We start from the raw sequence: 94879 nt of genomic DNA on the forward strand, positions 1-94879 counted from the left end.
CGAAAAATGATATCGAACGTAATTTTGTCCGTCCCAGCGTTTTTGCTTCGGATCGTTTTGGCCAGATCCACCAGTTTCGCCCTGCTGCCCCCGCCCTCCCTCGGCTCTAAAGTTTTAGACCGGGGGAGGGGCCGGGAGCGGTTGTCCGGGGCCCTGCGCGAACTGACTCCGATACAGTTCGGCATAAAATCCCCCCCGGTCCAGCAGTTCCCAGTGGGTTCCCTGTTCCACCACTTGGCCTTCCTTCATCACGAGAATGATATCGGCCTCTCGAATGGTGAACAGGCGGTGGGCGATCACAAAGCTCGTTCGGCCTTTCATCAAAGCGGCCATAGCCTGCTGGATCTGGGTCTCCGTTTGGGTATCGACGCTGCTGGTGGCTTCATCCAAGATCAGGATCACCGGATCGGCCAGGAACGCCCGGGCCGTGGACACAATCTCCTCCTCGGTGGCCTTCTCCCGGCCGTAAGCGATGTTCTCCCGGATCGTGCCCTGGAACAACCAAGTTTCCTGAAGCACTATGCCGAACATCCGCCGAAGCTCGGCCCGGGGCAGGTCCCGAATATCCACGCCGTCAACGGCAATCCTTCCTGCATTAACATCGTAAAATCGCATCAACAGATTGATCACCGTGGTTTTGCCCGCTCCGGTGGGTCCGACGATCGCCACGGTCCTCCCGGGTTCCACCCGCAAGTTGAAATCGCGGATCACCAGGGACCCCGGGACATAGCCAAACTCGACCCCGGAGAACTCCACCTGCCCCCGGGGTTCACGAATGTGGACAGGCGTCGTCGCCTCAGGCGGTTCTTCCTCTTCATCTAGCAGTTCAAACACCCGCTCCGCCGAAGCCATCGTCGACTGGATGACATTCGCGATACCGGCGAGCTGAGTAATGGGCTGGGAGAACAACCGAGCGTACTGGATAAAAGCTTGGACATCGCCGATTTGAATCGCACGCCGGGTGACCAAGATCCCTCCCACCCGCTGACAAACACAAAACCGAGGTTTCCGATAAAATTCATGAAGGGCATGATGATGCCGGACATAAACTGGGCTTTCCACCCGGCCTCGTAGAGGCGCTCATTGATCCGCTCAAAGGTCTGAATCGCCTTCTCTTAGTGTCCGAAGGCCTTGACTACCGAATGTCCGGTGTACATCTCTTCCACATGCCCGTTCAGTTCCCCAAGAGCCGTTTGTTGCCCGAGAAAATACCCTTGAGACCGCCGGGCGATCATTTGGGTCACGATCAGGCTCAGGGGCAAGGTTAAGGCGACCACCACCGTCAACAGCGGACTGATACTCAACATCATGGTCACCACCCCCACGAAGGTCACCAAGGAGGTGATGCGGGTCAAACTTTGCTGAAGGGTATTGCTGATGTTGTCGAAGTCGTTGATAAACCGGCTCAGAATGTCACCATGGAGCTGGGAATCGAAAAACCGGAGGGGCAGCCGGGCGAGCTTCTCGTTTACTTCTTTTCTCAGCTCATAAACAGTCTTTGGGGCGGCCTGGGCCATCAGGACCTGCTGGACATAGGTCAAGCCCGCACTGAACACGTACAGAACGGCCAAGATCGCCAGGGTCCGTACGAGCCCCAAAAAATCCACCCCTCCACCGGGGACGCCCCGAATTTTTTGCATCACCTCTTCAAATATCGCTGTGGTGGCATCTCCGAGGATTTTGGGAGTGGCGATGTTGAACACGGTACTGAACACCGCCGCAACAACCACCACCGCCAACTGCCCGCGATAAGGGCGAAAACGGGCCAACAGCCGCAAAAAGGTCTTGCGAACTGTTTTGGCTTCTCCGTCGGCATCCCCAGGCCGCCGTGGCCGTGAAACCCTCCGACGCGGCCCATCGAGCGGCGCGCTCCCTCCCTGTGTTCGCTCACGCCAACTCCTCCTCCGATAGCTGGGATGCCGCGATCTCCCGGTACACCGGGCATGACCGTATCAGTTCCCGATGGGTCCCACGACCCACCAACCGCCCCTCGTCCAAAACGACAATTTGGTCGGCGTCCATCACCGTACTGATCCGCTGGGCGACAAGAATGACTGCCGCGTCCCGGGTCTCTTCCCGGAGGGCGGCCCGAAGCCGGGCATCGGTTCGAAAATCGAGGGCGGAAAAGCTGTCGTCGAACAGATAGATATGCGGCCGTCGCACCAAAGCCCGGGCGATGGCCAGGCGCTGCTTTTGCCCCCCGGACAGGTTAGCGCCCCCTTGGGCGATCGTCCCCCGAAAGCCACCGGGCATCTCCTCAATGAACTCGGCCGCCTGGGCCACCTCCGCCGCCCGTCGGACGTCCTCTTCCTGCGCGTCTTCCCGGCCGAAGCGGATGTTCTCCTCCACCGTCCCCGAGAACAATACAGGCTTTTGTGACACATAGCCGATTCGACTTCGCAGTGTCCGTTGGGGAATCCGGCGCACGTCCTCCCCGTCCACCCGAACCGAACCTTCCTCGACATCGTAAAAACGGAGGATCAAGTTGAGGAGGGTCGACTTCCCCGAACCGGTCCCCCCAATCACCGCCGTGACCTGGCCGGGACGGACACAGAAAGAGATATCCACCAGGGCCGGTTTTTCCGCCCCCGGATACCGGAATGTCACATGTTCGAACTCCACCGCGCACTCCCCTTGGCCGTGGGGAAGGGCCGTGGCAGTGGGCTCGGGATCTCGAATCTGGGGGACCGTATCCAGAACTTCCCGAATCCGGCCGGCAGAAGCGGAGGCCCGGGGAATGAGGAAGAAGATCATCGAGACCATCATGACGGCAAAGAGGATCTGCATGACATATTGGAGGAACGCCATCAGACTGCCCACTTGCAAATCCAGGTGGTCAATGCGCAAACTGCCGAACCACATGATTGCTAAAGTAGAAAAATTTATGATTAACATGATCAGTGGCATGAGAGCGGCCATCAACTGGTTCACCCGGATCGTGGTGTCGGTCAGATCGCGGTTAGCGGCGTCAAACCGGCGCCGTTCGTACTCCGTGCGGTTAAAAGCCCGAATCACCCGGACACCGGTGAGACTTTCCCGGAGCACCCGGTTTAACACGTCCATTTTACCTTGGATCGCCCGAAAAAGGCCCATGCCACGGCCGAGCACCACCCACAAGGCGACCCCCATCACCGGGACAACTACGACGATGACCAAGGAAAGCCGGGCATCGGTGAGGATGGCCATCACGATGCCGCCGATGGCCGAGAGCGGCGCGAGAACTATGAGGCGAAGCGCCATGTTGACGAGCATCTGAACCTGGGTAATATCGTTAGTGGTCCGGGTAATAAGAGAGGCGGTGCCAATCCGTTTGAACTCTTGTAGAGAAAATCTTTCCACCTGGGTAAACACTTGGGTGCGAAGCACCCGGCCAAAATTGGACGACACTTGGGAGGACAACCATCCCGCAGCGATAGCACAGGCCACGCCCCCTACAGCCACCGCAAGCATCCAGAGGCCAATTCGAAGGATATGTGGGACATCTCCTCGAATAATCCCCGTATCCACAATGTCCGACATGAGATTAGGCAGGTAAAGCGTGGATAGGGACTGGATAAAATTAAGCGGAAGAATTAAACCCACCGTCCCTCGGTGGGGCTTCAACAGACCAAGCAGCCGCCACATGTGCTCGCCCCCTGTGGTCACGATGTACCCAGTTGTCTGACGATAAAGATACCATACCGCAAGAAAATTGGAGATGCCGCCGACATCGATTACGGTAAATTTAACCTTTTCTTTTCCTCGAATTTCCTTCGCGTTGCTGCGAATACCCTGCCCTACTGGCTGCCCTTCGTTCTCTAATTGGCCCACATCATTGGCAGGCTGGGGAATACTTCCCGTATTTCCCCGCCGTTTTCGTCTTATCGCAAACATTTGTTTGCAATTCTTTTCCCTACCCGTTATAATAAAGAGCACCACATCAAGAGAGGGGGCTGCGGGAACCCCGTACGGGAGACCCGCACAAAAGGTGAAGAAACGCTGGGTGATCCATGCTGTGTTTGTGGGGTTAATTGCGGCTGAAGCAAAAGAAGATCGTCGGCCGGTGCTGGTTGTGCAAGATGGTCAGATCCTTGATTACAACACATCGGCGAAGGAGCTAGGAATCACTCCTTCCAAGACTTTAATAGAAGCTCTTCGGCTGGCACCGGACGCCCTCGTAGTGGATTTCCACCCGCGCCACCACCGGAAGTGGATTGATGCGATGCAGGACATCCTCCGCGGATGGACTCCGTGGTTAAAGATCGTTTCAGATCAGGAATGGTATGCCGCTTTTTATTCAGAGCATCCCCGGGAACAATGGCGGGAGTTATTTGCCCGCCTGAAGGGCCGACTCCCCGATCGAGGGTGGAGGGGATATAGCGGCCTCGCCGGCCGTCCGTCGACAGCCGAAGCCATTTCCCTGCGCATCGTCGAAGAAGGCCTGAGGGCGTTCTCCCCGCCCTCTCGCATGGCGGTGCCGCCGGTGTCCGGCGCTTGGGTCGAAGATGACGCCGAGTTTGTCCGCCACCTTCCCCTTCGGTTCTTTCGGCACATTCCACCTCAGATGAAGGAGGAGATGGAACGACTCGGCGTGCACACCGGAGAGCAGTTGACGAAGATCCCCCCCGTTTTGCTACAAAGGAGGTTTGGCCCTGAAGCTCTTACTTGGCAGCACTTTGCTGCCGGAGAGCTCGGGGATTCTTTTGTTCCCCGAGACCCCGGTAAAACCTTGTCACAAACCTGGGTAGCCCCAGCTGGGGAGGCGGTCCCGACTGAGTCGACCGAGCTTTTATTAGATCTGCTGTGTGATGCATTAGTAAAGCGACTTGAACGAGAACAAGTCGGAATCCAAGGAATCGCCATCCAGTGGACCGACGATGAAGGAAACCGGGTCTGGGAACAGCATTTGTTCCCCGAAGTTCTCGCTCATCCCGAAGGAATTCGGAGATCCGCTCGGGTATTAAACATTCGCCTTCGAAGCCGGCACCCCGAGATAACCCGAATTTCCGGGGTTCAACTCACCGCCACACACCTTCATCCCCTTCGCGGGGAACAGGTAAGCTGGCTTTTACGAGGGAACGAGTTCTACCCTCCTCTCGAATTCCGGCAACAAACATGGCGATTTTTGATCGACGAATTAGGGCAAAAGTACCCCCGCGCTCCGATTCGTTTCGGACTTTCCGTTCCCTGGCGAAATCAACGACAAGCTTGGTGGGATCCTTGGCAAAACAGCTCACAAGCGTGTGGGAGTCCGCCAAATCCAATGAAAGGCTCCCAGTTGTCCTCTTGAGCCGGCTGATCGACCGCCCCGTTGCAGTCCGGGTGAAAAAAGGCCTGCCCGATTCTTTCTCGTTCCGCGGACAAAGCCACCAGATCCTCGAAATTATCGATCAGTGGGAAGAAAGCGGAGCTTGGTGGAAAGGAGAGCCTTCCTATCGAATCTACCGCGTTCAGACGGCGGATCTTGGGGTCTTCGACCTCAAACGATACAAAGAGGAGTGGCGGTTGTACCGAATCTGGGACTGAAAGAAGGAATCACCCATGGTCCATCTTCATGCCCATTCTTACTTCTCTTTTCTCAACGGCGCCTCTGCTCCGGAGGAATTGGTAGATATCGCCTCCCAGCTGGGCATTTCGGCGATGGCCCTCACCGATCGCGATACTGTAGCGGGACTTGTTCCCTTTCACCGGGCAGCTGAACGAGTAGGCATTCGACCGATTTCCGGGGCAGAGGTCACGATGGAGGACGGTACCGTTCTAACGGTCCTCGCTGAGAACGCGAAAGGATACGCCGAACTTTGTACCCTTTTGACGAAAGCCCACCTTTCCCACCCCCGCGGAGAACCGCGGACCTTGTACCAAGATCTGGTGGAACACCGGGAAGGGCTGATCGTCCTTTCCGGTGACCGAAGGGGGCGAATCCCCTCTCTGCTCCTGCAGAAACAAAACCAGAAAGCGAGGGAGATGGCCGAATGGCTTCGAGACAGGCTCGGAAAAGATCGTTTTTTTCTTGAAATCCAAGACTCCTTCACCCCCGGTAGCCAATATTTTACAGATCAGCTATGTGAACTGGCCGATACTCTCGACATCGGCGTCACCGCCACTCACGATATTCATTACGCAAGCCCGGATCAATTTCCGATTTATGATGTGCTCACCTGTATCCGAAACCAAACGGACTTGGAGTCTCCCCACCCCGAGCGCCCGTTGAACGGGAAGGCGTATCTGTTATCGCCCGAGGAGATGAACCTGCGATTTCAGCGACGTCCCGACGCTCTTCACCGGGCGATGGAGATTGCAGAACGATGCCAGGTATCCCTGGACCTTTCCTTCCCCCGCCACCCGGCCTTTCCCCACGGTCCCGGAGATACCCCCATGGCGATCCTGAGGCGCCTCACCGAAGAAGGTGCGATTCGTCGTTACGGGTCCCTCACACCGGAGATCCGCAGGCGGTTAGAACATGAGCTTGCCATTATCGAAACCTTAGGGTATGCCGATTATTTTTTGGTGGTTTGGGATGTGGTCCAGTTCGCCCGCAAGAAAGGGATTCGTTATGCCGGAAGAGGGTCTGCCGCCGATTCGGCGGTGGCCTATTGCCTCGGCATCACCGATGTGGACGCCGCGGGGAGAGGATTATTGTTCGAGCGATTTATCAGTTTAGAGCGCGGGGAAAAACCGGATATCGATGTCGATTTCGACGCCCGGCGCCGGGATGAAGTGGCTGCTTATGTGTATAACCGGTACGGCGAAGATCACGTGGCCGCCGTGTGTACCTACCAGACGTTCCAAATCCGTTCCGCCATTCGGGAAGTGGGCCGGGTGATGGGATTTCCCCCGCCCCTGCTCGATCGCCTAGCCAAGCGAATTCCGCACATGGTGCGGGCTGGGGAATTGGGAACGGCGCTGGAACGGTTCCCAGAATTGCGAGACGCGGGAATCGAACACAAACAAGTTTGGCAGCTATTCCACCTGGTGTCCGCCCTCGTCGATATCCCCAGACATATCGGCACCCATTTAGGTGGACTGGTCATCTCCCGGGACCCCTTGACCACCGTCACCTCTTTGCAACGGTCGGCCAAAGGGGTCATCATCACTCCCTTCGACAAGCGAGCGGTGGAAGACGTGGGTTTGATGAAACTGGACCTTCTTTCTCTGCGAACTCTATCCGCAGTGGAGGATACCGTCCAGCTTCTCCACCGCGACGGAAAACCGATCGATCCGGAAGATATCCCTCTGGACGATCCGGACACGTTCGCCGCCATTGGAGAAGGGCGGACCATCGGCGTATTTCAATTGGAGAGCCCCGCCCAGCGCGCCCTGCAGGTTCGTCTCAAACCCGATCACCTCGAAGATTTGGTCGCCAGTGTAGCGCTTATCCGCCCGGGTCCGATCAAAGGCAATATGGTAGAACCATTTTTGGAACGGCGAAGGGGGAATGCGGAATTCCATTATATTCATCCCGCCTTAAAACCCATTCTGGACAAGACGTACGGGGTCATCCTTTTTCAGGAACAAGTGATCGAAATCGTCACAGCGGTGGCTGGATTTACTCCTGGTGAAGCAGACCGCCTCCGCCGGGTGATGAGCCACCACCGCTCCCTCCGGGAAATGGAGGAAATTGGGAAAATTTTTCTAGAAAAGTCCATGGCCAGGGGGGTCTCCCGAGAGACGGCGGAGCAAATCTACAACTACATCAAGGGATACGCGTCATACGGTTTTTGCGAAGCTCACGCCGCCGCCTTCGCGGCCACCGCCTACCGTACGGCCTATCTGGCTCGGCATTATCCGGCGGCCTATTATGCCGGGCTGTTGAATCAGTTTCCGATGGGATATTACCCCATCCACGTCATATGTTCGGAAGCCCGTCGAAGGGGGGTGGAGATCCTCCCCCCCGATGTCAATAACAGTGAAACGGGGTGCCGTTTAGAGAAGGGAAACATCAGACTGGGACTGAACCTCATCAAAAGCCTTCCGAGGGAGGAGGTGGCGCGAATCGTCGAGGATCGGGAACGCCAGGGTCCCTTCGCCTCTCCGGAGGAGTTTTGCCTTCGAATCCATCCATCCCGAACTTTGCTTGAAAATCTGATTCTGACCGGAGCCTTTGACCGCCTTTATCCGAATCGCCGTCAACTCCTTTGGTACCTAGAAGATCTTTTGCAACATCCAGGAGTTGATATCCATTGGACACAAATCCTTCCGCCCCCCGGAGACAGCGGAGATTTCACATTGAAAGAACGTCTTTTTCACGAATACCGATTGATCCAGGTGGGATTGTCCGGCCACCTCATGGAACTATTCCGGCCGACCCTGCGAATGCGGCGATTTTTGCCCGTGGTCGATTTGGAATCCTTTGAAGGGAAAGAGGTGTGGACGGCGGGCATCTTGGTCCGCCCCCACCGTCCGCCAACCCCATCGGGAAAAACAGTGGTATTCTTTAGCTTGGAGGATGAAACCGGCATGGTGGACGCTGTGATGTTTGAGAAAGAATATCGGCGTTCAGGAGGAGACTTATTTCGCCCTGACACCATCGCCCTTGGGGTTCACGGGACGGTGGAACGCCGCCGGGGTCATCTGCAACTCGTGGTCGACCGGGTGCGAGCTTTAATTTGAACCTCTTTTCTTGACCCTCCGACACGAAGACAAAAAGGCGGGGAGAATCCCCGCCCACGATATTCCGATCCGGTTTTTGTTTCACTCTATCCATCTGTCTTCAGTAAGCCGCCGCGCTGGCTGCGGCACCCGCCGCCGGACCGTAGCCGCCCCACGGGACGAGGAGGAAGAACAGCACAAAGATCACCAGAAACACCACAGCCCACCGAGTATAGTATCCAAACACTCCGAACATCTTGGCTCACCCCCCTCCGCACTGTCAGGAAATGCAGAATGGTGCTCCGGTGTTTGGACACCTGCCGTCACCGAAACAATTCAGGCACTCACCTGCAACCAAGCCTCACCGCACCTGGCCCTCGGCCCGGAACCTTTCATTCGTCCCCGTTCATACAGCAGCGGATCGTGTCGATCTTGTTGGTATAGCGGGCGCCACAGATTCGACAGGTCAATTCGTCCTCCAGTTCCCGTTCATCCCGAAAAATGATCACCGTACCGGGTTCAGCATCTACCGCAATCTCCCCGTTATCCGTTTTTCTCAACCGGTAAAGGGTATCCCCGTACACGAATTGAACCTTCATCATCTCTTCATCCGTTTTTCCAAGTCCCCGGTTTCGCTCGATCCATTTGTGCACCAGCTGAAATCCTGTGGTCATGTACCCCTGCCCCTTTCCCGTGGCCTTTTTGCAATTGTACTATAACAGGTCGAGAGTAGACAATACTGTTTCACGCACAATCTCGACCAAACATCGAAGGGCAGGGCGTGCCCGATCGGAACCGCCTTCCCTTCTCTCTTTGAACACGGTACAATAAATTCATCCGCCCGAGCCTCTCATCTTCGATTGATAACAAAGGCAGGTGTGAAACGTGGCCAACATGCCAGAGGGTTCCCTGCTGTGGGAAGGGTCCGAAGTCTTCAAACACAATACGAATTTATATCGTTATATGCAATGGTTGAAAGAAACACGAGGTTTGACTTTTAGTTCTTATGAGGAACTTTGGAGGTGGTCAGTGTCCGACTTGGACGCTTTCTGGACTTCGATTTGGGACTTTTTTGATATCAAGGCCTCTAAGCCCTATACCCGGGTTTTGGCATCCCGTTCCATGCCCGGCGCCCAGTGGTTCCCTGGCGCCGAACTCAACTACGCTGAACATGCTTTGCGCCACGACTCGAACGAACAACCGGCCATCCTCTTTCAATCCGAAGTCCGGCCTTTTGAGTCGGTCTCCTGGAAACAGTTGAAGGAACACGTGGCTTCGGTGGCTGCCGCCTTGCGGAATATGGGCGTACAACACGGGGATCGGGTGGTCGCCTATCTACCCAATATGCCCGAGGCCGTGATTGCCATGCTCGCCTCGGCCAGTATCGGGGCGGTTTGGTCGAGTTGTTCGCCAGATTTCGGAAGTGTCAGCGTGATCGATCGATTCCGGCAGATTGAACCGAAGGTGCTGTTTGCCATCGATGGATACCGCTACAGCGGCAAGGCTTTCGACCGCCGACCCGTGATCCAGGAGTTGCAGCAGGCACTGCCCACTTTGTCGCACACCGTCCTGGTTCCCTATCTAAACCCGGAAAGCGGCGTCGAGGGACTTTCCAACGCCCTTCTCTGGCAAGACATTCTGGGACAAAACAGCACGCTCCAGTTTGAGCAAGTCCCCTTTGATCATCCGCTATGGGTCTTGTACTCCTCCGGCACCACCGGCCTGCCGAAAGCGATCGTCCAAGGGCATGGCGGCATTCTGCTCGAACATCTGAAATCGATCGGTTTACACCTCAACCTCACTCCGGACGATCGGTTTTTCTGGTTCACCACCACCGGCTGGATGATGTGGAATGTCGTGGTGAGCGGCCTCCTGGCGGGATCCACCATCCTGCTGTACGACGGCAGTCCCGGATATCCAGACCTCAACGTCCTATGGGAGTTCGCCGAGAAGACTGGAATGACCGTTTTTGGAACCAGCGCTGGATACCTGACTTCCTGCATGAAAGCGGGAATCGAGCCAGGCCGGGACTACGATTTGTCACGCCTCGTAAGCATGGGTTCCACGGGTTCGCCGCTTCCGCCCGAAGGTTTTGAGTGGGTCTATGAGCATGTCAAAAAAGATCTGTGGCTCGCCTCGACCAGTGGAGGTACGGACGTCTGTTCTTCCTTTGTCACAGGTTGTCCGATTCTTCCGGTCTACTCCGGGGAGATTCAATGCCGCAGCCTGGGCGTAAAGGTTGAAGCCTTCGACCCCGACGGCCGGCCGGTGATCGATGAGGTCGGCGAATTGGTCATCACGGAACCAATGCCTTCTATGCCCCTCTATTTCTGGAATGATCCGGACAACGCCCGGTACCGGGACAGCTATTTCGATATGTACCCCGGTGTATGGCGCCACGGAGACTGGATTAAGATCACTCCCCGGGGCACCGCGATCATCTACGGCCGATCCGACTCCACCATCAACCGCCTGGGTGTTCGGATGGGCACGAGTGAAATCTATCGGACAGTCGAAAGCTTACCCGAGGTCATGGACAGTTTGGTCATCGATCTCGAAGGAATGGAAGGATCTTCCTTTATGCCGTTGTTTGTCGTCCTTCAAGAAGGGATCGAGTTGGACGACGGGCTTAAGAAGAAGATTCGAGACCAAATCCGAAAGAATCTCTCACCCCGCCACGTTCCGGATGAGATTTATCAAATTCGGGAAGTGCCCAGGACTTTAAACGGAAAGAAACTGGAGGTCCCGATCAAGAAAATCCTGCTGGGCACGCCGGTTCACAAGGCGGTCAACCTGGATTCTACCGCCAATCCCGATGCGGTAAACTTTTTCGTTCAACTGGCCGATCAACTCAAGGCCAAACAGAACTCTTGAGCGCCCTTAACCTGTATACCCAGCATTCGGGCGGGGCGCTGAAATGTCCCCGCCCGCATTCCGGGAGACGGAAACCCTGGTCATCCTCCACCGGCAAAACGAAGGTCAGGCGTGCTTTTTCCGAAACTCCACCATATAATCCCGCAATGCGGCGCAGTGTTCTACGGGTACCGCATTGTACAAAGAAGCTCGGCATCCACCCACCGACCGGTGACCATTTAACCCGACAAAACCCTCCGCCTTTGCACCGTCCAGGAATTCCTTCTCGAGTTCCGGTGTGGGCAATCGGAAGGTGACATTCATCAGCGACCGGCTCGTCGGTTCGGCATGGCCCAGGTAGAAATCGGGATTGTCATCGATCACTTTGTAGATCAGCCCCGCCTTTTCGCGGTTTCGGCGCTCCACTGCCTCCACCCCGCCTTGTCCTTTGACCCACTTCAACACCAGGCCCATCATGTAAATCCCGAAGGTCGGCGGAGTATTGTACAGCGAATTGTTTTTTGCGTGGGTCCGGTACTGGAGCATCGTCGGCAGATCTTCCGGCGCTCTCTCCACCATGTCTTTCCGCACAATCACCAGGGTCACCCCGGAGGGGCCCAGGTTTTTCTGGGCTCCGGCGTAAATCAGCGCAAACTGGCGGACATCGATCTTTCTGGATAAGATATCGCTGGACATATCGGCCACGAGAGGCACCGGATCGGTGTCCGGAAAACTGGCCCACTCGGTCCCGTAGATCGTGTTGTTAGACGTCACATGCAGATAGGCGCTGTCCTTGCCGAAGGAAATCTCCTCCGCCCCCGGGATGCGCCGATAATGACCGTCTTTGGTGCTGGCCGCCACAAAAGTCTCTCCGAGTCGCTGAGCCTCTTTCAATGCCTTTTCGGACCAGCTGCCGGTCAAGACGTAACCCGCCGCTTTGCCCTTCGGGAGAAAGTTCATAGGAACCATGGCAAACTGCAAACTGGCTCCGCCCTGGAGGAACAATACGTCGTACCCCTCCGGCACCCCAAGCAGCTCCCGAACGAGGGCGGCCGTTTCGTTGTGGATCGCCTCGTAGGTTTTGCTGCGGTGGCTCATCTCCATGACGGACATCCCCGTGCCCCCGAAGTCGACGAACTCCTCCCGGGCCTGCTCCAAAACCTCCAACGGAAGGGCGGCCGGCCCGGCATTAAAGTTTAACGCGCGTTTCCCCTGAGACATGATCGTCTGCTCCTTTCCACTGGCCCGCTTGTCTTTCACTATACCACTTCCCCGCACTTCCAGAACGCTTTTTCGGCCGATTTCCCGTGTCAAAATGTTTACGCTCCCCTCGCCTTCATGGTATGATGAATATAAATAGAACAGTGTTCCGTATTACAGAACACCGCGTAGTAAAAACTGTATCACGGAACAGTTCTGACACATTATTTTACTGATTGGGGAGTCCCCGGGATCCACAAAAGGGGATTCGAAGGGAGGAGAAAAGATGGCTGAGTGGCCGCAAGGGGTCGAAGTGATCGGTGAAGTGACACCGGAATACGGGGAGATTTTAACCCCAGAAGCCTTGGCGTTCGTGGCAGATCTGCACCGCCGATTTGATGACAGGCGCCGGGCATTGCTCGCCGACCGGGCCGAGCGCCAGAAGCGCCTCGACGCCGGGTGGCGCCCGGATTTTCCTGCAGAGACGGCGGAGATCCGGGCCGGGGATTGGACGGTGGGGTCGATTCCCGCCGATCTTCAGGACCGGCGGGTGGAGATCACCGGCCCGGCCGGGGACCGGAAGATGGTCATCAACGCCCTCAACTCCGGCGCCAAGGTGTTCATGGCGGATTTTGAGGACGCTAACTCTCCCACCTGGGCCAATACCGTGGGCGGACAGGTCAACCTTCGGGACGCCGTCAACCGCACCATCACGTATACCAGCCCCGAAGGGAAACACTATGCCCTTAAAGACCAGGTCGCCGTTCTCATGGTCCGGCCTCGGGGATGGCATTTGGAAGAGAAACACGTCCGGGTGGACGGCCGCCCGGTCTCCGGCGCCTTGTTTGACTTTGCCCTCTACCTGTTCCACAACGCGAAAAACCTGATCGCCCGGGGCACGGGGCCGTATTACTATCTGCCGAAGATGGAAAGTCGGCACGAAGCCCGGCTGTGGAACGATGTATTCACCTTTGCTGAAGACAGGATGCACTTTCCCGTCGGGACGATCAAAGCGACAGTGCTCTTGGAGACGATCATGGCGACCTTTGAAATGGACGAGATGCTATACGAGCTCCGGGATCACATCGTCGGCATGAATTGCGGGCGTTGGGATTACATTTTCAGTTACATCAAGCGCTTCCGGAATCAACCCGACGTGATTTTTCCCGATCGCAATCTCGTGACGATGACAGTGCCTTTTATGCGTGCCTATACTCTCTACACGATCAAAACCTGCCATCGGCGCGGAGCTTTTGCCATCGGCGGCATGGCGGCCCAGATCCCGGTGAAAAATGACCCGGCCGCGAATGAAGAGGCTTTTGCGAAAGTCCGGGCGGACAAGGAACGGGAAGCCCAGGATGGCCACGACGGCACTTGGGTGGCTCACCCCGGTCTCGTTCCCGTTGCAATGGAAGTGTTTGACCGTCTGATGCCGGGCCCGAATCAACTGAGCCGGAAACGGGAAGATGTTCACGTGACGGCGGACGACCTGCTGGCGATCCCCGAAGGGCCGATCACCGAACAGGGGCTTCGCAACAACGTAAGCGTAGGAGTCCAGTACATCGAAGCGTGGCTTCGGGGTAACGGCGCCGTTCCGATTTTCCACCTCATGGAGGATGCGGCCACGGCGGAAATCGCCCGGGCCCAGGTATGGCAGTGGATTCACCATCCGAAGGGGATTCTGTCGGATGGCCGCAAGGTGGACGCCGCGTTGTTCCGGCAGATTCTGACCGAGGAATTGCAGAAAATCAAAGAGAACCTGGGAGAGGAGCGATTCGCCCGCGGCAAGTTCGACCAGGCCGCGGCACTGTTCACAGATATGTCCCTTCGGGACGACTTTGAGGAATTCCTCACCCTTCCCGGTTACGCGTACCTGGATTGATCGGCCACTCGCCCAGTGAACTTCGTGCCCGCGGGGATTTCACCTGCGGGCATGTTTTTGTGCGCCGTTTTTTTGCGTTCACCTCTTGGCAGATCGGTCACCTGTGTTATAATAGATGCGTAAATTGATCCTGTGTTATACTTCAGATGCCGCCGGGCGCCCCGTATTAGGGCCCTGGCTGGGGAGAACCATCGGGGGTGAGGCCCGGCCGCAGGAGGAGGACTGTGCCCCTCCTGTACTATAACAGTTATTTCCTTCGATGTGTGTATCAATATACGAAAAGGAGGGACACCATGCCAGAAACCGTCGCGTACCCTGATGGCGTCCAGGTCACCGCACCTGTTGACGAATCCTTTCGGGAAATCTTGACTCCTGCGGCACTGGAGTTCGTCGCCGATCTCCACCGTCAATTCAACGGTCGGCGCCAGGCACTCCTGGCCGAAAGACAGAAGCGCCAAGCGGCCATCGACGGCGGTCAGATGCCGGATTTTCCGGCTGAGACTGCCGACATTCGCCAGGCGGATTGGACGGTGGCACCGATCCCGGCCGACCTTCTGGACCGCCGGGTGGAGATCACCGGCCCGGCTGGAGACCGGAAGATGGTCATCAACGCCCTGAACTCCGGCGCCAAAACCTTTATGGCGGATTTTGAAGACGCCAACTCCCCCACGTGGGAAAACACCGTCGGGGGTCAGATCAATCTCCGGGATGCCGTGCGCCGGACGATCCGGTACGTCAGCCCGGAAGGCAAGCGGTACGAGCTGAAGGATCGAACGGCAGTCCTGATCGTGCGGCCCCGGGGTTGGCACCTGCCGGAGAAGCACGTTTTGGTCGATGGCGAACCGATCTCCGGCGCCCTGTTTGATTTCGGCCTGTACTTTTTTCACAATGTCCGGGAGTTGCTGGAGCGGGGGACAGGGCCGTACTTTTACCTTCCCAAAATGGAAAATCGCTTCGAGGCCCGCCTGTGGAACGATGTGTTCAATGTGGCCCAAGATCGCCTGGGGATTCCCCGGGGCACCATCAAAGCCACGGTGTTGATCGAGACAATCCTCGCGGCCTTCGAGATGGACGAGATCCTGTATGAACTCCGGGATCACGCCGCTGGACTCAATTGCGGCCGGTGGGACTACATCTTTAGCTTCATCAAACGCTTTCGGAACCGCCCCGAGGTGATTCTGCCGGACCGCGGCTTGGTGACCATGACCGCGCCTTTCATGCGGGCTTACACGCAGTTGACGATTAAGACCTGTCACCGTCGCGGGGCGATGGCCATCGGGGGGATGGCCGCGCAGATCCCGGTCAAAAACGATCCGGCCGCCAACGAAGAGGCCTTCGCCAAGGTGCGGGCGGACAAGGAGCGGGAAGCGACAGATGGCCACGATGGGACCTGGGTGGCCCATCCCGGGCTGGTGCCTGTGGCAATGGAAGTCTTTGACCGGTTGATGCCCACGCCGAACCAACTGGATCGCAAGCGGGAAGACGTACACGTTTCGGCGGCCGACCTCATCCAGGTACCCGAGGGGCCGATCACCGAGCAGGGCTTGCGCACCAACATCAGTGTGGGGATTCAATATATCGAAGCCTGGCTGCGGGGATCCGGAGCCGTGCCGATTTTTAACTTGATGGAAGACGCGGCCACGGCGGAGATCTCTCGGGCCCAGGTCTGGCAGTGGATCCGCCACCCCCGCGGGGTGCTGGAGGACGGGAGAAAGGTCACGGTGGAGTTGTTCCGTCAAGTCTTGGACGAGGAGTTGAACAAGATCAAGGCGGAGCTGGGAGAAGACCGATTCGCCGGTGGACGGTACTCGGAAGCCGCCGAACTGTTCAGCCGCTTGACCACCAGCGATTCCTTCGCCGAATTTTTAACCTTGCCCGGGTACGATTTGATCGATTGACTAACCGGATCAGGAATATTTTCACAAGGGAAAGGATGTTCGCCGATGATCGACAAGCAAGAAGCGGAAGCGTTGCAACGCAGTTGGGAAACAGATCCCCGGTGGAAAGGGATCGTTCGGACCTATTCGGCGGAAGATGTGCTACGGCTTAGGGGCTCGATTCGAATCGAGCACACCCTGGCCCGGATGGGAGCCGAGCGCCTGTGGCATCTGCTCCATACGGAGCCTTACGTTCCCGCCCTGGGGGCTTTGACCGGGAATCAAGCGGTGCAACAGGTCAAAGCCGGACTCAAAGCAATCTACCTGAGCGGCTGGCAGGTGGCGGCGGACGCCAATCTCGCCGGGCAGATGTATCCGGATCAGAGCTTGTACCCCGCCAACAGCGTTCCCCACGTGGTTAAACGGATCAACCAGGCTCTGCAACGGGCGGATCAGATCCACCACATGGAGGGCAAAGATGATATCTACTGGTTTGCGCCCATCGTGGCAGACGCCGAGGCTGGATTCGGGGGGCCGCTGAACGTTTATGAGCTGATGAAAGCGATGATCGAGGCGGGAGCGGCGGGCGTCCACTTTGAAGATCAGTTGGCCGCCGAGAAAAAGTGTGGCCATATGGGAGGCAAGGTCCTGATCCCTGCTTCCCAGGCTATCCGGAATTTGACCGCGGCCCGGTTGGCGGCGGACGTGATGGGGGTGCCGACGATTTTGGTGGCCCGGACCGACGCGTTGGCGGCCACGATGATCACCAGCGACATCGACCCGCGGGATCAAGGATTTATCACTGGCGAACGCACCTCCGAAGGATTCTACCGGGTGCGCAACGGGCTGGAGGCGGCCATCGCCCGGGGACTCGCCTATGCTCCGTACGCGGACATGATCTGGTGCGAAACCTCGGAGCCGAACCTCGAAGAGGCGCGCCTGTTCGCCGAGGCGATTCATGCAAAATTCCCGGGCAAGCTGTTGGCTTACAATTGTTCGCCGTCCTTTAACTGGAAGCGGAAACTGGACGACGCCGCCATCGCCGACTTCCAGAAAAAGTTGGGACAGATGGGATACAAGTTCCAATTCGTCACCCTGGCTGGTTTCCACGCCCTCAATTTCAGCATGTTCGATCTGGCGCGGCAGTACAAAGAGCGCGGCATGGCCGCCTACGCCGAGCTGCAACAGCGGGAATTCGCCGCCGAAGTGCACGGGTACACGGCGACCAAACACCAGCGGGAGGTCGGAGCCGGGTATTTTGACGAGGTGAGCATGGTCATCTCCGGGGGGACTTCCTCCACCACGGCGCTCACCGGTTCCACCGAAGAGGAGCAGTTCGTCTAAAATCTCCCTGGCCACAAAACTTTCACCCGCCCTGGCCATCATTCGGCCCAGGGCGGGCCTCCTTTTCGATGCCGGCGCGTTTCATGATGGGCGTGCATCCGCCCTCCTGAATCTCATTCTCCCATCGGCTGGTGCCAAATCGACGAATGGTCTCCGATTCCTCCCGCAAAACGGCAATAAAATGATCCACGGCCCGGATGTGATAACGGGTGCGATGGAGCACGGCAGAGAACGTGCGAAGAATCGGAAACTCGTGAAGTCGCAGGGTTTTCAAGGTCCCCAAGCGGATTTCTTTGACGACGGTCCACGTCGAAAGCAAGGAAACCCCGAGGCCGGCCTCCACCGATTCTTTGATGATTTGCGTGCTCCCGAGTTCCACGAGGGCCGCAGGAACAAGTCCCGTTGCCGAGAACATTTTATCGGCCGCCTCCCGGGTTCCGGAGCCATGCTCGCGCAGAATCCACCTTTCCCCAGCCAACTCCTCCGGCGTCGCTTCAGCGCGGCCAGCCAGCCGGTGGCTGGCGGGAACGACGACGCGAAGCTCGTCTTCAAAAAGGGGCAACACCTCCAGATCTGAATGATGCAGCCCCCCTTCCACAATCCCCACATCCTGTTCTCGCCGCAGGATGGCCTCGGCCACTTGAGAGGTATTCTCGATAGTGATCGCCACAGATACCTTGGGGTAACGCTTACAGAATTGTGCCAGAATCCGGGGAAGGACATACTCTCCAAAGGTATAGCTCGCCCCGATGGCGAGATGGCCCCCTTCCCCTTGCACCAGGTCGTCCATAATCAGGCCGAGTTCTCGATAGGACTCGAGGATCTCTTCGGCCCGGTCCAGGAGAATTTCCCCAGCCCGGGTCAATCGCACGGTCCGGTTGGTGCGTTCCAAAAGCTTGACGCCAAACTTCTGTTCAAGAGCTTGGATCTGCAGGCTGACAGCTGGTTGAGTCATGTGAAGGGCTTCGGCGGCCCGGGAAAAATTACGAGTCTTGGCCACGGTCGCGAAGATCAGCAGAGAATGATCCATGGGAGACGCCTCCAACCCGTGATAAGTTCCTCCAATACTTTCACCTTAGCGGGATTGATTCGGCTTATCCATACACCGGGGGGTAGGAGTGGCAAGGAGTTCCTGACGATTTACCGAAATTCTGGAGGAAAAGCGGTATCCTTTAGGTACAATTCCGCGGCAAACTTGACTACAATTCAAATCAGTGTATGAGAACGGTAATCCGATTTCGATCGACGGGAGGGATCAGTCGATGATTCGATGGCCGCGATGGATCGGATGGGTCATCCTGCTAGCATTCGTCCTCCGAATCACCGCCTTAATGACGTACGGTTTGAGCCTCACGCTCCACAGCGATGATCAAGGGTATGTTCACAGTGCGATCCGACTCCTGCAAACTGGCACCTTGACCTACCGGGGCCCCTCCGAGCCCGCGCGATTCGAACTCGACCCGACGGTGAAAATCATGCCGGGACAGCCATTTTTGTTAGCCGCGATCTTCTGGTTGTTCGGAACGGGAACCATCGGTGTGTATGCTGCTAAAATCGCCACGATCCTCATCGGCCTGGCCGGGATCTATGGGATTTATTTGCTGGGGCGGTATTGTTTCGGCGAGGCGGCGGGTTTGATAGCGGCGCTTTTGTTAGCCGTCTCGGTTGAGCAGATTTTAACCGATAATTTGTTGTTAACGGAAACCCCATTTATGACGAGTCTGATCTATTTGGTGTACTTTTCGGTGAAACTGGCGTCAAAACGCAAACCGGTGTATTTTTATGCCTTGTTGTTCTTTTACCTTGTTGCGCTTTTCTTCAAAGCCACGGTCGCCCTGTATCCGCTGGTGTTGTTCGTGTATCTGCTGTTCAAAAGGTACCCTTTTCCTCTAATGATTCGCCAGGCGGCCATAGCCCTTGTCGCGATTCTTGTCGTTCTCGGGCCGTGGTGGGTGCGCAATTATGTCCATTATCATCAGTTTATCCCCCTGACCGCCGGCGATGGGAATCCCCTGTTAATGGGGACGTACCAAGGTGTGGGGTACCCGAACCACGAGCCTTTGTCCGCCCTCCTTCAGCGTCTCCAGACCGAATACCCGAACGCCGATTCTTTCACGTGGATGCAAGTCCAAAAAGAAGTGGCCGTGGAACGACTGCGGGAGTGGTGGCAAAGCAGCCCCGGGTCTCTCCTGTACAGCTATCTGCTTCGCAAACCGATCATCTTGTGGGGCGGAACGTTTTACTGGATCGAGATTTTCAGAATTAGCCCGGAGACGGTGGTGGTCCTCCACCATTTGGCAGTGGTCGGCGGGGTGGCAGGCGGACTTCTCTATCTGGCGCTCAACCGGCACAATCGTGGGGAAATGCTTTTCATCGCCATGGTGCTCGGGTATTTTACAGTTGTGTACAGCGTCTACTTTGTATTTGGACGCTACAATGTCGCCGAGATGCCGTTAGTGTTTCTGGGAATCGGGGCCGGGGCTGTTGCCGTCCGGAGGTGCGTGCGAATATGGGGTCATCCCTCCCAATAGGTTGCTGCGAGAGTGGAGCGGGGGCGTGGTGACATTGGCGGGACGGAAGCTTCGGGTGATGTCGAGATAGACACCTATTATTTTCATTTTATAATAATATAAATACATCAATCGGATAAAAACAATTTATTTTACTTATTGAATCTCCTCGCGTATTCTGGAGAGCGATCGAATCATCCACAAGAACAGGGGGGACGAAAGTGAACGAAGCAAAATCGATCGCCGCGGACCACGCGACCGGAGCGGATTCCCACAGACCATTTTACCGGCGCATACCGAGGTCTTTGCAGCCAACGGGTCGATTGGTAGCAGGCGTGCTTTTTACCTTTGCCGTGGCGGCGGCGGGCACGGCGCTCGCGGAACTACCCGGATTAAGCCGTCTCGGACCGATGGTCCTGGCGATCCTCCTGGCGGTCATTTACCGACAGGTGGCAGGATACCCCGTGTTCTTGGTCAGCGGGATCCAATTCTCTTCTAAAGTTCTGCTGCGATTGGCCATTATTCTGTACGGGTTTCGGGTGAACATCGCCATGATCGCCCATCAGGGATGGCACATGATCCTACAAGATTTGGCAAGCGTGGTTCTCGCCATTGCCCTGACCGCTCTTTTTGCCCGCTGGTTTCGGGCGGATGGCCGTCTGTCTTTTCTCCTCGGGGTGGGCACGGGGGTTTGCGGGGCGGCGGCCATCGCCGCTGTCGCGCCACTGTTGAAATCCCGAGACGAAGATACGGCAGCCGGAGTGGGGCTTGTGGCCTTGATTGGAACGGTTTTTACCATCGCGTATACGGTGATTCGGCCTTGGCTGCCCATCAGCGATCTCCAGTTTGGCCTCTGGGCCGGTTCCAGTTTACACGAGATCGCCCATGTGGCCGCGGCTGCGGCTCCCGCCGGGCAGGGCGCCCTGGCGGAGGCGATCCTGGCCAAACTCGGGCGGGTGGCGCTCCTGGTGCCCTTGTCCCTGGTACTGCTCGGGTGGCTGAGCCGCCGGGGCAGATCGACAGACCGGGCGGCATTTACTTTTCCATGGTTTCTCCTCGGTTTTGTCGCCACGAGCGTGATCACCACCTACGCGCCCTTGACGCCTGCGTTTTTGAACGCCGTGTCGGCTGTGGCGTCCTGGCTCCTCACCGCGGCCATGGTGGGACTGGGGCTGAATGTGGAGTTGCGGCAGTTGCTCGGTCGGGCGGCCCGGCCCCTGGGGGCGATGCTCATGGCCTCGGTGGTGCTGTCCTTGGTCGCCTACTGGTTGACCGTGTTATAATCGAAAGGGTGGGACCGCGCTGCATCAATAGGGAAAGCGAGTTTCCCATTCTCGAAAACGCGACAACCAAGATTCCAGGATGATCGGAGGACGCAGGGGATACCCCCATTCTTCGCGGCAATGGGGGTATCGCCCATCGATGATGGCGGAGCGCGTCCTGTCAGAATTTAGGGAAAGGGGCGGGGTCGTGCGATGTGGATTCGGTCACTGGGAGATCGCCTGATCCGGTTGCACCAAGGGGACATTACGAAGCTAGCCGTTGATGCCATTGTCAATGCGGCGAATTCTTCGCTGCTCGGCGGAGGTGGTGTGGACGGGGCCATCCACCGGGCTGCGGGGCCGGAGTTGCTTGAGGAGTGCCGAACACTCAAGGGATGCCCCACCGGCCAGGCGAAGATCACGAAGGGGTATCGCCTCCCGGCCGCCCATGTCATCCACACCGTGGGGCCGATTTGGCGAGGGGGTTCCGCTGGAGAGGCTGAACTTTTACGATCGTGTTATGTAAACTCTTTGTCCCTCGCCGATGCCCACGGTCTGAAGAGTATCGCCTTTCCCGCCATCAGCACGGGGGTCTATGGGTATCCAAAAGAAGAAGCGGCCACCATCGCCATCAGCACGGTGGCCGAGCACTTACCCGGCAAGTCGAGTGTGAGGGAAGTTGTCTTTGTTTTGTATTCCGAGGCGGACTACAGGCTATATGAACGGAAAGCCGCCCAGCTATTGGGCCGGGAGAGGCAGTAAGCCTCTTTCCGTCACCTCAGCTGTGTTTCCCCCACAGCACTTTGCGGAAGAACTCCAGCGTCCGCACCCAGGCATCCATGGCCGCCTCGACGTGGTACGCGCCCCGCGTGTCGTTGAAAAAGGCGTGCTTCGCACCCGGGTACACGTGCGCCTCCCACGCTTTCCCGTTTCGCTGCATGACCTCGGTAAAGTCCGGAACCTGACCGGTGATCCCCGGATCCAACTCGGCAAAAAACCCGATCATCGGGCACTGGATTCCCTTGGCCGTCTCGGCGTCCGGCAACCGCCCGTAGTTCACCACCGCTCCCGCCAGGTCCCGCCGCCGGGCCGCCAACCGGGCGGACAGCGCCCCGCCCATACAATACCCCACCGAAGCCACGGGTTTTCCCCGAGACGCTTCAAACCCGGCAAGATGCGAAACCAAGCCGTCGAGGATTTCGGCATAAGTCTCCATATTCGAAGCCATCCCGCCAAACAGCGCCTGGAGGGTCTCGGCGATCTCGGTGCGCGACGGCTCGGGCAGCCGCCCCAGCGCCTCGTCTCGTTTCTCCGGGCTGCCCCAGGCCTCAGGTGGAAGCGTGTCCAAAAACTCTTTCACCGCTTCAATCCGCTCCTCCGCCATCGCCGGGGGACGCGCACCATCGGCGGCATAGAGGTCCGGGGCCACCGCGAGATACCCGGCCTTGGCGAACCGCTCGGTCATATCCCGGATGTGACCATCCACACCCCAGATCTCCTGAATAACCACCACCACAGGCAGAGGCAAGGTCGCCCGTTCCAGCCATACGGCATACCCCCGCCGCCGGGCACCGGCTGCCGACCATTCGATCCATTCCTTATGTAAACTCACCGCACGCCCTCCTCATCCCGCAAAAATGGATTGTACCGGCGCTCGTCACCGATCGTGGAGTCCTCCTCGTGGCCCGGATAGATCACCGTGTCATCCTCGTAGGGCAAGAGCGACTTTCGGATCGAAGCCAGCAGGACCTCGTAGCTGCCCCCGGGAAAATCCGTCCGGCCGATGGACCCGGCAAACAACGTATCCCCGGTAAAAACGACCTTCGGGCGAATCGAGGCCCCCTGGGGCGCGATGTCCAGGCAGACTCCCCCAGGCGTGTGACCCGGGGTGTGAAGAACCTTGACCATCAGCCCCCCGATCTCAAGAACATCTCCGTCTTTTAAACGGTGCTCCGCAGGTCGACAGACCACCGGCCGACCCATGAAAGCCGAGAGGTTTTTGGCGGGGTCTGTGAGCATCTCGGCATCCGCTTCGTGGACGTACACCGGTGCTCCGGTGCGCTCCCGGAGCGCTTCCAAGCCCATGAGATGATCCGCGTGGCCGTGGGTGAGAAGAATAGCCCGAACGACCAATCCTCGTTTTTGAAGGTACTCCTCGATGGGTTCGATCGAGCCTCCGGGGTCGATCACCACCGCGCCGCCGTCTCCCCCGGAGACAATATAGCAGTTTGTGCCCATCTCATTGATCACCAGCCGCTCGACCCGCACTCCCCTTCCTCCTTTCCTGGCAGCCGAAACATTCAGACCCTGCTGTCCAACCATAACGTCACAGGCCCGTCATTTACCAGCTCCACGTCCATGTGGGCTCCGAAAACGCCCGTCTCCACCCTCACCCCCTTCTCCCGGAGGTGGGCGTTCACCCGCTCATACAGAGGCAGGGCTGTCTCCGCCGGCGCGGCCCCTGTAAAATCTGGCCGCCGCCCTTTCCGGCAATCCCCGAGGAGCGTAAACTGGGACACCGACAAGACCGCGCCCCCCACATCCAGAACCGATCGCCCCATTTTCCCCGCATCGTCCGGAAAAACCCGGAGCCCAGCCAACTTCTCCGCCAGCCAAACCGCGTCCGCCTCCCCATCCTGCCTGGAGACGCCGATGAGCACCAGGAGCCCCTTGCCAATGTGGGCCACCCTTTCGCCTTCCACCCGCACCTCGGCCCGGGAGACCCGTTGTACCACCGCCCGCACTACTGAACCACCCGCCGCACTGTGTAAATATCTCGAATCCGCTTAATCCTCTCGATCACCGTGTGCAGATGATCGACGTTCCGGATATTGAGGCTCAGGTGAATGATCGCCATCTTGTGCTGGTCCGCCCTTCCGTTTACCGCCGTGATATCGGTCTTGGTCTCCGCCACGGCGTTCATCACGTCATTAATGAGACCGCACCGGTCAAGCCCCGTCACCTCAATCTCCACATTGTAGGAAATCTCCGGAGAACTTTCCCAGGACACATCAATCATGCGGCCCTCGGACTGGGACAGCTGTTTCAAATTCGGACAGTTCGCCCGGTGGACCGACACGCCCCTTCCCCGGGTCACGTAACCCACAATTTCATCCCCAGGGACCGGGTTACAACACCGGGCAAAGCGCACCAGCAGGTTATCCACCCCTTTTACCCGGATTCCCGAGCTCGATTTATCCCCTTTGCGCTCCCGGCCGTCCCCGGGTATGAGAGCTGGGGTGCTGCGCTCATCCTTGCGCAGCCGCTCCAGCACCCGACCGACCGCCTGCTGGGCCCCCACGGCGCCGTATCCCACGGCCGCCCACAGATCTTCAGCCTTGCTGTAATGGAGTTTCTCCCCAGTTTCTTGCCAAACCGCTTCGGGAACGTCGGCCCATTCGATCCCGTGTTTCTTCAACTCCCGCTCCAGGAGTTCCTTCCCTTTTCCGACGTTCTCCTCCCGATGCTCTTTTTTAAACCACTGGCGGATCCGGCTCTTGGCCTGGGACGATTTTACAATCTTAAGCCAATCTCGACTGGGGCCGTAACTGTGCTTGGAGGTCAATATTTCCACAATGTCCCCGGTTTTCAACCGATAATCCAAGGGCACAATGCGGCCGTTCACCCGGGCGCCCACACACCGGTTTCCGATATCCGTGTGGATCCGGTAGGCAAAATCGATGGGCACCGAGCCCGTGGGCAGGGCCACCACATCCCCTTTGGGGGTGAAGACAAACACTTCATCGGAGAACAGATCGACTTTCAACGTCTCCATAAAATCCTGGGCATCGCGAAAATCTTGTTGCCATTCGAGAATCTCCCGAAACCAAGCGAGTTTCTGCTGAAAGGAAGGATCGGAGGTCCGTCCGCCTTGCTTGTAGAGCCAGTGGGCGGCGATCCCGTACTCCGCCGTGCGGTGCATCTCCCAGGTGCGGATCTGGATCTCCAGGGGCTCTCCTTGGGGGCCGACAACGGTGGTGTGGAGGCTTTGGTACATGTTGGGTTTTGGCATCGCAATGTAATCCTTGAACCGGCCCGGCAAAGGGCGCCACAACGTGTGCACAACGCCAAGAATCGCGTAACAGTCTTTAATGTTGTCGACAATCACCCGAACTGCCAGTAAGTCATAAATTTCGCCAAACTGCTTATTCTGGTTGACCATCTTTCGATATACACTGTAGATGTGTTTCGGCCGACCGGAAATGTCCGCTTTAATGTTCAGCTCAACGAACTTTTCTTTTAACGTGTCGATGACCTTTTGGATGTACGCTTCCCGTTCCCGGCGCTTCTTGGTCATCAGATTGGCGATGCGATAGTATTGCTGAGGATTCAGGTAGCGCAACGCAAGGTCTTCCAGCTCCCACTGAATCCGGGAGATACCAAGCCTGTGGGCAAGGGGTGCAAAAATCTCCAAAGTCTCCTTCGCGATCCGCATCTGCTTCTGTTCGGGAACGTGGCGAAGGGTCCGCATGTTGTGAAGCCGGTCCGCCAGTTTAATCAGAATCACCCGGATATCTTTGGCCATCGCCAAAAGCATCTTCCGCAGGTTCTCCGCCTGCTGCTCCTCCCGGGTGGCGTACTGAATGCGGCGCAACTTCGTCACGCCGTCCACCAAGGCCACCACTTCCGGCCCGAACCGCTTCCCGATCTCCTCCAACGTCACTGGCGTATCTTCGACCACATCATGCAACAGCGCAGCCGTCAACGTCGTTCCATCGAGATGGAGGTCGGCCAGGATCTCCGTTACGGCGATGGGGTGAAGGATGTAATCTTCCCCAGAGCTGCGTTTCTGACCCGCATGCGCCGCTTTGGCCAAGGCGAAGGCCTCGCGCAAACGCGCAATCTCCCCTTCTTCGGCATAGCCGCGCACTTTCTCGCAAAGAAGATCGAAGGCCCGCTCCGCCGGATCCGGTTTTCTCGGGGCCGTTTCGGCCGACTCAATACTGGACAAGTGATAGGACATTGTAGCCGGCGAGTTTCGCCCGTCCCTCCAACTCGGTCAATTCAATAAGAAAAACACAGCCGACCACCGCCGCCCCCAGCTGCTCCACCAACCGAATCGTCGAGCGAATGGTGCCGCCGGTAGCCAGAAGATCATCCGCCACCAACACCCGCTGCCCCGGCCGCAACGCGTCTTTGTGAATATCCAGGCGATCACTTCCATATTCCAAATCATACACCACGGAAACTGTCTCCGCAGGCAACTTGCCCGCTTTGCGCACCGGAACAAAACCCAATCCCATGGCGTATGCCACGGGGGCACCGATGACGAATCCCCGGGCCTCGGGACCCACGACGATCTCAGGCGCCAAGGGCCGGGCCAGGGAAACCAGGGAGTCGATGGCGGCCCGGTATGCCCGTCCATCCTTTAACAGAGGCGTGATGTCTTTAAACGACACCCCCGGTTGTGGGAAATCAGGGATGACCCGAATGTGCAACTGAAAATCCATCGTCGGAAAACGCCTCCATATATGAATATGTTCATTATAGTACGGCGGTCGTCCCCGTCGCAAGCGTCAGTCCCCCGTCATCCCGGGGAGGCACCGACCTCCCCGGTCGGTTCATTTAGCCGCCGTGCGCCGAAGTTCCCGGCCCCGCCAGGCAACCCAGAGGGGACTCGCAATAAAAATCGAAGAGTAGGCGCCGCTGATGAGACCGATCAGCAGAGCCAACGAGAAATTGTGAATGGACGCGCTTCCGAACAAAAACAGGCTCAAGGCGGCGATCACCACCGTGAGCACGGTATAGATCGACCGGCGCATCGTCTGCCACAAACTTTGATCCACCAGGTGTTCCAGGTCTTCGACGGTCTTGATTTTGGCGTTTTTCAAGTTATCCCGGATTCGGTCGAAGATCACGATGGTGTCGTTGATCGAGTACCCCACGATGGTCAGGACCGCCGCGATAAAAGGCAAATCGATCTCCCGACGCAAAAGGGCGAAGAGCGAAATCACAATAAAAGCGTCGTGAAGAAGGGCCACTACCCCCGCCACGCCAAAGCGAAACTCAAACCGAATCGCCACATAAACCAAGATGCCAAGAGATGCCAACCCGATCCCGTACATCGCATTGCGGCTCAACTCCCGGGCAACCAGGGGTTCCACACTGTCGATGCCGATCTTGGCCTGGGGATACTGCTTTTGAATCGCCGCCGTGAGTTGAGGCTCTTTGGCCGGGTCCAGTCGGTCCTTGAGCCGCACCACAGCCGTCTCCCCCCGAGCTCCGGCCGACGTCACATCACCCGGAGAAACGGATAAACCTTGACTCTGCAAAAGATGAATGATATCCTGGGTTTTCCAACCCGGGCCCAGATCCATCTGAACTCGACTTCCCGCGCGAAAATCTGTGCCGAGATTGAGCCCGAACAGGAGGATCGCCACGATCCCCAGCACCGTAATTAAAAGCGAAAATGCAAAGTACCATTTTCGGTGGCGAGTGATGGGAAACAGAACCTTCACCGCGCCTCGCCCCCTTCCTTCAGCCCGTACAATCCCGGCCGATTCAGCCAGTTAGCCGTAACCACCAGATGCAAGAGCCACCGGCTTAAAAACACGGCTGTCAGCATGCTGATGATGATACTCACCACTAAGGCAACGGCGAAGCCGCGAACCGACCCCGTTCCGAAGAAATAGAGAACCACCCCCGCAACCACCGTGGTGATGTTGGAGTCGAGAATCGTCCCCAGGGATTTGCGCGTTCCGGTAACAAAAGCCGATATGAGAGACTTCCCATTATTGAACTCGTCCCGGATCCGCTCATAAGTGATGATGTTTGCATCCACCGCCATGCCCACCCCGAGCACCAGGGCCGCCAAGCCGGGCAGCGTCAATGTGACCTTGAGCCCCGCAAAAACCACGATGATCAGGTACATGTAAGCGATCAAAGAAATCACCGCGATCACGCCAGGGATTCGATACCAAATGATCATGAACAGGAAAATCGCCGCCACCGCGACCGCCGCTGCGACCATCGTTTGATGAAGGGCGGCCTGTCCCAACGTCGCCCCTACAGCCGTGGAGCTGAGCTCCTTCAATGGGTAAGGCAGCGCGCCCGCATTCAGCAAATTCGCCAAGCGAATCGCGTCATCCGGGGTCTTTTCTCCTTCAATCACCGCATGGCCATCTGGGATGACCGCTTTTACTTGGGGAGCGCTGATCACCTGGCCGTCGAGCACAATGGCGATGGGCTGGCCCAGGTATTTTTGCGTAATATCCCGGAATTTGGCCGGATCTTGGAATTCCACCGCCACCAGCGGCGCGTTGGTCTGGGGATCGGCTTCGTATTTGGCATTGCTTTTAAGATCTTTTCCCGTCAAAAGAACCGTGCCGTCCGAAGCCTTGAACTCCAACACCGCCGGTTTGCCCAGCATTTGCCTGGCCTTTTCCTGGTCGGATACACCGGCAAGCTGTACCCGAATGCGGTCGGTCCCTTCCACCTGGATCGACGGTTCCGCCACCCCCAGCGCATTGATACGCCGGTCCAACGCCGCCACCGTCGCCTTGACGGCATTCTGGTCAACCTTTTGGCCGGGGGGTGGGACAATTTGATACAAAACATCAAAACCGCCCTGCAGGTCGAGACCCAGAACGATCCGGTGAATCACCTTCGGGGTCGTCCATCCCGCCAGGGCGCCAAAAAGAATGATGAACAAAAAAAATAACGCAATCCGTTTCCATACAGGTTTTGATGAACGGCTCATGACGTTCCTCCTCGACTGCTCGGCCATATTCTCATAGTAGCAACAACTTCCTTTCCCTGTCAAACCGCAGGTTCCACCGCGCCGCGCCCAGTCGGCGGTCTATCTATTCCCCTTTCATCGCCTTCACCATGGCCCAATCCATATATTGAGTGGGTTTAAGAGAAAGAATATCGTTGACGATCCGATGAAGAGCCGGAAAACCGTTTTTGTACCGGGAAGAGACACACTGCCAGATTTCCTGGCCCGTGACATTATCGTAACCGAGCACCGCAAATTCCCGTGCCTTGCTGTGGCACAACTCCTCAATGCTCCGGGTCAACTCCTCGGGTGACATCATCGGCCATTCCTCCGGCGCAAACATCGGCATCGCCTCCCCCACCACCAGTAATTCGCGGCCGAGATCTGAATTCCTTCCGACCGGACCCTTTCCTCGAACTGGAGCCCGGGACTATTCCCGGACAAACCCGCATAGGGTGAAAAAGGGACTGGCCTGAGGAGGGAGGATGGGGATGGGAACTGGGCAATTTTTTCGAGGGGCCTTGATCTTGACCGTGGCCGCTCTGATCACCCGAGTGATGGGGTTTGTTTACCGATTCTTTCTCGCCAACCTCATTCACGATCAGGGCATGGGCCTTTTTCAGACCGTGTCCCCACTGTTGAGCTTTGTCCTGACTTTGACAACCCTCAGCTTGTCCACGGCCGTCTCCAAGTGCGTGGCGGAAGCAGCAGCAACCGAGGATACCGGGTTTATTCAGCGGGTGCTGCTCATCTCCTTCGGCGTGGTGACCGGCTTGTCCGCCGCCGGCACCCTGGCCCTTCTGGCGGCCGCCCCCTGGCTCGCCCGGACCATTTTTCACAATCCTGACACCTATCCCTTGCTCGTGGCCATGTTGCCCCTGATTCCCATCATCAGTATCGCCTCGGTGGTACGCGGGTACCTTCAGGGACTGCAACACATGAACCCTTTGGCCGTCTCCGTCATTCTTGAACAGACGATCCGCATCGGCAGCGTCTATTGGCTCATCGGTTTCGCCCTTCCCTACGGTTTGCCCTACGCTGTGGCCGCGGCGATGGTAGGGTCGGTCCTGGGAGAACTTGCCGGTCTGCTTTTTTTGCTCTGGCGGGCCCGCCCGCTGACGCCCACCGGAACCTGGGCCGTTTGGCGCCACGTGAGCGGCCAGCGAAGTTCCACCCGGTCCGCTGTCCGGGCTCTCCAGAGCATCGCCATCCCGGTGACTGCCAGCCGACTGTTGGGATCTTTCGCCTATGCCCTGGAACCCGTCTTCGTACACCGCTCTTTGATCATCGCGGGGATGACTGCTTCGATGGCCACCGCCTTTTACGGACAATATGCGGGCATGGCCGCGCCTCTGATCCTCCTGCCCACCGTGGTGACCTACTCGCTGTCCACGGCCCTGGTCCCCGCCGTGTCCGAAGCGGCGGCGGAGCAGCGAACGGGCCTCATCCGGCGCCGCCTTTCTCAGGCGTTGCGCATCTCGGCCATCATCGGCTTTCCCACATCCGCCTGGCTGTATTTATTTGCCGAACCCCTGTCCGAAGGACTGTACCACAACGCCTCGGTGGCCGTCATCGTCAAACAGCTCGCTCCGGTGGGATTTCTGTTGTACCTCCAGGCCCCCCTCGCCAGCATTTTACAGGGGCTGGACCGGGCAGATCTCGCCATGCGCAATTCCATCGCGGGATCCGTCCTGCGCCTCGGGCTCATCTGGTGGCTCGCTTCCCAAAGCGCCTACCATATTCTCGGCGTGCTGTGGGCGGTGGTGGCATCGATCTGCTTCACCACCCTCCTCCACAGTGTTTCCTTGGGAAGACTGATCGGATTTCCCATCCCGGCCATGGACCTGGTCAAAATCGCCCTGGCCACTTTTGGTACCTACGCCTGGATGAGTTATGTGACGCTGTGGACCCAGTCCCCCTGGGCGGAGATCTTGCTCTCAGCCACCCTGGGTGCCGCGGTCTACACCGCTTTGCTCATGCTGCTTGGCGTCGTACACCCGAACAGCCTGGTTCGCTTGATCCGCGCCATCCCCCGGGGCCCCGCCGCCTAAACCCGGTCCGCCCCGGACACCCGCCGCCCCTGCGGCGCTGTCCTTGGGATCCACATACCACCTGCCCCGGCTGTCGATGTGGGCGTAAAAGATCCTCCTCATGTCCGGGTACCCCCTCGCGGCCAGTTCTTGCTTCAGCCACCCGGAGTCTCGGCCCAGCCGGACCAAACCCGGAGGGTAGGGTTCACCGTCCAACACAAGGATCACCGGCAGGGCTCCGGTTTGCCCGCCCATCCCAAGATCCTCCCGATTGACCGGTTGCCGCCCCTCCTTCAGCCACACAGACAGCTTCCCCGACGGCTCCATCAGGGCCAACTCCACGTCGTCCACCCGGAAAATGCCCTTTTCCCGCAACTGCATCATCAAATCATCGAGGTTATAACGAAGGCGGCCCATCGCCCTTTCCTGCAAATGGCCGCCTTCAATCACCGCCACCGGGCGGCCGTCGATCAACCGTCGAAACCAAGAACTCCGGAGTGAAAGTTGGGAAACGGCCAGCTGCAGACCAGCCAAAAGAGCGATGGTTGCCACCGCGTGCCACAACCGCGCCCCGCGGGGGTCTTCGAGTGCAATGGCCGACAATTCCGCAATCATAATCGAGACCACCAGATCAAAGATGGACAGCTTGCCAATCTCCCGACGGCCCATAATCCGCATCACGATAAGGACAAACAGATAAACAAAGACTGTGCGCCCGATCCACAACCCCATGAATCCCCCTCCCGCCGGTCCCTAAAAACGGGAGCCGAACCGGCGAACCATCCTCTTTGCGAAATACCCGGGAGCGTCCAATGTTCGAATTCTGTCTCAACCGCTTCATGTCCCGCGGTTCGGCTTTATCCAGCCTTGCCCCGGCCCGCATCTTCCATACCTGAACCCTCATCCCGGCACATATTTCCGACCTGCCGCCTCATATACATGTACCGGTTTCGGACATCCGCGCCTTCGGTACCCAACCGGGCCATCGGGAGGAATGAAAAATGGCCGATTTTTCAGGATCCTCGCCCTCTCCGTCCCGTCCATCCGCGGTCGCTGTCTTATACGGACTGATCGTGAGCCTGTGCACCGCCTTGGTGGGCATTCTGATCGTGGCGTCCGCCCTGAGTTGGACCCCGCTGTCAGAACGTTCGCTGCCTTATCTCACCTTTACTATTCACGTTCTGGCCGTCGTGGTCGGAGCCCTGTGGGCCGCCCGCATGGCCGGGGAGCGGGGGTGGTACTACGGGACCATCACCGGCCTCGGCTACGCCCTGACGGTGACGATCCTGGCCCTGACCTCCGCGGAGGTCACGTGGAGCCCCGCGGCGTTCATTCAGGGCGTGCTCCTCGTGGTCATCGGAACGTTCGGAGGCGTCATCGGGGTCAATCTGAAACGGGAATAACGGCGGAAGGGCGGCCATCGGGCAAGCCGACTTCCCACCGGCCGGATTTCGTCTGCGGAACGGGTCGGGTCCCACCTGCCCGATGAACTCAAGCCTTCCTGTAGGTTCAACTGTCCTTTATGACACTGGATATCGCACTTCGCTCGAACACGATCTTCGTGGTTTCGGCTACCCGGAGGGTCACTTGATCGTCCGTTAAATCCACCACGGTCCCGTGAATCCCTCCAATGGTGACCACTTTATCGCCTTTTTGCAACTTAGATAACATGGCCTGGCGTTCTTTCTGCCTTTTTTGCTGGGGGCGAATCAGGAGAAAGTAGAAAATCGCAAACATCACAATGATCGACAGGATTCCCGAGTAATTTTGCCATTGCATAGGTTATCGGCCTCCTTCGGCGTCTTCCGATTTCCGGATTTCAAATGTCCGGTAAAACACGGTTCGGAACTCGGCGAAGCGATCCTCTTCAATCGCCCGCCGGATATCTTGCATGAGGTGCACCAAAAAATACAGATTGTGATAAGTGGTCAGCCTCAGACCGAGAATCTCGTCGGCTTTTAACAAATGCCGTATGTATGCCCGGGTGAAATGTCTGCAGGTGTAACAGGAACATTCGGGATCCAGCGGCTGAAAATCCCGGGCGTAGGCCCCGTTTCGGACCACCAGTTTTCCCCGCCGGGTCCACACCGTCCCGTTCCGGGCAATCCGGGTCGGGAGGACGCAATCGAACATGTCCACACCCCGCCAGACCCCCTCAATGAGGTCCTCCGGCGCCCCCACTCCCATCAAATAGCGAGGTTTGTCCACCGGAAGAAGCTCAGTCGTGTACTCCAGGACATCGTACATCTTCTCCTTCGGCTCGCCGACACTCAGCCCCCCCACCGCATAGCCGGGAAAGTCCATCTCCGCCAAAGACTCGACAGCATGACGGCGGAGATCGAACTCCATCCCCCCTTGAACAATCCCAAACAGCCCCTGGTCTTCTGGCCGCCGGTGAGCCGCTTGGCACCGCCTGGCCCAGCGCAACGTCCGCTCCAGGGATTCTTCGACGTAGGACCTTTCGGCAGGATAGGGCGGGCACTCATCGAAAGCCATGATGACATCCGCCCCCAGAGCATTCTGTACTTCGGTGGCTCGTTCCGGTGAAAGGAAAAAGGTTTCCCCGCTGAGATGAGAGCGGAACGTCACGCCCTCTTCGCTGATCCGGCGCAAAGGTGACAAGCTAAAAACCTGAAACCCCCCACTGTCTGTCAGAACCGATTTCGACCAGGCCATGAAGCGGTGAAGCCCGCCCGCCTCCCGAATGAGATCGTGGCCCGGGCGCAAAAACAGATGATACGTATTGCTCAGGATCATCTCGACCCCAATATCCAGAAGTTCATGGGGACTCATGGTTTTTACGCTGGCCTGGGTGCCGACAGGCATAAAAACGGGGGTTTCTACCGAGCCATGCCGAGTGTACAGCCGCCCCCGGCGCGCCCGGGAGGAGGGATCTGTTTTGATGAGATGGAATTGTACTGCCATGAATCGACTCCTTTTCTTTCGGAGACCCATCGGCCCACTCTTTCCACCTTTTCATTATACACAGGAGCTAAACGTATTACGATTCGGTTGTGATCAACATGGCGTCCCCGAAGGAAAAAAATCGATACCCTTTTTCGATGGCCTCCTGGTATGCGCGCAGGATCTGTTCCCGCCCCGCCAAAGCGCTGACCAGCATCAACAACGTGGATTTGGGCAGGTGAAAATTGGTGATCAGGCGGTCCACCACGTGAAAAGAAAATCCGGGGTAAATGAAGAGGTCCGTCCACCCTTCCCGGGGCCCCCAACCCTGGAGCGCCGCACTTTCCAGAGCCCGGCACACAGTGGTCCCAACGGCCCAGATGCGCCCACCCCGCTCCCTCACCCGGGACACCAATTCCGCCGTCTCAGAAGGGATTCGAAAATATTCCGCATGCATGTGGTGCTCCTCCACCCGGGCAACCTGGACCGGCCGGAAGGTACCGAGGCCGACGTGGAGGGTGATGGTGCCGACCTCCATGCCCCTGTCCCTCAACTGTTCCAGCAGCTCCTCGGTAAAATGAAGACCCGCCGTGGGCGCCGCCACCGACCCCGGAACCCGGGCGTACACCGTTTGATACCGTCCGGAATCCGCCGTCCGCTCTTTGATGTAAGGAGGTAGAGGCATCTCTCCCAGGCGCTTCAGCAAATCCTCCCAATCCCCGGCATACAGGAAACGGACCAAGCGGCCGCCTTCCTCCGTCGTATCCAAGACCTCCGCTTCCAGCGCCCCATCACCGAATACAAGCCGATGCCCGGGATGCACGCGACGCCCGGGTTTGACCAGCACCCGCCATAGATCCGGATCCTGTTCCGGATCGTCCCGGCGCAACAGCAAACACTCCACCCGACCGCCACCGCCTGCTTTCACACCGAGAAGACGAGCGGGGATCACCCGGGTGTCGTTGAGGATGAGGGCATCTCCGGGCACCGCGTAATCCACCAGATCCCGAAAGTGCCGGTGTTCCATCCTCCCCGAATCCCTGTACAACACCAACAGCCGGGACGCCGTCCGGTCTGCCGACGGCACTTGGGCGATTCGGTCCGGCGGGAGGTCGTAATCAAAATCCTCGACCCGCAACGCTTTTCTTTCACCTCCAAGGCATTTGCGCTAACCATACCACGGCCGGGGCCCCTGCGCAAGGGACGGGCCGCCGGAAGAATTCGCTCCGGCGGCCCTGGCTTAAAACCGCTGATCCCGATGGGACCCCTGTTCTTGAATATGCTGTAACAAACCCGTTAACTCTCGATAATTGCTAAATAATGCGGTCAGGGACTGGCTTCGAAACTCCTCGAGATTGACGGCCATGCCCCGTTCCTTCGCCATCGCATACAGATAGTACCGCCCCGGCGACATCCCCTGGGCCAAGGCTTTTTTCCGAATCTCCTCCGGCACTTGAAGGGCATCCACATGAACGAGATCGAGGTCGTTTTTTACCGCATTGGCGACAGCGTAGGCGACCTCCCGATTGAGATGGTCCAGAGCCGCCTGGGCGGTGACTGCGGGAACCCGATCCCCGGGGGTGGTGGCGATAAACACTTCTCCTCCGTCTTGTATTCGCTGCTGGGCGACAGCCCGGTGCACCCAGGCGGCGACCGCCTCAGAGACGGGTAACCCTTTCAGTCCCCCGGGATCTACCACCGGACCAGAATGGCCAATGACCCGAAGATCCGTAACATGACTGGACTGGTCTATTGCAAATTCCACCGCTTGATCACTGTCCACGGTCACATAGGCATACGCAGACGAAGGGATCTGGGCACCTTGAGACAACCGCCACCCGATCCCCGCCAAAAGCACCACTGCGGCAGCCGCCACCCATCCCCAGGTGCGGAGCACTTTCCAACGGCCGCTGTCAGCCGAGTTCCATAACCGTTGCGGCGGGACTTCGGTCTCCTGGCCCACCGCCAACCCCGGACGATATGGCACCCGAACAAAGCGGCGATCCCGGGTGAGCACAATGGCCTCGCTCTCATCGGTCTTTACGACAATCCCTTTCACCGCGGACGCGCCCTCCCGCTCACGCAATATATTCGCGAAGCAATTCAAAATCTCCAATCAAGACCAAAGTGATGGCGATGATATACTTGCGCTGCCGTTCCAACGTTTTCCGACTCACCCCCACCTCATCCACCAGTTCCTTGAGCGGGAGGGATTTTTTCCTGAGGAGGTAGTCGGAAAAACTCGGCCGGGAAGCAATGACTTTCGCCACCTGCATCGCATTCCACCGCGCGTCCGCATGCTTCGGGGACAACTCCACCAGCTCTTCCAGGCTAATCCCAAACTCCGCCAGCCACGCACTGTACCGCTCGATCTCCTCTCGACGCGCATCCTCAATCTGCGTCGTCTCGTAAATCTCCAGAGATTTTTGAATCTCTATCTTGTTGTACGGGTGGTCTTCCTCGTCCTCGGTTTCCAGTTCCGCCATCGGAATATCTCGAACCCGGTTCTCTCGGGATCGAAAGTAATCGATGAGCCGCCGCCGGATCACCGTATCGGCAAATCCCAGGAAGCTCGCGCCCCGATTTCCATCGTACCGGTCGATGGCCTCGTTGAAGGCCGCCAAGGCAATACTGAACTCATCATCCTCGCCCCGGGAAATAAACCGGCTGGATGCCCGAGAAGCACTTTTTGCCACAAAGGGGATATATTTTCTCAACAACTGGTCGCGGACCCCGTCGTCTCCAGCCTTCGCTCTCGCCAAGAGATCGCCAAGGTCGGCCTCTTCAGCATTCCGCCTTCGGTGAAAGGGGAACACCATCACCCGTTCACCCCGTTTATATGAAAAGAATTCGCTACCGCTCCCGCGTATCTGGGGGTCTTATTGCCGTCCCAACCAATTCCATAACCAGGCGAGAAGCGTTAACACGACGCTCAGGAGTAAACTGGTTACGATGGGAAAATAAAACGAAAAACCTTCCTTGCGGATGACGATGTCCCCGGGCAGTCGCCCCAGGGGCAGCCATCGCCCGACAAACTGCCATAAAAGCCCGGCGACCACCAGGACCGCGCCGATCGCGATCAGGGTTTTTGCGACGGGATGCACGCTTCTACCCCCTCTAGCCCTCTCCGGCCCGTCCACCTGCCGGGCACCGTCCCAAGTGCACGCAGGCCCGCTCGGTCACCACCCGGCCCCGCGGTGTGCGCTGAATGAAACCAATCTGCAGCAAGTACGGCTCGTATACGTCTTCGATGGTGTCGGGTTCCTCGCCCAACGTGGCCGACAAGGTTTCAAGCCCCACGGGCCCCCCGCCAAAATGATCGATCATCGTCAACAACAGTCGGTGATCCAGCGCATCGAGCCCGGCGGAATCGACCTGAATCCGCTCCAAGGCGGCCGCCGCCACCTCCCGATCAATCTTGCCGTGACCGTCCACCTGGGCGAAATCTCGCACCCGTTTGAGCAGCCGGCCCGCCACCCGGGGGGTGCCCCGGGACCGCCGGGCGATCTCCTCGGCTCCCTCCGGTTCCAGGGGGACTTGGAGGATCTGGGCTGCCCGCCGAACAATGCGGCACAAATCCTCATGGCTGTAATACTCCAGATGGCCCACGACCCCGAACCGATCCCTGAGGGGGGAAGACAGCAACCCTGCCCGGGTGGTGGCACCGATCAATGTAAAAGGCGGAAGATCTAAACGAATCGACCGGGCACTGGGACCCTTGCCGATGATAAAATCAAGGGCATAATCTTCCATCGCCGGATAGAGAATCTCTTCCACCACCCGGGACAAGCGATGGATCTCGTCAATAAAGAGGACATCTCCTTCACCCAGGTTGGTGAGAATCGCCGCCAGATCCCCCGGCCTTTCAATAGCCGGCCCAGACGTGGTGTGCATCTGGACACCGAGTTCATGGGCGATGATCCCGGCCAAAGTTGTTTTCCCCAATCCCGGTGGTCCGTACAACAGCACATGGTCCAGCGCCTCCCGGCGCATCTTGGCCGCGGTGATAAAAACCCGAAGGTTCTCTTTCACCTGATCTTGGCCGATATACTCGTCCAGGTTCCGAGGCCGCAGGGACTCAAGCTGCCCATCCTCCCCGGTATAATGTGCTGACACCATCCGCTCCTGCACGGTTCCGCCTCCCAACGCCCCCTCAACGATGCGCCAACTGAGACAACGCCAGGCGGATCATCTCTTCCGGTTCGCGGCCCTCTTTCCATTCCCGGCGCAACACAGGCATGATAGACTGGATTTCCCTCTCATTATAGCCAAGCGCCGACAGAGCCGCAACGACATCTTCCATCGGGCGCACCCCGGAACCTTCTCGTTCGGGACCGGCGGCATCCGGGACCAAACCACTCAGCCGGTCCCGCAGGTCGACCACAAGGCGGTCCGCAGTTTTCCGCCCGACGCCGGAAAGCCCGCGCAAAAAAGCCATATCCTCCTCGACCACCGCCCGGCTCACGCGATCGATTCCCGCAGCCACCACGCCGAGAGCCACCTTGGGCCCTATCCCGGGCACGGTCTGCACAAGAACAAAAAAATCCCGCTCCCTGGGATCCGCGAAGCCGTACAGCGTCGGACCATCCTCCCGCCAAACTAACTGGGTGTGCAGAAGCGCCTCTTGGCCAAGGCGGAAGGTAGCGGCTAAGGAAGGGGCTACATAGACTTTGTACCCGACGCCCTGGACATCCATCACCACATGATCAGAATTCACTCCGGCGATTTTCCCCCGCAGGAAAGCGATCATCCCCATTCCTCCCCCGAACCAGAGCCATGGTCGGCGCAGTGTGCAAGTGGCAAATGGCCACGGCCAGGGCGTCGGCCGCATCGTCCGGACGCGGCGGCGCCGGGAGGCCGAGCAGCATGGCCACCATGCGCTGAACCTGCCCTTTTTCCGCCGATCCGTACCCCGTCACAGCCTGTTTCACCTGCATCGGCGTATACTCCGCCACCGCCGCCTCGGCCTGGCGAGCCGCGAGCAAGACCACTCCCCGGGCCTGCCCCACATGAAAGGCTGTCGTTACATTCCGATAAAAAAACAATTGCTCCACCGCGACGACGTCAGGGTTGAGGTTTTGCAGCAGTTCCTGCATCTTCTCGTAGATTCTGACCAGTCGGTCCCCGGTGGGTCCCGGCCGGGTCTCAACACACCCATAATCTTCTGTCCGCAGCCGATTCCCCTGTGATCGCACCAACCCGTACCCCATCCGGCCGATCCCCGGGTCGATTCCGAGCACGCGCAACCCTGCTTCTCTCCTCACCCCGCACTCCGCCCTCTCGCCTCATTTTCAGTGTAAATATTCTCCATACGTGTCCAAAATGGAGGCATAATCCTCTCGTCCATCCACCCGAACCCCGCGCCGCAAACTATCCAGGGCCCCTTTAGGCAACCCTTTAGCCGCCCTTTCCACGTTTAGCAAACCAAAATCTTTGACCACCCTCCCGGTCCCTGGCTGTCCATCACAGAGAACCAAGTGGTTATCCTGGCGAAGGACAAAGTACAAGTGTCCCTTCACGTCAAGGGGGATATCGGACACCGAACGCCGAAACACCGGCAGATTGGACACCACCGTCAGCCCTCCGTCCAGCACCCAGCGCGCCCCGGGCGTGGCAAAAGCCGGCTCTGTCACGTCCGCCACCACCCCCTGGTGAATCCGCAACAGGCCGCCGGTGTACTCCGTGACAAAAAGGGCCTCCTGTTCCGGCGCAAATACGCCGAAAGTGGGAAGATACAGCGGCGAGGCCGCTTGGGCGGAACCCGCAACAAAACCGAGCGCCGCCAGCGCCGGGATGACCGCGGTGAACACCCGAATCAGAAACATTGGCGCATGAACCATGGGCGATTCCTCCCGCAAACCCGATTCATTCCCAGTATCGCCGCGGCCCCCCCGGTTTATCCGATCCCTGCCTCGTTGGACGCAGGTCTAACACATATTTTCACATCAAGTCCTCGTCACTCAGATCCACATTGGAAAACACGTTTTGTACATCGTCGTGTTCTTCGAGGGCTTCGAGGAGATCCACCATCCGCTGGGCTTCGTCCCCTTCAAGGTTGACCGTGGTTTGTGGAACAAAAGTCACCTCGGCCCCTGCGATGGGCACTCCGGATTTTTCCAGATTTTCACGCACTTCCCGGAGTTGCTCGGGTGCCACGGTGATCACGTAACGATCTTCCTCCGCTGTAAAATCTTCCGCCCCAGCTTCCAGGGCGGCCATCATGGCGTCGTCCTCCGAGCCCGGGAACCCCTCCCGGGAAATTTCGATCACTCCTTTGCGGTCGAACATCCAAGCCACACACCCACTCTCGCCGAGACTTCCGCCCCGTTTGGAAAAAATGTGCCGGATCTCGGCGGCCGTCCGGTTGCGGTTATCGGTGAGAAGCTGCACCATCACCGCTGCGCCACCCGGGCCGTAGCCCTCATAAAACATCTCCTCGTAATTGACACCTTCCACATTGCCCGCGGCCTTGTCGATGGTTCGCTGGATGCTGTCCATGGGCATATTGGCCGCCCGGGCCCGCTCGATCGCCGTCTTCAGGCGATAATTCGTCTCCGGGTTACTACCGCCTTGCCGGGCCGCCGCATAAATTTCCCGGGACATTTTGGTAAACAACTGCCCCCGCACCGCATCCTGCTTGCCCTTTCGCCGCTGGATATTGTGCCATTTGGAATGTCCAGACATACCGTCCCCTTCCTTTCATCACAAGCCCCAATCCCGGGGATAGCGAAAATCCACCCCGATGGTCCTCCGGGACAACTTGGCGATCACCGGAGACCGGCGTTTAAACTGGTTGATCCGCACCCTTTTGGCCACAGCATCGATAAACCGGGGCGTGAAGCCCAAATTCACCAGATCCCGGCGGCTGTACTGCAGATCGACCATGCAATAGAGGAGGCGGTCCACCTCCTCATACGTGAACCCGAGTTCCTGCTCGTCCGTCTGGTCCGCCCACAAGTCGGCGCTCGGCGGCTTTTCCTGGATTTCCTTCGGGACTCCCAGATATCGCGCCACCTGGCGAATCTGGGTTTTGTAGAGATCGCCAATGGGATTGATCGCCGAGGCCAAATCCCCGAACTGGGTTCCATAGCCGAGAAGAAGTTCCGTTTTGTTACTGGTGCCGATCACCAGAGCGCCATCCCGGGCCGATCGATCGTACAGCACGCACATTCTCTCCCGGGCCATTCGGTTTCCCCGGCGCAACGCCGACGCCTCGGGATCCCCGGCGAAAAATGCGTCCACCATCGGGGTGATGTCCACGATCTCGCTCGGCAAGTCCAGTTGTTCGACCACCCTCCGGGCATCGTCCAGGCTGGCCGGAGAACTGGTCTTATACGGCATCAGCACGGCGAGGATCTGCCCGCGATCAAAAGCCCGGGCGGCAAGATACGCGACCACAGCCGAATCGATGCCCCCGGAAAGACCGAATACCACTTTGGAGAAGCCCGCCTTGGTCACTTCATCCTGCAAAAACCGGGTCATCATCTCCACGGCAAGGGGCGCCGAAATCGCCAACAGCTCTTCGGTGGAACGCTCAAAACGATTCACTCGACCGCCCCCCTCCGTAGCACCCCTCGTAGATCCGACCCAATTCCCGAACCGTGACATCCAGTTGTTCATCCCGCCCCAGAGGAGTTGTCAATCGGCTCCGCTGGAGCACCTCCTCATGCACATCCGCCACCAGCAGGGTCTCTTCAAACTCCGGAGCCGCGGCGATGATCTCCCCGAAGGGATCCACCACCGCCGACCCTCCATAAAATGCCACGCCGTCCTCTATCCCGACCCGGTTAGCAAACAAGACGTAGACCCCGAACAATTGGGCGTAGGTACGCAAGGTGCGGTACCACGTCTCCTGGGATCCCACCCGCTCCCCCACCGCCGGCCTGGCCGGGCTGGCCGAGGGAATAATCAGCACCATCGCTCCGTCCTCATTGAGGATATAAGGGACCGAGGGGTGCCAGGCATCTTCACAGATCATCAGTCCAAAACGCCCCCCCGGGGCATCGAAGGCGCGCACCCGCTTCCCCCGTCCAAAGTAGCGGCTCTCTTCAAACATCCCATATGTGGGCGGGTAAACCTTGTGATGGCGATACACCACCTCGCCCCCGGACACGTACAGGGCGGTGTTGTACAACGTGTATCTCTTGGTCATCTCCACCATGCCAAACACGATATCCGCGTGCCGGCTCGCCTGAATGACCTGCCGCACCTCCCGGTCTTCCACCATCCGGGCGCAGTCCACCGCCAAGTCTTTCAGCAAGTAACCGGTGAGACTAAGCTCCGGAAATACCACCAGATCGCAACCGGCCCCCTTGGCCTTCTCCACCCACATCACATGACGGCGGGCATTTTCCGCCACATCGCCTAACACCGGGCGCATCTGCACCAATCCTACGCGAAAAGACATTGAACCCACTCCACCTGTCTCCGACTCCATCGCACCATTGGCTCACGATCCAGTATACATGGAGTTGGGACGCAAGCCAACCGCAGGGCACCCAGACCCTGACGTGTCCTCGTCCTCTTCGGGCAACCCGAAAGGGGGTGAACCCACGTCCTGGGGCCCCACCCGGCCCCTTATGAGACATCGCCTACCTTCAGGGCGGTCCTCACGAACAATACGGCTCCGGGACTCCCCCGCAGCCGTAACTGGTAAAAGGAAGTGGGTCAATGGGCACTTGCCTGTGCAAACCGGACGCGGCGTCAGCGGCTTCCGCCCAAAGCCCGGGATCGAACCACAAAGGCTCAACCCCTGACCGTCAAGGCGCACCTCTTCCCTGGGACAAATCCACAATGCTCAGGATAAAAACCAAAATCCCAACAATGACAAAATCCCACGTCGTCGCCACCCGATTCGACAAATCGATGACCCACGGAGAAATAAAAAGCCAGATTCCGATCAGCAGGCTCAGCCAATGCCTCCACATCGCCGTCCCCTCCTCACCAAATGGACCGGGTTTAGGCTGCGGTGACCGACAACCTGCTTTATGTATATGAGCGGCGTTCACAAATTCTCCCCAAGTCTCCGATACCGTCCCTGGAAAAATAACAGGGGCCGTCCTTCATTGGCGGCCAGGTACAGAACCTCTCCCACATAAAGGGTGTGATCCCCGCCGTCGTATTCCGCCCACAATCGGCACGCGATCTGGGCCAGACTTCCCGCCAACACCGGAATGTCTTCGGGCCATTCATACTCCAGAGCCGCCGCCACCGCGGGATCCGGTTTACCGGCAAAATGCCGAGATACTCCCTCCTGTTCCTCCCGCAAGATGCTCACCCCAAACCTCCCGGCCTCCCGAATGAGCTCGTGGGTGCGGGCCCGCCGGTCGACCGAGACCAGGATCAGCGGCGGATCCAGGGACACCGACGTGAAGGAATTGGCCGTCATTCCGTGGGCCCCGTCCCCGTCCGGCACCGTCACCACCGTCACCCCAGTACCAAACAACCCCATCACTTGCCGAAACGTCATGGCATCCATCTGTGCTCTCCCTCCTTGTCTCTTACAAGGAATTATACAGGAATTCTTAAGTTGTCGACTGATGAACAGAGACCCCTTTGGGGTCTCCTATAGCTGCCATCTGTTCGACGATTCACAAACTGTCTTCGTTCAGTAGGATTCTCTTAAGAACTCGAGTGATTTTCAAGCACCGCCAGCCCCGCCCTGGCACAGATCGTATCCTCTTCGGAAGATCCCCCCGAACAGCCGATCCCGCCAAGCAGATGCTCGCCATAATAAATGGGCAATCCCCCACCAAAAATCACCAGGCGGTCCGTGTGAACAATCCCGTGCAAAAGAGCCGGTTCATCTTTAATAAACCCATACCAATCCCCTGTCGCCTTGCCAAAAGCCGCCGCCGTGTATGCCTTGTTTCGGGCGATCTCTCCGCTCAAAAGGGGCGCGCCGTCCATTCGCAAAAAGGCCAGGAGATTGCCTCCGGCATCCGCCACCGCGATATTCAAACGAACTCCGATCTCCCGCGCTTTTGCTTCAGCCGCCTGAACCATCGCCATCGCCGTGTTGTGGTTCAGGGCGAAGGTGGATCGAACCGGTTCATTCGGTCTCATGCCCGTTCACCTCGCATCCCGCTCACGAGCCGTTCGGGGGCTCGTGTTTCTTCGTCTGTTTGTCCTCCATGGTGACCCCGCCGACAGCCCAATGGCTTTTCGGAATCTCGTAGATGACCACGCGGATATTCTCCCTTGGCGCTCCCAGACTCCGATGAAGGGCCTCCGTCACCTCTTCAATAGCCCGTTTCTTCATTTCGGGTGACCGCCCTTCGAGGATATGCAGCTGTACCAGAGGCAATTCCCGTCCCCCCTTGTTACCGGATTGCGCTTTATGTCGTCACTCCACGCGCAGCTCTAAAGTGGCAAGGCCGTCAAAAGCCACCTGGAGCCGATCCCCCGGCGCCACGGAAACCGCTTCGGTGATGCCGCCTGTCAAGATCACCATACCGGGTTCCAGAGCCAATCCTTCCCGGGCCAACATCTGCGCGAGCATCACCACGGACCTCACCGGATGACCCAGTACCGCCGCGCCCGCCCCGGTTTGAACCACCGTGCCGTTCTTGCGAACCACGACGCCGACCTCGTCCCACTGGGTGTGGTACGGGGAGAATCCTTGTTCGCCCAAGTAAAAGCGGGAAGACGATGCGTTATCTGCCACCACATCCACCAATGTGAACGAAAAATTTTCATACCGGCTGTCGATCACTTCAAGAGCCGGAACTACACACTCCGTGGCCCGCCACACATCTCTCGGTGTGATGGAATCGCCCTCCAGCCGGCCCTTGAGCACCAACGCCAACTCCGGTTCCACTCGAGGATGCACCAAACCCGTGACCGAGAGAATGGGTGTTTTCAATTCCATTGCGCCCAGCAATCGACCATAGATCGGTTCGTCCACACCCACGGATACTTGTTTGGCCCGACTGGTCAGTCCCATTTTCCATCCGATAAGTCTGTCGCCCGCGGCCAGATCTCTTTCCACGGCCAATGCCTGTATGCGGTATGCCTGTTCCACCGTCAGTTCCGGGTATTCAAGCGTTAGCTTTCTCATGGCCAAGCCTTTGCGCTGATGCTCATTCACCCGCTGCGCCAGCGCATCCAAGTCCACATCCTGCATCCGTTCATCCCCTTTCTCTCTGCGAGGGCCACGGTTCACGGTCACAGGCCCATGGGCCGGGACATGGAGCCTTCCGCCCGGTTCGCGCCTTTCCCAACGAGGCCACCGATGTTCAGCGGCCCGCGGCGCCAACCTCTTTACGTTTGGCCAGCTCCACCGCCACATCCACGATCATGTCCTCCTGACCGCCGACCACCTTTCGTTTGCCCAATTCGACCAGGATATCCCGCGCATCCACGCCAAACTGTTCCGCAGCACGGAACGCGTGCAGCAAGAAGCTTGAGTAGACCCCGGCGTATCCCATTGTCAGGCTCACCCGGTCCGTCTGTACCGGCCGCGCCATCCTCGGGCGAACCACATCCTCCGCCGCGTCCATCGCAGGATACAGGCGAACCCCTGTATCAATGCCCGCTTTTTCCGCCACCGCCGCGAAAACCTCCAACGGGGTATTCCCGGCACCGGCCCCGAGGCCCGCAAGACTGGCGTCAATCCTCGTTGCACCCGCTTCCACTGCCGCAAGGGAATTCGCCACCGAGACCCCGAGATTATTGTGGGCGTGAAACCCTACCTCCACCTCGTCCGGCAGAGCTTCCCGCAACGCGGTGACCTTCTCCCGGACTTCACCCATCAACATGGCCCCCGCCGAATCCACCACGTATACCGTTTGTGCCCCGTAAGAAGCCATTTTTTTCGCCTCTTCCACCAACACACCCGCCGGGACCATATGGGACATCATCAGAAAACCCACGGTCTCAAGCCCCATCTTTCGCGCTTCTCCAATGTGCTGTTCAGAAATATCCGCTTCCGTACAATGGGTGGCCACGCGAATGACTTGAATTCCTGTATCCGCAGCCCTCTTCATGTGCTCGACGGTCCCGATTCCCGGCAAAAGCAGGGCCGCAACCTTACTGTTGCGGACCGTTTCGCACACCGCCCGCAGGTAGTCCTCTTCCGTTTCCTTTGAAAATCCGTACTGGACGGAGCTGCCTCCCAAACCGTCTCCGTGGGTGGCTTCAATGATCGCCACTCCGGTCCGATCCAGGGCACCCGCGATGGCCCGGGCATCTTCCACACTAAACTGGTGGCGAACCGCGTGCATTCCGTCTCTCAGCGTCACATCCGTGACCCGTATCGTCCGATTTCCCATGATCGTCCTCCCGCCCCCCTCAATGTTGGACCGCCAAGCGATTCTTGGCGAATTCCTCGCCCACCTTGGTCGCAGCAGCCGTCATGATATCGAGATTCCCCGCATAAACAGGGAGAAAATCCCCCAGCCCCTCCACTTCAATGGAGATGCTGACCAGGTTATCCCGGTAGATCGGATCCCGATTCAGGCGATATCCCGGGACAAACTCTTGAACATGAGCCACCATCTCACGAATCGACCGGTCAATCCGTTCATACACATCCTCTCCGGTCTCGTCGATCAGGCAGTAGATGGTGTCCCGCATGAGAATCGGCGGCTCGGCCGGATTGAGAATGATGATCGCCTTGCCTTTTCTCGCACCGCCGATAACCTCAAGAGCTTTTCCGGTCGTCTCCGTAAACTCATCAATGTTCTGGCGTGTTCCGGGCCCCGCACTTTTACTGGCAATGGTCGCCACGATCTCGGCGTAGGAAACCCCCACCACCCGGCTTACGGCGTAAACCATGGGGGTGGTCGCCTGGCCTCCACAGGTCACCATGTTCACATTCGGCGCGTCGAGGTGTTCCTTTAGGTTCACCGCCGCGATCACGTAAGGCCCACGGGCGGCCGGTGTCAGGTCAATGGCCTGGATTCCCGCCTCTTTGAGCAACTTGGCATGGCGCACATGAGCTTTGGCGCTGGTGGCATCAAACACGATGTCCGGGCGAACTCCCTGATCCAACGCTGCCTTGAGCCCTTCCGCAGAAGTCTCCAACCCCATTTGTCCCGCCCTGCGCAGACCTTCGGACGCTGGATCAATCCCGATCATCCAGCGGGGTTCCAGCCAGTCACTGCGCATGAGTTTGAACATGAGATCGGTTCCGATATTACCCGATCCAACTATGGCCGCTTTGAGTTTCACGCCTCTCCCTCCAGCTTCGGAAAAATCGCTTCCACCCTGCCCATTTTTCCAAAATTAACCACGTATCGGGATCCCGCCTTGGCATTCACCGCCGCGCTCACCGCTCCGGAAAGAACCACGTGTCCCGCCTTCAAAGTCGTCCCGAACGCCGCGACTTTATTCGCCAGCCAGGCCACTCCCAAAGCCGGATGTCCCAACACCGCGGCCCCCGCTCCCGTCTGCACGACCTCTCCGTCTTCAAAAAGGGCCATTCCCACGAGCTCCAGGTCCACATCTTCCACCCGGGTCGCCCGCGTACCCAGTACAAAACAGCCTGACGATGCATTGTCCGCCACGGTGTCGGGAAGTTTAATCCGCCAGTCGGCAATCCGGCTGTCCACCACCTCAATGGCGGGAACCACGTAATCCGTAGCCCGGAGCACGTCATGAATTCCCAGTCCAGGACCCTCGAGATCCTTTTTCAAGATAAAGGCAATCTCCGCTTCCACTCGCGGTTGAAGGAGGGGATGGTCAATCACTGCACCCGACGGGTAATCCATCGAGCGAAACAGGTGGCCATAATCGGGTTCCCCCACGCCGAACATCTCTTGCATGGGCCGACTGGTCAAACCGATCTTGTGCCCCACGACCTCTTCTCCGAGATTTATCTTCTTCTTTACAACCTCCAACTGGATCCGGTATGCATCCTCCACCGTTATCCGGGATTCCGCTTCGGTTAACGGGGGAATGGGACGGCGTTCTTTCTCAGCCCGAAACAATCGCTCAGCCCATGCGGCCAGTTTTTCCGGTCCGACGCTCACGTCCTCACCCCCTCACAATTTCACACACACGTTCGACAGCTCTGTGAAAAATTCAAAGCTGTGAACGCCGCCTTCCCGCCCAATGCCGCTTTGTTTCATACCGCCAAACGGAGTGCGCAAATCCCTCAGGAACCAAGTGTTGATCCATATCACCCCCGCCTCAAGCCGCGCCGCCACCCGGTGGGCCCGCTTGAGATTCGAGGTCCAGATCGTGGCGCTCAGACCATAATGGGTATCGTTGGCCTGTTCGATCACTTCCTCCTCGGTGTCAAAGGGCTGAACCGTGATCACCGGACCGAAGACCTCTTGCTGTACAATTTCGCAACGGCGGTCGACATCGACAATAATCGTGGGTTCCAGATAATACCCCCGGGTCAGGTGCTCGGGCCGCCGGCCCCCAACCAGGATTCGCCCGCCCTCCTTGACCGCCCGCTCAATAAAGCCCTCAACCCGGTGAAGGTGTTCCTCACTGATCAACGCCCCGACGTTCGTTCGCTCATCAAAAGGATCTCCCACCACCAAGTTCTTGGCTTTCTCCACCATTCTGCTCAGGAACTCGTCATAAATCGGCCGTTCCACATACACCCGGGAACCGCACAGACAAACTTCCCCTTGGTTCGAAAAGCTGGAACGAACTGTCGTCTCCACAACATCGTCCAGATCGGCATCAGCAAAAATGATATTCGGGTTTTTGCCGCCCAGTTCAAAGGCCACCCGCTTCAATGTTCCGGATGCCGCCTTCATCACAGCTTTCCCTGTGGACGTTTCGCCTGTCAAGGAGATTAAATTCACATCCGGATGTTCGGTCAATGCCGATCCCGCCGAATCCGGCCCGAACCCGTGAACCACGTTAAAAACCCCATCCGGCAAGCCGGCTTCCTGACAAATCTCCGCCAATTTCGTCGCCGTCATCGGCGTCAATTCCGCGGGTTTTGCCACACATGTATTGCCCGCGGCAAGACATGGAGCCACCTTCCAGGTCAACAATAAAAGCGGCAGATTCCAGGGCGAGATCAACCCCGCCACCCCAACCGGACGCCGCAACACATAATTGAGGGCCACATCGTCCATCTGAAATGCTTCGGTACCCAACCCCTTGACAAAATCCGCAAAGAACCGGAAGTTGTAAGCGGCCCGCGGAATGTCCAGCGTTTTGGCCAATGTCAGCGGTTTGCCGGTATCCAGGGTCTCCAGGCGGGCCAGTTCCTCCATGTTTTCATCAATCAGGTCCGCAATCCGATTGAGAATCGCCGAGCGCTTGGCCACAGGCATCCTTCCCCACTCGCCGAATGCTCTCCTGGCCGCCGCCACCGCCCGGTCAATCTCCGGTTTTCCGCCCTCGGCCACCTCGCCCAGCACCTCTCCGGTGGCCGGGTTCACATTCACGAACCTGCGTCCGTTTTCCGACTCCACAAACTTCCCGTCGATAAAATGCCGCACCAGTTCCATCGAATCTCTTCCTTTCTCGGCTTGACAGATTTCTCACTGGTTCCGTGGCTATTTTTATCTTAGAAGAGTTGCTCGCGGGTACAACCCGCGTTTCTCACAATATGAAATCGCCTAAAATTCGTCGTAAAAGATATTTGAACTGCGCAGTCCACCTTTGTACAACACCTTTAGTGTGGTCTGAATGAGCGCAGGAGGACCGCAGAGATACGCATCCATCCCGTCGAATCGTTCAAAATGCCTCTCAACGACATCGGCGATGTATCCTTCCTCCCCTTCCCAGGCATCTTCGGGATCCCGTTCGGAAAGTGCAGGGATGAAATGGAAGTTGCTTTGCTTCTGCTCCAGTTCCCTCCAGAGATCCATCAGGTACAAATCGCGTACCTTGCGCGCGCCATAAAAAAACCACGCCTCGTGTTCATAAGGACCGGCAAATAATTCCTCGATCAAACCTTTGATGGGCGCCATCCCGGAGCCCCCGGCAACGAAAAGAAGCTTCTTGTTGCGATCCCGGAGTTGCATTTTTCCGTAAGGCCCCGAGCCCCTCACCCGATCCCCCGGCTTCAGGTCACACATGTAATTGGAGCCCCGTCCTCCGGGCACCCGTTTGACATGAAATTCAAGAGGTTCTCCGGTTCGATACCGGGTTGCCACCGAATACGCCCGTCCCTCGTCCGATTGGGGTATTGCGAATTCGAAAAACTGTCCGGCCGCGTATGGAATATCTGACGGTTCCGTCAGTTCCAAACGAATGCGGTGGATGTCGTGCGTACAGGCGAGATTCTCCCGTACCACCGCTGCAAAATCATGAACCGGGAACAACTGCACCCCCGGTTCCTCGTCCTCCTCCTCGACTTCGACGACCAGATCACTTTCCGGCAGTGTGCTGCACATCAAAATGTACCCATCGTCTCGCTCGAAACCCATGAGGGCGAATTCAGAAACCCGATCCATCAGGCGATAATCCCCTTCAAGGACTTTTGCTTTACAGGCGGAACAGTTCCCGTGTTTGCAGCCGTACGGAACCGCCAGACCGCTGCGCAGAATCGCATCCAGAACGGTTTGACCTTCTCTGCAATGAATCTCGGCTCCCCGCGGTTCCACACGGATCTTGAAGGTGACACTCGATTGTTGTGCAACGCTCATTGCGAACACCCTTTCGTTCAATTCAGCTCTGGTTGATCCCGGCGAGTTGGACCTGAACTCCGCCGAACTTGTAAACTGTCGTGAATCTGTAACGCCAAGTGAATCTTGAACCGATCTTCTCCATCATCCAAATTGATCCGGCACAGTTCCTCAATTTTGCGGAGACGGTATCGCAGGCCGGTTTCCGAGACATACAGCGCACCGGCGACTTTTCGAATGTTGCCGGTATGGGCCAAATACGCTCGCAGAGTCGTCAACAATTCGCCTCGGTGCTTCTGATCATAAGCTTCCAGACGCCCCAACACAGATCGGTAAAAATCGGCGAGCTCTTGATGGGAGGCGGCCTTCATGAGTATCAACACGGTTTGAAACTGTTCATAGACCCCGAAGCGGGAACGAAGAGGCACGCCGCTCGTTTCAAGAACATCGAGAAAATCGACAATACTCACGGCATCGTCATAACTCCGGCCTATGCTGACAACCGATTGCGCCAGCCGGCCGCATCCGGCCAACATGCGGATCACTTTAAATTTTTTCTGGCAGGTGTTGAAAACCGACTGGAGAAACTCGTCCGGCGTATCTCCCGAACGGCGCTGAACCTCGGAATACAGGCCGATTAAATATCCATTTTTAGGGAATAATTCAAATTCCGGGTATTTCTGTTGTAGAAAATAAAAAACCTCCATCATCTGTTCTTCCTGTTCGACCCGGAACGCCACCAACCGCCTCGGTTCCTCAGGATTAATATCCAACAACCTCGCGCGTCGAACCAGGGTCTGTTCGTCATGTCTCCCGCCGATCACTTCATCGAGAAAATCGGCCAAATGAAGTCTCGCCTCTTTCATCAGCAGCCGTTCCTGGAACAGGTGGATGGCACAGATGTTACTGGCCCGCTCGGCGAGGATAAGCTCCCCTTCCCCCATCGGTTTCGCGCCAACCACACAAAGGTGGCCGAATCGGTTCGCGGAGGTGCCGATCAGCAGGACCTCAATAAAGTTGCCTCCGCTCTCCCAGTGTTCCGGTTTTCCGACGGCCGGCTCTTTCCCCGTTCTGGCGATCGCCCCGGACTGGGCTTTCCACTCTCGATAAACCTGCCGGTGATCCGGATCGAGAACCGCCTCGGACAAAAGCCGTCCCTTCAGATTCTCAACAAAAACACTGCGGTGAAGGGCATCCCCGATAACCTGAACAATTTCATCCAGTGATTTCTCCTCAAACATGAGTTCGCTCAGCCTTCTGTGAAGAACCATCGACTCTTTCCAGGTTTGATTGAGAAGAGAAATTCTCTGGTAAGCCCTGTCCAGTTCGGTGGCCAACGATTCCGCTTCATAATATTGGCCGAGGGCGCGCTCGGCATCCGTACACAGCTCCCAGCTCTTCGCCATGTACAGACACCGAGCGTCGCCGCGGCCACGGCACTCCGGTTCATAGACCAAAACCCGCCGTCCGAAAATCTCTGTCAGATACCCACTGGCATAACCCACCAATGTCCAACAAACCGGTTCCTCGCTCACCCCAAAATGACGCAAATGTTCGTCCGCCTCATACGAATGCCGCCACTCCCCTGTAAACACCAACGAACCGGATTCCCAATCCACACGAAGTTCCTGCGGCTCAACGGTCACAATCCCCTCGACCGTGTGCAACTGAGGCCCAACGAAAAACAATTCGTCCTTCGACTCCCAGTTGAACATGGTCCGGATGGCCTTGGCATCGCTCTGGCCACAGGCCCATCCGTACCTCATTAAAAATCCCTTCGCCCGGTCCATCCCCAGGGTTGCCACCAGATCTCTCCGCAACAATCCCAGTGCCGAGGTCTCGATCAAAGCCATACGGTGCCCGTTCAGTCTGATGATACCGGTTCGGGGATTGACCTCCAGCAATTGATCGAGAAGTAACCGATGGGCTTTCATACAATGTCCGTCCTTCGCGACGGCATGGGCTGCATAACGATCACGCCCCCGCTTTCCCTCGGGACACCCGTCCAAAAAACATTTCTACCAATTCACAGAACTCATCTCGGCGCTCAATCTGTGTCCAGTGGCCACAACGTCCGAAAATGTGGAGCTGGGCATAGGGAAGCAGATTAAACAACCGATACGAGTTGTCCACCGGAATCACTTGATCTTCACGCCCGTGAATGACCAGAGTCGGGCGGACAATATTCCGGATATCCTCTTCGGGTGTCACCATCGCATCCACGTGTCGCTGCCGCGGCTCCGGAAACATTTCTTCATAGGCGGACCGGGATTCGGGCTCCAGACTGGCTTCGTAACGAAGCCTCGCCAGGTCCGGAGTCAGAAGGGATTTATCGAACGCAAAGATATCCATAATGCGTTCCATTTCCTCCACGCCACGGGCTCGGTATCCCCAAACCGCATCCAGTCCTTCCGTAATTCGGAACGGCACCCCAACCGCTCCCATCAACACCAAGGCACGCACATATTCCGGATGCTGGGCCGTCAGCCGAAGGGCCACCGCCCCACCCATGGAGTTGCCGACTATCATGGCCGGGACAGCCCCGACGGCATCCATGAAATTCTTTACATGATTCACCCAGGTTTCGAGTCGGTATTCGATTGCGGTGGGACGCTCCGTTTTGCCAAAGCCCACGACATCAAGTGCGTACACCCTAAACCGGGCGGCCAACCGAGGAAGAACCCCTCCCCAATTGGCCCACGCCGATACTCCGGGACCGGACCCGTGGATCAAAAGAACATTCGGCCCTTCTCCAAGAACGTGGTAATGCGTGCGTATTCCTCCGGCATCGACGTACTGTCCGACTTGTACGGACCCATGATCTTCAGACATGAGGACATTCCTCCTTTTAGGCCACGTCAAGATCGACAGGATCCCCGTCCCGGACTCCATTTTCTCGAAGGGTGCGTTCGAGTTCAATTTCCTTTAGGCCGTTCGGATGGATGCGCACCATGCGATAGGGCCTGTCCTCGGGTAGCTCCCACATCTTCTTCACGACATCCAACAATTCCTTCCCTTTCATCCCTGGCTCTGCAGGGACCCCTTGGTGACAAAGAAACCGGTCATCAAAGGTCACGCGAACCCAGACGAACACGCCGCCTCCCCCTCTCTACACCACTTCAAAGGTTTTATCCAATCCCAACTGTTCCCGGTAGCGGACCCACCGGTGATAATCTCTGGAACTATAATGTTCGTTGGCTTCTTCGGGAGTAAAACCGAAGTATTCGAACATATCGGGAAGAGTAGGTCCAAACTCACCGGACAGATACGATTCCGCCGGCCACCACCACTGAATGTATTTTTCCGGTTCCTCCAGGAAGATATCCCTGCATCCGGGGGAACAGAACATGTGCGTCTTGCCGTTGTACTCGGCATATTGCGTCCACATCCGATCCGGATGATCCGGGTCCGGGAATTCGCAGGGAATTTGACAGACCGCGCAAACCGCCGGCAGACCGGGAGACGCGACCGCCATGACATGATCGTCCATTTTTCGGAAGAAGGGGGCATAATAGCGTTCAAAAGTGTTTGGGTACTCCCGGGATAACCATTCATAATCATCCGGCTGCAATCGGAACCCGCGGAAATAGTTCGCATGCTTATAATGATCAAGAATCCGCATCGTTGCGTGGGAATAATGCTCCTTCTCCTTAATTGTATCCTCAAAATTCCGCGGCGGCCGGATTCCATACTTGTAGAGATCTTTAAACAATCCGTTCAGCACTTGGTCTTCCACGTACATTTCAAATGCTTTTCTCCACGAAATTGCACGCACCCGGGGATAGTAATCCACCAAGGTTGAAATCACAGAGAAGATCCGATAACAACGCCAATACCATTTATCCAGCCAGCGCTGTACGATCGGGACGTTGCGATCGTCTTCCTCCAGCAACATCTTCAGCGCCGCCATCCCCAGGGCCATGTGCCGGGACTCATCCGATTGAACGCTCTTGCCCACCGATGCAAAATGTTCATCCCCAACGGCCGCCGCAGAAGCTGCAAAAGGCAGGAACAAAATATTTGTAAACACATATTCAAACGAGAACGAAATGGCGATCAGTGCCTCGAAGGGGCCCGATGTCAGGGCATCATCGAAAAACGATTTAGGCACGGTGTTGAACCACAGGTTTTCGTTCGTCTTTGCATACGCATGAAGACCGTCGTAATACCGGCTCATGTGCGCGTAATGCTTGATTTCGATTTGAGCATGCCGCAATTCGTCCACAGCTTGATTAAAGGTCGCGAAACGGATGGCCTCGATCGGAATGTTGCGGCCAATGTAGGCCATGAGACGATGGGCCGAGTACTCCGCCGGCTGGACGGCCACCGCAAAAGCTTTGACGCCTTCGAACCACCGGCTGTCCACGATCCGCGCATGTCCATGGTTGGCTTCAAACGCACTTCGGATCGCGTGATGCAGATGTTCCTTTTCTGCCTGTATCTTGACATATTGATTGAAAGTCATGCGAAAAGGGTCTTCCCAGCGCTTTGGATCTTTGATACGTATACCCTCGGCCTCCACCAACGGATAAATCTGCTTAAAATCCACATCTTTCGGGTCCCACATCAGGTCCCTGGTCAGCGCCTTGTACCGCGCACCCGCCGAAAGTTTCCCCATCTCGAACCCTCCCCGTGATTCCTTTTTTCCTCCTGTCAGTCCGCCCGATTCCACCGAATTAAAAGATGATCTTCATCCCATTCTTCAATGAAGCCGAAATACGACGACATATAGATGTGCAACTCATCCATCGACCAGTCCCGTCCCAGGACTTCCTCCACCTTCTCCCGTCGCAACAACAGTTTGAGCGGCGATTTCACTTTGACATAGATATTGAAATCAACCAACTCAACCCCGGCATTGTCCGCCTGAACAGCTTCGACAATCGCATCCACCACGGGGCCGCCGTTCTTGTCCAAATCCATCCCCACGTATTGGCCCTGGTCCACCGTCATCCCTGAACCCTCCCTTTTTTACGCAGGCTCTTGTGTAAGAATCCCCATTCGTTGCAGTTTTGGATAAATATTTTCCTGAAGATTCCGGTCGACCGATTGTTCAAGCGAGAATGGGATGCCGTGGCGATCCATGAGGGCTTGGAGTGACTTCACCGCCTCCGCTGCCCTGGGCAGCCAATGTTGCACCCAGGATTCCACAATCTCCCGGTTCGTTTTTTCCTCCTCGGGGGTCAAACGAGGGTCGCTCAGGGTCTTGCCCCAACGATAATCCCCCGGCCAGTTCTCATAGCCCAACGCTTTGAGATATTCCCAACGGCTGAGCGTCGGATCCTCGGCCACCATTTTGAACAGGGATTCCGTCCATTGTTCCTGCCACTGAACCTGCTCCGCGCACACCAGCGCCAACTCGGGGATGACCGTATCGTGGTGCGCCAAAGCCATTTCATTCATCTCTTGGTATAAGATTCTGTCGATTAAAGGTCCCAGGGTTAAGTGCAGGGCCACAAGTGCCTCCGCCCAGTCTTCGGTGACCAAGACATGCTCCATATACCGGCGGAGCCCATTGTAGGCGCGGTCGTGCACCCAGAGCTCCCTGCCACGCTCCAAAACCGGCAACCCCTCGTCGCCAACGACTTCCAGCGCCCACGTGCTCAACCATTGCGCGCGTCCTTGTTTGTCGAATGCGGTATAGGTCGCCGACTGCTCGATTGGACAACCCATGGCATAACGCACCACGTACTGGAGTTGAACCGCTCCGGCGTATTCGTAATGGCGAAGCGGGGTATAAAAATCGCAGGCAAATTCTTTCCACGAATCAGAGACCCGGCTGTAGATCCCCAGCTTCTGGGCCCGGTCGAATACCCCCTCCACATCCTCCGCCATTTTCTTGCGGCTCAGGGTGTACGTTTCATACCAATAGCGCTTGGGATCGCGGAAAGCGTCCCAGTCTTTCACCCGGATTCGCGTAAACCGCGGATCATAGATGTCATAATCCGTTTTCCCGTACTTGAACCGATACTGTCCGTGGAGATACGATTGTTCCCGAACGGTTACCTCTTCGTACTCATTTTTCGTCAGCCAGTCCCAGGGCTGTTTTCGGACCGGTTCAAGGGTCTTTGGCTGAAACGCCATTGGCTTTCTCCCCTTCTCATGAGTCTTTGGTCAGGCGGATCACCAGATCGGACTTCGGGGTGGTCTTGCACGCCAAAACAAACCCTCGCTGCCGCTCATCCTCCGGAAGGACCGCCACCGAAGACTTTCCCAGTTCATACGAGCCCTCCACCACCTGCACCTTGCACAATCCACATCCTCCACCCCGGCATCCGCGCTTCACGCTTCGGACGCCCTGGGCGATGGCCGCCGCCAAAACATCCTGCTCATGCTTACATGTGAATTCTCGTCCTTCCTCAAGGACCATAATCCGATACCCCTCGGCCATCGCCCAGCTCCTCCTTTCCAAATCTCGCTCAGTTCTTGTTTCTGGTTCGCCTGACTCAGGTCAGCGCGGTGGTAAATCGGTCATTGAGTTCCCTCATATGATAGAAAATCCCTTTGCCCAACTGATCTTCGGTCCAGGTGACCGGCGTGAAATCTTCGTGCGGAATATACCCGCCGCTGAAGACCTCGTTTCGGTTTCCGGACGGGTCAAAGAAATAGATCGTCGTTCCTCGGGTGATGCCGTGACGAGTCGGCGTGACGTCGAATGTCACGTTGTTGCGGCCCAACACATCCGCGGCATGCAGCACATCATTCCAGCTGCCCAGCGTAAACGCGAAATGGTGCAATTTCCCGTTCGGCCCTTTGAGAATGGCGATGTCGTGCGGAGTGTTGGTCCGGAACAGCCATACCGCCAGCAGCTTCTCGCCGTCCAGAGTAATGATCCTTTCGCTCATATGAAAGTCAAACACTTTCATGAGCAGATCGGTGGCTCCCTCCACATCTTCGCCGACAATCAGAAGATGATCCAACTGCGGAGGCGCAATCCCCTTCAGATTCTCCGGATATGGGTCAGGATTCAGTTTGAGCCCGTTGCCCACCCGCTCAATCTCGTGGTACAACTCCACCAAATGTCCGGTAGGCAGTTCAAAACGAATGGCCTCTCCTTCCGCGAGCCGGGTTCCTTTCGAGATCCGATTCACGCGGACACCGTAATTTTCCAGCTTTTTTTCGAATTCGTCCAATTCGCGTTCGTAGCGCACCTTGAAAGCGAGATGAACCAGCCCCGGATGGTCCGCTTCAGTCAATATCAAACTGTGATGATCCTCTTCATCCCAAGCTTTGAAATAAGCCTTCCCATTTTCCCGGGCCATCAACTGAAGTCCGATGACATTGGAATAATAGTCAATGCTCTTCTCCAAATCCAGGACCCGGGCCTCCACTCTACCCAGTCGCATGATGCCCATTTTTCTGAATTGCTCCTTTCTTATAGATTTCGTTAAACTTCAGCGGGGCTATTTGTAATTTTAAGAGCGCTCTAAGCCGAAAGTAAGTGCGCATCTCGACAAAAGGAGGTGCATTGATTTGTCGCTATACTCCAACCTCGACCGACGTGAAACGACAATCTTGACACATGGCATGGATTTGTCCAATCGCACATTCCACTTGAAATTGAGGCCCATTGAGTTAATAATTTAAGAAGGGGTAACCGTGGGGTTCAGTCTGCCCATTGAAAACATTCTCTCTTTCGACAAGCCGATTGAACATGTGGGAGGTAACTCCATGATCAAATCCGTCGATCATGTCGTCAACATTTTGAACTGTTTTACCCCGGAAAAGACGGAGTTGGGGATTTCGGAGCTGACTGTACAACTGAACATGAACAAGAGCACTGTTCATCACATTGTGAAATCCCTGTGTGAACACAAAGTCCTCGTTCAAACCCCCGCAAAAAAATATCGACTGGGCTCAAAGATCCTCGACTGGGAGCGTTCGGTATCTCCGCTCTCAAAATTGTTGCAGGTCGCATCTCCATTTATGGAGTCTCTGGTAAAAATAACCGGGGAAACGGTGCATCTCGCTGTTTTGGAAGGAACCGAGGTGTACTATTTGGCCAAGTTGCGCTCTCAACGGGCCATTCGAATCGAAACCAAAATCGGAGGCCGGATGCCGGCCCATTGTACGGGTCTCGGCAAAGCCCAGTTGGCTTTTCAGCCGGATCGACACCTGCAACAGATCTCGGCGAAACAATTGCAGGCCGTGACCCCCAACACCATTGTCGACCCCGCAAGATTCTATGAAGAAATGCAGACCATTCGCCGACGGGGTTACGCCATCGACAACGAAGAATATGAGATTGGGTTGTATTGCATCGCCGCCCCCATCCGGGATGGTCAGGATCAAGTTGTGGCGGCGGTGAGCCTCGCGGGCCCCGAAGTCCGAATGCGAACAGAAAATGCGGATAACCTAGTCCGTCTCGTCAAAAAAACCGCCTCTCAGATATCTGAAAAAATTTCCCTCTGGCAATAGTCCCGGCCACATGGAAACCGGGAACTGTCGGAAATCTGCGGCAACAACAAAAGCTCCCCCGTGTTTCGTTTTGTGAAATTCGCTTGAAGAAACCATCGATTCAGGGTGCTATAGTTAAAATCGAATTCATATCACCGATGCGGAGGGAGCAACCATGAGTATGGATCTGGCTATTTTGAGCACCCACACACCCCGGATGTGCCATCGCGACCGTGTCCCCCCTTTTCAAGAACCGCTGGTTCACGCGCTGGACCGGGCATCCGGGCAACTGTCCGACGCCGAGATTGAGGTATTGGTCACGATTTCGTGCCATTGGATGAGCACCTTTGATCATTATGTGGATGCCACCCCCGTTCACGAGGGGTTGCTGACCGCGGAGGAATGCCCTGATCTCATCTCCCAAGTCCCTTACCGGTACCGGGGCGACAGGGACTTGGGAATTGCCCTGGCCGAGGCCGGTCGTGCAGCGGGCATCCCAGTGATCTCTTTCGAAGACCCGGCCTATGTGTTGGACTACGGCACCGTGGTACCCCTTCGCTACCTCGACCCCCGTGAAGAACTCGCCGTGGTCCCGCTTTCCGTGTGTTGGTCCGCGGATCTGGACGAGAGTTATCAATGGGGGCAAGTGATCGGACAAACTCTGAAAAAAAGTGGTCGCCGCGCCGCTTTCGTCGCCAGCGGCGCCTTGTCGCACAACCTGGTCCGCGGTCCCGAGCGATGGCCCACCACGATGGAAATGGCCCTGGATCAAAAGTTCATTGAACTTCTTCAAGATGAAAAACTTGAAGAAGTTCGCCAAATGTTGCCTTCTTTCGCACAAGCCGCCAAAGTGGAATCCGGCGGCCGCCACGTGGCGGTCCTTCTCGGCGTGTTGAGCGAAATCGCTGCGTACCATGCGGAGTACCTGGGTTACGCCCAATCATCCGGCAGTGGGAACCCGATCATGGTGTTCTCCCGCCGCTAGACTTTCAATGAAAAGGAGAGTGCCCTTGTACGACCTGCACACGCATTTTATACCCGATACCGTTTTGGAGCGACTGAAAAAACTAAGTGACATTCAAGCGGAATTTCGCCGCATTCCGGGCAAGGACGACCCGTTTCTCATCGTGAACGGTACATGGGGATTCGAACTCAAACGAGCCTTTTACGATCCGAAGATCTATCTTAAAGAACAGGCACGGGCCGGAATCGCTCATTCTTTGATTTCCCCGGTCCCTCAACTTTTTCTATATGAATCTTCGGCCGAGACGGCTGAGGAATGGTCCCGCGAATACAACCATGCCTTGGCGGATTTGGCACGAACAAACCCGGACCGGATCTCCGCCCTGGGAACGGTTCCTCTGCAACAGCCGGCCCGGGCCGCTCAGGTACTGGCCGAGGCGATGGACATCGGACTTAAAGGAGTGATCATCGCCACCACTGTCAACGGCCAACTGCTCAGTGATGAACGGTTTCGGCCTTTCTGGGAGGAAGCGGATCGGCGGAAAGCCATCGTGTTTCTTCACCCGCTCCTTTGCGGCGATCCGCGCCTCCGGCAGAGAAAAATGGCGAATCTGATCGGCGTTCCATGGGAAACCACGGTCTGCGCAACAGATCTGATCCTCAGCGGCACTGTACACCGGTATCCGGATACCCGTATGTTGCTTGCACACGGAGCCGGCTTTCTCCCATATCAGATCGGCCGTATCCAAAAGGGATATGAACAGTGGCTGGACGTGTCGGCCGACCTTAAGGAGTCTCCGGAGGCGTCCCTTCGCCGGTTTTGGTATGACAGCGTGTTGTGGCATCCGGCTTCCCTGGCCCTGTTGAGAGATGTGGCCGGTACAGACCGAATCGTTCCCGGGTCAGACTTTCCTTTTGATCTGAGCAGCCGGCCCCTCGGGGAAGAATGGGATGCGGGAGCCAAGCGTCTGCTGGATTGGTGAAAGACCGGCAGGCCCACGAATGCCCCGATTGTCTCGGCGCGAGGATGGTTTGAAAAAGACTCCCCTATACAGGAACAACGCGGTTCACACAAAGAAAGCAAAAAGCTAGGATATCTTCCAAGATCCCTTATATGTCACTGAACCGGGGGGAGGATAACATGCGCACGCAGGTGGGGATTATCGGCGCGGGGCCAGCCGGTCTTCTTCTCTCTCATCTTCTGCATCTGGAAGGCATCGAGTCAATTGTTATCGAGCGCAAGACCCGAGAAGAGATCGAAGGAACGATTAAGGCCGGTGTTCTCGAACAATGGGTGGTGGATCTTCTCCGCGAAACCGGCGTCGGGGAACGCATGATGCGGGAAGGCACGTTTCATGGAGGCATTGAGCTGCGCTTCAATCGCAAGGGGCACAGAATTCCCATTGAAGAACTAACGGACGGAAAACGGGTGACCATTTACGCTCAGCACGAAGTCCTCAAAGACCTGATTGCCGCGCGGCTTCAGGCCGGTGGACAGATCATTTTCAACGTCGGCGATGTGACCCTTCACAATATCGATACGTCCGCTCCGAAAATCCGTTTTCGACAAGATAAAATTGGCGAGTTTCAAGAAATATCCTGCGATTTTATCGCCGGTTGCGACGGATATCATGGTCCAAGTCGATCTTACATTCCGAACCGAAAAGAGTATTTAAAAATGTATCCATTCGGATGGTTGGGGATTCTGACCGAAGCCCCCGTATCGGCACCGGAGTTGGTGTACACCAATCATGAACGGGGATTCGCACTGCTCAGCACAAGAACTCCCTGGATTCAGCGCTATTACATCCAAGTTGATCCGAACGATAACCTGTCCAATTGGTCCGACGACCGAATTTGGACAGAACTTCACGCCCGCGTGGAAACCACCGACGGTTTTCAACTGACCGACGGGCCCATCTTCCAAAAAAATATCGTGGCCATGCGCAGCTTCGTTTGCGAGACCATGCAATATGGGCGCCTGTTCATCGCCGGTGATGCCGCTCATACCGTCCCACCCACCGGCGCAAAGGGGCTAAATCTCGCCGCGGCGGACGTGCTGAAATTATCACAGGGTTTGGTCCAGTACTACGAGACTGGCAAAACAGATCGACTGAATGGTTACAGTGAAGCTTGCCTGCGCCGGGTGTGGAGAGCGGAACACTTTTCGTGGTTTATGACCACCATGCTGCATCCAGACCCGACACAGTCGCAGCTGGAGAAAAAACTGCAACTGGCCCAGTTGGAATATACCGTGTCGTCCCGCGCCGCCGCCACAAGCTTGGCCGAAAACTATGTGGGAATGCCCATTGACTGGTAACGGGCGAACCGAGAAAGGAGCTCGGGGGCTCGACGGAAACACAGCCCCCCTCCAATCAGGGGGCCCGGATCCGGACGCCCCTCACGGACTCCCCCGCTCATGCCGCCCCTCCTCCGGCGGATTCGTCGCAGATTCTCTTCCAAACCGTTCCTGTGCGATAAGTCCGATCTCAAGCAATAACGGATTCAATCTGTATTTCCCGTTCTCCGGATTTCTCTCCAATATAGATTCTTGGACGAGAGTGGAGACCATGCGGGAAACCGTACTTTTGGCCAACATCAAGGCACGGCTCATCTCGTTCACGCCAATTTCGGCGGTTTCGTGGGAAAAAAGCTTCAACAAGCGCAATGCATTCCCGACGGTAACCAGGGTGGACTTGGAAGTCTGCATAATTTCCGCCTCCTTTCGCCGAGAAATCAAGACACCGACAACATCCCGATGTTTTTGGCTGCCCTCTTTACAAGATCCGCTAGCTTTTCCATACCGCCGACGGAAACAGGGGTGGCGGGAAATGCCAAACTGACGGCACCAATCGGCTGGCCAAGCGGAGTGAGAATCGGAACGCCAATTGAGGCCACACGGATATCCACCTCCTCAAACTGTATGGCATAACCCCTCTCGCGAATTTTGTTAAGTTCCCCGATAAAATTCTCTTTCGACAGGTTTGTGTGTGGGGTCAGGCGTTTCCATCTCAGCTTCAAAACACGTTCTACTTCACTGTCACCGATGAACGCCAAGATCGCTCTGCCCGACGCGGGGGCATAGGCAGGCGCCCTGCGGCCAATTCTGGAATATAAATCAATCTTCCGCCATCCCGCAACTTTTGCTGTCCACACGATTTCTCCACTGCCATAATACGCCAGGTGCGCCGTCAATCCCGTGCCCGCCGCCAGTGAACGGAGGTATGGACCGGCCTCTTTTACCAATGCCTGATGAGACAGAATCGCTCGACTCAATGTCAACATCTTTTTGCCTGGGGAGTACTTTCCGTTGGCCGGATTACGGACCAGCATCCCCTCCGCCGTCATGGTGGTAAGTAGCTTCGCCATTGTCGATCGCGGAATCTCCAATCGCTTCGATAACTCCGACAACGACAACTCCGGGCAGTCAAGCCGGAAACTCCGCAACACTCGGGCCATATTCCGGACGGAACTCAACATCCGTGCCACCTCCTCCGAGAACACAGGCTCCTGTGTCCGCCTTGTTCGACACCGCACTTTTTTTCTGGCAAAAGTATAGATCACAGAGTACTCATCTCCTTTCAACCTTTTTCAGATTATGAAACAATACGGTTGATCCTCTTCCTTTAAAAATTAACATAAATCTATGCTGATGGAATTATGGGATTCTAATTGAGCAGGGAGGATGACAAGTGAAATTCGCCCGGTCACACTTTATCTTTTCCAAATGGAAAACGGTGTTGGCAGCTTCTGCTCTCAGCCTGGCTCTGACGGCCTGCGGAGGCACGACGTCCACCGGGACCCAGTCACCGCAAGGCACGTCCACCTCTTCCTCGGATACCCTCAAAGTTGGCATGATTCTCTCCGCCACCGGTACTTTCGCCCCACTCACGGAGAGTATCCGAAACGGGTTTCAGCTATATTTGGACCAGCACAACGGAATGCTGGGGGGCCGGAAAGTCGAGATCAAGTTCGAGGATGATCAAGAAGATCCCCAAGTGGCCCTGCGGAAATACCGCCAGCTCGTGACCAGCGACAAGGTGGACATTCTGGTCGGACCAATTTCCTCAGCCGTGGCATACGCGCTTCGAGACGGTGTGGAAAAGGACAAAATCGTTTTAATCGACCCGAACGCGGCGGCCAATGACCTGTCCTGGAAGCAAAAGAGCGATTACATCTATCGGGTTTCCTTTTCCAATTGGCAAAACGGGAGCAGTGTTGCAAAGTACATCGCCCAAAACATAGGCAAGTCCGCAGTGACCATCGCGCCGGATTATCCCGCTGGGCGTGAGGTGATCCAGGCCTTCAAGGCGGCCTTTGAGGCGTCCGGCGGCAAGGTGGTCAAGGAATTGTACCCGAAACTCGGCACGAACGATTTTGCCACTTACTTGACGACAATCGCTCAAACGAAACCCGATGTTGTCTACTCTTTTGAGACCGGCAGCGACGGAATTCGATTCGTCAAACAATATGCCGATTTCGGTCTTAAAGGAAAAATCCCGCTGACCGGCACCCTGGAATTGGGAGACAATCTGATTCTGGATCCCGCCGGTGACGCGGCAGAGGGGATCATCTCCGGCGTCCTGTACACCCCCTGGCTCGAAAACAACGTCAATCAAACCTTTGTCACCAGTTATCAGAAAAAATATAACAAATTGCCCAATATCTTCGCGGTCGACGGTTATGACGCAGCCCAAGTCATCGACCTGGCAATTACGAAAGCCGGGAGCACCCGTTCCGATGATTTGATAAAAGTGCTCAAAGGGATTTCTTTCAACAGTCCCCGAGGGCCGGTGACCATTGACCCCAAAACCAACAATCCGATTGAGAATTTTTACGTGGCAAAAAACGTTAAACTCGACGGTAAAATTGTTCCGCAGGTGAGTCAAACGATCCCGAACGTCACCATGCCGGAAACCCCGTCACCAGCGGCGCAGTAGGACCGCGGGCCTTCGGGGAACTCCCCGGAGGCCCGAACCGCAACTCAGCCGGAACACGCGGCGGGGAAACGACACAAGGGGGGAAAACATGTCACTTTCCATTCTCTTCGTACAGATCTTGACGGGCTTGGCCTACGGCATGCTCTACTTCATGATCGCGGCAGGCTTAACCATTATCCTGGGCGTCATGAACGTGGTCAATCTCGCACACGGCACATTCTTCTTGATCGGCGCTTATGTCGCCTACACCCTCGTGTCGAAACATCTCGGTTTTTGGCTTGCTTTGATACTTTCAGTTGGGGTCACGGCGATCCTGGGCCTCGTCATTGAACGCCTTTTGATCCACCGGGTATACGGGAAGGAACTGGAACAGGTGCTTTTAACGTTCGGTCTGACCTTCATGTTGTCGGACGCGGCAAAATGGATCTGGGGAACCGACATTCAGACGATTCCGGTCCCCCGTGTTCTCGACTTCTCCATATCCGTGGGTTCTGTGGATTTCCCGGCGTACCGCCTATTCATTGTCGCCGTGGGAGGGGCTTTGGCCGTTATCCTTTGGTTGTTGGAAAACCGGACCCGAATCGGGGCGATTATTCGGGCGGGCGTTGACGACCGCGCGATGGTGACGGCCCTCGGAATCAATGTGAGGGCTGTTTTTACCGGTGTGTTCGCCTTTGGTGCCGCATTGGCCGGTCTTGGCGGGGTGTTGGGAGGCCCCCTGATCGGGGTGTACACGGGTCTTGACGGGGACATTCTGGTCACTTCGTTGATCGTCGTTACCGTGGGCGGACTGGGATCGTGGAAAGGGCCCTTCGTTGGAGCACTCCTCATCGGACTCATAGACACGCTGGGGAAGGTCTGGTTCCCGTCGTTTTCAATGCTGGTCATTTTTCTGTTAATGGTCGTGATTCTGTTGATTCGACCCAGGGGATTGTTCGGAAGAGAGGTGGCACCGTGAAAAAAACATTGTTGTCCGCCATTGTTTTGGTTGCGGTGACCGCTGCATTGCCATGGGTCCTCGGCGATTACGGAGTGAATCTTGCCACTGAAGTTTACATCATGGCCATCCTCGCCATGAGTCTTGGACTCCTCATGGGGTATGCAGGACTGGTGTCTCTGGGGCATGCGGCCTTTTTCGGCATCGGCGCGTACACCGTGGCCCTGTTGGGACCGGCAATCCCCAGCACCATTGTTCTGATTGCGTTATCCATGGTACTGGCCGGGATTATCGCATGGGTGACCGGAATGATCTTTATCCGGACCTCTCGTTTTTATTTTTTGATGATCACCGTGGCGTTCGGACAGTTGATTTTCGCCCTGGTATGGCAACTGAAATCATGGACCGGCGGGGCGGACGGTCATAAAGTCTCGGCACCGCTCGATTTTGGTTTCGGAGAACTGGGTTCACCCCTTGCCCTTTATGCCGTGATGGCCGTCGCTATGGTCATCGTGTATGTATTCCTTCGCGTTTTTGTGAACTCCCCGGCGGGCAGGATTGTCCAAGGGGTCATGGACAACGAAAACCGCATGACAGCCCTGGGATACAATGTTCGTTTTTATAAGGTGCTCGCTTATACCGTGGCCGGAGCCATAGCCGGCCTCGCCGGCTCGCTGTACGCCTACTTCAATCTATTTGTGAGTCCTGAATTGACCGGGTGGATGTTCTCCGGCCAAGTCATGATGATGGTGATCATTGGCGGGGTCGGGACACTGATGGGACCGGCCGTGGGAGCGGCCCTCTTCATCATCCTCCAAAACTTTATCAGCAGCTACACCGAACGATGGCCCATCATTCTGGGGGCTTTGCTCGTCACCCTGGTCCTCGTCGGTCGGGGCGGAATCGTACACTGGGTGGGTTTGGCGAGAACAAAAATCTTTGTGAGGCAAAAAGAGGCATCCTTGCAAAAATCCTCTTCAGGCCATCTATACGGGAAGTAGGGGTTGAGCATATGTTAACAATTGAAGGAATAAATAAATCTTTCAAGAGCCTTCGGGTGCTTCGGGATGTATCTCTGAAAGTTCAGCCCGGTGAACGCCATGTCATCATCGGTCCCAACGGCGCGGGAAAGACAACCTTGTTCAACTGCATCACCGGTTCACAGCGTATCGATGCAGGCCGAATATATCTCGGTGGGGAAGAGATCACTCACTTCCCTTCCCATCGCCGGGTGCATCTCGGGCTGGCAAGAACTTTTCAGAAGAATAACCTGTTCGGCACTTTGACCGTCGAACAGAACATCCACCTGGCCGTGGCCGCAACCAAACCTTATCGCTCTCGACTTTTCAAGCCTTTGTCCCGTTATCGAGATCTTCGTGAGGAAACGGAAGAACTTCTCAGGAGGTGGAAGCTCACCGACCGGAGGAATGTCCGGGTGAACAACCTTTCCTATGGTGAGCAGCGCTTGTTGGAACTCGTGCTTGCCCTGGCATCCAGACCACGAATCCTGCTGCTGGATGAACCCACCTCCGGCATGTCACCCGCCGAAACGTTGGAAACCGTGGCGCTCATTCAAAACCTCCCAGGAACCATGGCGCTTCTGGTGATTGAGCACGATATGGAAGTTGTGTTTTCCATTGCCGATCGTTTGACGGTCCTGCATCATGGCGAAATGATTGCCAGCGGCACCCCTGAAGAAATACGGAGCAACGAAATGGTCAAACGCATTTACTTTGGAGGGGGGGCAAAAATCGGTGCTGGAGCTTGAAGATGTACACACCTATTACGGGACGAGCCATATTTTACAAGGGGTGTCTTTTCGAGTGCCCGAAGGAAAATCCACCGTGCTTCTCGGCCGAAACGGTGCCGGGAAGACAACCACCATTCACACCATCTGCGGCCTCCTTCGGTGCCGTCAAGGTCGGATTCGGTTTCTGGACACCGATATTCAGAATTTGCCAGCCCATCGAATCTCTCAACTGGGCATGGGCTTGGTCCCCCAGGGGAGGCGGATTTTCCCGTCCTTGACGATCCGTGAAAATCTAACCATGTCCGCACGCCCAAATCCGTTCACCGGAACAAAAGACTGGGATCTGGAAAGAGTTTATGAACTCTTTCCAATCCTAAAGGAGCGAGAGAAAAATCAAGGTACTCAACTGTCCGGAGGACAACAGCAGATGTTGGCGATCGCTAGGGCACTGATGACCAACCCGCACCTTCTTCTGATGGATGAACCTTCCGAGGGTTTGGCCCCCGTCGTGATCGACCAGATCGGGGACATTCTTGAACATCTGAAACAAACGGGCTTGGCAATCCTTGTGGTGGAACAGAATCTTGACCTCGCCCTGCGCACTGCCGACGAAATCATGATCATGAACAAAGGGAACATTGTGTGGCAAGGCACCCCCGAGCAGTTGGCCACAAGCGACGACGTGCGGCATAAATATTTGGGTGTATAATGTTTTTTCCCGTTTAAATCCGGTCCGGGCACAAGCACCGCTGGCCAAAGACATGCCCGAATCGTTCGAAGGGGCACCCCATCGGATGCCCCTCACCACTGAACCGAAGTACAACTGTCCGCAACTAATCCCGTTCATCCCGGCATCATGTGTCCACTCTCACATGGTCGCCGCTTCTTCCCGCAGAGAATCCTCCAGAGCCTGTAGGACCCTGTCGATCTGGTCTTGCCGGATAACCGCCGGGGGTTCGATGCGGATCACCCGGGCGTTGTTCAAAGTGCCGCCCACGAGCACGCCCCGGTCAAACATGCGCTTTGCCACCGAGAATCCCCTGGCATTGTCGATGAATTCGAGGCCGATTAAAAGCCCCATCCCCCGAACGTCCCTGAACAAATCCGGCGTCCGCTGCTGCATTTCCTTTAGCGCCCGGAGAAAATACTCGCCCTTTGCCCGGGCCTGACCGGGAATGTCCTCGGCCAATATCGTATGAATCCCGGCAATGGCACCGGCGGCGCACAGCGGATTCCCGCCAAAAGTCGACGATCCGAGAATAAACGGATTTTCTTCCATCTTCTCCCACCACTTCGGCTGAGCGACCATGGCGGCAATGGGCATCACCCCGCCGCCAAACGCCTTGCCCAGAGTCATGATATCGGGCACCACATCCCAATGGTCAACCCCGAACATCCGACCCGTTCGACCCATCCCCGTCTGGACTTCATCCACGATCAGGAGACATTCGTAGCGGTCGCAGATCTCCCGCAATCGCGGCAAGTAGTCCGCCGGGGGGATGTTGATCCCGCCTTCCCCCTGAATCGGCTCGACGATCACCGCGGCCACCGATTCCCCGGTCTGAAGGAGCGCCTCGATCCGTTCCTCCACCGCATCGGCTTCCCCGAAAGGAACATGGTGAAACCCGGGAACGAGAGGCAGATAGGGTTCCCGGTAAAGCCCTTTCCCCGTGGCCGACAAAGAACCCAACGTTTTGCCGTGGAATCCCCCGAGGGTCGCGATGATGTGCGTTTTCCCCGTGACCAGCCGGGCCAGCTTGATCGCCATTTCGTTGGCCTCGGTCCCGGCATTCACGAGGTAGGTGTGGCGGAGATCCCCGGGGGTAATCATCGCCACCAATTTGGACAGATAGCCCCGGAGCGGGTCGATCAGCTCCTGGCTGTGCAAAGCATAACGGTGAAGTTGGTGCTCCACCGCCGCCACCACCCGGGGATGGCGGTGTCCCAGCAGATAAACACCGTATCCGCCGAGACAATCGATATACTCCCGGCCGGCGGTATCCCGGAACACCGCCCCTTCGTCCTCCCACTCCGCCACCGAATAGTCCGACGAGCAGGATTTTCGATGTTCGAGAATCGCTTTGGTGACGTATAGGGAAAAATTCGTAACAGAATCCTCAACGATCTGCCGGCGCTCGTCGTCGGACAACGCCGGCGCTTCAATCAAGCGGAGAATCCGGCTTGATTCGGCCAAAATCTCCTCCGCAGAAGCCCGCATGATACCCCTCCCCTGTACGCATCACTGGTGAAACATCAGTGGCGAAACCACCGTTCGGGCAGCGAGGTGCCCCGGGGCGCCTTGCCCGTTCGCTCCGCCCGGCGGTCCAAACGCTCCAACCCATGCTGAACGTAACGAATGCCCAGCCATCTGAAGGGCTCCGGCTCCCAACGAACCGATCGGTGCTGTACGATGGGAACCCCCTCCCAAACCGGTTCTTCTCCCCAAATTAGCGTGGACAAAATTCGCGCCGCCAGGTTCGCCCCCACCACCCCTGCCCCCACATACCCCCAGGCTCCGGCCAACCGACTTTGCCGGTCATACCACACGTTCGGGATCTGATCCCGGGTCATGCCGAGAGGCCCGGACCATCCGTGGGTAAACCGGGCATCCCGGAGCGCGGGGAACCACTCCCGGGCCATGGCCATCAACTTGGCGAACACCTTGGGATTCCGATCGTATTCCGGCCGAATCCGCGATCCCAAATGATACGGTTCCCCCCGGCCGCCGAACAGAATGCGCCCATCCACGGTCTTTTGCAGATAATCAATGCTGAGGCGTGTCGACGCCACCGCCTCTCGGTTCGCCCAGCCGATCTCTTTCCACACCCATTCCGGCAGCGGCTCCGTCACCACGATGGAAGAGTAAACCGGCGTCACATTTCGATGCCACGGTTTGAGCATCGTTGTATAGCCTTCGGTCGCCACCACAAGCGCCACCCGGGCCCGGGCCAGGCCTTCCTTGGTCACCGCCTCCGGAGGATTCCGACCGTCCCCCGCCCGAATGTCGAGAACCGGCGTGCGTTCATAAATTCGCACACCGCGACGCTCCAACCGACGGGCAAGACCCCGCACCAAACGCCCGGGATGAAGGACAGCCGTGTCCCGACAATACAGAGCTCCGCAAAGTTTTCGGATGTTGACCCGTTCCCGGGCTTGGGGTCCATCCCACCACTCATAGTGGGATTCGACGCCAAGCTTTCGATAAGCGTTCCACTCCTCCTCAAGAAGGGGAAGGCCGTGGGCTCCCAAGGCCACCATCATAGAGCCCCCTCGATGAAAGTGTGCGTCGATACCTTCAGCCTCAAGAACCGTTTCAATCTCTCCCACGCTGTCGTACAGCGCCGCCTGCCAGCGTCGGGCGGCCTCCCGCCCGAACCGCTGGAGCACTTCCCCGGGACTTATCGGAAGTTCCGGCGTACACCACCCGCCATTCCGACCCGAGGCACCATATCCGGCGATCTCTCGTTCCAACATGGCGATCGACCAGTCGGGTCGGGCGCTGACGAGGTAATGCGCCGTCCACAATCCGGTAAACCCCGCTCCGACGATGACAACGTCGGCCAGAATCTCGCCAGCAAGAGCCGAACGAGGAGTACAGTCGTCCCCGCAGGTGTCGAGCCAGAAACTGCGCCCGAATTCTGACCTTCCCGCCTCATCCATTCTCGATCACCGTCCCGACCGCAAACTCTCCACCCGCTGCCTTTGGAAACCCAGTCCGGGCTGTGTCGCGTTTCGAACCGGGCGCTAATCATAAATCGCCACTTTGATCCATCTTTGCGCCTCCGACCAAGACGTCCTCCGACAGTGCAGGGACTTCGGGCGACCGGAACCACGCCCGGTTTTTGAAGGCATAATAGGCCATCACCGGCAAGCCCAGGGCAAAAGCCACCAGGGCCGGCAGCGAACTGCTGAACCCGCTTTCCAAAAGTACAATGATGCCCACCGCAACCAGGTACAGGCCACTCAACAACGGGAGAACAAAGCCAAACACTAATATTCTCCAGTCCGTCAACCGCTTTCGCAAGAACCAAGCCGACGTCACACCGCTGATGCCATAGTAGTAAGCCACCATGATGCCGACATTGCTGGCGGCATTTTCAAGAAAAGATCCAACACTTGAGGACAGATTAATCGAGAAAATGCCAATGAAGGAAATCGCGGCGATGATGAGGGTGCCGATGTGCGGGGTCTTCCAGGACGGGTGAACCTTCCCAAAAACCTCGGGTAACACCCGGTCCACCGCCATCTCATAGCTCACCCGGGCCGAAGGCAAGAGGGTGGTCTCCAGCGTCGCCACCGTGGACGAGAGAACCGAAAGAATCATCAGATCGCTCCAGGGGTGAGGCGCCAATAGACCTGCGAAATAGCTCAAAATATCGTCCTGATGTTTGACAATTTCTTCCTCGGGGATCAACGCCTGGACCGAAATGGAGACCACGAGGAAAATGATCAACAGGGCGATCACACTGGTGACCCCGGCCCAGCCCGGATTGTTTCGGGCATCCTTCGATTCTTCCCCGAGGTTCGTGATGGTATCGAATCCCCAATAGAAGAACAGGGCGATGGTGGTGGCACTGGCAAAATCCGCTAAACTTCCATGAAAGGTAAACCAGGACCAATGAATGGGCGTCGACCCGGGCACCCCGACCCCGTAGACCCGATACAGTGCCACACCGGCAAAAACCAGTAGCACCACATACTCAATTAACAACAGGACCCATTGGAATTTTGCAGTAATTTCAATGCCCCGAACGACGATAAAGGTCACGACGATAAACCAAGCCGCCGACACCAAAGACACCAGTACAGGGTTGTCAGAAAGATCCGGATTGATCAACGCCAAGGTATAGGTTCCGGCCGGCACCGACCCGGAGATGAGGAACAAAATCCCCGCAGCCGCAATGGCCCAGCCCGACATGTATCCTAAATAACGGTTGAGACTGGTGCTCACCCAACTGTAAACGCCTCCCGCCGAAGGCCCGACGTATTTATTCAAATAATAAAAGGCACACGCAATCCCGATCATGGGAACGAAATTCCACAGCAGCAGGGCCGGTGACATGAAGCCCACCACGGCCACAATCCCGCCCAGTGACGCGGCAAGGGAGTAAGCCGGCGCCGTGGATGCCACACCGATGACGGTGTTGTCGAAAAAGTTGAGGGCGTTCGCTTTCAGTCTCGTGCTTCGCTCGCTACCCACTCCAATATCCCTCCTCAATCGAGCGATGTAGTTCTGCAGTGCGACCGAAGCGTCTTCAGAGCGCTTCGGTCACCGTTTTTCTGACGTACAGAGGCATCCCCCACCGGGGCAACCGATCGATCCAAGGCTGCGGGTCGAACTGTTCTGGCGAATATACCCCTGCAACATTGAGCATCCCTTCCAGCATGAGTTCCACGGCGATCACTGCGGGAATCCCGGCCTGAAAAACGGTGACATTGACCCCCATGTCCTTCCGGCTGAATTCGTGGGACTGCATAGTATACAAAAACATCTCCACAGGCCGGTTCTGGTCATCCAGTCCCTTGACCTGCACCCCGACACAGGACGTCCCTTCCAGACTATCCGCCAGGGAGGCGGGTTTGGGCAGTAGAGAGGCCACGACCTTTCTCGGGCTGACCGAAACGTCCCCCACCTGCACCGGATCCTCCCGATCCAGGCCGATGAGCCGCAGCCCCTTCAGGATATCCACATATTGCTGACTGAGGGCGTATTTGAACTCACACTGGTACAACCCTTTGTCGCCCAGAAATCGGGGGATGGTGTGCACTTCTTCGTGGGCGACGCTGCGGACGGTGAGCGTCCCAACCGGGGAAGGAAACTCGAATTGTTCAATGCCCGTCTCCAGGGGAATGCCCGTCACCCAGCGGCCGCGGTCGTAGACCAGGGGGGGCTGCAGGTTTTCTTCAATGCTGATTTCCGGGGAAAAGGCAATCGCAAAGGCTTGATTCTTGACGACGGAGTTGTCTCCGTCGTAAACCACCACCGATTCCATTCGTTGAAGACGTTCATAGGCGTAGCGGGCGAGGATGTTTGTAACACCGGGATCACTGCCGATGCCCAGGATGGCCAACAGCCCCGAGGTCTTGAAGGAGTCGTCGTACCCGAGTTGGTCCTGGATCGTCACCAATCCCGGCATATCCACCGGCCCATCCGAGGCCATGTCGATATAGTGGCAAGAAGCTTGCAGACAGGCTTGCATGACATGAAGATTGTTTCGCGGCAATCCGGCGTGAACCACGATCCCGCACTCCCGGAGAGCCGCAGACAACGCGGCGACGTTCCCGGCGTCCATGTGCAAGGGGACGAGTCGGGGATCCCGAGCCCGGTCCACCAGTTCCCGGGCCCGCTTTTCATCAATATCGGCGACACAGATTCGCTCTACAGCCTTTAGCCGAAGCAACCCTTTAATGACGACCTCGCCAACACCTCCCGCTCCCAGCACCATAATGCGCCGAAGCTTTTGTTGTACCCGGTCATTCCAACCGGCTGTCTTGGGGACAACCATTCTATCCCTCCATCAGAATCAGGATACACATTTCACTTGCAAGAATAATGCCACATGGAGACCTGCAATTTTATAGAGTCCATCGCTAATTTGTTTTTGTCAGGTATCTATGGCTGCATAAGTTTATGCACCGCTGACGCGGAGAGGTAGGATAGCGTCGCGAAGACGCCCTGTTTGGCCACCCGGATCGCCCCTGGGTGAAAGACCTCCGGGAATGCTGTACAATAGAAACAAAGCACGGCGGTTCCCTGAGAAATACAACGGAGGAATCGGGATGAGCCACGAACTCGGAGCCATTGTCGACCTCGGATCCAACTCCGTCCGCTTGGTCATCTATCAACAAGGTTCACAGGGCACTCAACAAGAGATCGATAATCTTAAACAAACCGTTCGCCTCAGCAGCCACTTGGGAGACGATGGGCGAATCGACGAAGCCGGGATCAAGGTGGCGCTTCGGGTGTTGGAGCAATTCTGCCAGTTGTGCCGGGCGTATGGGGTGACCCACATCACGGGAATCGCCACCCAGGCCGTTCGCATGGCTGTAAACCGGGAGGAAGTGCTCAAGCGGATCTATGAAGCGACCGGGATCCCTTTCCGGGTGGTAAGCGGCGAGGAGGAAGCCCGGTACGGATACCTGGCGGTGGTGAATTCCCTTGCCGTGGAAGAAGGCGTCACCGTCGACATCGGCGGCGGCAGCACGGAGATCACCGTTTTTCGCGGCCGCCGTCTGGTGCGGGCCGACTCCATTCCCTACGGCGCGGTCTCCTTGACCCGGGAGTTTCTCCGGAGTGATCTCCCGTCCATGAAGGACATGAAAAACTTGGATCGGGTCATTCAACAAGAACTGGACCGCCGCCCGTGGCTCACGGGCTTAGGATTCCCGGTGATCGGCATGGGGGGGACCGCCCGATCTTTGGCGCGCATTCATCAGCGCCGGCGTCATTATCCCCTGCTGATTTTGCACGGATACGAGATGTGGCCCACAGAGGTCACGGCTATCCTTGACATGGTTCGCTCCATGCCCATCGCCAAACGCAGGAACATCAATGGCCTGTCCGCCGACCGGGCGGATATTATCACGGCGGGACTGGCGATGTTGGATCAGATCCTGAAGCGAGTGGGCACCTCCCGGTTCATCATCAGCAATAAAGGGTTGCGGGATGGGGTGTTAATGGAGCAAGTTCTGCGCATTCGGGGGCAGGAGTTGCTTCCGGACACGTTGATGTACAGCATTGAAAATGTCCACGACCAGTTTGGCCTGAACCGGGACCATGCCTTTCACGTATGGGAACTGGCGGATCAATTGTTGACGGCCATGGTGAAACACGGCTTGGTGGTAGCGTCGGAAGAACATCGGCGTTGGCTTCAGGTGGCGGCGCTCCTCCACGACATCGGGCGAGCCATCAGTATCTATAATACGAGTAAACACACCTTTTACCTGCTCCTTCAGATTCCCCTCTTCGGCGTCAGCCACCGGGACCGCGTCATGGCGGCGGCCATTGCAGCCTTCAAAAGCACCAAGCAGATTCAAACTTACCTTTCTATGTATCAGGAATTTTTTGACGAAGAGGATATCCCGGCCATCGCTCAATTAGGAGTGATTTTGCGACTGGTCCGGGCCTTTGATCGCACGGAAACCGGTGCGGTCACGGGCCTCGACCTTCAGCCCGATGGCCGGGTCTGGAAGCTGATCGTAAAGGCGAGACAACCGCTGGGAATTGAGTTAGACCTGGCTTTGGAATGGACCAAGAAATGTCGAAAGGTTTTTCAGCGAGAGATACGGTTGGAGGTCGATGATCTTGACCGCGCCGCAAGAATTTGAGAACCCGGCCTATTACATCAATCGAGAACTGAGTTGGTTGTCTTTTAACGAGCGGGTGTTGGAGGAAGCCCTGGACAGCAGCAACCCATTGTTTGAACGCTTGAGGTTCCTGGCGATCACCAGCTCCAATCTGGATGAATTCTTTATGGTGCGCATCGCCGGGCTCAAAGAGCAGATCAAGACGGGAAGCAACGTGCCCGACAACAAAACGAAGATGTCCGCCATGGAGCAGTGGGACGCGGCCCTGCGGCGCAGTCGGGACTTCATGCGCGACCAGATGCACGCCTGGCGGGAAGTGCTCGTCCCTTTGCTGGAAGAGGCGGGGATCTCGTTCATCGGGGCGAAACAGTTGAACCGGGAACAAAAAGCCTACATCTCAGATCTTTTCGACCGAATGATTTACCCGGTGTTGACGCCCATGGCGGTGGACGCCAGCCGGCCGTTCCCGATGCTCCTCAACCGAAGCCTGAACCTGGCGGTGCTCATCGAATCGGAGGATCCTGAAAAAGAGCCCTATCTGTTTGCCTTCGTCCAGGTCCCCAGCGTATTGCCCCGGTTCATCAAGTTGCCGGCGGAAGGTGGCAAGCTGACTTATATCTTGCTTGAAGAAGTCATTCGCATGCATCTGCAGGATCTGTTCCGGGGGAAACACATCCTGTCGGCGAGCCCTTTCCGTATCACTCGAAACGCCGATTTAACCTTAAACGAGGATGCGGCGGAAGATCTCCTCGAGGAGATCGAAAAAGAACTCAAGAAGCGCAAGACGGCAGATGCGGTTCGGATTGAAGTGGAGCGGGACATGCACCCCTACCTGCGGGAGGTACTGGAAGAGTGGGAGGAGGTCAGCCCCCAGGAAGTATTCGAATTGGAAGGACCTCTGGATTTGACCTTCCTGTTTCGGTTTGTCAACCAAGACGGGTTCGAAGCCTTCCGTTTTGTGGATTATCCCCCGATCCTCCCGATGGATCTTCGGGGGGAGCAGGATATCTTCGAGGCCATCCGCAAGCGGGATATCCTCTTGTATCACCCCTATGAGTCCTTTGAACCCGTGGTGCATTTCGTGCGCCAGGCCGCCCAGGATCCCCAGGTTTTGGCCATCAAGCAAACCCTGTACCGGGTCGGGGGCGATTCCCCCATCGTGGCGGCCCTGGCCGAAGCGGCGGAAAACGGCAAGCAAGTCACCGTTTTGGTGGAACTCCGGGCGAGATTTGACGAAGAAAAAAATATCGTGTGGGCAAAAAAATTGGAGAAAGCCGGCTGTCACGTTATCTACGGCCTGGTGGGGCTGAAAACCCATGCCAAAATGATCCTGGTGGTGCGCCGGGAGAAAGACCGGCTCCGGCGCTACGTCCACCTCGGCACCGGGAATTACAATGAAAATACGGCTCGCCTGTACACCGACTTCGGCCTTTTCACCGCCAACGAACTGATCGGCGAAGATGTTTCTTCGATTTTCAATCAGCTCTCCGGCTACTCCTCCCTGCCCGAGCTGCATCACCTTCGAGTGGCTCCTTGGGGGCTAGAGGAGGCCTTTGTTGAGCAGATCGAAGAAGTGATCGCTCACTCCACCCCGGAACAGCCCGGACGCATTCTCGCGAAGATGAACGCGCTGACGGACAAAGAAATGATTCAAGCGCTGTACCGGGCGTCATGCGCCGGTGTCCAGATCGATCTGATCATTCGCGGCATTTGCTGCCTGAGGCCCGGGATACCCGGAGTGAGCGAAAACATCCGCGTCCACAGCATTGTCGGCCGCTTTCTGGAACACGGGCGGGCATACTGTTTTCGCGCCGGGCGCCGGGAAAAGGTGTGGATATCCAGTGCCGATTGGATGACCCGCAATCTGGAACGCCGGGTGGAGACATTGTTTCCGGTGCTCAATCCAAGGCTCAAGCGCCGGGTGATCGGAATTCTGGAGACCCAATTGGCCGACAACGTGAAGCGGCGTCAATTGTTGTCGGACGGCACGTATGTGCGCATAACCCCCGGGGAAGAGGAGGAGCCTCTGAACAGCCAGGAGCGGCTTTATGAAACAGCCCTGGCCACCCATCGGCGAAATATCTACCCGAGAATTTGACCGGCAGAACTGCTCAGGCACATCTTCGTTCAGTCTGCCGACGCCAAGGCCTCTCGAACCCACGGCCACGTGTGTTCTCCCAGAGCCGGACCCTGGCCCGGGCGAAACGCGGGGTGGTCGGAAAATCGTTCGACCACCTCGGGAACGGTGAGAACCGGCATCAAACAGCAGTCCCACTGTTCACCAAGGGTCGCCCACTCATCCCGGGGCCGGGATCGAAATAATTCAACCATCTCCCGGTACACCGGATTCTCAGAACACGCGGGAGACCGGCTTTTGTCTCGCCACTGTGGCCGACCCACACCTTGACAAAATCGATCCCAAAACTTTTGTTCCAGGGCACCCAGGGAAACCCAGCCATCCTTCGCCCGGTATAGATGGTAGCAGACCACTCCGCCATTGAGCTCTTGTTTCTCCGGACCCGTGGGCACACCGGCCCGGGCCAGGGCTCCATTCACCGCTTGAAAAGACAAAAGCATGTCCTGCATCGCAACGTCGAGGTAAGCCCCCTGCCCGGTGCGTTCCCGGCGCCACAGGGCGGCGAGCACCGCCTCCACCACCGCCACTCCGCCGGCATAGTCGGCCACAGTAATCCCCGGGACTGCCAGGTGCTCCTCATCGCCGATAGCAACGCCGGTCACCGCCGTCACCCCGGTGACGGACAAGTAGTTAATATCATGGCCGGCCAGGTCAGCCCAGGGGCCTTCCTGCCCGTAGCCGGTCACTGAACAGTAGATGAGCCGGGGATTGAGCGGCCGAACCGACGGTTCGTCCAACCCCATCGCCTTCATCACTCCAGGGCGATAACTCTCGATGCACACGTCCGCGGCCCGAATCAAGGCGAGCGCTTGGCGACGGCCCGTTTCCTCCCGGAGGTCCAGGGCGACGCTTTGTTTCCCGCGATTGACCGCATCGTAGGGCGGTCCGAACAACCGCATGGGATCGCCGCCCCGTATATCCTCCACCTTGAGCACCTCGGCCCCGAGTTGTGCCAGTCGCCAAGTTCCAAAGGGACCGGGGAGAAGTCGAGAAAAATCAACGATCCTTAATCCGGCTAACGGTTTTGTCCCATCCACGTGTCCCAGCCTCCTCGTTTTTGAATCCCCGACCCCGGCGTCCGATTTAACCCGGCGGCCAACCGAGCCGCCTGCCGCCCAGGATGTGATAATGGAGATGAAACACCGTTTGATGGCCGTCCCGCCCGCAATTGGTCACCACCCGAAATCCGGTTCTGGCCACGCCCGTCTCCTCCGCCACCCGGCGGATCGCCCCTTGGATCCCCTTCAGGATCTCCACCTCCTCCTCGCCGAGCTCCAATACCGATGCAAGATGGCGGCGGGGAATCACCAGGACGTGGACCGGGGCCTGGGGGGCGATATCGTGAAAGGCGACAACATGCGCATTCTCGTATACTCTGCGTGCAGGGGATTCGCCTTGCACAATGCGGCAAAAAATGCAATCAGCCGCCATGAGCGCTCACTCCTTTTAGAGCCACGGCCAATAGACGACGGCAAAACTCGCCCCCACCCACAGGAGGCCGTTGATCACAAAGGGGGTGTCTCGCACCACAATCTGATCGGGATTCTCCCCTTCATTTTTCTGATTGACCAAGTAGAGATAGCGAAAGAGACCGTACATGACAAAGGGAACGGTCACCATCGCTCTGGGACCTTGAGGTCCACTGAAGGTGTACATGGCGTACGTCATAATGGTGGCGGCTGTCGAGATCGAAATCAGCTGGTTGAGGAGATCCACCGTGTACACGCCGAGATTGGCCCGATGGACCGCCGCTTGATCCTCCAGGGCGGCCAGTTCCGCCCGGCGTTTACAAAGGCCCAGCACGGAGGCCAACAGGAAGGTCGTGAGCAAAAGCCACGGACTCGGCGGCACTTCGGCAGCAAACGCCCCGGCCACCACCCGGAGGACAAACCCGAAGGCAATGATTAACACGTCGACGATGGCATAATGTTTCAAGACAGTGCTGTACAGCAAATTCATCAACCCGTAGATCAGCAGCACCGTCGGCACTCCAGCGCCCGTGTCCGCTACCCAGCCCAACCACTCGGCCACCACAAAGAGGGCGGCAGCCAAAACCACCGCCGGCCCCGGGGACACCCGGCCGGACGCCAAAGGGCGGTGCTTTTTTTTCGGGTGAGCCCGATCCCTGTCCATGTCCATGAAATCGTTGACCACGTACACGGCACTGCTCATGAGACAGAATGCCACCGTGGCCGCCACCGTGGCCCACAGGGAACCCCAGTTGCCAATCTTGCCGGCAAAAAACACCGGCGCCAAGACAAAGACGTTTTTCATCCATTGACGGGGGCGCATCAGTGTCCATAAATCGCTCCCCATAGCCGAAATCGCTCGGCGGTGCGTATCCCGTTCCACGATGTTCCCCCCGGTCTCTTCAACCTCACCGGTTCCCTGCAGCCCGTGAGGTTTTCTCCTTCGAGATACACATCCCATTGTACACGAAAAGCGCCCGGGGGAAATCCCTCCCAGGCACGTTCCGCCAGACTCCGCTGCTTCTCAAACCGGTTTACTCGAGTTCCAACCTTTCGAGAACGGCCTCGGTGATCTCCTCCGTCCGGCTGATGCGATCCCCCGGGCCCGCCAAGTCGGCCGTTCGATACCCTTCCTCCAGCACACGATCTACCGCTCGGACGATGGCCTGATCCGCCCTGGGTTCATTCAGGCTAAAACGATACATCAGCCCGACAGAGAGCATCGTACCCAAAGGGTTCGCGAGACCCTGCCCGGCGATATCCGGCGCCGAACCGTGAACAGGCTCGTACAGTCCTGGCCCATCGCCGAGGCTGGCGGAGGGCAACATCCCGATAGAGCCGGTGAGCACCGCCGCTTCGTCGCTGAGAATATCGCCAAACATGTTTTCCGTGACAATGACCCCGAACTGGTTCGGACTGCGAACCAATTGCATGGCGCAGTTATCCACCAGCATGTGGCCAAAAGGCACATCGGGGTAGTCTGTTGCCACCCGCTCCACCACTTCCCGCCAGTGGCGAGAGCTTTCGAGCACATTGGCCTTGTCAACGGAAGTCAGCGCTTTTCCCGCTTTCCGGGCGGCGTCGAAGCCCAGGCGGACGATACGCTCGATTTCCGCCGTGGTATACACCAGCTCGTCCACCACCCGCGTGCCGCCGTCGATGGGCTCCCGTCGTTTCGGGCCAAAATACAGTCCGCCCGTCAGCTCCCGGACGATCAGGAGATCCACCCCCTCCACCTTTTCCCGGCGAAGAGGGGAGGCGCCGAGAAGGGGCGTATAAGCCCGCACCGGACGCAGGTTTGCATAAACGCCGAGGGCTTTCCGAATCCCGAGCAGGCCCGCCTCGGGGCGCCGATCGCCCCCCAGCCGATCCCACTTGGGGCCTCCCACAGCACCGAGGAGCACGGCGTCGGCTTCCCGGGCGGCTTTCAATGTGCCCTCGGGCAGCGGCTCTCCAACGGCTTCAATGGCCGCCCCGCCGATGGCGTGTTCCTCAAAGATCACCTCGTGACCCAAGGCCTCGGCGACGGCTTCGATGAGCCGCCGCCCTGCCTGAACCACCTCGGGTCCGATTCCGTCTCCAGGCAGCAGGACAAGGCGATAGACCTTTTCAGACACCCGCTTTCACCCGGGCTGCTCCCGCAGACCGCCCCTGCCCCGCCGCCAACCGATTCACAGCATCCAGGTAGGCTTTCGCACTGGCTTCCAATACATCGGTGCTCACACCCCGGCCGCTCACCACGGCTTCACCCTGCCGCACCTGGACCCGCACCTCGCCGAGGGCATCCCGGCCACCGGTGACCGATTGAATCTGATAACTCACCAGTTCAGTCGCTCCCCCCGTCACCCGGTCAATAGCTTGATAAATAGCGTCCACGGCGCCGTTGCCCACCGCGGCTTCTTCCACCACGGTCCCGTCCGCCAGCCGCACCCGGAGCGTCGCCGTGGGAACGGCGGTGTTGCCGGCGGAGATGTGCAGGTACTCCAGTTGATAAAGGTCCGAGCGTTCAACGGTATGACTGTCGTCCACCAAAGCGGCGATGTCGTCGTCCGTCACTGTTTTCTTTTTGTCACACAGGTCTTTGAAACGTTTAAACAACTCATTGACCTCTTCATCGGAGAGCTGATAGCCCATCTCCGTCAGCTTTTCCCGGAAGGCGTGGCGCCCGGAGTGTTTGCCGAGCACCAGTTTGCTTTCCGCCACCCCGATCGTTTCGGGTTTCATAATCTCGTAGGTCAGCTTCTCTTTCAGTACCCCGTCCTGGTGAATGCCGGATTCGTGCGCAAAGGCGTTCGCCCCGACGATGGCTTTGTTCGGCGGCACCACGAAGCCTGTGAGTTTACTCACCAGTCGGCTGGTGCGGTAGATCTGATTGAGCACAATGTTCGTTTTCGCCTGGTAGAAATCCGGCCGGGTCGCCAAAGCCATGACTACCTCTTCTAAAGAGGCGTTGCCCGCCCGCTCTCCGATGCCGTTGATCGTGACCTCCACCTGGGTGATTCCCGCCTCAATGCCCGCCAGGGTGTTCGAGACCGCCATCCCCAGATCGTCGTGGCAATGGCTGGACAGCTTGATTTTTTCGATCCCTGGCACCCGCTCCCGCAAAGCCCGGATCTTTCCCGCGTACTCCTGGGGCGTTAGATAACCCACTGTATCCGGGACATTGAACACCTTGGCCCCGGCCCGGATGGCCACCTCGGCTACTTGGCAGAGAAAGTCGATGTCCGTCCTCCCCGCATCTTCAGCGGAGAATTCCACGTTGCTCATATACTTGACCGCATAGCGAACGGCGGCGTCGATCTGCTCCAAAACTTGTTCCCGGGTCAATCTCAGCTTGTGCTGAAGATGGATGTCCGAGGTTGCCAGAAAGACGTGAATTCGCGGGTCTTCGGCATCCCGCAGGGCTTCATACGCCCTGTCGATATCCGACTGGACACTGCGGGCCAAACTGCACACGGTCAACCCGCGCACCTCCCGGGCAATTTCCGCCACGGACTCAAAGTCGCCCGGCGACGCCGCCGCGAATCCGGCTTCGATGACATCCACGCCGAGACGGCCCAACTGACGCGCGATCTCCAATTTCTCCTCCCGGCTGAGGTTAATTCCCGGGGATTGTTCGCCGTCCCGCAGCGTGGTGTCGAACACCTCGATGGTCCGCATGTGTGCCACCTCCCGCGTGTGTACCGCTCTGTAACGAGCGGAGGTCATTTTTTAATCCAAGTCATCATTTCCCGCAGTTTTCCGCCCACCACTTCGATGGGATGATTCTGCTCCGCTTTCCGCCTGGCGTTGAAGAACGGCCGGTTGGCCTGGTTCTCCAGAATCCATTCCCGGGCGAATTGCCCACTTTGAATCTCTGCGAGGATTTTTCGCATCTCGGCCCGGGTCTCCTCGGTGATAATCCGGGGCCCGCTCCGGTAATCCCCGAACTCCGCCGTATCGCTGATGGAGTACCGCATCCGGGATAACCCGCCCTCATACATGAGATCCACGATCAGTTTCATCTCGTGCAGACACTCGAAAAAGGCGATCTCGGGTTTGTATCCCGCTTCGACGAGGGTCTCGAAACCGGCTTTGATCAGGTTGGAGACTCCGCCGCACAGTACCGCCTGTTCGCCAAACAGGTCGGTCTCGGTTTCTTCTTTGAAAGTGGTCTCGATCACCCCGGCCCGGGTCGCCCCGATACCTTTGGCAAAAGCCAGGGCGATCTCTTTGGCCTTGCCGGAGGCGTCCTGGTGAACCGCCAGCAGCGCCGGCACCCCGGTTCCTTCTTGGAAGGTGCGCCGAACGAGGTGTCCCGGGCCCTTCGGGGCGATCATGGTCACGTCCACGTCCGCCGGAGGATCGATCTGGCCGAAATGAATATTGAATCCGTGGGCGAACATCAGCATCTGGCCACTGCGCAGGTTCGGCTGCATCTCCTCCCGATACGTCTGGGCCTGGCGCTCGTCCGGGATGAGGATTTGGATCAGGTCGGCCCGCTCGGTGGCCTCGGCCACAGACAGGACTTCAAACCCGTCCGCCTCGGCTTGCTTCCAGGAACGGCCCGGACGCAGTCCCACCACCACCGATACGCCGCTGTCGCGAAGGTTTTGCGCTTGGGCGTGGCCCTGACTGCCGTAACCCAGCACTGCAACCGTCTTCCCGTCCAACAATTTCAAATCCGCGTCTTGTTCATAGTAGATTTTCAATGACAAAACGATTCGCTCCCATCTGTATAAGAATGTGAATCAAGAGATTTGCTGCCGCTCTTAAAGCGGTCAGACTCGCACTTTGACCAAGCTGCCCCGCATCAAAGCGGTCACGCCGGTTCGGGCGATCTCTTTGATGCCGTAAGGGCGAAGGAGCTCGATCAAGGCGTCGATTTTATCCATATCGCCGGTGGCCTGGACCACCAAGCTGTTCCGGCCCACATCCACGATAGCCGCCCGGAAGGGCTCAATGAGATGGGTGATCTCCGGCCGAGTGGTCGCCGTCGCCGCCACTTTGATGAGGACCAACTCCCGGGCCACCATGGGCTCTTCCGTCAAGTCGTTCACCTTGATGACATCCACCAATTTGTGGAGTTGTTTCATAATCTGTTCCAGGGTTCTTTCATCGCCGGAGGTGACCAGGGTCATGCGGGACAGCCCTGCCTCCTCGGCGTTGCCCACGGTGATGCTTTCGATGTTGAACCCTCGCCGGGAAAACAATCCGGCGACCCGGGCCAACACCCCCGGTTGATCGTTGACCAGGACCGAGAGAACGTGCTTCAATCGTCCCACCTCCCGATCATCTCATCGGTGCCCGCCCCAGGAGGCACCATCGGGAAGACATTTTCTTCTTCAGGGACGACAAAATCGACGACAACCGGTCCGGGGTGGGCGAGCATTTCCCGAATGGCTTCCCGGGCTTCCTCCGGCGTCTGGGCCCGGAGGCCGCGGATCCCGTACGCCTCCGCCACCTTCACGAAATCCGGAGCTCCCACCCGGGACTCCGCGTAGCGGCGGTCGTAGAACAACTGCTGCCACTGCCGGACCATGCCGAGAAACCCGTTGTTGATAATTGCCACTTTGACCGGCAGGCCGTTTTCTGCCACCGTCTGAAGCTCCTGGATATTCATCTGGAAGCTGGCGTCCCCGGCCACACAGATGACCGTTTCACCCGGTTTTGCCAACTGCACCCCCATCGCCGCCGGAAATCCGAAACCCATCGTTCCGAGCCCTCCGGAGGTGACCCACTGCCGGGGGCGCTTGAAACGGTAGAACAGGGCCGCCCACATCTGATGTTGTCCGACCTCGGTGGTGAGGATCGCCTCACCCCGGGTCGCGTCCCACAGCATCTCCAGGACCTGCTGGGGTTTCAACACCCCCGGCTCGGCCTTGTAGCCCAGGGGCCACTGTTCATCCCAGGCCCGGATCTGGTCGATCCAGGCCTTGGTCCCCACCGGGCCCACCTCGGGGAGCATGGCCGACAATACCCGTTTCACGTCGCCCACCAAAGGCAGGTCCACCGCCACGTTTTTCCCGATCTCCGCCGGGTCGATGTCGATGTGCACCTTTTTCGAATGCGGCGAAAATCGTTCCAACTTGCCCGTGACCCGGTCGTCAAACCGCGCCCCCACGGCAATGAGTAGATCGCATTCCATCACCGCCCGGTTGGCCGCAAAGGTCCCGTGCATGCCCAGCATGCCGACAAACAGCGGATCGGCGGAAGGAAACGCCCCCAGTCCCATCAGGGTGGAAACCACGGGAATGCCCGTTTTGTGCGCAAACTCCCGCAACTCTTCAGCCGCCCCGGAATGGACCACGCCGCCGCCGACGTACAGTAACGGCCGCCGGGACTCCCGGATTGCCTCCGTGACTTTCGACAACTGGGTGGGATTGGGTGTATACGTCGGGTTGTAGCCCCGGATAAAAACGCGCTCGGGCCACTCAAACACCGCCTTTTGGTTGGCGACATTCTTTGGCACATCAATCAGCACCGGCCCCGGTCGGCCGGTGGCGGCAATATGAAACGCTTCCCGCACCACCCGGGGAATATCCGCGGCGTCCCGCACCTGATAACTGTGTTTCGTGATCGGCATGGTAATCCCGATGATGTCGGCTTCCTGGAAGGAATCGCTGCCAATGAGGTCCGTGGCCACCTGGCCCGTAAACAAGACCAGAGGAGTGGAATCCATGTACGCATCGGCGATCCCCGTCACCAAGTTCGTGGCCCCCGGCCCGGAGGTCGCGAGCACCACCCCGGGCCGCCCGGTCACCCGGGCATACCCCTCTGCCGCGTGAACCGCTCCTTGTTCATGCCGGGTGAGGATATGCCTGATTCCGGAGCCGTACAGCGCGTCATAGATGGGCAGCACCGCGCCGCCGGGGTACCCGAACATGATCTCCACGCCTTCCCGTTTCAAACACTCCACCAACATCTCCGCCCCGGTCATCACCCTGGGGCCGGCCGCCGGGGCCGAGGCCTCAGGTTCGGGCACAACCTCCAGCTTTTGCGTTTCCATCCTCTTTCACCTCAACCCCGTCGTCTTGGTTTTAGACCTGATGGGAGGCGGCTTCGGGATACACCTGATAACCGTCCACCCGAGTCAGGGCCCGGAAATGCTCCAGCAACCGCTTGGTCATTTCCCCGGGGACGCCCCGACCGATTTCCCGGCCGTCCACCTCCACCACCGGGATCAACTCCGCGGCGGTGCCCGTCAGAAAACATTCATCGGCGACAAACACATCGTGCCGGGTAAAGGGCTCTTCGGCCACCGGGATGCCTTCCCGCTGGCAAATTTCGATGATCGCGTTTCGCGTGATCCCCTCCAACGCCCCGAGATATGTGGGTGGAGTGATAACCCGCCCGTTTTTCACGATAAACACGTTGTCACCCGACGCTTCGCAAACGTAGCCATCCTGGTTCAGAATCAAGGCCTCCAGAGCCCCGGCGCGGCTCGCTTCGATTTTGGTTAAAATATTATTGAGATAGTTTAACGATTTGATTTTCGGATTGAGAGCATCCGGATTGTTTCGCCTTGTGGGCACTGTCACCACTCGTAAGCCCTGATCATAAAATTCTTGCGGATACAATTTAATCTGATCGGCGATGATGATGACATTGGCGCCTGAGCAGTTATGCGGGTCGAGCCCTAAATCCCCGGGGCCCCGGGAGACCACCAGGCGGATATACGCGTCTTTCAGGCCATTCCTGCGCACCGTCTCCGCCACTGCCTGTTGCATCTCTTCAAAAGTCAGTGGAATCTGCAACAAAATTGATTTGGCCGACTCATAAAGCCGTACAATATGCTGGCGGAGGCGAAAGATGTTCCCACCGTACGCGCGAATCCCTTCAAAAATACCGTCTCCGTACAAAAATCCGTGATCGAATACCGAGACCGTCGCCCGTTTGGGATCGACGAACTCCCCGTTCAAGTAGATGAGTTGACCTTCACTCACCGCTCTCTCTCCCTTCTCACTTACCCCATCGGGGAAAACGGAAAAAGCCTTTCACCCCCGGCACACTTGGTGCACGGTCCGGGGCGAAAGGCTTTGTTCGCGGTACCACCCAGGTTCGTCGGCGTTTCGCAACGCACGACCTCGTGAAGTCTCTCACAATACGAGACTTCCGGCGGGATAACGGCCGCCGCTTGCCGTCGTCGCCTACTGGTACCTCCCTCTCAGGGGAAGCCGTTCGGCGAGAGGCTCAGGGGTGAGCTGGACATCGGAGATAAAGGCCGGGCTCTCACCTACCCCGACTCTCTGGGCTTTAGAGCTCCGCGTCTTCCTGTCCCCGTCATTGCCTGTGTTCTTCTTCACCGTGTCGAGTTGCCGCCGCACGGGGCAACCGATTCAAATATTTATCTCGGATTATAGATGTCGGACAAAGGAGTGTCAAGGGTTTCTTCTAAAGGTTATGTGAAGATTATGCGATGACCGGATACGTCCCGAGGTCCCGAACCGCCGCCCCAGTTTCATGAATCCCCTCCACCGCCCGAATCACCGCCGGATCCCACCACTGTCCCTCCATGTCCACAAAAAAATGATAGCTACCAAGTCCTCGGCGGGTGGGGCGGGATTCGATCCGGGTCAGGTTGACCCGTTCCCGGGCAAAACAGGCCAAAACCTCATATAAGGCGCCGGGATGGTCTTCCCCGAGGGTGATCAAGGCGGACGTCTTGCTGGAACCGTGCCGCCGACAAAATTCCCGCTGCTGATCCTCGGTCCACCGGGATTCAGCGGCCACCAACACAAATCGGGTCCGATTGTTGGCCTCGTCTTGAATCTCACTATCAAGGATTTCTAGACCGTAGATCCGGGCGGCTAAACGGGTTCCAATCGCCGCCAAATCCTCGGGATCCCGGATAACCCGTTCCGCCGCCGCGGCCGTGCTTTCAGCCGCATACTGAGGGACCCCTGGAAAGTGGTTTCGAAGATATCCTCGACACTGGGCCAGGGCCTGGGGATGACTGACAATTCCCTCGATCTGCTCTCCCGAAACCCCCGAACGGGCGAGCAGGTGGTGGGAGACGGGCAGGGCCGCCTCCGCCGCGATGACCAGTCCCCCTTCGTGGGCCAACCAGTCCAAAGTGATATTCACGGATCCCTCCAAGGAATTCTCGATGGGCACCACCCCGAAGGCCGTGGCTCCAGAAGCCGTCAGGTCGAGCACATCCGCAATGGTGTCGCAGGCCACCCATTCTTCTCCAGGGAGATCTGAAGCCAAAACGCCGGACATGACCCGGGCCGCCTCCTCGGTGAAGGTCCCGGACGGGCCGAGAAAGGCCAATTGTGTTTGTGCTGTCATTGTGAAAATCGTACCGGCTCCTCTCCACAAGAATCCAACAACCGTTCTCGAAGCAACGCCAGGCCTCCCAGCAGCCTGTTACGGGCGCACCTGGCCCCTTCCCCGGATGACGTATTTGTACGTGGTCAATTCTTTGAGGCCCATGGGTCCCCGGGCGTGCAATTTCTGCGTGCTGATGCCGATTTCCGCTCCGAACCCGAACTGGAATCCGTCCGTGAAGCGGGTGGATGCGTTGTGATACACCGCCGCCGCATCCACTTCCCGAAGAAAGCGCTCCGCCGCCTCTTTGTCTTCGGTGACGATCGACTCGGAATGATGGGTGCCGTAACGATTGATATGCTCGATGGCCGACGGCAGATCCGGCACCACCCGAACCGCCAGGATCAGTCCGAGATATTCCGTGACCCAATCCTCCTCCCCGGCCGGCACCACATCGGGGACCACGGCCCTGGTCCTCGGGCAGCCGCGGACCTCCACTCCCCGCTCCCGCAGGGACGCCACGATTCCGGGCAAGAAGGCGTCCGCCACGGCCTCGTGAACCAACAGGGTCTCAATGGCGTTACACACTCCGGGACGCTGGGTTTTCGCATTGATGGTCAGGGCCGAAGCCATGTCAAGGTCGGCGGCCTGGTCCACGTACAGATGACAGTTGCCCACCCCGGTTTCGATCACCGGGACAGTGGCCGTCTCCACGACATGTTGGATCAGCCCCGCGCCCCCCCGGGGGATCACCAGGTCCACCAGCCCCTTTGCCGTCAAAAGCTCATCCACCGCCCGGCGATCGGGGTCATCCACCAAAATCACCGCATCCGCAGGGATCCCCTCCGTTTCGAGGCTCGCCCGCAAAACCGTGACGATGGCGCGGTTGGAATGGAGGGCGTCGGAACCCCCGCGGAGAATCGCCGCACTCCCGGCTTTGACCACCAAACCCGCCGCATCCGCCGTCACATTCGGCCGGGACTCGTAAACCATGCCGACCACCCCGAAAGGCACCCGCACCTTTTCGATCCAAAGACCGTCTTTTTGTTGCCAAGCCTCCAACACTTCACCGATCACGTCGGGAAGACCTGCAACCTGGCGCAAACCCTCGGCCATCTCCGCCACCCGGCGCTCACTCAGTTGCAACCGGTCCAACAGTTCCGGCCTCACCCCCCGCTCCCGAGCCGCCGCCACGTCCTCCTCATTGGCGGCGAGGATCTTCGAGACGTGCTCCTCCAGTCCCCGGGCCATGGCCAAAACGCCCTTTTGCCGCGCCTCCGGCCCCGCCGCCGCCACTTTTCCCGAAGCCTCTTTCGCTCGAAGCGCCAATTCCTTGACAAGGGTCACCTCCATCCCTCCTCCATGATCACCAAATCGTCCCGATGAACCACTTCCGGTTTTCGGGCTGCCACACCCATCTCCCGGATATCCTGACTGCGCAACCCCCGGACATTTTGTAAATCCCTGGCGTCGTAGTTCACTACGCCCCGGGCGATCTCCCGGCCGTCTGGTCCCACAATGCTGACCACGTCCCCGGCTGAGAAGGACCCTTGAACATCCAACAGTCCCGGAGCAAGTAGACTTCGTCCGTCCCGGCAGAGCGCCCGCACCGCGCCTTCGTCCACGATGAGGCGACCCCGAGGGGCGGAACTATAAGCGATCCACCGCTTCCGTCCCCGGATGTGGGGCTGCGGCTCGACATACGTCCCCCCATCTTTGCCTTCCACTGCGTCGAGAACGGCCCGGGACCGCCTGGCCGACGCGATAACGGTGGGAATCCCGGTGGAAGAGGCAATTCGGGCCGCCTGCAGCTTCGAACGCATGCCCCCGGTACCCACCCGGGAGCGGGTTCGGCCCGCCGCCCGCCAAATTTGCGGAGTGATCTCCGCCAGCCTGGGAATCCGAACCGCGCCGGCATCGACCCGGGGGTCGGCGGTGTAGAGCCCGTCCGTATCTGTCAGCAGGACCAGAAGATCTGCGTCCACCATCACCGCCACCTGGGCGGACAGGGCATCGTTGTCCCCGAAGCGGATCTCCTCCACCGCCACGGTGTCGTTTTCATTCACAATGGGAAGGACCCGATGATGCAACAAGGTCATGAGGGTGTTCCGGGCATGGACATACCTGCGACGCTCCCCCATCACGTCCCGGGTGAGCAGAACCTGGGCGATAATGATCCCGCGCCGTTCAAAAATCCGCTCGTACGCTTGCATCAGGACGCCCTGGCCCACGGCGGCCGCAGCCTGCTTCTCGGGAATGGTAAGTCCCTCGGCCGGAAGACCCAGGCGCATCCGCCCCGCCGCCACCGCTCCGGAGCTGACCAGAACGGCCTTCCACCCATCCTTCATCAATGCGCTCAGTTGATCTGCCGCCGCCTCCATGTTTCCGGTGTGTAAGTGATTCCCTTCCATCAACGAGCTACTGCCGATTTTTACGACGACCGTTCCAGGCATGATTGACGTCCACCCATCCGTGAGGCCCCCCGGACTGCCCCAGCCCGCGAGACGCCTAATGTTCCACGTGCAAAGGCGCGTGCACCGTATGCACCACTTCGTGATCCCGCAAACGGGCCACCGCATCCATCAAATTCCCCTGGCGGACCGAATGTGTAACCACGACGATTTCCGCAAGATCTCCTTGGGAGGACTTTTGCAACATCGAGGCGATACTGACCCCGTACTGCCCGAGTACTGTGGCAACCGCGCCCAGCACACCGGGACGGTCCACCACCAGGGCCCGCAAATAAAACCGTGAACAGGTGTCCTCGATGGGTTTAATCGTCTTCCGCCGATAGCAGGGACACAGCATTCGGCCCCGCACCCCGTCCCGGAGATTCCGCACCGCTTCCACCACATCCCCGGCCACCGCACTGGCGGTGGGCAACTCCCCTGCCCCCAGGCCGTGGAACATCGCTTGGCCAATGGCGTCCCCCCGGACAAAAATCGCGTTATACGCACCTCCCACCGCGGCCAAGGGATGATCCCGGGGCACCAAGGTCGGCCGTACGGCGATCTCGATCGCCTCCTCCGCCTCGTCCTGTTTGGCAACGGCCAACAATTTGATGATGTACCCCAACTCCCCGGCGTACCGGATATCCCGGTCTGTCACTTCGGTAATTCCGGTGACATCCACCTGCGGGAACACCACCCAGGAATTGAACGCCAGAGACGCCAGAATCGCGATTTTCCGCGCCGCGTCGTATCCTTCCACATCTGACGTCGGATCCGCTTCAGCGTACCCCAATTGCTGCGCTTGGTGAAGGGCCGTCGCAAAATCCAAGCCGTCTTCGGTCATTTTCGTCAAAATATAATTGGTGGTCCCATTGATAATGCCCATGATTTCCGAAATCCGGTTGCCTGCGAGACACTGTTTCAAAGGTCGAACGATGGGAATTCCCCCCGCAACGCTGGCCTCAAACAGCAAATCACACCGGTGCGCTTCCGCCGTCTCCAGAAGGATCCGGCCGTGCTCGGCGATCAAGTCTTTGTTGGCCGTCACGACGCTCTTCCCGTTGCGCAGGGCCCGCAACAAAAGCTCAAGGGTATGGTCCATGCCCCCCATGACCTCGACGATGATATCCAGGTCGGGGTCATCCACTAAACTGTCTGCATCCGTGGTCAAGAGATCCTTCGGCACGTCCACAGTCCGCTCTTTCGCAGGATCGCGCACCGCGATCTTCTCGATCCGCACGGGGATGCCCGCCCGCAGCGCAATATCTTCCGCATTGCGCTGCAACACCTTGTACACCCCCGTGCCAACCGTCCCGAGCCCCATCAGGCCGACACGTACAACATCCTGTTTCATCTTCCTCATCCCCCCATGGACGCGCCGATCCATTTGTCTACCGTGAATGAACAGTCATCCATACACGGTAGACATTATATATCGAGTCTCGGAATTCGCCAAGGGGGAAACGCCGGAAGAACCCTCCATTTCCCCAAGAACCGCTGATCACGACCGTTTTTCCACCACAACCCCGGCCTGGCGTTCCAGTGGTTTCACCAAAGCGGAAATATCTTCCGAGCCGAGGCCCTCCGCAGCCGCCTCCCGAAACACTTGCTCGGCCACAGCCCCTTCCAGAAGGCGAATCCCTTCACCCCGGCCGAGGTCATTGGCCAGGCGAAGATCCTTGTAAAGCAAATCCACAGTGAATTTTGGAGTAAAATCCCGCTGTAAAATACAATTCGGTACACTCCGGTGCAACATTGCGCTCTCCCCGGTGGATACGGCCAAGACGTCATACAGCAGTTTGGGATCCAGGCCCATGCGGCTCCCCAGGACAAAGCCCTCCACCAGGGCTTCTTGCGTGATCCCGATGATTAGCTGATTCACAAGCTTAGCAATGTTGCCCGCGCCGCTAGGGCCGAGGTAAAAAATATGCCGGCCCATCGCCTCAAACAAAGGATGGCAACGGCGAAAAGCTTCTTCCTCTCCCCCCACCATGATGGCAAGGGTGCCCGCTTCGGCCCCCATCGGACCGCCGCTGATCGGCGCATCGAGATAAGAAATCCCTTGTCTTTTCGCTTCTGCCGCCAGCCTCCGGGAGGTATAGGGGCTGACCGTGCTGTGATCCACCACGACCCCTCCGGTTTTCATGGCAGAGAGAACGACCGAACCCACTTCGTTTACGACGGCATCGTCAGGCAAACACATCAAGACCACGTCGGTCTGGGCGGCCAAATCCCGCACATTTTGGACATAGTGCAGCCCCTCTGCCTGTAATGTTTCGATGACCGCCTGGCGGCGCGCAAAAAAAAGAGTCTCAAATCCGGCTCCTTTCAGACGGCGCGCCATGGGGGCTCCCATAGTCCCCACTCCGACAAACCCCACCCGCACGGGCATCATTCCCCCCATCCTAGTCCTGTCCCTTAGCGATTATTCTTCTCGCATTATAACATAGAGCGCGGCCGCCCGGCGGATAAACGGTGCGGCCGCATAAGGGCACTAATGGAGGGGTTGTTTTTCTAAGTGCATATCTCCCAGATGTTCATCCATGTAGTTCATCGTAAAACTGACCCGCTGCACGTCGCCGTCTGCAAACTCTCTGGCTAATAACCTCGCCACTTGGTTGGTCATCGCCTTGCCCGGCGGCTGCCAGAATTCCACCCGCCCCGTCACGCTGTTATCCAACTCATCCACCGCCACCAGGCCGATCGGCTCATGATGGCCGTTATGAAGATGATATTTGGTGTGACTTCCCTCTTCTTTATAGAGAGAGAGATGCAGAGTTTGACGGCGGCCCCGATTCCGACGCCGGCGTTTGGGCGACTGATCATTGGCCGACAGCCGGTTTTTCGCGGATTCCTTGTTGGACTCCGTGGAAGGGTCGGCGGAGACCCCGCGCCGGGACGAGGTTTGAAAACCATCCAGATCATATTCGGGGCCTTCGTCTCCGTATTGTTCGTCCTGATCTTCGGGGGCTGACCCATTCAAAATTTCACCTTCGGCGGCTTTGCGCGCCTCTTTGCGATTCGCCCCGGAAGTGTCTTGGGCGGAGTCGTGTTGTGCTTCATTTTCCTCGCGATGGCCAGTCCAAGTCGCTGGACCTTCCAAGACCGGATCGATATCTCCGTACATCATCACCACTGTGGCGTCGTTAATGTCCAGCGCCCCGGCCAAGCCCGCCACGTAGTCTTGAATGTGACTCACCACCGCGTCAACCTGATCATCGGGTAATTTCCCGCTGTCCAACTGGATCGTCCCGGTCAGCAAATGCCCCTCTCGGTAGACGAGATATACATCTCCTATCCAGCGGTGGGACAAAAAAATCCCCAATGATTCCCCACCGGCGGTTCGAAGTTCCGGACGCAACACCACCTGCATCGGCCAATCCCTCCCTCGGTCGACACTCGGAAGTATTATGCCCGGGAAGGGCCGAATCCACGCCCTGGGGTTTCAATTCCGCTCGTTCGCCATCCCGGCGGATCACTCCCCCAGAGGCCTTTGAGCACCCAGATACAAAGCCCCGCAGGAAAGATCCTGCGGGGCTTGCGGGAACGCGCCCGGCAACGTCCTACTCTCCCAGGGCCCTGCGGC

90 protein-coding genes and 1 pseudogene are annotated in these 94879 nt (G+C 57.7%); 23 read left to right on the top strand and 68 right to left on the bottom strand.

Translation table 11 applies throughout. From position 1 onward, the window contains the following. The 3 genes and pseudogenes from K6T64_RS04465 to K6T64_RS04475 form a co-directional block, all read right to left on the bottom strand. The coding region (locus tag K6T64_RS04465; protein WP_288008723.1) for a DUF4387 family protein at positions 1 to 185 on the bottom strand (185 nt) is incomplete at its 3' end. Next, positions 115 to 1858: pseudogene (locus K6T64_RS04470) on the bottom strand (ABC transporter ATP-binding protein). The pseudogene K6T64_RS04470 and the gene K6T64_RS04465, both read right to left, overlap by 71 nt. A gap of 29 nt (positions 1859 to 1887) precedes the next feature. After that, positions 1888 to 3624, bottom strand: a complete 1737-nt coding sequence (locus K6T64_RS04475) for an ABC transporter ATP-binding protein (protein ID WP_288008725.1) — start codon at positions 3622 to 3624, stop codon at positions 1888 to 1890. Between the two features lie 343 nt (positions 3625 to 3967). Here K6T64_RS04475 and K6T64_RS04480 point away from each other — a divergent pair, with 343 nt between their 5' ends. From K6T64_RS04480 to K6T64_RS04490, 3 genes are read left to right on the top strand one after another with little or no spacing between them, the layout of a single operon-like run. Continuing rightward, entirely contained in the window at positions 3968 to 5269 is a 1302-nt protein-coding gene (locus K6T64_RS04480; RefSeq protein ID WP_288008727.1) for a Y-family DNA polymerase, read from the top strand. Beyond that, positions 5266 to 5505, top strand: a complete 240-nt coding sequence (locus K6T64_RS04485; RefSeq protein WP_100668183.1) for a DUF6504 family protein — start codon at positions 5266 to 5268, stop codon at positions 5503 to 5505. The genes K6T64_RS04480 and K6T64_RS04485 overlap by 4 nt, the downstream gene beginning before the upstream one ends. 15 nt (positions 5506 to 5520) lie before the next feature. After that, on the top strand, positions 5521 to 8589 hold the full coding sequence (locus tag K6T64_RS04490; RefSeq protein ID WP_288008729.1) for a DNA polymerase III subunit alpha: 3069 nt from the start codon (positions 5521 to 5523) through the stop codon (positions 8587 to 8589). A gap of 100 nt (positions 8590 to 8689) precedes the next feature. Here K6T64_RS04490 and K6T64_RS04495 read toward each other — a convergent pair whose 3' ends face one another. Both K6T64_RS04495 and K6T64_RS04500 read right to left on the bottom strand, forming a co-directional pair. Then, positions 8690 to 8824, bottom strand: a complete 135-nt coding sequence (locus K6T64_RS04495) for a hypothetical protein (protein ID WP_269148819.1) — start codon at positions 8822 to 8824, stop codon at positions 8690 to 8692. 136 nt (positions 8825 to 8960) lie between these two features. After that, on the bottom strand, positions 8961 to 9242 hold the full coding sequence (locus K6T64_RS04500; RefSeq protein WP_100668185.1) for a hypothetical protein: 282 nt from the start codon (positions 9240 to 9242) through the stop codon (positions 8961 to 8963). A 220-nt stretch (positions 9243 to 9462) separates the two neighbouring features. Between K6T64_RS04500 and K6T64_RS04505 the strand changes: the two genes are divergently transcribed. Then, complete coding sequence (locus K6T64_RS04505; protein ID WP_288008803.1) at positions 9463 to 11442, top strand: acetoacetate--CoA ligase; 1980 nt, start codon at positions 9463 to 9465, stop codon at positions 11440 to 11442. Positions 11443 to 11547: 105 nt separating this feature from the next. Here the strand turns inward: K6T64_RS04505 and serC are convergent, their stop codons facing one another. Further along, positions 11548 to 12642: a 3-phosphoserine/phosphohydroxythreonine transaminase gene (gene serC / locus K6T64_RS04510; protein WP_170085971.1), complete on the bottom strand. Its 1095-nt coding sequence runs from the start codon at positions 12640 to 12642 to the stop codon at positions 11548 to 11550. A 265-nt stretch (positions 12643 to 12907) separates the two neighbouring features. Here serC and aceB (K6T64_RS04515) point away from each other — a divergent pair, with 265 nt between their 5' ends. From aceB (K6T64_RS04515) to aceA, 3 genes are all read left to right on the top strand, one after another. Beyond that, positions 12908 to 14503 carry a malate synthase A gene (gene aceB, locus K6T64_RS04515; RefSeq protein ID WP_288008732.1) on the top strand — a complete coding sequence of 532 codons (1596 nt, stop codon included), beginning with the start codon at positions 12908 to 12910 and terminating at the stop codon, positions 14501 to 14503. Positions 14504 to 14796: 293 nt separating this feature from the next. Next, positions 14797 to 16401 carry a malate synthase A gene (gene aceB, locus K6T64_RS04520; protein ID WP_288008733.1) on the top strand — a complete coding sequence of 535 codons (1605 nt, stop codon included), beginning with the start codon at positions 14797 to 14799 and terminating at the stop codon, positions 16399 to 16401. A 45-nt stretch (positions 16402 to 16446) separates the two neighbouring features. Further along, positions 16447 to 17724: an isocitrate lyase gene (aceA, locus tag K6T64_RS04525; RefSeq protein WP_288008735.1), complete on the top strand. Its 1278-nt coding sequence runs from the start codon at positions 16447 to 16449 to the stop codon at positions 17722 to 17724. A 22-nt stretch (positions 17725 to 17746) separates the two neighbouring features. On the opposite strand, the gene K6T64_RS04530 is transcribed toward aceA, so the two are convergent. Further along, on the bottom strand, positions 17747 to 18754 hold the full coding sequence (locus K6T64_RS04530; RefSeq protein WP_170085973.1) for a LysR family transcriptional regulator: 1008 nt from the start codon (positions 18752 to 18754) through the stop codon (positions 17747 to 17749). Positions 18755 to 18986: 232 nt separating this feature from the next. Between K6T64_RS04530 and K6T64_RS04535 the strand changes: the two genes are divergently transcribed. The 3 genes from K6T64_RS04535 to K6T64_RS04545 all read left to right on the top strand — a co-directional run bounded on the left by K6T64_RS04535 (position 18987) and on the right by K6T64_RS04545 (position 22258). Continuing rightward, positions 18987 to 20255, top strand: a complete 1269-nt coding sequence (locus K6T64_RS04535) for an ArnT family glycosyltransferase (protein WP_288008736.1) — start codon at positions 18987 to 18989, stop codon at positions 20253 to 20255. A 200-nt stretch (positions 20256 to 20455) separates the two neighbouring features. After that, on the top strand, positions 20456 to 21517 hold the full coding sequence (locus K6T64_RS04540) for a YeiH family protein (RefSeq protein ID WP_100668190.1): 1062 nt from the start codon (positions 20456 to 20458) through the stop codon (positions 21515 to 21517). A gap of 192 nt (positions 21518 to 21709) precedes the next feature. Beyond that, positions 21710 to 22258: an O-acetyl-ADP-ribose deacetylase gene (locus tag K6T64_RS04545; RefSeq protein WP_288008737.1), complete on the top strand. Its 549-nt coding sequence runs from the start codon at positions 21710 to 21712 to the stop codon at positions 22256 to 22258. Between the two features lie 16 nt (positions 22259 to 22274). On the opposite strand, the gene K6T64_RS04550 is transcribed toward K6T64_RS04545, so the two are convergent. The 8 genes from K6T64_RS04550 to K6T64_RS04585 form a co-directional block, all read right to left on the bottom strand. After that, positions 22275 to 23108 carry a dienelactone hydrolase family protein gene (locus K6T64_RS04550; protein ID WP_100668192.1) on the bottom strand — a complete coding sequence of 278 codons (834 nt, stop codon included), beginning with the start codon at positions 23106 to 23108 and terminating at the stop codon, positions 22275 to 22277. Further along, positions 23105 to 23764: an MBL fold metallo-hydrolase gene (locus tag K6T64_RS04555; RefSeq protein ID WP_288008739.1), complete on the bottom strand. Its 660-nt coding sequence runs from the start codon at positions 23762 to 23764 to the stop codon at positions 23105 to 23107. The genes K6T64_RS04550 and K6T64_RS04555 overlap by 4 nt, the downstream gene beginning before the upstream one ends. 32 nt (positions 23765 to 23796) lie before the next feature. After that, complete coding sequence (gene dtd / locus K6T64_RS04560; RefSeq protein WP_170099573.1) at positions 23797 to 24240, bottom strand: D-aminoacyl-tRNA deacylase; 444 nt, start codon at positions 24238 to 24240, stop codon at positions 23797 to 23799. Further along, positions 24240 to 26459, bottom strand: coding sequence for a RelA/SpoT family protein (locus K6T64_RS04565; RefSeq protein WP_232059700.1), 2220 nt, complete (start codon positions 26457 to 26459; stop codon positions 24240 to 24242). Before K6T64_RS04565 ends, dtd begins: the two co-directional genes overlap by 1 nt. Continuing rightward, positions 26434 to 26946, bottom strand: a complete 513-nt coding sequence (locus tag K6T64_RS04570; RefSeq protein WP_288008741.1) for an adenine phosphoribosyltransferase — start codon at positions 26944 to 26946, stop codon at positions 26434 to 26436. Before K6T64_RS04570 ends, K6T64_RS04565 begins: the two co-directional genes overlap by 26 nt. Positions 26947 to 27057: 111 nt before the next feature. Beyond that, positions 27058 to 27954: a protein translocase subunit SecF gene (secF, locus tag K6T64_RS04575; RefSeq protein ID WP_100668195.1), complete on the bottom strand. Its 897-nt coding sequence runs from the start codon at positions 27952 to 27954 to the stop codon at positions 27058 to 27060. Further along, positions 27951 to 29195, bottom strand: a complete 1245-nt coding sequence (gene secD, locus K6T64_RS04580; RefSeq protein WP_288008743.1) for a protein translocase subunit SecD — start codon at positions 29193 to 29195, stop codon at positions 27951 to 27953. The genes secF and secD overlap by 4 nt, the downstream gene beginning before the upstream one ends. Positions 29196 to 29298: 103 nt before the next feature. After that, positions 29299 to 29556 carry a post-transcriptional regulator gene (locus K6T64_RS04585; protein WP_288008745.1) on the bottom strand — a complete coding sequence of 86 codons (258 nt, stop codon included), beginning with the start codon at positions 29554 to 29556 and terminating at the stop codon, positions 29299 to 29301. 148 nt (positions 29557 to 29704) lie between these two features. Between K6T64_RS04585 and spoVB the strand changes: the two genes are divergently transcribed. Then, positions 29705 to 31264 carry a stage V sporulation protein B gene (spoVB, locus tag K6T64_RS04590; protein WP_288008746.1) on the top strand — a complete coding sequence of 520 codons (1560 nt, stop codon included), beginning with the start codon at positions 29705 to 29707 and terminating at the stop codon, positions 31262 to 31264. On the opposite strand, the gene K6T64_RS04595 is transcribed toward spoVB, so the two are convergent. Then, positions 31151 to 31975, bottom strand: a complete 825-nt coding sequence (locus K6T64_RS04595; RefSeq protein WP_288008748.1) for a DUF421 domain-containing protein — start codon at positions 31973 to 31975, stop codon at positions 31151 to 31153. The genes spoVB and K6T64_RS04595 overlap by 114 nt on opposite strands. A 269-nt stretch (positions 31976 to 32244) precedes the next feature. Between K6T64_RS04595 and K6T64_RS04600 the strand changes: the two genes are divergently transcribed. Beyond that, positions 32245 to 32646 (top strand): TIGR04086 family membrane protein, encoded by a 402-nt coding sequence (locus K6T64_RS04600; protein WP_288008751.1) that lies wholly within the window; start codon positions 32245 to 32247, stop codon positions 32644 to 32646. Positions 32647 to 32752: 106 nt separating this feature from the next. On the opposite strand, the gene yajC is transcribed toward K6T64_RS04600, so the two are convergent. From yajC to K6T64_RS04755, 31 genes are all read right to left on the bottom strand, one after another. Next, a complete protein-coding gene (gene yajC, locus K6T64_RS04605) occupies positions 32753 to 33022 on the bottom strand; it encodes a preprotein translocase subunit YajC (RefSeq protein WP_013075018.1) in 270 nt (89 codons plus the stop codon). Positions 33023 to 33025: 3 nt separating this feature from the next. After that, positions 33026 to 34168, bottom strand: coding sequence for a tRNA guanosine(34) transglycosylase Tgt (gene tgt / locus K6T64_RS04610; protein WP_100668200.1), 1143 nt, complete (start codon positions 34166 to 34168; stop codon positions 33026 to 33028). A gap of 76 nt (positions 34169 to 34244) precedes the next feature. Beyond that, the gene (queA, locus tag K6T64_RS04615) at positions 34245 to 35285 is read right to left on the bottom strand and encodes a tRNA preQ1(34) S-adenosylmethionine ribosyltransferase-isomerase QueA (protein ID WP_288008755.1); all 1041 of its coding nucleotides are present in this window, start codon (positions 35283 to 35285) and stop codon (positions 34245 to 34247) included. A 102-nt stretch (positions 35286 to 35387) separates the two neighbouring features. Further along, entirely contained in the window at positions 35388 to 36206 is an 819-nt protein-coding gene (locus K6T64_RS04620; RefSeq protein ID WP_288008757.1) for an anti-sigma factor domain-containing protein, read from the bottom strand. 19 nt (positions 36207 to 36225) lie between these two features. Then, positions 36226 to 36966, bottom strand: a complete 741-nt coding sequence (sigI, locus tag K6T64_RS04625; protein ID WP_288008805.1) for an RNA polymerase sigma factor SigI — start codon at positions 36964 to 36966, stop codon at positions 36226 to 36228. Between the two features lie 60 nt (positions 36967 to 37026). After that, complete coding sequence (locus tag K6T64_RS04630; RefSeq protein ID WP_100668204.1) at positions 37027 to 37251, bottom strand: DUF2905 domain-containing protein; 225 nt, start codon at positions 37249 to 37251, stop codon at positions 37027 to 37029. A 13-nt stretch (positions 37252 to 37264) separates the two neighbouring features. Continuing rightward, positions 37265 to 38278 carry a Holliday junction branch migration DNA helicase RuvB gene (ruvB, locus tag K6T64_RS04635; protein ID WP_288008759.1) on the bottom strand — a complete coding sequence of 338 codons (1014 nt, stop codon included), beginning with the start codon at positions 38276 to 38278 and terminating at the stop codon, positions 37265 to 37267. Positions 38279 to 38300: 22 nt separating this feature from the next. Continuing rightward, positions 38301 to 38897, bottom strand: a complete 597-nt coding sequence (ruvA, locus tag K6T64_RS04640) for a Holliday junction branch migration protein RuvA (protein ID WP_288008760.1) — start codon at positions 38895 to 38897, stop codon at positions 38301 to 38303. Then, complete coding sequence (gene ruvC, locus K6T64_RS04645) at positions 38854 to 39393, bottom strand: crossover junction endodeoxyribonuclease RuvC (RefSeq protein ID WP_288008807.1); 540 nt, start codon at positions 39391 to 39393, stop codon at positions 38854 to 38856. The genes ruvA and ruvC overlap by 44 nt, the downstream gene beginning before the upstream one ends. 45 nt (positions 39394 to 39438) lie before the next feature. Beyond that, entirely contained in the window at positions 39439 to 39987 is a 549-nt protein-coding gene (locus K6T64_RS04650) for a BofC C-terminal domain-containing protein (RefSeq protein WP_288008762.1), read from the bottom strand. A gap of 100 nt (positions 39988 to 40087) precedes the next feature. Next, positions 40088 to 40831 (bottom strand): YebC/PmpR family DNA-binding transcriptional regulator, encoded by a 744-nt coding sequence (locus K6T64_RS04655; protein WP_288008764.1) that lies wholly within the window; start codon positions 40829 to 40831, stop codon positions 40088 to 40090. A gap of 18 nt (positions 40832 to 40849) precedes the next feature. Further along, complete coding sequence (locus tag K6T64_RS04660) at positions 40850 to 41695, bottom strand: NAD+ synthase (RefSeq protein ID WP_170085990.1); 846 nt, start codon at positions 41693 to 41695, stop codon at positions 40850 to 40852. After that, positions 41682 to 42554, bottom strand: coding sequence for a nitrilase-related carbon-nitrogen hydrolase (locus K6T64_RS04665; RefSeq protein ID WP_170085991.1), 873 nt, complete (start codon positions 42552 to 42554; stop codon positions 41682 to 41684). Before K6T64_RS04665 ends, K6T64_RS04660 begins: the two co-directional genes overlap by 14 nt. A gap of 352 nt (positions 42555 to 42906) precedes the next feature. Next, positions 42907 to 43074 (bottom strand): SPW repeat protein, encoded by a 168-nt coding sequence (locus K6T64_RS04670; protein WP_100668211.1) that lies wholly within the window; start codon positions 43072 to 43074, stop codon positions 42907 to 42909. 77 nt (positions 43075 to 43151) lie between these two features. Beyond that, a complete protein-coding gene (locus tag K6T64_RS04675) occupies positions 43152 to 43625 on the bottom strand; it encodes a flavin reductase family protein (protein WP_288008767.1) in 474 nt (157 codons plus the stop codon). A gap of 143 nt (positions 43626 to 43768) precedes the next feature. Then, on the bottom strand, positions 43769 to 44212 hold the full coding sequence (locus K6T64_RS04680; protein ID WP_100668213.1) for a GlcG/HbpS family heme-binding protein: 444 nt from the start codon (positions 44210 to 44212) through the stop codon (positions 43769 to 43771). Positions 44213 to 44234: 22 nt separating this feature from the next. Beyond that, entirely contained in the window at positions 44235 to 44453 is a 219-nt protein-coding gene (locus K6T64_RS04685) for a 4-oxalocrotonate tautomerase (protein WP_100668214.1), read from the bottom strand. Between the two features lie 39 nt (positions 44454 to 44492). Beyond that, positions 44493 to 45272, bottom strand: a complete 780-nt coding sequence (locus K6T64_RS04690; RefSeq protein WP_288008768.1) for a 2-keto-4-pentenoate hydratase — start codon at positions 45270 to 45272, stop codon at positions 44493 to 44495. Between the two features lie 112 nt (positions 45273 to 45384). Next, positions 45385 to 46419: a 4-hydroxy-2-oxovalerate aldolase gene (gene dmpG / locus K6T64_RS04695; RefSeq protein WP_100668216.1), complete on the bottom strand. Its 1035-nt coding sequence runs from the start codon at positions 46417 to 46419 to the stop codon at positions 45385 to 45387. 19 nt (positions 46420 to 46438) lie between these two features. Next, positions 46439 to 47320: an acetaldehyde dehydrogenase (acetylating) gene (locus K6T64_RS04700; protein WP_100668217.1), complete on the bottom strand. Its 882-nt coding sequence runs from the start codon at positions 47318 to 47320 to the stop codon at positions 46439 to 46441. Further along, positions 47317 to 48120, bottom strand: coding sequence for a 2-keto-4-pentenoate hydratase (locus K6T64_RS04705; protein ID WP_288008769.1), 804 nt, complete (start codon positions 48118 to 48120; stop codon positions 47317 to 47319). Before K6T64_RS04705 ends, K6T64_RS04700 begins: the two co-directional genes overlap by 4 nt. 12 nt (positions 48121 to 48132) lie before the next feature. Further along, positions 48133 to 49569, bottom strand: a complete 1437-nt coding sequence (locus tag K6T64_RS04710; protein ID WP_288008770.1) for an aldehyde dehydrogenase — start codon at positions 49567 to 49569, stop codon at positions 48133 to 48135. Positions 49570 to 49680: 111 nt separating this feature from the next. Next, a complete protein-coding gene (locus K6T64_RS04715; RefSeq protein WP_288008771.1) occupies positions 49681 to 50712 on the bottom strand; it encodes an NADH:ubiquinone reductase (Na(+)-transporting) subunit F in 1032 nt (343 codons plus the stop codon). Positions 50713 to 50729: 17 nt separating this feature from the next. Further along, positions 50730 to 52625 (bottom strand): XylR N-terminal domain-containing protein, encoded by a 1896-nt coding sequence (locus tag K6T64_RS04720; RefSeq protein ID WP_288008772.1) that lies wholly within the window; start codon positions 52623 to 52625, stop codon positions 50730 to 50732. A gap of 40 nt (positions 52626 to 52665) precedes the next feature. Continuing rightward, positions 52666 to 53523 (bottom strand): alpha/beta fold hydrolase, encoded by an 858-nt coding sequence (locus tag K6T64_RS04725; RefSeq protein ID WP_100668222.1) that lies wholly within the window; start codon positions 53521 to 53523, stop codon positions 52666 to 52668. Positions 53524 to 53539: 16 nt separating this feature from the next. Continuing rightward, entirely contained in the window at positions 53540 to 53785 is a 246-nt protein-coding gene (locus K6T64_RS04730; RefSeq protein ID WP_288008773.1) for a hypothetical protein, read from the bottom strand. A 15-nt stretch (positions 53786 to 53800) separates the two neighbouring features. After that, positions 53801 to 55309 carry a YHS domain-containing protein gene (locus tag K6T64_RS04735; protein WP_100668224.1) on the bottom strand — a complete coding sequence of 503 codons (1509 nt, stop codon included), beginning with the start codon at positions 55307 to 55309 and terminating at the stop codon, positions 53801 to 53803. Positions 55310 to 55344: 35 nt separating this feature from the next. Then, positions 55345 to 55644 carry an MmoB/DmpM family protein gene (locus tag K6T64_RS04740; RefSeq protein ID WP_288008774.1) on the bottom strand — a complete coding sequence of 100 codons (300 nt, stop codon included), beginning with the start codon at positions 55642 to 55644 and terminating at the stop codon, positions 55345 to 55347. 18 nt (positions 55645 to 55662) lie between these two features. Then, the gene (locus tag K6T64_RS04745) at positions 55663 to 56775 is read right to left on the bottom strand and encodes a ferritin family protein (protein WP_288008775.1); all 1113 of its coding nucleotides are present in this window, start codon (positions 56773 to 56775) and stop codon (positions 55663 to 55665) included. Between the two features lie 16 nt (positions 56776 to 56791). Beyond that, complete coding sequence (locus K6T64_RS04750; RefSeq protein ID WP_288008776.1) at positions 56792 to 57082, bottom strand: 2Fe-2S iron-sulfur cluster-binding protein; 291 nt, start codon at positions 57080 to 57082, stop codon at positions 56792 to 56794. 55 nt (positions 57083 to 57137) lie between these two features. Beyond that, positions 57138 to 58046, bottom strand: coding sequence for a catechol 2,3-dioxygenase (locus tag K6T64_RS04755; RefSeq protein WP_288008777.1), 909 nt, complete (start codon positions 58044 to 58046; stop codon positions 57138 to 57140). Positions 58047 to 58362: 316 nt separating this feature from the next. On the opposite strand from K6T64_RS04755, the gene K6T64_RS04760 reads away from it, so the two are divergent. The 4 genes from K6T64_RS04760 (at position 58363) to K6T64_RS04775 (ending at position 62371) form a co-directional block, all read left to right on the top strand. Next, entirely contained in the window at positions 58363 to 59109 is a 747-nt protein-coding gene (locus K6T64_RS04760; RefSeq protein ID WP_133121293.1) for an IclR family transcriptional regulator, read from the top strand. 154 nt (positions 59110 to 59263) lie between these two features. Then, positions 59264 to 60073: a DODA-type extradiol aromatic ring-opening family dioxygenase gene (locus K6T64_RS04765; RefSeq protein WP_288008779.1), complete on the top strand. Its 810-nt coding sequence runs from the start codon at positions 59264 to 59266 to the stop codon at positions 60071 to 60073. Between the two features lie 25 nt (positions 60074 to 60098). Continuing rightward, positions 60099 to 61034, top strand: coding sequence for an amidohydrolase family protein (locus K6T64_RS04770; RefSeq protein WP_288008781.1), 936 nt, complete (start codon positions 60099 to 60101; stop codon positions 61032 to 61034). Positions 61035 to 61192: 158 nt separating this feature from the next. Next, complete coding sequence (locus K6T64_RS04775) at positions 61193 to 62371, top strand: 4-hydroxybenzoate 3-monooxygenase (protein ID WP_288008782.1); 1179 nt, start codon at positions 61193 to 61195, stop codon at positions 62369 to 62371. 81 nt (positions 62372 to 62452) lie between these two features. Here the strand turns inward: K6T64_RS04775 and K6T64_RS04780 are convergent, their stop codons facing one another. Together K6T64_RS04780 and K6T64_RS04785 are read right to left on the bottom strand one after the other, a co-directional pair. After that, on the bottom strand, positions 62453 to 62761 hold the full coding sequence (locus K6T64_RS04780; RefSeq protein WP_157935494.1) for a helix-turn-helix domain-containing protein: 309 nt from the start codon (positions 62759 to 62761) through the stop codon (positions 62453 to 62455). A 26-nt stretch (positions 62762 to 62787) separates the two neighbouring features. Beyond that, a complete protein-coding gene (locus K6T64_RS04785) occupies positions 62788 to 63531 on the bottom strand; it encodes an IclR family transcriptional regulator (RefSeq protein ID WP_288008783.1) in 744 nt (247 codons plus the stop codon). 212 nt (positions 63532 to 63743) lie between these two features. Here K6T64_RS04785 and K6T64_RS04790 point away from each other — a divergent pair, with 212 nt between their 5' ends. The 5 genes from K6T64_RS04790 to K6T64_RS04810 all read left to right on the top strand — a co-directional run bounded on the left by K6T64_RS04790 (position 63744) and on the right by K6T64_RS04810 (position 68387). Continuing rightward, positions 63744 to 64991, top strand: coding sequence for an ABC transporter substrate-binding protein (locus K6T64_RS04790; RefSeq protein ID WP_288008784.1), 1248 nt, complete (start codon positions 63744 to 63746; stop codon positions 64989 to 64991). An 88-nt stretch (positions 64992 to 65079) separates the two neighbouring features. Continuing rightward, a complete protein-coding gene (locus tag K6T64_RS04795; RefSeq protein ID WP_288008785.1) occupies positions 65080 to 65949 on the top strand; it encodes a branched-chain amino acid ABC transporter permease in 870 nt (289 codons plus the stop codon). Further along, positions 65946 to 66929: a branched-chain amino acid ABC transporter permease gene (locus tag K6T64_RS04800; RefSeq protein WP_288008787.1), complete on the top strand. Its 984-nt coding sequence runs from the start codon at positions 65946 to 65948 to the stop codon at positions 66927 to 66929. Before K6T64_RS04795 ends, K6T64_RS04800 begins: the two co-directional genes overlap by 4 nt. Before the next feature lie 11 nt (positions 66930 to 66940). Further along, positions 66941 to 67696, top strand: a complete 756-nt coding sequence (locus tag K6T64_RS04805) for an ABC transporter ATP-binding protein (protein ID WP_288008788.1) — start codon at positions 66941 to 66943, stop codon at positions 67694 to 67696. Continuing rightward, positions 67683 to 68387, top strand: coding sequence for an ABC transporter ATP-binding protein (locus K6T64_RS04810; RefSeq protein ID WP_288008789.1), 705 nt, complete (start codon positions 67683 to 67685; stop codon positions 68385 to 68387). The genes K6T64_RS04805 and K6T64_RS04810 overlap by 14 nt, the downstream gene beginning before the upstream one ends. A gap of 159 nt (positions 68388 to 68546) precedes the next feature. Here the strand turns inward: K6T64_RS04810 and K6T64_RS04815 are convergent, their stop codons facing one another. From K6T64_RS04815 to K6T64_RS04830, 4 genes are all read right to left on the bottom strand, one after another. After that, positions 68547 to 69896: an aminotransferase class III-fold pyridoxal phosphate-dependent enzyme gene (locus K6T64_RS04815; RefSeq protein ID WP_288008791.1), complete on the bottom strand. Its 1350-nt coding sequence runs from the start codon at positions 69894 to 69896 to the stop codon at positions 68547 to 68549. Positions 69897 to 69931: 35 nt separating this feature from the next. Continuing rightward, the gene (locus K6T64_RS04820; RefSeq protein WP_288008793.1) at positions 69932 to 71338 is read right to left on the bottom strand and encodes an NAD(P)/FAD-dependent oxidoreductase; all 1407 of its coding nucleotides are present in this window, start codon (positions 71336 to 71338) and stop codon (positions 69932 to 69934) included. 88 nt (positions 71339 to 71426) lie between these two features. Next, entirely contained in the window at positions 71427 to 72878 is a 1452-nt protein-coding gene (locus K6T64_RS04825) for an APC family permease (RefSeq protein WP_288008794.1), read from the bottom strand. Between the two features lie 55 nt (positions 72879 to 72933). Continuing rightward, positions 72934 to 74184 carry a saccharopine dehydrogenase family protein gene (locus K6T64_RS04830; RefSeq protein WP_288008795.1) on the bottom strand — a complete coding sequence of 417 codons (1251 nt, stop codon included), beginning with the start codon at positions 74182 to 74184 and terminating at the stop codon, positions 72934 to 72936. Between the two features lie 274 nt (positions 74185 to 74458). On the opposite strand from K6T64_RS04830, the gene ppx reads away from it, so the two are divergent. Next, positions 74459 to 76006 carry an exopolyphosphatase gene (ppx, locus tag K6T64_RS04835; RefSeq protein WP_170086035.1) on the top strand — a complete coding sequence of 516 codons (1548 nt, stop codon included), beginning with the start codon at positions 74459 to 74461 and terminating at the stop codon, positions 76004 to 76006. Next, the gene (locus tag K6T64_RS04840; RefSeq protein ID WP_288008797.1) at positions 75978 to 78083 is read left to right on the top strand and encodes an RNA degradosome polyphosphate kinase; all 2106 of its coding nucleotides are present in this window, start codon (positions 75978 to 75980) and stop codon (positions 78081 to 78083) included. Before ppx ends, K6T64_RS04840 begins: the two co-directional genes overlap by 29 nt. A gap of 29 nt (positions 78084 to 78112) precedes the next feature. Here K6T64_RS04840 and K6T64_RS04845 read toward each other — a convergent pair whose 3' ends face one another. The 15 genes from K6T64_RS04845 to K6T64_RS04915 all read right to left on the bottom strand — a co-directional run bounded on the left by K6T64_RS04845 (position 78113) and on the right by K6T64_RS04915 (position 94666). Beyond that, positions 78113 to 79159 (bottom strand): CaiB/BaiF CoA transferase family protein, encoded by a 1047-nt coding sequence (locus K6T64_RS04845; RefSeq protein WP_288008799.1) that lies wholly within the window; start codon positions 79157 to 79159, stop codon positions 78113 to 78115. Positions 79160 to 79205: 46 nt separating this feature from the next. After that, on the bottom strand, positions 79206 to 79553 hold the full coding sequence (locus K6T64_RS04850) for a histidine triad nucleotide-binding protein (protein WP_100668244.1): 348 nt from the start codon (positions 79551 to 79553) through the stop codon (positions 79206 to 79208). 15 nt (positions 79554 to 79568) lie between these two features. After that, on the bottom strand, positions 79569 to 80474 hold the full coding sequence (locus tag K6T64_RS04855; RefSeq protein WP_157935497.1) for a decaprenyl-phosphate phosphoribosyltransferase: 906 nt from the start codon (positions 80472 to 80474) through the stop codon (positions 79569 to 79571). A 151-nt stretch (positions 80475 to 80625) separates the two neighbouring features. Continuing rightward, positions 80626 to 81708: a 3-isopropylmalate dehydrogenase gene (leuB, locus tag K6T64_RS04860; RefSeq protein WP_170086038.1), complete on the bottom strand. Its 1083-nt coding sequence runs from the start codon at positions 81706 to 81708 to the stop codon at positions 80626 to 80628. After that, positions 81701 to 83299 carry a 2-isopropylmalate synthase gene (locus K6T64_RS04865; protein WP_269153024.1) on the bottom strand — a complete coding sequence of 533 codons (1599 nt, stop codon included), beginning with the start codon at positions 83297 to 83299 and terminating at the stop codon, positions 81701 to 81703. Before K6T64_RS04865 ends, leuB begins: the two co-directional genes overlap by 8 nt. Next, positions 83296 to 84282, bottom strand: coding sequence for a ketol-acid reductoisomerase (locus K6T64_RS04870; RefSeq protein ID WP_100669456.1), 987 nt, complete (start codon positions 84280 to 84282; stop codon positions 83296 to 83298). The genes K6T64_RS04865 and K6T64_RS04870 overlap by 4 nt, the downstream gene beginning before the upstream one ends. A 69-nt stretch (positions 84283 to 84351) precedes the next feature. Further along, positions 84352 to 84846 carry an acetolactate synthase small subunit gene (gene ilvN / locus K6T64_RS04875; protein ID WP_100668248.1) on the bottom strand — a complete coding sequence of 165 codons (495 nt, stop codon included), beginning with the start codon at positions 84844 to 84846 and terminating at the stop codon, positions 84352 to 84354. After that, complete coding sequence (gene ilvB / locus K6T64_RS04880) at positions 84843 to 86510, bottom strand: acetolactate synthase large subunit (RefSeq protein ID WP_232059845.1); 1668 nt, start codon at positions 86508 to 86510, stop codon at positions 84843 to 84845. The genes ilvN and ilvB overlap by 4 nt, the downstream gene beginning before the upstream one ends. A gap of 100 nt (positions 86511 to 86610) precedes the next feature. After that, on the bottom strand, positions 86611 to 87516 hold the full coding sequence (gene ilvE, locus K6T64_RS04885; RefSeq protein WP_013074975.1) for a branched-chain-amino-acid transaminase: 906 nt from the start codon (positions 87514 to 87516) through the stop codon (positions 86611 to 86613). 466 nt (positions 87517 to 87982) lie between these two features. Beyond that, the gene (pheA, locus tag K6T64_RS04890) at positions 87983 to 88864 is read right to left on the bottom strand and encodes a prephenate dehydratase (RefSeq protein ID WP_100668250.1); all 882 of its coding nucleotides are present in this window, start codon (positions 88862 to 88864) and stop codon (positions 87983 to 87985) included. A gap of 78 nt (positions 88865 to 88942) precedes the next feature. Then, positions 88943 to 90196 (bottom strand): glutamate-5-semialdehyde dehydrogenase, encoded by a 1254-nt coding sequence (locus K6T64_RS04895; RefSeq protein ID WP_483306128.1) that lies wholly within the window; start codon positions 90194 to 90196, stop codon positions 88943 to 88945. Then, the gene (gene proB, locus K6T64_RS04900; RefSeq protein ID WP_170086045.1) at positions 90187 to 91296 is read right to left on the bottom strand and encodes a glutamate 5-kinase; all 1110 of its coding nucleotides are present in this window, start codon (positions 91294 to 91296) and stop codon (positions 90187 to 90189) included. The genes K6T64_RS04895 and proB overlap by 10 nt, the downstream gene beginning before the upstream one ends. 55 nt (positions 91297 to 91351) lie before the next feature. Continuing rightward, positions 91352 to 92647 carry a homoserine dehydrogenase gene (locus K6T64_RS04905; RefSeq protein WP_170086046.1) on the bottom strand — a complete coding sequence of 432 codons (1296 nt, stop codon included), beginning with the start codon at positions 92645 to 92647 and terminating at the stop codon, positions 91352 to 91354. A gap of 147 nt (positions 92648 to 92794) precedes the next feature. Then, the gene (locus K6T64_RS04910) at positions 92795 to 93685 is read right to left on the bottom strand and encodes an NAD(P)-dependent oxidoreductase (protein ID WP_288008802.1); all 891 of its coding nucleotides are present in this window, start codon (positions 93683 to 93685) and stop codon (positions 92795 to 92797) included. 102 nt (positions 93686 to 93787) lie between these two features. After that, positions 93788 to 94666, bottom strand: coding sequence for a hypothetical protein (locus tag K6T64_RS04915; RefSeq protein WP_170086048.1), 879 nt, complete (start codon positions 94664 to 94666; stop codon positions 93788 to 93790). Between the last annotated feature and the right edge of the window lie 213 nt (positions 94667 to 94879).

Origin of the sequence: Kyrpidia sp. (genome assembly GCF_023512215.1) — a bacterium.
Taxonomy (GTDB): Bacteria; Bacillota; Bacilli; order Kyrpidiales; family Kyrpidiaceae; genus Kyrpidia; species Kyrpidia spormannii.

What these genes read in the sequence shown, in the direction of transcription:
- spoVB (WP_288008746.1), top strand. Translation starts at nt 29,705, where the DNA reads ATGGGAACTGGGCAATTTTTTCGAGGGGCCTTGATCTTGACCGTGGCC.
- K6T64_RS04840 (WP_288008797.1), top strand. Translation starts at nt 75,978, where the DNA reads ATGATCTTGACCGCGCCGCAAGAATTTGAGAACCCGGCCTATTACATC.
- K6T64_RS04505 (WP_288008803.1), top strand. Translation starts at nt 9,463, where the DNA reads ATGCCAGAGGGTTCCCTGCTGTGGGAAGGGTCCGAAGTCTTCAAACAC.
- K6T64_RS04815 (WP_288008791.1), bottom strand. Translation starts at nt 69,896, where the DNA reads ATGCGGGCTTCTGCGGAGGAGATTTTGGCCGAATCAAGCCGGATTCTC.
- K6T64_RS04565 (WP_232059700.1), bottom strand. Translation starts at nt 26,459, where the DNA reads ATGTCCTATCACTTGTCCAGTATTGAGTCGGCCGAAACGGCCCCGAGA.
- K6T64_RS04895 (WP_483306128.1), bottom strand. Translation starts at nt 90,196, where the DNA reads ATGGAGGTGACCCTTGTCAAGGAATTGGCGCTTCGAGCGAAAGAGGCT.
- K6T64_RS04690 (WP_288008768.1), bottom strand. Translation starts at nt 45,272, where the DNA reads ATGCAGGATGTGGACTTGGATGCGCTGGCGCAGCGGGTGAATGAGCAT.
- proB (WP_170086045.1), bottom strand. Translation starts at nt 91,296, where the DNA reads ATGCCTGGAACGGTCGTCGTAAAAATCGGCAGTAGCTCGTTGATGGAA.
- K6T64_RS04755 (WP_288008777.1), bottom strand. Translation starts at nt 58,046, where the DNA reads ATGGGCATCATGCGACTGGGTAGAGTGGAGGCCCGGGTCCTGGATTTG.
- ilvB (WP_232059845.1), bottom strand. Translation starts at nt 86,510, where the DNA reads ATGACCGGGGCGGAGATGTTGGTGGAGTGTTTGAAACGGGAAGGCGTG.
- K6T64_RS04495 (WP_269148819.1), bottom strand. Translation starts at nt 8,824, where the DNA reads ATGTTCGGAGTGTTTGGATACTATACTCGGTGGGCTGTGGTGTTTCTG.
- K6T64_RS04650 (WP_288008762.1), bottom strand. Translation starts at nt 39,987, where the DNA reads ATGGTTCATGCGCCAATGTTTCTGATTCGGGTGTTCACCGCGGTCATC.
- K6T64_RS04715 (WP_288008771.1), bottom strand. Translation starts at nt 50,712, where the DNA reads ATGAGCGTTGCACAACAATCGAGTGTCACCTTCAAGATCCGTGTGGAA.
- tgt (WP_100668200.1), bottom strand. Translation starts at nt 34,168, where the DNA reads ATGGCAGTACAATTCCATCTCATCAAAACAGATCCCTCCTCCCGGGCG.
- K6T64_RS04570 (WP_288008741.1), bottom strand. Translation starts at nt 26,946, where the DNA reads ATGGATTTTCAGTTGCACATTCGGGTCATCCCTGATTTCCCACAACCG.
- K6T64_RS04680 (WP_100668213.1), bottom strand. Translation starts at nt 44,212, where the DNA reads ATGAGACCGAATGAACCGGTTCGATCCACCTTCGCCCTGAACCACAAC.
- aceA (WP_288008735.1), top strand. Translation starts at nt 16,447, where the DNA reads ATGATCGACAAGCAAGAAGCGGAAGCGTTGCAACGCAGTTGGGAAACA.
- K6T64_RS04665 (WP_170085991.1), bottom strand. Translation starts at nt 42,554, where the DNA reads ATGTCTTTTCGCGTAGGATTGGTGCAGATGCGCCCGGTGTTAGGCGAT.
- K6T64_RS04535 (WP_288008736.1), top strand. Translation starts at nt 18,987, where the DNA reads ATGATTCGATGGCCGCGATGGATCGGATGGGTCATCCTGCTAGCATTC.
- K6T64_RS04585 (WP_288008745.1), bottom strand. Translation starts at nt 29,556, where the DNA reads ATGTTTGCGCCGGAGGAATGGCCGATGATGTCACCCGAGGAGTTGACC.
- K6T64_RS04775 (WP_288008782.1), top strand. Translation starts at nt 61,193, where the DNA reads ATGCGCACGCAGGTGGGGATTATCGGCGCGGGGCCAGCCGGTCTTCTT.
- K6T64_RS04750 (WP_288008776.1), bottom strand. Translation starts at nt 57,082, where the DNA reads ATGGCCGAGGGGTATCGGATTATGGTCCTTGAGGAAGGACGAGAATTC.
- pheA (WP_100668250.1), bottom strand. Translation starts at nt 88,864, where the DNA reads ATGACAGCACAAACACAATTGGCCTTTCTCGGCCCGTCCGGGACCTTC.
- K6T64_RS04785 (WP_288008783.1), bottom strand. Translation starts at nt 63,531, where the DNA reads ATGTTGAGTTCCGTCCGGAATATGGCCCGAGTGTTGCGGAGTTTCCGG.
- yajC (WP_013075018.1), bottom strand. Translation starts at nt 33,022, where the DNA reads ATGCAATGGCAAAATTACTCGGGAATCCTGTCGATCATTGTGATGTTT.
- K6T64_RS04760 (WP_133121293.1), top strand. Translation starts at nt 58,363, where the DNA reads ATGATCAAATCCGTCGATCATGTCGTCAACATTTTGAACTGTTTTACC.
- K6T64_RS04600 (WP_288008751.1), top strand. Translation starts at nt 32,245, where the DNA reads ATGGCCGATTTTTCAGGATCCTCGCCCTCTCCGTCCCGTCCATCCGCG.
- K6T64_RS04820 (WP_288008793.1), bottom strand. Translation starts at nt 71,338, where the DNA reads ATGGATGAGGCGGGAAGGTCAGAATTCGGGCGCAGTTTCTGGCTCGAC.
- K6T64_RS04655 (WP_288008764.1), bottom strand. Translation starts at nt 40,831, where the DNA reads ATGTCTGGACATTCCAAATGGCACAATATCCAGCGGCGAAAGGGCAAG.
- K6T64_RS04735 (WP_100668224.1), bottom strand. Translation starts at nt 55,309, where the DNA reads ATGGGGAAACTTTCGGCGGGTGCGCGGTACAAGGCGCTGACCAGGGAC.
- K6T64_RS04795 (WP_288008785.1), top strand. Translation starts at nt 65,080, where the DNA reads ATGTCACTTTCCATTCTCTTCGTACAGATCTTGACGGGCTTGGCCTAC.
- K6T64_RS04545 (WP_288008737.1), top strand. Translation starts at nt 21,710, where the DNA reads ATGTGGATTCGGTCACTGGGAGATCGCCTGATCCGGTTGCACCAAGGG.
- K6T64_RS04745 (WP_288008775.1), bottom strand. Translation starts at nt 56,775, where the DNA reads ATGGCGTTTCAGCCAAAGACCCTTGAACCGGTCCGAAAACAGCCCTGG.
- serC (WP_170085971.1), bottom strand. Translation starts at nt 12,642, where the DNA reads ATGTCTCAGGGGAAACGCGCGTTAAACTTTAATGCCGGGCCGGCCGCC.
- aceB (WP_288008733.1), top strand. Translation starts at nt 14,797, where the DNA reads ATGCCAGAAACCGTCGCGTACCCTGATGGCGTCCAGGTCACCGCACCT.
- K6T64_RS04780 (WP_157935494.1), bottom strand. Translation starts at nt 62,761, where the DNA reads ATGCAGACTTCCAAGTCCACCCTGGTTACCGTCGGGAATGCATTGCGC.
- K6T64_RS04670 (WP_100668211.1), bottom strand. Translation starts at nt 43,074, where the DNA reads ATGTGGAGGCATTGGCTGAGCCTGCTGATCGGAATCTGGCTTTTTATT.
- K6T64_RS04915 (WP_170086048.1), bottom strand. Translation starts at nt 94,666, where the DNA reads ATGCAGGTGGTGTTGCGTCCGGAACTTCGAACCGCCGGTGGGGAATCA.
- secD (WP_288008743.1), bottom strand. Translation starts at nt 29,195, where the DNA reads ATGAGCCGTTCATCAAAACCTGTATGGAAACGGATTGCGTTATTTTTT.
- K6T64_RS04710 (WP_288008770.1), bottom strand. Translation starts at nt 49,569, where the DNA reads ATGGAACTGGTGCGGCATTTTATCGACGGGAAGTTTGTGGAGTCGGAA.
- dmpG (WP_100668216.1), bottom strand. Translation starts at nt 46,419, where the DNA reads ATGGGAAATCGGACGATACGGGTCACGGATGTGACGCTGAGAGACGGA.
- K6T64_RS04595 (WP_288008748.1), bottom strand. Translation starts at nt 31,975, where the DNA reads ATGGGGTTGTGGATCGGGCGCACAGTCTTTGTTTATCTGTTTGTCCTT.
- K6T64_RS04740 (WP_288008774.1), bottom strand. Translation starts at nt 55,644, where the DNA reads ATGACGGTGGACCAGGGCCAATACGTGGGGATGGATTTGGACAAGAAC.
- K6T64_RS04865 (WP_269153024.1), bottom strand. Translation starts at nt 83,299, where the DNA reads ATGACCTCCGCTCGTTACAGAGCGGTACACACGCGGGAGGTGGCACAC.
- K6T64_RS04905 (WP_170086046.1), bottom strand. Translation starts at nt 92,647, where the DNA reads ATGAAACAGGATGTTGTACGTGTCGGCCTGATGGGGCTCGGGACGGTT.
- sigI (WP_288008805.1), bottom strand. Translation starts at nt 36,966, where the DNA reads ATGGTGTTCCCCTTTCACCGAAGGCGGAATGCTGAAGAGGCCGACCTT.
- K6T64_RS04720 (WP_288008772.1), bottom strand. Translation starts at nt 52,625, where the DNA reads ATGAAAGCCCATCGGTTACTTCTCGATCAATTGCTGGAGGTCAATCCC.
- K6T64_RS04765 (WP_288008779.1), top strand. Translation starts at nt 59,264, where the DNA reads ATGAGTATGGATCTGGCTATTTTGAGCACCCACACACCCCGGATGTGC.
- K6T64_RS04805 (WP_288008788.1), top strand. Translation starts at nt 66,941, where the DNA reads ATGTTAACAATTGAAGGAATAAATAAATCTTTCAAGAGCCTTCGGGTG.
- K6T64_RS04500 (WP_100668185.1), bottom strand. Translation starts at nt 9,242, where the DNA reads ATGACCACAGGATTTCAGCTGGTGCACAAATGGATCGAGCGAAACCGG.
- ppx (WP_170086035.1), top strand. Translation starts at nt 74,459, where the DNA reads ATGAGCCACGAACTCGGAGCCATTGTCGACCTCGGATCCAACTCCGTC.
- K6T64_RS04910 (WP_288008802.1), bottom strand. Translation starts at nt 93,685, where the DNA reads ATGCCCGTGCGGGTGGGGTTTGTCGGAGTGGGGACTATGGGAGCCCCC.
- K6T64_RS04675 (WP_288008767.1), bottom strand. Translation starts at nt 43,625, where the DNA reads ATGGATGCCATGACGTTTCGGCAAGTGATGGGGTTGTTTGGTACTGGG.
- K6T64_RS04475 (WP_288008725.1), bottom strand. Translation starts at nt 3,624, where the DNA reads ATGTGGCGGCTGCTTGGTCTGTTGAAGCCCCACCGAGGGACGGTGGGT.
- K6T64_RS04490 (WP_288008729.1), top strand. Translation starts at nt 5,521, where the DNA reads ATGGTCCATCTTCATGCCCATTCTTACTTCTCTTTTCTCAACGGCGCC.
- K6T64_RS04850 (WP_100668244.1), bottom strand. Translation starts at nt 79,553, where the DNA reads ATGGCGGCTGATTGCATTTTTTGCCGCATTGTGCAAGGCGAATCCCCT.
- K6T64_RS04830 (WP_288008795.1), bottom strand. Translation starts at nt 74,184, where the DNA reads ATGGTTGTCCCCAAGACAGCCGGTTGGAATGACCGGGTACAACAAAAG.
- aceB (WP_288008732.1), top strand. Translation starts at nt 12,908, where the DNA reads ATGGCTGAGTGGCCGCAAGGGGTCGAAGTGATCGGTGAAGTGACACCG.
- K6T64_RS04530 (WP_170085973.1), bottom strand. Translation starts at nt 18,754, where the DNA reads ATGGATCATTCTCTGCTGATCTTCGCGACCGTGGCCAAGACTCGTAAT.
- ruvA (WP_288008760.1), bottom strand. Translation starts at nt 38,897, where the DNA reads ATGATCGCTTTCCTGCGGGGGAAAATCGCCGGAGTGAATTCTGATCAT.
- K6T64_RS04725 (WP_100668222.1), bottom strand. Translation starts at nt 53,523, where the DNA reads ATGTCTGAAGATCATGGGTCCGTACAAGTCGGACAGTACGTCGATGCC.